This window comes from Paenibacillus sp. FSL E2-8871 (assembly GCF_038000345.1).
In the GTDB taxonomy this organism is placed as follows: domain Bacteria; phylum Bacillota; class Bacilli; order Paenibacillales; family Paenibacillaceae; genus Paenibacillus_AQ.
This window is the reverse complement of sequence record NZ_JBBOBV010000001.1, coordinates 1,730,142-1,845,484: the sequence shown is the minus strand read 5'-3', so window position 1 is coordinate 1,845,484 and position 115,343 is coordinate 1,730,142. Positions and strand designations below refer to the sequence as shown.

The 115,343-nt window shown below is 41.4% G+C and carries 121 protein-coding genes and 5 pseudogenes (2 of these 126 cut by a window edge); 99 read left to right on the top strand and 27 right to left on the bottom strand.

Features of this window, described 5'->3' with window-relative positions:
* From NYE25_RS08565 to NYE25_RS08555, 3 genes are all read left to right on the top strand, one after another.
* On the top strand, positions 1–566 hold the final stretch of the coding sequence (locus NYE25_RS08565; RefSeq protein WP_341145699.1) for a hypothetical protein. Its footprint begins 1,036 nt before the window's first position; only the last 566 of its 1,602 coding nucleotides appear in the window; its start codon lies beyond the left edge, outside the window; its stop codon occupies positions 564–566.
* A gap of 134 nt (positions 567–700) precedes the next feature.
* Positions 701–2,308 carry an S-layer homology domain-containing protein gene (locus NYE25_RS08560; protein WP_341145698.1) on the top strand — a complete coding sequence of 536 codons (1,608 nt, stop codon included), beginning with the start codon at positions 701–703 and terminating at the stop codon, positions 2,306–2,308.
* Positions 2,309–2,520: 212 nt separating this feature from the next.
* Complete coding sequence (locus NYE25_RS08555) at positions 2,521–3,813, top strand: galactokinase (protein WP_341145697.1); 1,293 nt, start codon at positions 2,521–2,523, stop codon at positions 3,811–3,813.
* 93 nt (positions 3,814–3,906) lie between these two features.
* Here the strand turns inward: NYE25_RS08555 and NYE25_RS08550 are convergent, their stop codons facing one another.
* The 4 genes from NYE25_RS08550 to NYE25_RS08535 all read right to left on the bottom strand — a co-directional run bounded on the left by NYE25_RS08550 (position 3,907) and on the right by NYE25_RS08535 (position 6,666).
* The gene (locus tag NYE25_RS08550; RefSeq protein WP_341145696.1) at positions 3,907–4,425 is read right to left on the bottom strand and encodes a GNAT family N-acetyltransferase; all 519 of its coding nucleotides are present in this window, start codon (positions 4,423–4,425) and stop codon (positions 3,907–3,909) included.
* A 25-nt stretch (positions 4,426–4,450) separates the two neighbouring features.
* A complete protein-coding gene (locus tag NYE25_RS08545; protein WP_339242038.1) occupies positions 4,451–4,903 on the bottom strand; it encodes a MarR family winged helix-turn-helix transcriptional regulator in 453 nt (150 codons plus the stop codon).
* Between the two features lie 342 nt (positions 4,904–5,245).
* Positions 5,246–5,962, bottom strand: a complete 717-nt coding sequence (locus NYE25_RS08540; protein WP_341145695.1) for a glycosyltransferase — start codon at positions 5,960–5,962, stop codon at positions 5,246–5,248.
* Positions 5,959–6,666: a glycosyltransferase gene (locus tag NYE25_RS08535; RefSeq protein WP_076286234.1), complete on the bottom strand. Its 708-nt coding sequence runs from the start codon at positions 6,664–6,666 to the stop codon at positions 5,959–5,961. Before NYE25_RS08535 ends, NYE25_RS08540 begins: the two co-directional genes overlap by 4 nt.
* Positions 6,667–7,006: 340 nt before the next feature.
* On the opposite strand from NYE25_RS08535, the gene NYE25_RS08530 reads away from it, so the two are divergent.
* From NYE25_RS08530 to NYE25_RS08500, 7 genes are all read left to right on the top strand, one after another.
* A complete protein-coding gene (locus tag NYE25_RS08530; protein ID WP_341145694.1) occupies positions 7,007–7,579 on the top strand; it encodes a hypothetical protein in 573 nt (190 codons plus the stop codon).
* Between the two features lie 68 nt (positions 7,580–7,647).
* Positions 7,648–8,316 carry a hypothetical protein gene (locus NYE25_RS08525; protein ID WP_341145693.1) on the top strand — a complete coding sequence of 223 codons (669 nt, stop codon included), beginning with the start codon at positions 7,648–7,650 and terminating at the stop codon, positions 8,314–8,316.
* Positions 8,279–9,289: a hypothetical protein gene (locus tag NYE25_RS08520; protein ID WP_341145692.1), complete on the top strand. Its 1,011-nt coding sequence runs from the start codon at positions 8,279–8,281 to the stop codon at positions 9,287–9,289. The genes NYE25_RS08525 and NYE25_RS08520 overlap by 38 nt, the downstream gene beginning before the upstream one ends.
* A 35-nt stretch (positions 9,290–9,324) precedes the next feature.
* Positions 9,325–10,074: a hypothetical protein gene (locus NYE25_RS08515; RefSeq protein ID WP_341145691.1), complete on the top strand. Its 750-nt coding sequence runs from the start codon at positions 9,325–9,327 to the stop codon at positions 10,072–10,074.
* 37 nt (positions 10,075–10,111) lie between these two features.
* Positions 10,112–10,678: a hypothetical protein gene (locus NYE25_RS08510; protein ID WP_341145690.1), complete on the top strand. Its 567-nt coding sequence runs from the start codon at positions 10,112–10,114 to the stop codon at positions 10,676–10,678.
* A gap of 62 nt (positions 10,679–10,740) precedes the next feature.
* Positions 10,741–11,199 (top strand): SMI1/KNR4 family protein, encoded by a 459-nt coding sequence (locus tag NYE25_RS08505; protein WP_341145689.1) that lies wholly within the window; start codon positions 10,741–10,743, stop codon positions 11,197–11,199.
* A gap of 21 nt (positions 11,200–11,220) precedes the next feature.
* Complete coding sequence (locus NYE25_RS08500) at positions 11,221–11,802, top strand: DUF4303 domain-containing protein (RefSeq protein ID WP_341145688.1); 582 nt, start codon at positions 11,221–11,223, stop codon at positions 11,800–11,802.
* Positions 11,803–12,056: 254 nt separating this feature from the next.
* On the opposite strand, the gene NYE25_RS08495 is transcribed toward NYE25_RS08500, so the two are convergent.
* On the bottom strand, positions 12,057–12,632 hold the full coding sequence (locus tag NYE25_RS08495) for a hypothetical protein (RefSeq protein ID WP_341145687.1): 576 nt from the start codon (positions 12,630–12,632) through the stop codon (positions 12,057–12,059).
* 333 nt (positions 12,633–12,965) lie between these two features.
* On the opposite strand from NYE25_RS08495, the gene NYE25_RS08490 reads away from it, so the two are divergent.
* Positions 12,966–13,472, top strand: a complete 507-nt coding sequence (locus NYE25_RS08490) for a DL-endopeptidase inhibitor IseA family protein (protein ID WP_341145686.1) — start codon at positions 12,966–12,968, stop codon at positions 13,470–13,472.
* Between the two features lie 32 nt (positions 13,473–13,504).
* Here the strand turns inward: NYE25_RS08490 and NYE25_RS08485 are convergent, their stop codons facing one another.
* Complete coding sequence (locus NYE25_RS08485; protein ID WP_341147704.1) at positions 13,505–13,714, bottom strand: ABC transporter permease subunit; 210 nt, start codon at positions 13,712–13,714, stop codon at positions 13,505–13,507.
* 448 nt (positions 13,715–14,162) lie between these two features.
* Between NYE25_RS08485 and pnuC the strand changes: the two genes are divergently transcribed.
* From pnuC to NYE25_RS08465, 4 genes are read left to right on the top strand one after another with little or no spacing between them, the layout of a single operon-like run.
* Complete coding sequence (gene pnuC / locus NYE25_RS08480) at positions 14,163–14,840, top strand: nicotinamide riboside transporter PnuC (RefSeq protein WP_341053253.1); 678 nt, start codon at positions 14,163–14,165, stop codon at positions 14,838–14,840.
* Positions 14,837–15,847 carry an AAA family ATPase gene (locus NYE25_RS08475; RefSeq protein WP_341145685.1) on the top strand — a complete coding sequence of 337 codons (1,011 nt, stop codon included), beginning with the start codon at positions 14,837–14,839 and terminating at the stop codon, positions 15,845–15,847. The genes pnuC and NYE25_RS08475 overlap by 4 nt, the downstream gene beginning before the upstream one ends.
* A 27-nt stretch (positions 15,848–15,874) precedes the next feature.
* A complete protein-coding gene (locus tag NYE25_RS08470; RefSeq protein ID WP_341053256.1) occupies positions 15,875–16,768 on the top strand; it encodes an NUDIX hydrolase in 894 nt (297 codons plus the stop codon).
* Positions 16,765–17,316: an NADAR family protein gene (locus tag NYE25_RS08465; RefSeq protein WP_341053257.1), complete on the top strand. Its 552-nt coding sequence runs from the start codon at positions 16,765–16,767 to the stop codon at positions 17,314–17,316. The genes NYE25_RS08470 and NYE25_RS08465 overlap by 4 nt, the downstream gene beginning before the upstream one ends.
* Before the next feature lie 49 nt (positions 17,317–17,365).
* Here the strand turns inward: NYE25_RS08465 and NYE25_RS08460 are convergent, their stop codons facing one another.
* Complete coding sequence (locus tag NYE25_RS08460; protein ID WP_341147703.1) at positions 17,366–18,220, bottom strand: AraC family transcriptional regulator; 855 nt, start codon at positions 18,218–18,220, stop codon at positions 17,366–17,368.
* A gap of 207 nt (positions 18,221–18,427) precedes the next feature.
* On the opposite strand from NYE25_RS08460, the gene NYE25_RS08455 reads away from it, so the two are divergent.
* Entirely contained in the window at positions 18,428–20,503 is a 2,076-nt protein-coding gene (locus NYE25_RS08455; RefSeq protein ID WP_341145684.1) for a beta-galactosidase, read from the top strand.
* Positions 20,504–20,547: 44 nt separating this feature from the next.
* Here the strand turns inward: NYE25_RS08455 and NYE25_RS08450 are convergent, their stop codons facing one another.
* Positions 20,548–21,093 carry a GNAT family N-acetyltransferase gene (locus NYE25_RS08450; RefSeq protein WP_341145683.1) on the bottom strand — a complete coding sequence of 182 codons (546 nt, stop codon included), beginning with the start codon at positions 21,091–21,093 and terminating at the stop codon, positions 20,548–20,550.
* Positions 21,090–21,740, bottom strand: a complete 651-nt coding sequence (locus NYE25_RS08445; RefSeq protein WP_341145682.1) for an NUDIX hydrolase — start codon at positions 21,738–21,740, stop codon at positions 21,090–21,092. The genes NYE25_RS08450 and NYE25_RS08445 overlap by 4 nt, the downstream gene beginning before the upstream one ends.
* Before the next feature lie 142 nt (positions 21,741–21,882).
* On the opposite strand from NYE25_RS08445, the gene NYE25_RS08440 reads away from it, so the two are divergent.
* Positions 21,883–22,404, top strand: coding sequence for a hypothetical protein (locus NYE25_RS08440; RefSeq protein WP_341145681.1), 522 nt, complete (start codon positions 21,883–21,885; stop codon positions 22,402–22,404).
* A gap of 5 nt (positions 22,405–22,409) precedes the next feature.
* Positions 22,410–22,844, top strand: a complete 435-nt coding sequence (locus NYE25_RS08435) for a DUF5301 domain-containing protein (RefSeq protein ID WP_341145680.1) — start codon at positions 22,410–22,412, stop codon at positions 22,842–22,844.
* A gap of 45 nt (positions 22,845–22,889) precedes the next feature.
* On the opposite strand, the gene kduD is transcribed toward NYE25_RS08435, so the two are convergent.
* The 3 genes from kduD to kduI form a co-directional block, all read right to left on the bottom strand.
* A complete protein-coding gene (gene kduD / locus NYE25_RS08430; RefSeq protein ID WP_042189303.1) occupies positions 22,890–23,648 on the bottom strand; it encodes a 2-dehydro-3-deoxy-D-gluconate 5-dehydrogenase KduD in 759 nt (252 codons plus the stop codon).
* Between the two features lie 43 nt (positions 23,649–23,691).
* On the bottom strand, positions 23,692–24,447 hold the full coding sequence (locus NYE25_RS08425; protein ID WP_076286209.1) for a DeoR/GlpR family DNA-binding transcription regulator: 756 nt from the start codon (positions 24,445–24,447) through the stop codon (positions 23,692–23,694).
* A 132-nt stretch (positions 24,448–24,579) separates the two neighbouring features.
* Positions 24,580–25,413, bottom strand: coding sequence for a 5-dehydro-4-deoxy-D-glucuronate isomerase (gene kduI, locus NYE25_RS08420; protein ID WP_341145679.1), 834 nt, complete (start codon positions 25,411–25,413; stop codon positions 24,580–24,582).
* Positions 25,414–25,648: 235 nt separating this feature from the next.
* Between kduI and NYE25_RS08415 the strand changes: the two genes are divergently transcribed.
* Together NYE25_RS08415 and aspA are read left to right on the top strand one after the other, a co-directional pair.
* A complete protein-coding gene (locus NYE25_RS08415) occupies positions 25,649–27,325 on the top strand; it encodes a hypothetical protein (RefSeq protein WP_341145678.1) in 1,677 nt (558 codons plus the stop codon).
* A gap of 297 nt (positions 27,326–27,622) precedes the next feature.
* Positions 27,623–29,047 carry an aspartate ammonia-lyase gene (aspA, locus tag NYE25_RS08410; RefSeq protein WP_042128747.1) on the top strand — a complete coding sequence of 475 codons (1,425 nt, stop codon included), beginning with the start codon at positions 27,623–27,625 and terminating at the stop codon, positions 29,045–29,047.
* 107 nt (positions 29,048–29,154) lie between these two features.
* Here the strand turns inward: aspA and NYE25_RS08405 are convergent, their stop codons facing one another.
* Positions 29,155–29,694 (bottom strand): MerR family transcriptional regulator, encoded by a 540-nt coding sequence (locus NYE25_RS08405; protein WP_341145677.1) that lies wholly within the window; start codon positions 29,692–29,694, stop codon positions 29,155–29,157.
* A gap of 212 nt (positions 29,695–29,906) precedes the next feature.
* Between NYE25_RS08405 and NYE25_RS08400 the strand changes: the two genes are divergently transcribed.
* The 5 genes from NYE25_RS08400 (at position 29,907) to ybaK (ending at position 32,773) form a co-directional block, all read left to right on the top strand.
* The gene (locus tag NYE25_RS08400) at positions 29,907–30,527 is read left to right on the top strand and encodes a bifunctional transcriptional activator/DNA repair enzyme AdaA (RefSeq protein ID WP_341145676.1); all 621 of its coding nucleotides are present in this window, start codon (positions 29,907–29,909) and stop codon (positions 30,525–30,527) included.
* On the top strand, positions 30,517–31,050 hold the full coding sequence (locus tag NYE25_RS08395; RefSeq protein WP_341145675.1) for a methylated-DNA--[protein]-cysteine S-methyltransferase: 534 nt from the start codon (positions 30,517–30,519) through the stop codon (positions 31,048–31,050). The genes NYE25_RS08400 and NYE25_RS08395 overlap by 11 nt, the downstream gene beginning before the upstream one ends.
* Positions 31,047–31,865, top strand: coding sequence for an SPL family radical SAM protein (locus NYE25_RS08390; protein ID WP_341145674.1), 819 nt, complete (start codon positions 31,047–31,049; stop codon positions 31,863–31,865). Before NYE25_RS08395 ends, NYE25_RS08390 begins: the two co-directional genes overlap by 4 nt.
* A gap of 86 nt (positions 31,866–31,951) precedes the next feature.
* Positions 31,952–32,203, top strand: a complete 252-nt coding sequence (locus tag NYE25_RS08385) for a YolD-like family protein (RefSeq protein WP_042189285.1) — start codon at positions 31,952–31,954, stop codon at positions 32,201–32,203.
* Between the two features lie 96 nt (positions 32,204–32,299).
* Positions 32,300–32,773, top strand: coding sequence for a Cys-tRNA(Pro) deacylase (gene ybaK, locus NYE25_RS08380; protein WP_341145673.1), 474 nt, complete (start codon positions 32,300–32,302; stop codon positions 32,771–32,773).
* Here the strand turns inward: ybaK and NYE25_RS08375 are convergent.
* The gene (locus tag NYE25_RS08375; protein ID WP_341145672.1) at positions 32,762–33,514 is read right to left on the bottom strand and encodes a YdcF family protein; all 753 of its coding nucleotides are present in this window, start codon (positions 33,512–33,514) and stop codon (positions 32,762–32,764) included. The two genes, ybaK and NYE25_RS08375, sit on opposite strands and share 12 nt — an antisense overlap.
* A gap of 250 nt (positions 33,515–33,764) precedes the next feature.
* On the opposite strand from NYE25_RS08375, the gene NYE25_RS08370 reads away from it, so the two are divergent.
* The 8 genes from NYE25_RS08370 (at position 33,765) to NYE25_RS08335 (ending at position 40,933) form a co-directional block, all read left to right on the top strand.
* Positions 33,765–35,384: an RNA polymerase sigma factor gene (locus NYE25_RS08370; RefSeq protein WP_341145671.1), complete on the top strand. Its 1,620-nt coding sequence runs from the start codon at positions 33,765–33,767 to the stop codon at positions 35,382–35,384.
* A 404-nt stretch (positions 35,385–35,788) separates the two neighbouring features.
* Positions 35,789–36,358: an RNA polymerase sigma factor gene (locus NYE25_RS08365; RefSeq protein ID WP_341145670.1), complete on the top strand. Its 570-nt coding sequence runs from the start codon at positions 35,789–35,791 to the stop codon at positions 36,356–36,358.
* Positions 36,351–37,832: a DUF4179 domain-containing protein gene (locus NYE25_RS08360; protein WP_341145669.1), complete on the top strand. Its 1,482-nt coding sequence runs from the start codon at positions 36,351–36,353 to the stop codon at positions 37,830–37,832. Before NYE25_RS08365 ends, NYE25_RS08360 begins: the two co-directional genes overlap by 8 nt.
* A 209-nt stretch (positions 37,833–38,041) precedes the next feature.
* Positions 38,042–38,296 carry a hypothetical protein gene (locus NYE25_RS08355; protein WP_341145668.1) on the top strand — a complete coding sequence of 85 codons (255 nt, stop codon included), beginning with the start codon at positions 38,042–38,044 and terminating at the stop codon, positions 38,294–38,296.
* Between the two features lie 140 nt (positions 38,297–38,436).
* The gene (locus tag NYE25_RS08350) at positions 38,437–38,958 is read left to right on the top strand and encodes a phosphotransferase-like protein (RefSeq protein WP_341145667.1); all 522 of its coding nucleotides are present in this window, start codon (positions 38,437–38,439) and stop codon (positions 38,956–38,958) included.
* A 125-nt stretch (positions 38,959–39,083) separates the two neighbouring features.
* Entirely contained in the window at positions 39,084–39,314 is a 231-nt protein-coding gene (locus NYE25_RS08345) for a hypothetical protein (protein ID WP_341145666.1), read from the top strand.
* A gap of 2 nt (positions 39,315–39,316) precedes the next feature.
* The gene (locus NYE25_RS08340; protein WP_341145665.1) at positions 39,317–40,117 is read left to right on the top strand and encodes an aminoglycoside 6-adenylyltransferase; all 801 of its coding nucleotides are present in this window, start codon (positions 39,317–39,319) and stop codon (positions 40,115–40,117) included.
* A gap of 432 nt (positions 40,118–40,549) precedes the next feature.
* On the top strand, positions 40,550–40,933 hold the full coding sequence (locus NYE25_RS08335) for an aminoglycoside adenylyltransferase domain-containing protein (protein ID WP_341145664.1): 384 nt from the start codon (positions 40,550–40,552) through the stop codon (positions 40,931–40,933).
* A 188-nt stretch (positions 40,934–41,121) separates the two neighbouring features.
* Here NYE25_RS08335 and NYE25_RS08330 read toward each other — a convergent pair whose 3' ends face one another.
* Both NYE25_RS08330 and rsgA read right to left on the bottom strand, forming a co-directional pair.
* A complete protein-coding gene (locus NYE25_RS08330) occupies positions 41,122–42,138 on the bottom strand; it encodes an aminoglycoside phosphotransferase family protein (RefSeq protein ID WP_341145663.1) in 1,017 nt (338 codons plus the stop codon).
* Positions 42,135–43,256 (bottom strand): ribosome small subunit-dependent GTPase A, encoded by a 1,122-nt coding sequence (rsgA, locus tag NYE25_RS08325; protein WP_341145662.1) that lies wholly within the window; start codon positions 43,254–43,256, stop codon positions 42,135–42,137. The genes NYE25_RS08330 and rsgA overlap by 4 nt, the downstream gene beginning before the upstream one ends.
* Before the next feature lie 658 nt (positions 43,257–43,914).
* Between rsgA and NYE25_RS08320 the strand changes: the two genes are divergently transcribed.
* Together NYE25_RS08320 and NYE25_RS08315 are read left to right on the top strand one after the other, a co-directional pair.
* On the top strand, positions 43,915–44,040 hold the full coding sequence (locus NYE25_RS08320; protein ID WP_341145661.1) for a hypothetical protein: 126 nt from the start codon (positions 43,915–43,917) through the stop codon (positions 44,038–44,040).
* Positions 44,041–44,058: 18 nt separating this feature from the next.
* On the top strand, positions 44,059–44,907 hold the full coding sequence (locus NYE25_RS08315) for a phosphotransferase enzyme family protein (protein ID WP_341147702.1): 849 nt from the start codon (positions 44,059–44,061) through the stop codon (positions 44,905–44,907).
* A gap of 184 nt (positions 44,908–45,091) precedes the next feature.
* Here NYE25_RS08315 and NYE25_RS08310 read toward each other — a convergent pair whose 3' ends face one another.
* A complete protein-coding gene (locus NYE25_RS08310; protein ID WP_341145660.1) occupies positions 45,092–46,300 on the bottom strand; it encodes an IS110 family transposase in 1,209 nt (402 codons plus the stop codon).
* Positions 46,301–46,664: 364 nt separating this feature from the next.
* Between NYE25_RS08310 and NYE25_RS08305 the strand changes: the two genes are divergently transcribed.
* The 6 genes from NYE25_RS08305 to NYE25_RS08280 all read left to right on the top strand — a co-directional run bounded on the left by NYE25_RS08305 (position 46,665) and on the right by NYE25_RS08280 (position 51,701).
* Entirely contained in the window at positions 46,665–48,131 is a 1,467-nt protein-coding gene (locus NYE25_RS08305; RefSeq protein ID WP_076286281.1) for an amidase family protein, read from the top strand.
* Positions 48,132–48,156: 25 nt separating this feature from the next.
* Entirely contained in the window at positions 48,157–48,336 is a 180-nt protein-coding gene (locus NYE25_RS08300) for a hypothetical protein (protein ID WP_076286188.1), read from the top strand.
* A gap of 144 nt (positions 48,337–48,480) precedes the next feature.
* A complete protein-coding gene (locus tag NYE25_RS08295; protein ID WP_341145659.1) occupies positions 48,481–49,395 on the top strand; it encodes a phosphotransferase in 915 nt (304 codons plus the stop codon).
* A 223-nt stretch (positions 49,396–49,618) separates the two neighbouring features.
* Positions 49,619–50,053 carry a DUF6678 family protein gene (locus NYE25_RS08290; protein ID WP_341145658.1) on the top strand — a complete coding sequence of 145 codons (435 nt, stop codon included), beginning with the start codon at positions 49,619–49,621 and terminating at the stop codon, positions 50,051–50,053.
* Between the two features lie 163 nt (positions 50,054–50,216).
* Positions 50,217–50,675, top strand: coding sequence for an NUDIX domain-containing protein (locus tag NYE25_RS08285; RefSeq protein WP_341145657.1), 459 nt, complete (start codon positions 50,217–50,219; stop codon positions 50,673–50,675).
* A 150-nt stretch (positions 50,676–50,825) separates the two neighbouring features.
* Positions 50,826–51,701, top strand: coding sequence for an aldose 1-epimerase family protein (locus tag NYE25_RS08280; protein ID WP_341145656.1), 876 nt, complete (start codon positions 50,826–50,828; stop codon positions 51,699–51,701).
* A 208-nt stretch (positions 51,702–51,909) separates the two neighbouring features.
* Here the strand turns inward: NYE25_RS08280 and NYE25_RS08275 are convergent.
* A pseudogene (locus NYE25_RS08275) lies at positions 51,910–52,266 on the bottom strand (transposase); the annotation flags it as partial.
* A gap of 153 nt (positions 52,267–52,419) precedes the next feature.
* On the opposite strand from NYE25_RS08275, the gene NYE25_RS08270 reads away from it, so the two are divergent.
* The 4 genes from NYE25_RS08270 (at position 52,420) to NYE25_RS08255 (ending at position 54,640) form a co-directional block, all read left to right on the top strand.
* Positions 52,420–53,187, top strand: a complete 768-nt coding sequence (locus NYE25_RS08270; RefSeq protein WP_341145655.1) for a nucleotidyltransferase domain-containing protein — start codon at positions 52,420–52,422, stop codon at positions 53,185–53,187.
* 257 nt (positions 53,188–53,444) lie between these two features.
* A complete protein-coding gene (locus tag NYE25_RS08265; RefSeq protein ID WP_341145654.1) occupies positions 53,445–53,819 on the top strand; it encodes a hypothetical protein in 375 nt (124 codons plus the stop codon).
* A 249-nt stretch (positions 53,820–54,068) separates the two neighbouring features.
* Positions 54,069–54,317: a hypothetical protein gene (locus tag NYE25_RS08260; protein WP_076287095.1), complete on the top strand. Its 249-nt coding sequence runs from the start codon at positions 54,069–54,071 to the stop codon at positions 54,315–54,317.
* A 71-nt stretch (positions 54,318–54,388) separates the two neighbouring features.
* Positions 54,389–54,640 (top strand): cold-shock protein, encoded by a 252-nt coding sequence (locus tag NYE25_RS08255; RefSeq protein WP_340970662.1) that lies wholly within the window; start codon positions 54,389–54,391, stop codon positions 54,638–54,640.
* A 156-nt stretch (positions 54,641–54,796) separates the two neighbouring features.
* On the opposite strand, the gene NYE25_RS08250 is transcribed toward NYE25_RS08255, so the two are convergent.
* On the bottom strand, positions 54,797–55,609 hold the full coding sequence (locus NYE25_RS08250) for a class I SAM-dependent methyltransferase (RefSeq protein WP_340970660.1): 813 nt from the start codon (positions 55,607–55,609) through the stop codon (positions 54,797–54,799).
* A 311-nt stretch (positions 55,610–55,920) separates the two neighbouring features.
* Between NYE25_RS08250 and NYE25_RS08245 the strand changes: the two genes are divergently transcribed.
* From NYE25_RS08245 to NYE25_RS08195, 11 genes are all read left to right on the top strand, one after another.
* On the top strand, positions 55,921–56,268 hold the full coding sequence (locus NYE25_RS08245; protein WP_076287092.1) for a VOC family protein: 348 nt from the start codon (positions 55,921–55,923) through the stop codon (positions 56,266–56,268).
* Positions 56,269–56,325: 57 nt separating this feature from the next.
* Entirely contained in the window at positions 56,326–56,892 is a 567-nt protein-coding gene (locus tag NYE25_RS08240; RefSeq protein ID WP_042189233.1) for a MarR family winged helix-turn-helix transcriptional regulator, read from the top strand.
* A gap of 108 nt (positions 56,893–57,000) precedes the next feature.
* Positions 57,001–57,504: a hypothetical protein gene (locus NYE25_RS08235; protein WP_341128565.1), complete on the top strand. Its 504-nt coding sequence runs from the start codon at positions 57,001–57,003 to the stop codon at positions 57,502–57,504.
* Positions 57,505–57,507: 3 nt separating this feature from the next.
* Complete coding sequence (locus NYE25_RS08230) at positions 57,508–58,374, top strand: SDR family oxidoreductase (RefSeq protein WP_341145653.1); 867 nt, start codon at positions 57,508–57,510, stop codon at positions 58,372–58,374.
* Positions 58,375–58,965: 591 nt separating this feature from the next.
* Positions 58,966–59,706, top strand: a complete 741-nt coding sequence (locus NYE25_RS08225) for a class I SAM-dependent DNA methyltransferase (protein WP_341145652.1) — start codon at positions 58,966–58,968, stop codon at positions 59,704–59,706.
* A gap of 172 nt (positions 59,707–59,878) precedes the next feature.
* Complete coding sequence (locus NYE25_RS08220) at positions 59,879–60,496, top strand: hypothetical protein (RefSeq protein WP_341124842.1); 618 nt, start codon at positions 59,879–59,881, stop codon at positions 60,494–60,496.
* A gap of 207 nt (positions 60,497–60,703) precedes the next feature.
* Entirely contained in the window at positions 60,704–61,603 is a 900-nt protein-coding gene (locus NYE25_RS08215) for a GNAT family N-acetyltransferase (protein WP_341145651.1), read from the top strand.
* Between the two features lie 381 nt (positions 61,604–61,984).
* Positions 61,985–62,164, top strand: coding sequence for a hypothetical protein (locus NYE25_RS08210; protein WP_341145650.1), 180 nt, complete (start codon positions 61,985–61,987; stop codon positions 62,162–62,164).
* A gap of 178 nt (positions 62,165–62,342) precedes the next feature.
* Positions 62,343–63,413: a CHAP domain-containing protein gene (locus NYE25_RS08205; protein WP_341145649.1), complete on the top strand. Its 1,071-nt coding sequence runs from the start codon at positions 62,343–62,345 to the stop codon at positions 63,411–63,413.
* 121 nt (positions 63,414–63,534) lie between these two features.
* On the top strand, positions 63,535–63,963 hold the full coding sequence (fabZ, locus tag NYE25_RS08200; RefSeq protein WP_076287072.1) for a 3-hydroxyacyl-ACP dehydratase FabZ: 429 nt from the start codon (positions 63,535–63,537) through the stop codon (positions 63,961–63,963).
* Between the two features lie 280 nt (positions 63,964–64,243).
* A complete protein-coding gene (locus tag NYE25_RS08195) occupies positions 64,244–64,747 on the top strand; it encodes a DinB family protein (protein ID WP_341053303.1) in 504 nt (167 codons plus the stop codon).
* 483 nt (positions 64,748–65,230) lie between these two features.
* Here NYE25_RS08195 and NYE25_RS08190 read toward each other — a convergent pair whose 3' ends face one another.
* Entirely contained in the window at positions 65,231–65,356 is a 126-nt protein-coding gene (locus NYE25_RS08190) for a hypothetical protein (protein ID WP_341053304.1), read from the bottom strand.
* Between the two features lie 14 nt (positions 65,357–65,370).
* A complete protein-coding gene (locus NYE25_RS08185; RefSeq protein WP_341145648.1) occupies positions 65,371–66,255 on the bottom strand; it encodes an AraC family transcriptional regulator in 885 nt (294 codons plus the stop codon).
* Between the two features lie 206 nt (positions 66,256–66,461).
* Between NYE25_RS08185 and NYE25_RS08180 the strand changes: the two genes are divergently transcribed.
* From NYE25_RS08180 to NYE25_RS08170, 3 genes and pseudogenes are all read left to right on the top strand, one after another.
* The gene (locus tag NYE25_RS08180) at positions 66,462–67,898 is read left to right on the top strand and encodes an erythromycin esterase family protein (RefSeq protein ID WP_341145647.1); all 1,437 of its coding nucleotides are present in this window, start codon (positions 66,462–66,464) and stop codon (positions 67,896–67,898) included.
* A 77-nt stretch (positions 67,899–67,975) separates the two neighbouring features.
* Positions 67,976–68,203, top strand: coding sequence for a VOC family protein (locus tag NYE25_RS08175; protein WP_341145646.1), 228 nt, complete (start codon positions 67,976–67,978; stop codon positions 68,201–68,203).
* Between the two features lie 666 nt (positions 68,204–68,869).
* Positions 68,870–68,971, top strand: a pseudogene (locus NYE25_RS08170) (phosphotransferase-like protein); the annotation flags it as partial.
* 26 nt (positions 68,972–68,997) lie between these two features.
* On the opposite strand, the gene NYE25_RS31270 reads toward NYE25_RS08170, so the two are convergent.
* The gene (locus tag NYE25_RS31270; protein WP_445667170.1) at positions 68,998–69,369 is read right to left on the bottom strand and encodes an MBL fold metallo-hydrolase; all 372 of its coding nucleotides are present in this window, start codon (positions 69,367–69,369) and stop codon (positions 68,998–69,000) included.
* A 373-nt stretch (positions 69,370–69,742) separates the two neighbouring features.
* Here NYE25_RS31270 and NYE25_RS08165 point away from each other — a divergent pair.
* The 6 genes and pseudogenes from NYE25_RS08165 to NYE25_RS08140 all read left to right on the top strand — a co-directional run bounded on the left by NYE25_RS08165 (position 69,743) and on the right by NYE25_RS08140 (position 75,634).
* Positions 69,743–70,308, top strand: a pseudogene (locus NYE25_RS08165) (TetR/AcrR family transcriptional regulator).
* Positions 70,309–70,365: 57 nt separating this feature from the next.
* Positions 70,366–72,222, top strand: a complete 1,857-nt coding sequence (locus NYE25_RS08160) for an alpha/beta fold hydrolase (RefSeq protein ID WP_341145645.1) — start codon at positions 70,366–70,368, stop codon at positions 72,220–72,222.
* 357 nt (positions 72,223–72,579) lie between these two features.
* The gene (locus tag NYE25_RS08155; RefSeq protein ID WP_341055728.1) at positions 72,580–73,137 is read left to right on the top strand and encodes a GNAT family N-acetyltransferase; all 558 of its coding nucleotides are present in this window, start codon (positions 72,580–72,582) and stop codon (positions 73,135–73,137) included.
* A 178-nt stretch (positions 73,138–73,315) separates the two neighbouring features.
* On the top strand, positions 73,316–74,083 hold the full coding sequence (locus NYE25_RS08150) for a nucleotidyltransferase domain-containing protein (RefSeq protein WP_341145644.1): 768 nt from the start codon (positions 73,316–73,318) through the stop codon (positions 74,081–74,083).
* Between the two features lie 305 nt (positions 74,084–74,388).
* A complete protein-coding gene (locus NYE25_RS08145; RefSeq protein ID WP_341145643.1) occupies positions 74,389–75,366 on the top strand; it encodes a phosphotransferase enzyme family protein in 978 nt (325 codons plus the stop codon).
* Between the two features lie 70 nt (positions 75,367–75,436).
* Positions 75,437–75,634: a hypothetical protein gene (locus NYE25_RS08140; RefSeq protein WP_341145642.1), complete on the top strand. Its 198-nt coding sequence runs from the start codon at positions 75,437–75,439 to the stop codon at positions 75,632–75,634.
* A 282-nt stretch (positions 75,635–75,916) separates the two neighbouring features.
* Here NYE25_RS08140 and NYE25_RS08135 read toward each other — a convergent pair whose 3' ends face one another.
* Entirely contained in the window at positions 75,917–76,318 is a 402-nt protein-coding gene (locus NYE25_RS08135) for a VOC family protein (RefSeq protein ID WP_341145641.1), read from the bottom strand.
* An 87-nt stretch (positions 76,319–76,405) separates the two neighbouring features.
* Positions 76,406–77,266 (bottom strand): LysR family transcriptional regulator, encoded by an 861-nt coding sequence (locus NYE25_RS08130; RefSeq protein WP_341145640.1) that lies wholly within the window; start codon positions 77,264–77,266, stop codon positions 76,406–76,408.
* Between the two features lie 183 nt (positions 77,267–77,449).
* Between NYE25_RS08130 and NYE25_RS31265 the strand changes: the two are divergent.
* The 7 genes and pseudogenes from NYE25_RS31265 (at position 77,450) to fabZ (NYE25_RS08090) (ending at position 84,021) form a co-directional block, all read left to right on the top strand.
* A pseudogene (locus NYE25_RS31265) lies at positions 77,450–78,609 on the top strand (MFS transporter).
* A 249-nt stretch (positions 78,610–78,858) separates the two neighbouring features.
* Entirely contained in the window at positions 78,859–79,410 is a 552-nt protein-coding gene (locus NYE25_RS08115) for a glutathione peroxidase (RefSeq protein WP_341145637.1), read from the top strand.
* A 153-nt stretch (positions 79,411–79,563) separates the two neighbouring features.
* Positions 79,564–80,202, top strand: a complete 639-nt coding sequence (locus tag NYE25_RS08110) for a hypothetical protein (RefSeq protein ID WP_341145636.1) — start codon at positions 79,564–79,566, stop codon at positions 80,200–80,202.
* Positions 80,203–80,627: 425 nt separating this feature from the next.
* Positions 80,628–81,221 (top strand): chloramphenicol phosphotransferase CPT family protein, encoded by a 594-nt coding sequence (locus tag NYE25_RS08105; protein ID WP_341147701.1) that lies wholly within the window; start codon positions 80,628–80,630, stop codon positions 81,219–81,221.
* Positions 81,222–81,552: 331 nt separating this feature from the next.
* The gene (locus tag NYE25_RS08100; RefSeq protein ID WP_341145635.1) at positions 81,553–82,536 is read left to right on the top strand and encodes a phosphotransferase; all 984 of its coding nucleotides are present in this window, start codon (positions 81,553–81,555) and stop codon (positions 82,534–82,536) included.
* 191 nt (positions 82,537–82,727) lie between these two features.
* Positions 82,728–83,707: pseudogene (locus NYE25_RS08095) on the top strand (DUF3626 domain-containing protein).
* Positions 83,611–84,021 carry a 3-hydroxyacyl-ACP dehydratase FabZ gene (fabZ, locus tag NYE25_RS08090; protein WP_341147700.1) on the top strand — a complete coding sequence of 137 codons (411 nt, stop codon included), beginning with the start codon at positions 83,611–83,613 and terminating at the stop codon, positions 84,019–84,021. The pseudogene NYE25_RS08095 and the gene fabZ (NYE25_RS08090) overlap by 97 nt, the downstream one beginning before the upstream one ends.
* Positions 84,022–84,337: 316 nt before the next feature.
* Here fabZ (NYE25_RS08090) and NYE25_RS08085 read toward each other — a convergent pair whose 3' ends face one another.
* Positions 84,338–85,297, bottom strand: a complete 960-nt coding sequence (locus NYE25_RS08085; RefSeq protein WP_341145634.1) for an AraC family transcriptional regulator — start codon at positions 85,295–85,297, stop codon at positions 84,338–84,340.
* Between the two features lie 173 nt (positions 85,298–85,470).
* Here NYE25_RS08085 and NYE25_RS08080 point away from each other — a divergent pair, with 173 nt between their 5' ends.
* The 14 genes from NYE25_RS08080 (at position 85,471) to NYE25_RS08015 (ending at position 101,695) form a co-directional block, all read left to right on the top strand.
* Positions 85,471–87,582 carry a glycoside hydrolase family 52 protein gene (locus tag NYE25_RS08080; protein ID WP_341145633.1) on the top strand — a complete coding sequence of 704 codons (2,112 nt, stop codon included), beginning with the start codon at positions 85,471–85,473 and terminating at the stop codon, positions 87,580–87,582.
* A gap of 162 nt (positions 87,583–87,744) precedes the next feature.
* On the top strand, positions 87,745–89,526 hold the full coding sequence (locus NYE25_RS08075) for a methyl-accepting chemotaxis protein (protein ID WP_341061091.1): 1,782 nt from the start codon (positions 87,745–87,747) through the stop codon (positions 89,524–89,526).
* Between the two features lie 186 nt (positions 89,527–89,712).
* On the top strand, positions 89,713–90,567 hold the full coding sequence (locus NYE25_RS08070; RefSeq protein WP_052404329.1) for an AraC family transcriptional regulator: 855 nt from the start codon (positions 89,713–89,715) through the stop codon (positions 90,565–90,567).
* 138 nt (positions 90,568–90,705) lie between these two features.
* A complete protein-coding gene (locus NYE25_RS08065) occupies positions 90,706–91,596 on the top strand; it encodes a DUF6923 family protein (protein WP_076300873.1) in 891 nt (296 codons plus the stop codon).
* Positions 91,597–91,629: 33 nt separating this feature from the next.
* Complete coding sequence (locus tag NYE25_RS08060; RefSeq protein ID WP_341145632.1) at positions 91,630–93,000, top strand: ABC transporter substrate-binding protein; 1,371 nt, start codon at positions 91,630–91,632, stop codon at positions 92,998–93,000.
* Between the two features lie 103 nt (positions 93,001–93,103).
* On the top strand, positions 93,104–93,994 hold the full coding sequence (locus NYE25_RS08055; RefSeq protein ID WP_042189146.1) for a carbohydrate ABC transporter permease: 891 nt from the start codon (positions 93,104–93,106) through the stop codon (positions 93,992–93,994).
* Positions 93,995–94,078: 84 nt separating this feature from the next.
* Positions 94,079–94,915, top strand: a complete 837-nt coding sequence (locus NYE25_RS08050; RefSeq protein WP_341147699.1) for a carbohydrate ABC transporter permease — start codon at positions 94,079–94,081, stop codon at positions 94,913–94,915.
* A gap of 12 nt (positions 94,916–94,927) precedes the next feature.
* Positions 94,928–95,788, top strand: coding sequence for a metallophosphoesterase family protein (locus NYE25_RS08045; RefSeq protein ID WP_339286959.1), 861 nt, complete (start codon positions 94,928–94,930; stop codon positions 95,786–95,788).
* Positions 95,785–96,987 carry a Gfo/Idh/MocA family protein gene (locus tag NYE25_RS08040; RefSeq protein WP_339286958.1) on the top strand — a complete coding sequence of 401 codons (1,203 nt, stop codon included), beginning with the start codon at positions 95,785–95,787 and terminating at the stop codon, positions 96,985–96,987. The genes NYE25_RS08045 and NYE25_RS08040 overlap by 4 nt, the downstream gene beginning before the upstream one ends.
* Positions 96,987–97,505 carry a GNAT family N-acetyltransferase gene (locus NYE25_RS08035; RefSeq protein WP_341055687.1) on the top strand — a complete coding sequence of 173 codons (519 nt, stop codon included), beginning with the start codon at positions 96,987–96,989 and terminating at the stop codon, positions 97,503–97,505. The genes NYE25_RS08040 and NYE25_RS08035 overlap by 1 nt, the downstream gene beginning before the upstream one ends.
* A 163-nt stretch (positions 97,506–97,668) precedes the next feature.
* Entirely contained in the window at positions 97,669–98,697 is a 1,029-nt protein-coding gene (locus NYE25_RS08030; protein WP_341145631.1) for an ROK family transcriptional regulator, read from the top strand.
* Between the two features lie 19 nt (positions 98,698–98,716).
* The gene (locus NYE25_RS08025; RefSeq protein WP_341128540.1) at positions 98,717–99,919 is read left to right on the top strand and encodes an MFS transporter; all 1,203 of its coding nucleotides are present in this window, start codon (positions 98,717–98,719) and stop codon (positions 99,917–99,919) included.
* A 64-nt stretch (positions 99,920–99,983) separates the two neighbouring features.
* Positions 99,984–101,075 (top strand): glycosyltransferase, encoded by a 1,092-nt coding sequence (locus NYE25_RS08020; protein WP_341145630.1) that lies wholly within the window; start codon positions 99,984–99,986, stop codon positions 101,073–101,075.
* Positions 101,075–101,695 carry a glycerol-3-phosphate acyltransferase gene (locus tag NYE25_RS08015; RefSeq protein WP_341145629.1) on the top strand — a complete coding sequence of 207 codons (621 nt, stop codon included), beginning with the start codon at positions 101,075–101,077 and terminating at the stop codon, positions 101,693–101,695. The genes NYE25_RS08020 and NYE25_RS08015 overlap by 1 nt, the downstream gene beginning before the upstream one ends.
* 95 nt (positions 101,696–101,790) lie before the next feature.
* Here NYE25_RS08015 and NYE25_RS08010 read toward each other — a convergent pair whose 3' ends face one another.
* Complete coding sequence (locus NYE25_RS08010; protein WP_341145628.1) at positions 101,791–103,299, bottom strand: MFS transporter; 1,509 nt, start codon at positions 103,297–103,299, stop codon at positions 101,791–101,793.
* 114 nt (positions 103,300–103,413) lie between these two features.
* Here NYE25_RS08010 and NYE25_RS08005 point away from each other — a divergent pair, with 114 nt between their 5' ends.
* The 8 genes from NYE25_RS08005 (at position 103,414) to NYE25_RS07970 (ending at position 109,965) form a co-directional block, all read left to right on the top strand.
* On the top strand, positions 103,414–104,232 hold the full coding sequence (locus NYE25_RS08005) for a MerR family transcriptional regulator (RefSeq protein WP_076300877.1): 819 nt from the start codon (positions 103,414–103,416) through the stop codon (positions 104,230–104,232).
* Positions 104,233–104,515: 283 nt separating this feature from the next.
* The gene (locus NYE25_RS08000; protein WP_076286720.1) at positions 104,516–105,343 is read left to right on the top strand and encodes an AraC family transcriptional regulator; all 828 of its coding nucleotides are present in this window, start codon (positions 104,516–104,518) and stop codon (positions 105,341–105,343) included.
* Between the two features lie 86 nt (positions 105,344–105,429).
* A complete protein-coding gene (locus tag NYE25_RS07995) occupies positions 105,430–106,413 on the top strand; it encodes an iron-siderophore ABC transporter substrate-binding protein (RefSeq protein ID WP_076300878.1) in 984 nt (327 codons plus the stop codon).
* Between the two features lie 29 nt (positions 106,414–106,442).
* Positions 106,443–106,808 carry a cupin domain-containing protein gene (locus NYE25_RS07990; protein ID WP_341147698.1) on the top strand — a complete coding sequence of 122 codons (366 nt, stop codon included), beginning with the start codon at positions 106,443–106,445 and terminating at the stop codon, positions 106,806–106,808.
* Positions 106,809–106,926: 118 nt separating this feature from the next.
* Positions 106,927–107,349 (top strand): SRPBCC family protein, encoded by a 423-nt coding sequence (locus NYE25_RS07985; RefSeq protein WP_076286722.1) that lies wholly within the window; start codon positions 106,927–106,929, stop codon positions 107,347–107,349.
* A gap of 1 nt (position 107,350) precedes the next feature.
* On the top strand, positions 107,351–107,683 hold the full coding sequence (locus NYE25_RS07980; protein WP_341145627.1) for an ArsR/SmtB family transcription factor: 333 nt from the start codon (positions 107,351–107,353) through the stop codon (positions 107,681–107,683).
* A 429-nt stretch (positions 107,684–108,112) separates the two neighbouring features.
* Positions 108,113–109,147: an ATP-binding cassette domain-containing protein gene (locus NYE25_RS07975; RefSeq protein ID WP_339265309.1), complete on the top strand. Its 1,035-nt coding sequence runs from the start codon at positions 108,113–108,115 to the stop codon at positions 109,145–109,147.
* Positions 109,144–109,965, top strand: coding sequence for an ABC transporter permease (locus NYE25_RS07970; protein WP_076300880.1), 822 nt, complete (start codon positions 109,144–109,146; stop codon positions 109,963–109,965). The genes NYE25_RS07975 and NYE25_RS07970 overlap by 4 nt, the downstream gene beginning before the upstream one ends.
* Positions 109,966–110,027: 62 nt before the next feature.
* On the opposite strand, the gene NYE25_RS07965 is transcribed toward NYE25_RS07970, so the two are convergent.
* Positions 110,028–110,681, bottom strand: coding sequence for a TetR/AcrR family transcriptional regulator (locus tag NYE25_RS07965; RefSeq protein WP_076286725.1), 654 nt, complete (start codon positions 110,679–110,681; stop codon positions 110,028–110,030).
* A gap of 196 nt (positions 110,682–110,877) precedes the next feature.
* Here NYE25_RS07965 and NYE25_RS07960 point away from each other — a divergent pair, with 196 nt between their 5' ends.
* The 5 genes from NYE25_RS07960 to NYE25_RS07940 form a co-directional block, all read left to right on the top strand.
* Positions 110,878–111,663 (top strand): SDR family NAD(P)-dependent oxidoreductase, encoded by a 786-nt coding sequence (locus tag NYE25_RS07960; RefSeq protein WP_076286726.1) that lies wholly within the window; start codon positions 110,878–110,880, stop codon positions 111,661–111,663.
* A 179-nt stretch (positions 111,664–111,842) separates the two neighbouring features.
* The gene (locus NYE25_RS07955) at positions 111,843–112,562 is read left to right on the top strand and encodes an SDR family NAD(P)-dependent oxidoreductase (RefSeq protein WP_076286727.1); all 720 of its coding nucleotides are present in this window, start codon (positions 111,843–111,845) and stop codon (positions 112,560–112,562) included.
* Between the two features lie 352 nt (positions 112,563–112,914).
* On the top strand, positions 112,915–113,673 hold the full coding sequence (locus tag NYE25_RS07950; RefSeq protein ID WP_042189097.1) for a YveK family protein: 759 nt from the start codon (positions 112,915–112,917) through the stop codon (positions 113,671–113,673).
* Positions 113,621–114,328 carry a CpsD/CapB family tyrosine-protein kinase gene (locus NYE25_RS07945; protein ID WP_341061078.1) on the top strand — a complete coding sequence of 236 codons (708 nt, stop codon included), beginning with the start codon at positions 113,621–113,623 and terminating at the stop codon, positions 114,326–114,328. The genes NYE25_RS07950 and NYE25_RS07945 overlap by 53 nt, the downstream gene beginning before the upstream one ends.
* A 6-nt stretch (positions 114,329–114,334) precedes the next feature.
* Positions 114,335–115,343 carry the 5' portion of an oligosaccharide flippase family protein gene (locus tag NYE25_RS07940; protein WP_341145626.1) on the top strand. Its footprint extends 227 nt past the window's final position, so only the first 1,009 of its 1,236 coding nucleotides appear in the window; it begins with the start codon at positions 114,335–114,337; its stop codon lies beyond the right edge, outside the window.

Sequence of the window (115,343 nt, the reverse complement as noted above, 5' to 3'; positions counted from 1 at the left end):
TTGAGATACCAGAGCTTTCAAATTATCTGAATCGACTGGCTCCACTGTTTGTTTCCGTTTTTGTAACTTTAAGCTGTACGACATCCAGTTCTATATCGCTCGAAGGTAATAATATTTGGATTTTAAAAAGCGCACCTGTGCCGACAATAACGATATTGCTAAGTAAAATTGCAGTGAATCTTACGATTACCGTGCCGATTGCGGTTGTAAGTAGTGTGCTCCTTATGATATCACTAGGTACGGGATGGGTGGAAAGCTTGCTATTATTGGTTATTCCGGTCCTTTATGCTTGTCTTACTGCAATGACTGGTGTACTCGTTAATTTGAAGTTACCTAAACTGGAGTGGACAAATGAAGTATCGGTAGTCAAACAAAGCGCATCCGTCTTAGTGGCGATGTTGATAGGGTTTATAAGCTTACTGATTCCATTTGGTTTGAGTCTGCTGCTATCTGATCTGAATGGCAATCTCGTATTGTTAGGGATTGGAGTACTAATAATAGTGGTTTGTGGTGCGATGTATCGATATATTCAATCCAAAGGGGAGCTTTTATTTCGGGCTCTTTAAATCATAGGGGGATCCTAAAAGTCGTAACGGCTAGTGGGATGCCCTATTTTTTTGCGCTCTACCAATATTTTAGCAGTGTTTATAGCTTCTATCCTTGGTATAATTCGAAGATTATATCCGAGGAGGATCATCTCGTGAACAATAGATTTGGTAGATTTGTAATTACGATACTTGTAGTAGTGCTTGTAGCTGGAGTATTTATTCAACATATATCGGCTGATGATGAGGCGCCTTTTAAGGATATAGATACTAGTTATGCTAAAAATGAAATTATAGATTTGTATCACCGCAACATATTAACCGGCACAACGGCGACAAGCTTCTCACCTACTAAATCGATTACTAGAGCGGAATTCATTACGGTTCTTGACCGTCTGCTAAAGCTTGATCCGGCAGTCAGTCCAGTATCTCCTTATACAGATGTAGCTAAAAAAGCTTGGTATTACGGCTGGATACAGGCAGCTGTTCAGCTTGAGCTGGCTAACGGCACATCGGCAACTACTTTCACGCCAGCAAAAGCAGTTACCAGGCAGGAAGCGGCTGTATGGATGGCCAAAGCTTTAAAGCAAACAAACCATACTCATGCTCTAACTTCGTTCAATGATCGAAATAAGATTGCTAGCTGGGCAAGATCAGCTGTTGCTACTGTAAATGATCTAGGTTTGATGAAGGGGGATAATCGCAAGAATTTCCGCCCCTCTGATCCTATAACTAGACAGGAAACGGCCGTCCTGATTGACCGAGTGCTGCAAAATGAGAGTTGGGCAGCAGAACTCGATGATGAGCCGGAGGATCGAATCGTTATAGGCTGGCAATATGGGCAGACGACGGCACAATATGAGAATACGGTTCTGAAATCCAACGTTAACACCTTATCACCACGGTGGTATTATGTAGGAAAAACAGGTGCAGTAACGGATTCAACGGATACTTCGCTGATCACATGGGCAAAGAAGAATAATAAGAAAATATGGGCGATGGTAGGCAATCGATCGGATCAAGAAGCGACCCATCAAATGTTGTCGAGTGTAACCTCAAGGAATACGGCAGTAAATCAATTAGTAGCTTTAGTGAGCAAATATAGATTAGATGGACTAAACATTGATTTTGAAAATGTAGCGCCTGACGATCGTGAGTATTTGACCTCGTTCATTACATTATTAGCTGAGAAAATGCATGCTCTTAACGCGAAGCTATCAATAGACGTCTCTCCTGATCTTGGAACAGATTGGACAGATGCTTTTGACTACGCTGCACTAGGTAAGCAAGTGAACTATATGGTGATGATGGGTTATGACGAACATTATGACGGGAGTAAGCTTCCAGGGCCCAATGCTTCTATTCCTTTTGATCATCATGCAGTGGATACTGTACTAAAGGACGTACCCAGCCATAAGGTTATATTGGCACTGCCTTTATATAATCGTGACTGGACATTGAATCAGAATGGTACGGTTTCATCTTCAAAGTATATCTCGCTTCCGGAGCAAAATCAGATAATTAGTAGCTATGGAATGAAGCCCGTATGGAATGAGACTTTAGGACAATATGTTGCCAACTATTCAAAGCAGTCCATAAAACACACGATCTGGATTGAGGATGGCCGTTCATTAATAGCAAAATACGATTTAAGCGTTAAGAACAATCTAGCCGGAATTGCTTATTGGTATATAGGTGGGGAAAGCGCAGATATATGGTCTAGCGTAAGTAATGCAGAGAAATTTTACGATTATACCTTTTAAAAAGAAAGACTGGATGCATATAGCTACCTTGCTATGGCATTCAGTCTTTTTATTTGGTTATCACAGCGCAATAACATATACACTAAATATATATATTTGAGGAATTATAAGTCATAATCATCCATATAAAAGTTACATTTTTCACTAGTATGAAATAATTAATAAATGCTATATTCTTCTTGATCAATTATACATATGGAGGAATTCAAAGGATGCCATCAATTACAGAAACAATTCAACTGATCGAATCAAAAGAATTTCAAAGAACACTAGAAAGTCTGTATGGTGATGTTCCATCTATCATTAACGATCAAAAGCAAAGATATAAAACCTTGGTTCAGGAATATGTAAAAAAATTTGCAGAGGGCGAAGTGTTTCTCTTTAGCTCACCAGGGCGCAGTGAAATTAGTGGCAATCATACAGATCATAATCTGGGTAAAGTAATTGCTGCCAGTATAAACATGGATTGTATTGGAGCGGCTGCGAAAAATGATCAAAATATTATTCGTATAAAAAGCATTACCTATAACGAAGACTTCAATATTGATTTGAATTCGAGTGGGAATAGCCTTAACCTTTCAGGAACATATACCTTAGTTAAAGGGATTTTGGACGGTTTTGAACGTTACGGTTATAAATTAGGCGGTTTTGATGTTTGTATCACAAGTGATGTCATAAGTGCAGCAGGTGTAAGCTCATCAGCTTCTTTTGAGATGTTGATATGTTCAATTATTAATTTCTTCTACAACAATAACGAGATGGATGTCGTTACCTGTGCCAAGATAGGCCAATATGCAGAGAATTCAGAGTGGAACAAACAATCGGGTTTGCTCGACCAAATTGCTTGTGGATATGGGGGACTAATTTCGATTGATTTTAAAACCATCGAGGCTCCGCTGATCACTACATTAAATTTTTCATCCATTGACAAAGGTTATGAGTTATTTATTGTCCCCACAGGTGCAAACCATGCAGATTTAAGTGAAGAATACTCCTCAATTCCAACAGAAATGAAGGCTGTTGCCCGAGAACTTGGGAAAAATGTGCTTCGTGATTTAGAAAAGCAAGATATATTGGACAACCTGGACAAACTTAGAGAGAGTGTTGGAGATAGAGCTGTATTGAGAGCACTGCATTTCTATGAGGAAAACATTCGAGTTGATCAACAAGTAGAAGCTTTGACAGACGATAATGCAAACAGCTTCATAAGACTCGTAAATGAATCTGGAAACTCATCCTGGAAATGGCTGCAAAATTGCTATTCTAACTCTACTCCTACTGAACAGGGTGTGACACTATATTTGGCATTAACTGAGCTGTTTATCAAGGAGAAGGGGGCAGGAGCCTGCAGGGTACATGGAGGCGGTTTTGCAGGAGTTATAATGGCTTTATTGCCAAAAGAATACACGGATTCCTATAAAGCATATATGCACTCATTTGGTGTTGAGCAGATTTATCCTGTCCGCATTCGTAAGCATGGTGCTATTAATTTAAATCTATTATAGGCGTTTATCAGTCGGCACCTAGTTAGCGTATATCTATATACTTGGTGCCGATTTTTTTTCTGATGATGTTCTAGTTTACGAAATATGAGAATATTAACTGAGTGTTTTAGTCATTATAAAATCTATTTGTTCTTCATTACCCATATAGAAAGAGTGAGTCCCTGTTTGAACGAAATTCATTTTTTCATAGAATTTAATTGCATTCTTATTTTTTTCCCAAACGCCTAACCAAATCTTCTCTTTATTCTGATCTTTTGCTATGTCTAAAGCCTTATTCATCAGGTATTTACCTAGTCCCCGTTTATGAAATTTTCCCCTGATATAAATCCTCTCGATTTCAAGCGAATCATTACCCATTTTTTCTGATTGGGCATCATTAAAGTTTAGCTTTAAATACCCAGCAACTTCCTTATTCAAAAAAATAAAATAGAATTCCGAACAATTATTTAATAATTCTTTTCCTAATTGTTTCAAATTAAAAGCACGATCTAAGTAAGCTTTCATAATTGCAGGTGAGTTTTGATTCTGAAATGTATCGTTAAATGTTTCAACACTGATTTCTTGGAGCAACCCTAAATCTTCAAACGTACACTTTTTTATATTTAAGGTCATTTTTATTTGTCCTCCGTTTACTAAGTCAATAATCTCTTTTGTTTCCTTTTTTGACTAACTCCCAGTCTTTTTCTACATTTTTTCTGACTCTCTGCAGCAAAGTAAACATAGTTTCTACTTCACTCTCAGAGAATCCAGATAATGCGACCTTATTGGAATAATCGTTTTCCCTTTTTATGTATGGGTACAAAGTAACCCCTTTCTCCGTTGGAAATAGTTTTTTTATTTTTTTATTTTGATTGTCTTCTTTCTTTTCGATAAATCCATTAATTTCTAATTTCTTAATTGCACGTGAAGCTGTTGTTCGATCTACTTTTATCATCTCAGCTAACTTTTCTTGAATTATTCCTGGGTTTTCACATATTCGAACAAGGTACAAATATTGCCCTTTTGTAAGGTCATGTTCTGCAAATTCTATATTGCTTATTGAATCTAATGCCCTAGCTATCATTCCAATTTCACGTAGGATTTCCTTCATAAATAACTCCTTAGCGCGTATTTTGTTGTAAATGCAATAAATAATATATATAAACTTATCTCATAATTGTTGCATTTGCAATAAAAAATAAATAAATAAAATAGCGAGGTGAGTAAAGTGAAGCGTGACTTCTATCTATTAGAAATTTTAAAAACTAACTCTTGGTATTTTACGATTTGAAGCCCTTATAAAAAGACTGGATAGCAACATGGTTATGTTGCCATCCAGTCTTTTTATTGGGTTATTACCGCACAAATGGTAGTCTCTCGTTATTGAATAGTGTCCGGTAACATCAGCAAATAACTCGATCTGGCCAAAGTCTGCATTTCGTATTTCATTAATTCAGTTTCGAGTGACGTATTTTTTGAAGTTTTTTACTTTAATAACTTTAACACTTTTTGATAAAAGCTTCTTGTCGCTGACGATCCAGGTGTGATCTTTGGAGTTTTTTCTACGAATTGCAGCGAAGTTATACTTATTACCTGCGTAAATCTTAAAGCCATGAGCTGCGCAATCAGCACAAAATTTAACGCATTCACCTCTGTTCCGATTTGGAAAAGAAATCTGATCGAACACCTTGCGTTTAATGAGTAGGGTCGCACCTTGAACATTAGTTACATATTTATTCTCCATTCGGAGGTAACGAAGCAAAAGTAACTTCTTATCATTCAAATACATATAGTGAGCCCGTTTTCCAACGACATCTGCTTTAGTCTTATGGAGTATTTGCATGCTATCAGTTAAATAGTTGGAAGCGTAATAATCGTCATCATCAAATTTTGCAATATAACTATAATTCGCTAATTGCACACCAAAATTCAAACAATAACCGAGAGAATGATGTTCCGGTACTTTAAAAACCCACACATTCTTATGTTTTTTTGCAGCAGCTGTATAGTCATCTATCTTCAAACTATCATTATTTATGATTACGATAAGTTCTTTAAGATTAAAATTTTGTCGTCGATAGTTATCAAACAGTGTATTTATACAGTCAGCTCGTTTCGTACAGGTCAGAATAGATACAGCAGATATAGTGGAATCTGTAGCCCGTTTCATAATTTGATCTTTGGACTGCGTCCAACAAATGCTTTGTAATTTTTAATATTACGGATGATCTTATGGTTTGCTATTAAAGTGCTATCACTGATGATCCATGTGTGCTTTGAAGAGTTTTTTCTACGGATGGCTACGAAGTTATTCTTACTCGCAGAATAAACCTTATAACCTTTCTTTCTACTTCTGCTGCAAAAAAGATCATCTTCACCCACGTTTTTATTAGGGAATTTCACATGATCGAATACTTTACGTTTGAAGACGAGTGTAGCGCCTGGGAGATGGGTAACTGTTCGATGTTCGTCATGCGCGAAACGAAGGATTAAAGTCTTTGAACCACTTAAATACATATAATGAGCTCGTTTTCCAAGAATATCAGCATTTGTTCTATTTAATGTCTGAATACTTTCTGTCAAATAATGAGGGGCATAATAATCGTCGTCATCGAATTTGGCGATGGTATGATATTTGCATTTCGTGACGGCATAGTTTAAGCATGAACCCAGAGTTTGATGTTCTGGCTTACGAAATATCTTTATGTTTTTGTATTTTTTAGCTAAGTGTTGGTAGGGGGAAAGTGGAATTGCATTGTTATTGATAATAATGATGAGTTCTTTTTGGGCATATCGTTGTCTGTTGTAATTTTGGAGTAGGTTGTTTAAATAATTTTGACGATTTGTACAGGTAATAATAGAAACACCTTTCATCTAACCAACCCCTCAGATGCTTTTTTTGGAAAAAGTCTCATAATACGATATGTCCAAGTTAGAATAGAGTAACGGCATATTAACCTCAGGGATGCAAATATGGATTTTTATAAAGAACACAAAACCACAGTCATGACTGTGCTATCGAGATCTAGCTCAGCTTGAAGCAACAATACAGTATCTCTCTCTTGTAAAGGTCATTTCCAAAATTCAGGTGAAAAGTAGGAAGACTCAGGACAAATGATCACTATAATGGAAATAAGAGACATACTTAGATACAATCTATAGGATATAAATAAGAATCAGTCTGAATAAGAAAGCGATTAGAGGAGGCCATCCCGTGGGAAGATCATTCGCAAATTTGCATATCAAGTCGAACAACCTTGATAAGACTGTCGAAGCATTAAGAGAGCTAAGCGAAGGGCATGCCACAGTATTAGGCAAGCCAAATACTGTGGCTCAAAAGTTCAATGTTGTCATGTACGTAAGCAAAAGCAACGAGTACTGGATCAGCGTGCTCCATGATTATTTTGTATGGGGTACGGTGAAGGAGATCGGCAAAACGCTGTCTCGGCTTATCGAGGAGCCAGTGATGACCGCCGGATATATAAATGAGGAAATATTCGAGTTGTCGTTGTTCGAGAATGGAGATATTGAGGCCGAAAGAATCTTTTGTGAACAGTGGACGAGGGATGAATATGAACAACTCAAAGAAGAGCGTCTTAACAATGACTATTTGCAGAAAGCGTTGGATATCCGCAATGAGGATTTTGACGACTTCATTAGCATTACGAGTCCGGCACAAGCCGTAGATAAGCTGTCAGAACTCGTAAGAATGTCATTATGGAGCGATTGGGAGTGGATCCCGCACGAAGAAACTCTCAATGAACGATTTGCGAAATATGAATTTTGAAAATACATGAGGAAATGGCTAAGGTCATCTGAGATGACACTTTAGAACATGGCGGTGAGAGAAAAGAAATGGACAGATTAAAGAACAGCGGATTTTATAAACTTAGATTCTTCATAAGGCCGGAAGAGTTTGAAAGCGTTTTGAAGCTTTTTGAACATAAGCAAGCGCAATTTTATCTAACCAATTATGCCCAGACAGAGCATGACCAGAATCAGGTGTATGAGGCGTATCAGTCATTTTATCATTATTTTACGGCAGAGGAAAAAAGGAATGATGGTCACCCATTCTTTGTTTATTCCATTTCTGTTGCGTCTGATAATGAAGGCTCCGGATTTTTTGCGAGAAATGAAGGTGTCCATTTTCCCTATTACGGACAATGGGCAGAGGATGAATTGCCGTGTATCTTGCTTTCATTTCCTAAAGGCTTTCAAATGGATTTGGAAGATGAAAACGGGAAGTATTATATCTATGAGGATATCAGGGATCATAAGCCGTTAACATATAAGTTTTTGGATGAAATAAAAGACTCTATTAATAAAATGACAAAGCCGCTTCGCTTCTCGACGCATGACGCAGATGCTATGAAGGAGCAAAAGCCTTCTGTGCGTATAAGCCATGATGCGATTCACGATTTGAGCAAATCGTGGATTTTCAGTAAATACGGGCTTGTGATCAATGGCAAAAAAGGAGGATTAATGGATGCGGAAAATATGGAAAAAAAGAATTCTGATCAATAATCCTGCCCTGCTGGACCGGGATCTGATCGAGCGGGATTTGCACGACGGTAACCAAGTGATTATTCAATTCTCTCACCCGGATTTTTATGGCTCCATATTGGAAGAAGTGGATGAGCTTTGCGCGCGCTGGAATGAGGATTTCGGAGTACGTTTCTACGCCCACTATTCGCTGTCTTTTGATTGTCATACTCTCTTGCGGATTCCTCATGTGAAAATGCTGCACCTCGATAGTCTCACCCAGGCACATAACACTGAAGCATTGGCGAAGCTGGATCACCTGCGCAGTTTGAGCATAGGCATATACGAGCTGGAGAATTCGGAAATTCTGGGGATTGATACGTTGCACTCTCTAAATAAATTAAACATTATCTCGGATAAAAAGACCCTCAACCTGCAATATTTTAGAGAGTTCTCTGATCTGGAGGAATTGCATGTAGGGGGTAAGGTTAAAAACCTTGATGCTATAGGTTATCTGGAGAACTTGAATTATCTCGCGCTGCATTCGATCAGCAAACTGCCGTTACATTGTATTAACCGGCTGAGGAAGCTGGAGCACCTTCGCATTTTGCTTGGAGGCCGGGAGCACATTCATGAAATTGAAGAGAATACAATCGAGAACCTGGAGATTACTAGAGTCCGCGGCTTCCATGACCTGACCAATATTACAGCCTTTCAAGCGCTGAAGAGACTTGTTATTGAGGATCAAATCCAACTGAAGGAAATCAGCTTTAACCAGGAAATGAAGGCACTGGAGGAACTTTCTATTAGGAATTGTAAAGGCTTAACCCGTTTGACGGGAATGGAGCAACTACCTTTGCTGCACACGCTTCGTATTCTCAAGACGGCAATCGATTTTGATTCCTTTATCCATCAGAAACTTCCGAATTCTTTATCTTCAGTGGAGTTTGCAACTTTCAAAAGTAAAGCAGACCGGGAAATACAACAATCTTTAGCAAAATTGGGTTTTCAATAAAAGGTAGGATCGTTCAGTTAACAGGAGGAGTATTTATGTACATCGTATCTCAGCCAAAACCGCTATCTGACGGCCAAAACCAAGCACTTGCGAAGGAAGACGTTACTGTTTATCCACAGGGCTACCTCCGGTTTTTGCGGCGATTCGGTGAAGGGACTTACAGAGGGTGGTTGAATGTTCAGCTTCCCGATGCGGAGGTGCTTAAACCTTTTGCCGAGTACGGATTATGGGAGCATGACGAAAACAGCCCCATTAGTGAGCAACAGATCGGCGAGTGTATCGTTATAGGTACAACGGTGGACGGTGATTTTCTGGCAGTACATCCCCAGACAGCTAGGCTGCTCTGGCTACCTCGGCATGCGGAGCACGTAAAGGCGATTTCCCTGCAGGCACGGGAGCAGGAAGACGAAGGGATGTACGCCTTGGTGCTGGATGAAATATATCGTCAGGTGTATGGAATCAGCCAAGGGGAGAGCATCTACTATGAACCGTGGACGGGCACTCGGAGCCATCTCTTTTTGCGTTTGCCACAAGGACAGGATCAGCTTACGCTGCCCGAACTGGCCGACTTATGCCAAAACGAATTTCCGCCGGATTTGTCCATTGAGAATGCCTATGCTTGTTTCCTGTTCTACCGGAAGCTGGGCGGCTATGTACGATTGAATTATGCCTACCAGCAAGAGGTGGCTGTCTTCTATGAACAGGATGCGGGGCAGGCGTTTGAAGTTATGGAGCAGTGGCTCTTGTCGAAAGGCTGCGAAGCGATCTCAGAAAATAACAGATGATCCGGATACTCCTTAAGTGTGGGAGAGGGAGGTATGTATGAAACTAGTTTTTACTTTGGATACACATGGAACGTGTGTGGGTCAATTGAGAGATGAGCTGCTGCCCTTAGAGGAATTAGCAAATACATGGAAGTTTCCCTATGATATCTTTTTTGTATTGCGTGTTTTACCTGAAAGTTATGGTCGAACAACATCCAGACGTTTTGATAGCAGGGATCATACCCTCGAATTAGATATCAGCATAAGTTATGAACAGTACCAACGGATGTCCAAGCATGAGCAACGTGAGGTATTAGGCAGTCACCTTTGTAACTATTTGTCAGAGTCAGTCGCTAAATATAATAAGCATGCAGATAAGGAAACTCAAAATCAACTACTGGATCTGGTGAAAAAATGGATGCTTGAAAACAATTGGCTAAATGGAAAGTTAAATCAAGCACGGAAACTACTTTCGCAAGACATGGGTCTTTATGAAGTCAGCCAAAAATTGCAGATGCCATTAGAAGAGATTGAGTATATCCTTCTCCGTATGAATGACTATGAGCCAACTGACGTTCATCCTGATAACATTGTAGCAGGAAAAGCGCCGCATAATCATTTGTAGAAGATTGGAGAGATATCCAAAACTTACAATAAACCCATGTATAAGGAGAGGGGATCGAACTTATGTATGAGCGTTTGGCAGAAAAACTGAAAACGACCTCCGCTTTAAAATGGTTTCCTGGCCATGGTGCGGAAGAAAGCTGGATAGCAGAAGCTGAAGAGGAATTAGGATTCTGCCTGCCGCCATCTTATCGCTGGTGGCTGGTTCATTACGGTAATGCCCGGTTGGGAGTCGGCAATATTCTAGCGATCGCAGCTCCGGAACATAGAGAGTATTACGACGGCGACCTTCTTTACATATATAGACTGAATAAAGCCGAGGAATGGTGGGTAGGTCGGTTTCCCCACAGACTGAACTTGTTCGTGCCGGATAGCGACGAGCTTTATTTTTTTGATACGTCTACTAGAGATAAACAGGGGGAATTTCCGATCATGTGTTATGATCTCATGAATGATTTGATCGACAAGTATGCTTCAACGTTTGCGGAATTTCTAGAACGGCTGATTGACGAGCGTTCTTAAATAACCTGAGCTGATCGACTAATGGAAAGGAGGACCATTATCATGAAGCCGATGCAAGAAATAGAGACGCTGGCGATAGAAATCGCCGCTGCTGCCAGAACGTCTTTTCGTGCTCTTTTTGAAAATGGCGAACATTATTATTACTGTACGCTACATACTACTGGCGAGGGACATGCGCCTAGCATCTCCGCCTGGTCGTGGGAAGCTTTGGAGATGGAATCGACCAGACAAGGAGACGAAAGTGACACACCGGGATCGACGATTGCTGAACTCATCAAATGGTCCTATGCCGATTCACCCTATTGTTGTTTCGGGGATGATAACTTTGAGCACGTTAAACAACGATTTGCTGAGCGTCCTTTCATTGCGGATCTTGAGAATGACGAAGGGAATCGCGAGTTTGATTTGAGGCTGAAGGCCATGGAGCTGGCGATGAAAATGCTCGATGATGAAGGCATGTTTGCCATGAATCAGCTGCGAGAGTCAGTATGTGTCCTTGTCGAGGTCATGCCGCCGGATGAGGTTAATACCGAAATTGCCCTACGTTTAAATCGGGCGGAATCACCGGTTATGCAAGCATGGTTGACGGAAGCGGCGGAGTAGAAGCTCATCTTTAAGGGAAGTGTCAAACCCATAAATGAAGGTTCAGGAGTAGCAATAACTGCAAATTCATTAGCGGATTCTGTTACAAGAAAGACTCTGATATGTAGGTGAGATTTATACAAAGCACGGTGTGTTTTTACGGGCTGATCCGTTAGGAGACGTTAGTCTCCCGTACTTAGGAATCTTGCCACTTTAGTCGCGAGTAGTTCAATCAGTTGCTGCCACCAGTGAAAGCCGGTAGTCTTAACAACTAACTAGCCCACTCCTAGTAAGGTGTAATTAGTATATATTTTGCGACTGATCGGAAATCTAAAGCTGATTCTGAAGCCTGAATCTTGTGCTCTGATAGTTAGTAAAAAACGGGAGCGTATTAATCCGCGAATTAAACTGTTCAGTCTTGTCGTATTACCTGAATTAATTGCGGCAGTGACACGCGTTGCAAATGGAATATCAGTCGCCAACCTGAGGTATAAGGGAAGAATAGCTTGTACTACTACGAGATGTTCTCCCACTTTATACTTACTTTGAGCGGGGTCAAGAAAAAAACCATTGACGTATAGTCGATCCCGCATAGGTGTACGAAAGCCGAAACTGTACCCTGATCCCAATTCTGCAATTGGGGCATGGCTTACCTTTTGAAACAGTCTTTCCATCTGCACAAAATCAATCGTATTCACCGCTTGTACCCATGCAGCTGAGTATGCTGGACTGCGCACGATTTCGCGATAGAAGGGTAGCACATTTCGTATCGTTCGTCTTAAAATTGCAGGTGTTATAAATTCGTTTTGCTGTTTGCGAACGGGGACTTGACGTTTTCTTTTCTTATTCAATATGCTTCCCTCCTTGAAAATTCAGTTATCTGCAACATATGCTTTACCGGAAAGATGCGTTTGGACATTTCATCGAAAAAGCACTCCAGGCTTTCGGGATTTAGATTTACTGCTAGAGAGATAAGGAAATTACTTAGCAAGAAATGACGCGGCTGCCGGTAGGAACGGTTTAGTCGCGTTTTGTTTGTGTGCTGCAGCTTGCATGGAAATGATCGATATTCTCTCCCGAAATGTAGGTATACAAGGATGAAATACGAGGATCCATTCTTGCCGTGCCTTCCATAAGGTAACATACATAGAATGCAATGGAAGAGCGATAAGGAGGGAGACGGCATGGTTTCGAGAAAACGACTTATGGCATTTATTCAGAATGCGGAAAAGGCATGGGAGAAAGTAGTCTTTTCGTATGATCTAAACAGTCCACCGATTCGAATCGGTGATTTTGATTACTACAGACTTCCCTTGCGATTCTCGACCCGAATCAAAATTTTTCGGTATTACCGCCAATTTTGGAGCAATGTGTACGCAAATCGCATGATCTGCTCCGCAGGTTTCAAAAACATTCGGGGACGTCTTTACTCTCCTGATGCAGATACGGGGGGATTGCCTAGCAGAGTGCTGGGTTTAAAAATTATAAACCAGACAAGCACAAATATAATAGTTGACGCTATTCTAGGTATTCCAGGCGACTCAATCGCTGATGGGGAATCTATTCGTTATTTCATCTTGCGCAACCCATCCACCCAAGTACTTACGATCAATTTACGCAGAAGCCGATATGCCGATTACCGTTACGATCCATGCAAAAAAAAGAGTAGGATACTAAGAAGGAAAAAATGAAATAGCGCCAGTTATATAGGGAGATAAATTATTCATTGAAAAAACTGATTGCAGAATACTTCTAAGAGTAATACACCCTTTGAACGGGATTGCAAGAACAACAACGGTGTCATGAAATCATTCCACACAGCAAGTGTATTTAAAATCGCTACTGTGGCAATCACCGGCATAAGCAGCGGGAACACAATCTGCAAGAATGTTCTCCAAACTCCACAACCGTCTACCCTTGCCTCTTCTTCCAGTTCAAATGGAACGTCAGAGCCGATAAAGCTATTAATTAAAAAAGATAGGGAACGGGAGGTTGTAACAAATTTCTATAAGAATAACGCCCGTGGGCAATAATTCGAGCGTAGTAGCAGAGAAGAAGAAGTAGCCGGATGACAAATACATGTTCGAACGCTAACCCGCGTAAATCGCGGGTTTTTTCCTTTGTCAGCGTATATTCTTGCCAGAAATCATTGTCAAGAATAAGTACCGTTAGCTGATTCTAGAAATAGGCTTATGCTAAGGAAGAGGATACCTACCATGGACTGGGGCTAGACTTAAGTTGGAAATTATTCTCACCTTTTTATTGCATCTTCCTCGCCTTTTTGCTATATTTGATATTAACAAATTGTTATTATCAAAAGGTTACTAACAATAAACTGAATGGTGAAGATTAGGAAATTTAATGAAAGGGAGCGGATGAAAGTGAATAAAACATGGGGTGGTTGGAATCTGTTTGAAATCGTCTGGCTAGTTTTATTTACCTCTATTGCTGTTGCGTTTACGGTTATTTCTAAAGATTCCTTATTCGGATTTACGGTCTTTATCACCGGGGTGCTGTGTGTGGTGCTCGCGGCGAAAGGAAACCTGATGAGTTATGTTTTCGGAATGTACAATACCGTCGGTTACGCGTACTTGGCTTATATAAACGGTTTGTTTGGAGAGGTCATGCTGAATTTGTTATTCTTTGTACCTATGAATGTCATTGGCTTCTATATGTGGAAAGACAACCGCCAAGACGGCAAACTATCCATGCGACAGATGGATCTTAAGTGGCTGTTCCTTGTTGGAGCGGTCTGCGTAATAGGCTGCCTGTTACTGGGAATCGGGCTATCGTTCATCCCAGGGCAGAACTCGCCTTATATAGATGCTATTACAACGGTATTATCCATTGTGGCTACCTTTTTAATGGTCAGAAGATTTAAGGAACAATGGCTGGTCTACATTGTTTTGAATATGTTTACGGTGCTGCTGTGGGTAATTCGGATGCTAGAAGGCAGTAGCGAAGGGGTGCTAATGATCGTCATGTGGAGTGCGTATCTGATTAACGCGGCATACGGCTATTACAATTGGAATAAAGGGGCTAAGGAGGTATCGGTATGAAGACGCTTGGATTAACGCTGGGGAAGTTTGCCCCGTTGCATAAAGGACATCAATTCATGATCGAGACCGCGTTGCAAGAGGTCGACGAATTGATTGTGGTAATCTACGAAACGACGGTGACCCCGATTCCGCTTCATATCCGGGCGAACTGGATCCGCAAGCTCTATCCGACGGTCCGGGTAATCGAAGCTTGGGACGGTCCAGACGGGTATTCGAACGATCGGGAGCATGAAATTCGAGAGGAGCAGTATATTTTAGGGCTGCTGAAGGGCGAGCAAGTGACGCATTTTTACTCTAGTGAATTTTACGGTGAGCATATGAGTGTCGCATTAGGCGCGGCGGACCGGCGGGTGGATGAAGCCCGTGAGCGGGTACCGATTTCGGCCACGATGGTGCGTGCCAACCCTTATAAATATCGCAGATTTGTAAGTGATGTCGTGTATAGGGGGTTAATCACGAAAGTGGTTTTTGTGGGAGCGATGTCGACTGGCAAATCTACAATCACCGAAGCGCTGGCGCGGCGGTATCGCACAACCTTTGCAAGCGAATATGGGCGTGATTACTGGACCGAGCATCAAGTAGATCGTAGAATTAACCTAGAAGCGTTCGATGAGATCGCTTTGGGCCATATCGAACGTGAGGAGCAGGCGCTGCTGGAAGCTAACCGATATCTCTTTGTCGATACCAATGCAATTACCACATATATGTTTGCTTTGGATTACCACGGCCGGGCTCCTGAATGCTTAGCCCGGATCGCATTAGAAAACGCGCAGCGCTACGATCTGTTTTTCCTGTGTGACGATGATATTCCTTATGAGAATACATGGGACCGTAGCGGGGATCAGAAGCGGCATATTTTTCATAAGCAAATCATTGCTGATTTGAAAGAGCGGCGGATTCCCTATATCACGTTGCGAGGAAACCTAGAGGAACGAATGCACAAAGTAAGTGAGGTCTTGGCAAAGTTCGAGCCCTACCGGAACTATTTCGGAGAGTTGAATGGCTAGAATAAAGAACAAAGGAGGCAAGGATACATGAATATGTTGGATCGCGATGGACTTACGGAACGTCAATTTTTAGAGCAGTACCATGCCGGGGATTTCGAGCGGCCTTCGGTGGCGGCGGATATGGTCATTTTCACCGTTACGAACACGGAGGCGGACAGCTACCGCAAGCTTCCGGAAAAAGAGCTGCGAATTCTGCTCATTCAGCGGGGAGGTCACCCGTTCCTGGGCAAATGGGCACTTCCAGGCGGTTTCGTCCGGCCGGACGAGACGACAGAGCAGGCGGCGGTGAGGGAGCTGAGTGAGGAAACCGGTGTGGATGACGTTTATTTGGAGCAGTTGTACACCTTCAGCGATGTTGGAAGGGACCCTCGTACCTGGGTGATGAGCTGCAGCTACATGGCCTTAATCAACAGTGATCAGGTACAGCTGAAAGCAGGAGATGACGCTGTCCATGCTGCCTGGTTCAAGGTAACCTATCGGCTTCTGCGCGAGCGGAAAGAGATTATTGAGGATGGGTATGTGAAAACGAAGGAATACGAGCTCAAGCTAAGTAGCGATGAAGAAGAGTTTACGGCAGTTGTGGGTCGGACGATGACATCAAAGTCGGCCTCTACGTCAACCGCATACTCCATTGTATCAAATGACGGATTGGCTTTTGATCATGCGAAGATTATAGCTTGCGCTATTGAGAGACTGCGGGGAAAAGTGAATTACACCGATATTGCGCTAAACTTGATGCCGGGTCTCTTCACTTTGACGGATCTACAGCAGGTTTATGAGGTGATCTTAGACAAAGAGCTGCTGAAAGCCGCATTCCGGCGTAAAGTAGCGGATCTCGTAGCGGAGACCGATCATTATACTGAAAATGCGGGACACCGTCCTTCCCGTTTATATCGGAGAAATATGGAGGAATATCAATGATATACAATATAGAGCAGTTAAGAAAAGCTTATATCGCGGGCAAAACGTTCAAGTTTGTGTTCTTCTGGGGCCATACACCGCCAAAGCACGACGGCGTCGACAAAAGCTGCTTCAGCCAATGGTGGATGAGTCCTTTCGTGATAGAGGGGATCGAGTATTCCTGTGTCGAGCAGTTTATGATGTCCGAGAAAGCAAGACTGTTTGGAGATGACGATATGTTGGACGCGATCCTTAAAGCTAAGCATCCCAAGGAGATGAAAGCCTACGGGCGTGCAGTAAGAAACTTCGAAAATGACACTTGGGATAAAGAATGCTATGACATTGTCAAAAGAGGAAATATAGCCAAATTTTCGCAGAATCCGAAGCTTGGCGAATACCTCAAGTCAACGAAAAACCGTATTCTCGTCGAAGCTAGCCCACAGGATCGCATTTGGGGAATAGGCATGAGCCAGTCCAATCCGGATGCGGAGAATCCCGTAAAATGGCGGGGTAGGAACCTACTTGGATTCGTGCTGACCGAAGTGAGGGACGAATTGCTGCGGGATTAACTTCATCCTATATTTAAATGAAAAGATAACGATATCCCTTTGGATTTCGTTATCTTTTTTGTTCATCCTCTAAAAGCCGAAGTTTCATCACCCCAGGTGTACAGCCATAAGTATTTCGGAAGATTCGGATAAAATAATTCGTCTCCATTCCCAGTTGAATCGCAATATCCTGAACGAGAATATCAGCATTCTCTGTCATTAACTGTATCGCACGTTCTAGTCGCAGATTCTGTAGATATTTATGTGGAGTTACGGCATATTCCTGTACGAATAGACGTTGGAAATGCTGGACGGAATACCCCACAGCAGCTGCTAGATTGGAGATAAGGAGTGGCTCAGTATAATGTTCGTTAATAAGTTCAACCGCTTTAGCCAACGCTTCATTACGCACAGACTCAAGTTCTAAACGACTGCCTGAGGAGTGTATGGATTCAGAACGACGTAACATCAGAAGTAATCGATATAGGGTTATAGATAGATCCTCCATCCCTTGCTCGTCTTGACGACTAGCCGTCTGATTGTTCACCGTATGCCAGATCTTTCCGATTTCCTCCCAACATTGTTCAAAACGAGCAGGATGATAAGGGAGATAAGGGAGAAGGCCAATCCCCTCCAGCATTCCCTGCGACTGACTCCCTTCGATTCCGATGAAACCCACATGCCATGGTTCATGTGAGGTAGGATAATATTCGTGTCCTCGATCCGGTGGGAAGGCGAAAGCCATTCCAGGTTCTAGTATGATTTCAGTACCGCTCTCCAGATCACGAAACAACCCAGTTCCGGTACGAATCAGAAAAATTTGATGAACAGGAAAACCTGTAGGGCGCACATGATGAAATTGTATATGACGACCTACAGAGTAGGGATATAAGGGAAGCGTCTCAGTGTCGCGCGGTAGTTCTATCAGAGAAAATGGTAGCAGGATGATTCACCTCATATTCATTTTGTACTATCACTTCGAGAGTATATTCCTACTGTTCTAGGTAAGTTTTCTTTTATTATAAATAGTATAAATGATGATTCTTGATTTAGATAGCTTCGGCATCTAACGTCTCATCAGAGAATAGTCCCATTCCAAAAATGGGCAGAATTGAGAGGATGATCTTACACAATGAGTAAAAAACATTCCCCGATTAGTAGCAAAGCTCCAGTGATGCTGCACGGTGCTGATTATAATCCTGAACAATGGCTGAAGTATCCAGAAATTTTGCGTGAAGATATTCGTCTGATGAAGCTTGCAAACTGTAATGTGATGTCTGTCGGAATTTTTTCTTGGGTATCCCTAGAGCCTGAAGAAGGTGTATTCACTTTTGATTGGCTAGATAGTGTATTGGATTCTTTTGCTGAGAATGGGATTTACGCATTTCTAGCAACACCAAGTGGAGCACGGCCTGCTTGGATGTCTGAGAAGTATCCTGAAGTTCTAAGAGTGGAACGTAATCGTGTTCACAATTTACATGGCTTCCGTCATAATCATTGCTTTACCTCACCTGTGTATCGGGAGAAAACTGCGATTTTAAATGCGAAGCTTGCGGAACGTTATAGCCAGCATCCGGCTGTTATCGGTTGGCATATTTCGAATGAGTTCGGTGGTGAATGCCACTGTGATCTTTGTCAGAATGCTTTTAGAGATTGGTTAAAGGTCAAATACAATAACAGTTTGGATGAGGTAAATCATGCTTGGTGGGCTACTTTTTGGAGTCATACCTACACTTCATGGACACAGATTGAATCCCCAGCGCCACATGGAGAAACACAAGTACACGGCTTGAACCTCGACTGGCGGCGTTTTGTCAGCGAACGGACGATAGATTTCTGTCAGCATGAGATTAATGTTGTACGCCCTTACAATCCAGCGCTGCCAATTACAACGAATATGCATATGATCGATGGCATTGATTATCGAGAACTAGCCAAAATTCTGGATGTTATCTCATGGGACGCTTATCCAGAATGGCATTATACTGAAGACGGTGACGATGCTAGACTGACGGCATGGACGGCGATGCACTACGATTTAATGCGCTCTTTTAAAAAGAAACCGTTCCTGCTCATGGAGAGCACACCATCACTTACGAACTGGCAATCGGTCAGTAAGCTGAAGCGTCCTGGTATGCACAAGCTGTCTTCACTTCAAGCGGTAGCGCATGGTTCGGATTCTGTACAATATTTCCAATGGCGTAAAAGCCGGGGCTCTAGTGAGAAGTTCCACGGTGCAGTTGTTGACCATAGCGGCCACTCCGAGACTCGTGTGTTTAAAGACGTTACAGAGGTAGGAAAGACGCTGGCGGGAATGACAGAAGTAGTAGGTACATCAACTCCAGTGAGAACAGCGATTATTTTTGATTGGGACAACCGCTGGGCGATCAAAGATGCGCAAGGCATTCGTAATTCCGGATTGCGTTATGAGGAGACTGTACTACAGCATTATCGTGCCCTTTGGGAGCTAGGCATTCCAGTTGATATGATTGGATCGGGAGATGATCTGTCCGCTTACAAGCTGGTAATTGCACCTATGTTATATCTGATAAGCGAAGAGAATGGAAAGCGCATCGAGAAGTTTGTTGAACAGGGCGGAACTTTCCTGGCAACCTACTGGTCTGGTGTCGTTAACGAAACGGATTTATGTCATTTGGGTGGATTCCCAGGACCGCTACGTAGAACACTCGGCATTTGGGCTGAAGAGACCGAAGGGCTGCATAGCCGTGATTTGAATGGTGTTGTAATGCAGGCGAGCAATGCACTTAATCTAAGTGGTGATTATGATGCGCATGAAATTGCTGAGCTGATCCACTTGGAAGGTGCGGAAGCATTAGGCACTTATCGCAGCGATTTCTATGCTGGCCGTCCAGCGCTTACGGTAAATCGTTTCGGTGAAGGAAATGCGTATCATCTCGCTACTCGTGTAAAAGACGCCTCTTTCTACGTTGAATTGTATGCTGCAATCACTGCAAAAGCGGGAATTACTCGTGCGCTTGATAGTGAGCTTCCAACTGGTGTGACAGCGCAGCTTCGTACGGATGGAGAGAGTGATTATATTTTTGTGCAAAACTACAGCGGCAGTCCGCAAGCGGTACAATTAGATGGAGCGGATTATACGGATTTGATCTCAGGTACTGCAGTTCCGGCTGTATTGAATCTAGCTGTAAATGATCTCGCAATGTTGAAGCGTAAATCGTTAGTATAAAAAGAAGGCAGGACCTGAGGGATTCAGGTTCTGCCTTTTTACTATCAATCCATAAATCGTCCCATCATAATCGTGTTATAGAATTTTCCATCTGAAAGGCACTTATCATTCTTTAATATTCCCTCGATTTCAAAGCCAAGCTTCTGATAAAGGGTAATAGCTTTGTCGTTCGTTTCGAGGACATTTAAAGTGATTTTTTGGATACCGTTAACGTCGGCCCAAGCAATCGATTCTGCTAAAAGATTTTTTCCAATTCCATAACCCCAATAATCCTGCAGCACACATACTCCGAACTCGACTTTATGAGCGAATCTTGCTAATGAATGGCCTTCGCATCTAGAGAACCCAACGATTTGATTATTAACTACCGCGATTAGAAATAAGTTTCTTAGTTTCTCTGAATCAGATAGGATAAGCTGCTGAAACTCTATTTCGTCTATAAAAGCCTCCCCTGGTTCTCTGTCTAAATTCTCGGTCTCACCATCAATTTGTACTCTTAATTTGGACAATGTCATAGCATCCGTAGTGATTGCAGATCTTATGGTGTAATGGATGCCTTTCACGGTAAATGTTCGTTGATCAATAATCATTTGTCCTCCGTTACTACTGGTGATTTTAGAAATATAGCTTCGATACCCTCGATAATACGAGTATAATAACCCACTTCATGGGGTACAAAATGGGTCTTGTCTACATCCTGCTCAATGGTAATTCTATGTCCATGCGGATCGATTTGAAAACCGTTGACTTGTAGACTATGTATTTCTCCCTGCCAAAATCTGCGGAAATCAGAGAACTTAGCTTTGACAATACCGGCGACCTCTTCTTTTTGTAGCTGAAAATCTTCTAGACGATAGGGATTGTTATAAACAAAGACATGCGCTCGTTCATTATCGATAAGTTTTTCTTTTTTCATACTATAAGGAATTGTCCCTAGCGGGATCAGGTCTTTTAAGGATAAATCCAGTCCGAGCTCTTCATGAACCTCGCGTGTTCCATCTTCTACAGTTTCGTTAGCTAGCAAATGTCCAGCGGCCGTGATGTCCAGTAGTCCCGCATAATCTTGTTTCTGTTCACTCCGAAGTTGTAAATAGATATAGGGTATTTCCTGATCTTTGCTTATAAACCAGCAGTGGAAAGTCTCATGCCAATGTCCTAACCGATGTACCTCTTCACGTGGAGCCGTACCTGTTCGGTTGCCTGCTTCATCAAAAATGGTAAGTATCTCATTATGCATAGAAAAGCTCCTTTGTGATGATTTCTTCTTTCTAAAGCCTATCATAAAAACGTTCGAATTACCCTAAATGTTAGGGAGGTTCTTATTGACAACCGCTAGAATGAAATGTATATTTTTGGATGTTAATCAAAGGAGGAGTTAAATGAATTTAGTAACCATGAAGCAGAAGGATTTGGACACTTTAAGTGATGAAAGATTAGGATGGGCCTGTATGGAGCCTACCTTTCAGCAGATTCGCGCAAAATCACCATCGATCAAATCCGAAGTGATCTCAAAGCTCACAGATGGACAGAAAGCACTTTGTATGTTCAGAGTAATGCATGATCACAGCCGTAATTCCGAAGGGGAGTATTATGCTTGGATTTCTTACATGCAAGACCTGCCGGGGTATTGGACAGGGGTGATGGGAGGCATACGATTTTTTGGCGATGATCCGATGATTCTTTTGCTTCAGGAAACAAAGGCATTTCTCGAAGAAAGAAACAATCGACTTGGAATACAGTGGGTTGATGCTACCATCACGGATCTCGATCGAGATCCTGAGTTGTTGAATGAGATGAGTGGTTTATTTGAACGATTTAAGAACATAGCCGAAGATAGCTACAGGTTGATTGGCGAGTATATTCGGGCACATCCGGGAGAATTTGTGGAGATAGAAGGCTAATAATTATGAAAAAAAGTAAATTATTTTTATTGTTTCTTATAGTAATAAATCTGCTTCTTTATGGAGTTCCCTTATATCACAGTTATAATTCATTTCAAAATCTTGTACTGGATCGAATCGATGCTACTCAAATCATCTCCATTAGAGTTCTTAAGAGTTCTAATGAACAAGAAATTAAAGTGGATGACCCGAAAGAAATTGAAAAGATCATACATGAGTTTTCTGACGTGAAATTAAAAAGAAGTGATGCATCAGAACGACCTGCGGAGACCTATTGGATAAGAATATATGTAAATAAAGATCAGCGCTTTGGAATGACACTCTATGGCACAGATTACTTGTATTTCAGCGATCGATCTAGTAATAGTAAGTATCACTCTGGAAATTTTAAGATTACTAGTAAATTTGATGGGGAATCCATTACAAGCTTGTTTAAGTAAAAATAACCCGCTGCCACAGGCAGCGGGTTAAATATTTCAGGTTATTTATCTAGCCATCCATCCGCCGTCAACATTAAGAATATGACCATTCAAATAGTCGGATGCTGCGGAAGCTAAGAATACAGCAGGACCTTTAAGATCATCAGGTGTTCCCCAACGTGCAGCTGGAATACGATCTAAGATAGCATCCGAGCGGCTTTGGTCAGCACGGATCGGAGCTGTATTTTCAGTCGCCATGTAGCCTGGTGCAATCGCATTAATGTTCAGACCGGAGCCTGCCCATTCATTGGCAAAAGCTTTAGTAAGACCTGCAACCCCGTGCTTACTCGCGGTGTAGCCAGGGACATTGATTCCGCCTTGATAGGAGAGCATAGAGGCGATGTTAATGATTTTGCCGGATCCTCTTTCCAGGAAGTGGCGGCCAGCGATCTGAGACAGAAGGAACACTGTGTTCAAGTTCAGGTTAATAACATCGAACCAGTCTTTTTCACTATGGTCTTTTGCAGGAGTACGGCGGATCATTCCTGCACAGTTCACGAGAATGTCAACATGACCAGTCAGTTCAAGTGCTTGGTCAAATGTGTTTTGCAGGTTGCTATGATCACTTAAGTCAGATTCGATGCTAACCGCTTTTACACCAAAAGCTTTTGCAGCGTTTACGGTTTCTTGACTTGTATTAAGCGATACGGATGCAATATCCGCACCTGCTTCTGCGAAGGCAAGGGCAATGCCTTGTCCAAGACCTTGAGCAGCACCGGTTACGAGTGCTGTTTTACCTGCCAAGCTGAATAATGATGATGACATTATAAATTACGCCCCTTTGATTTAAATGGATTTGATTCCGTTATTACTCACATTCAATGGCAATGCCTGCACTGCGGAACTGTTCTGCTGTTTCGGGAGAGAGTCCTTTATCTGTCAAGATAACGTCAACTTCCTGCAGAGAAGCGAATGTACGCAGCGCAGTTTGGCCGAATTTATGATGATCCACAACCGCGAACACTTTACGGGCAGTAGACACAAGGGCTTGCTTAAACTCAATTAAATCTCCTGTATAAATAGAAAGTCCATGTTCGATATGAACAGCTGTCGAGGACAGAAATGCTTTTTGAATATTAAGTTGTTGCACATAGGAGACGGCTTCAGGGCCGGCCAACATATTGCGGACACGGTAACCCCCGGGAACGACGAGACGAATATGATCTTTGGGAACCAGTTCGCTGATGATGTATACATCATTGGTGACTACCGTTAGAGGCATATTGTCCAGGCGTCGGGCAATTTCAAGCGTTGTGCTCCCGCCATCAAGAGCTATAATATCGTCCTGTTCAATATGAGCAAGCGCGCGCAAGGCGATCTCTGTTTTTTCGTCGGAATACTTATCCAATGGATCCTTAGAGGGCAAAATACCAAACTGGTCGCTTTGTGCCAGCACAGCTCCGCCATGTACACGTACGATCAGTCCTTGCTCCTCCAGCTTGCTTAAATCCTCACGAATTGTTTTTCCCGTAACTTGTAGCTTATCGCTCAGTTCATTCACCGTTACATCTTTTTGGTTCAGCATAACTTCCATAATCATCTCATGTCGTCGTATCGGGTTCATCCGCTTGCCTCAGCTTTCCGTAATTGATTAAAATTATAAGAAAGTTTAAGTTTCACGCTAGACTCTTCCTTATAATTCTCGCACAAACGCTTATCGTCCTTAAAAGGACGCCGAAGGCGTTTTAGCTTGTCTCTATTGTAGTTCTTTCATGGATACGGGGTCCATATCATCATATCTTTTATTATCGCCAGCCATACTCCAGATAAAAGTATAGTTATGAGTACCAACACCACTGTGGATGGACCAGCTTGGAGAAATAACCGCTTGTTCGTTTTGCATTACGATATGGCGAGTTTCATTAGGCTCTCCCATCAAGTGGAACACAACGGAATCGTCCGGTAGATCGAAATAGAAATATGCTTCCATCCGGCGTGGATGTGTATGTGCTGGCATCGTATTCCACATGCTACCTGGCTTCAGTTGAGTCATACCCATAACTAGCTGAGCACTTTGCACGCCGTTTGTATGAATGAACCGGTGAATGGTACGCTCGTTGGAGTTCTCCAAACCGCCCATCGCACCAGATTCGGATTCAGCCAGAGTGGTTTTGGTAGTTGGATAGGACTGGTGAGCAGGCGCAGAATTCAAATAGAATTTAGCGGGCTTGGAAGCGTCTGCACTTTTGAAGATAACATCTTTAGAACCTTGACCGACATACAGACATTCTTTGAAATCTACTTCATATTCTGTACCATCGACACTAACCGAACCTTTACCGCCAACATTGATGATCCCCAGCTCACGGCGTTCCAAGAAGTAAGTAACTCCAAGTTCTTTAAGGTCAGTTGTAAGTGCAACTTCTTCCTTAACAGGATTAGCACCGCCAACGATCATGCGATCCTCATGGGTAAGTACAAGTTTCAGTTCATCTGGTGCAAAAATGACAGGAATGTGGAATTCCTTACGGAGGCGATCAGTGTCAAACTGCTTAACTTCATTAGGGTGGGATGCAAAACGTCTTTCCATGGAATATTCAATCTCCTTCACAAGCATATTTTCGTTCGTATAGGTATAATTTACTCCATTTATGTTCATATTACAAGTGTTTGTTTTTTTATGTTGGTTCATTTTAGTTTATTTTTAAGTTTTAATAATTGCCAAATGAACGAAAAGTGTGCACAATAGATCTAAAATGCTTAGTTCTCATTTATAGGATTGTTATCATACTATTGAAAATTGAGATGTGGGAGGTTGAACTTGAATGCTGGAGTCTAATGGTATTCAGAGTACTTATCAGGACCGTCAACAAGAAATCATTATAAGTATAGCGCTGGAAGCGCAGAGACGGCCTCTGCTTGAGAGTGGACTCTGGTTCCACGATGATGTGCGAAATAACTTTTATTATGCCTCATATCTTTTTGCAGCTGCAGTAGATGATTCTTTGTCGTTGCCTTTTGACCGGGAAGAAGCGAAACAGAAGGCACAGGATGTGTTACTAGAGACATTAATGCTACAGAATCGTCAACCTGGCACGGAGCTATACGGGCACTGGCCGCTTGGATTGAATCCGGTTCCACGTGAGGCTTCGCCGCATGAATTGCCTGTGGAAATTATGGGCAGTCTGATGGCCTACTTTTGCAAAAGATATGGTGGAGCACTAAACGCTCAACTTCGCATTGTCCTGAATACAGCATTTGGACACATTTATCGGAGTGATTTCTACCGTAAGCCGGTAATCACTTTTGGGCATCATGAAGCGAAATATACAGCAGCAAAGCTGATTTTTGGCACTATGTTTGCAGATGATGTGCTCGTTGAGGATGGTCGGCAAAGTTTGAAGGCCACATTGACATACATCCGCTCTAAGGGTATGCCAGAATACGGCAGTCTCCCGTGGTTCTGGCATTGGATACAAGCGTTTACCTGCGCTTTGGAGCTTGTCCCGACAGAAGATACGGATTTAATAACTACTCTTAAAGACATGCTTGATCATCTTTGGAAGGTAAGAGCAGAGTTTTATTTACGTGGAGCTTGGGCGGGTGCACATTCTAGAGGTTGGCCACATGATGTACCAGGGGATGCTAATGTGCTTCATGACTATGTTCAGTTCGGGGACTTCAAGCTTTCAGAGGCAATGCCACGCACGGAATACGCTGGACTCCTATTCTATAAAGCACCAGATGAGGCTTTAACAGCTGCGATGAATCGCCGGACGCCAGTGGAAACCACCAAGATTACACAGAAGGTAGTCCCAACAGATCCGAACGCTCAACCGTTACTTCATTCTTATGCCTATATTACTGAGGATTTTGCAGCAGGCGGGATGTGGGAACGGGTAGAGGAATTTGATAATGAACAGCTCCGTTGGGCTTTCTCTCTGCCTGTGAATGGAGAAGGAGGGTCCAACCAGCTATATTTCTTCCATCCAGGTCAAGGCTACAATGAGGGAGATCCACGCCATCAGAGCCGTTATATGGAGGTCCTCTATCACAAGAATGTAGTTATTTCTTTATTTCCCATTCCTCAGGGGGAAAAGAATACGATCATCGGTGTTCTTCCTCATGGGGAGTGGATGCAAGACCCGAATGCCTTATTCGGTCAGGTTGGGGATGTCTATTTCGCAATATATTTATCTCAATCGTACCAACTACAGGAACGTCCGGGATACATTGAGGTAACCGTTCAAGGGATGCCGGGTGGGGTGATCGTTGAGGCGATCGGTGTTAAGGAGTCTGCAGAGCGTGGCATCATCGGACTGGATGCATTCGTAATAGCTATGGCCCATAATGAACCACACTTTGAGATGGGAGACGGATTGTCGGCTCATTATACGACCAGTAATGGCGAAAGATTGCATTTGAGTATGGTGAGTGAGTCAGAGCAACCGCGAGCTTTGCTGAATGGTGTGAAGATCTCTTTGGAGAACTATACGGTTTAATAAGAACTCAACATAGTTGTGAGTTAAGTTTGGATGGAGTCGACCTTAAGGTCGGCTTTTTTATATTATAAATGCGCATACTATGCTATAGCTTCATTTGGAAATTTACTCCTAATAAAAACCAGCTTTCCTTTAAGGGCAAGGCTTTCGTAATCTTATTTGAAATTAATTACATTAATCTCTAATTTTATGAGAGACATTTATCACAATAAAGGTTAATATCTAAGTGAGACATATGAATGAATGCGCTTTCTTAAATCCGTTCAAACCTAACTCAAAGAATGCGAGGGATTTACTGTGACAGGAACTGAATTTCGTGTAGAAAATGATTTTCTAGGCAGCAAACAAGTAGATAAGAACGCATACTATGGGATTCAGACATTACGCGCAGTAGAGAATTTTCCAATTACGGGTTATAGAGTGCACAATGAATTAATCAAAGCGATGGGGATCGTAAAGAAAGCCGCTGCGCTTGCAAATATGGAAATCGGCAGGCTCTATCGTGGGCTTGGAGAAGTTGTTGTGAAAGCAGCAGATGAGATCATCGAAGGTCAATGGCACGAACAATTTATTGTAGACCCTATACAGGGTGGTGCAGGTACCTCGTTAAATATGAATGCCAATGAAGTCATTGCTAACCGAGCATTAGAGCTGCTTGGTCATGAAAAAGGAGACTATCGTCATTTAAGTCCCAACTCTCATGTGAATATGGCGCAGTCTACAAATGATGCATTCCCGACGGCTATTCATATTGCGACGCTTTCTCTTCTGGAACAACTGCTTGTAACAATGCGCAGAATGCATGAGGTGTTTGCAGACAAAGCCAAGGAATTCGATCCGGTTATAAAAATGGGACGCACGCATCTACAAGATGCAGTACCAATTCGTCTGGGCCAAGAGTTCGAGGCTTATCGCAGAGTACTTGAGAGAGATATCAAACGTATTGAACATACACGTCATCATTTGTATGAAGTGAATATGGGGGCAACGGCTGTAGGAACTGGATTAAATGCTGACCCTCGATATATCGAAGTGGTTGTAGAGCATTTGGCTGAAATAAGTGGATTGCCGCTAGTTACTGCAGATCATCTTGTGGATGCTACGCAAAATACAGATGCATACACAGAAGTATCTGCTGCCTTAAAAGTCTGCATGATGAACATGTCCAAGATTGCTAATGATCTTCGACTCATGGCCTCCGGCCCGCGGACAGGGTTTAATGAAATTTCACTACCTGCTCGCCAGCCTGGTTCCTCCATTATGCCAGGTAAAGTTAATCCGGTTATGGCAGAGGTCATCAATCAGGTAGCTTTTCAAGTGATAGGAAATGACCATACAATCTGTCTGGCTTCCCAAGCGGGTCAACTGGAACTGAATGTTATGGAGCCAGTTCTAGTGTTTAATCTCATTCAGTCCATCAGCATCATGAATAACTCCTTCCAAGTCTTCACAGATTTCTGTCTGGCTGGTATTGAAGCCAATAAAGAGAAGCTAGAGCGGGATGTGGAGCGGAGTGTCGGAATCATTACTGCGGTTAACCCACATTTGGGCTACGAAGTGGTTTCACGTATTGCTCGTGAGGCGATTTTGACAGGAGAATCTGTTCGTGAATTGTGCCTTAAGTATAATGTGTTATCCGAAGAAGAGCTCAATCTGATTCTGGACCCATACGAAATGACGCATCCAGGAATCGCAGGCTCCGCTTTATTGCAGAAGCAATAGGGGATCACCTAACCGTTAATCGCTGACTTCGTCATCCATGTCCTACGATATTTAAAAAGAACCTACTTCAACGTTAGTTAGAAGTAGGTTCTTTTTGTGTTTCAGGCTTACAGGAAAAAGAATGAGCGTAATAGACCACGTTTTCTTGGTGGAGAGGGCAACCTTGCAGTAGTAATGGGATGGGAAGCTTCATTAGATGTGAAGGCGTTGCCTTTTGAAACTTGCATGGGTTCTAGGGTTGCCGCTAATTGTTTGATCATTATCCGCAGATCCTCAAGCTCCTCACGCTGCTGAAGCAACTGTATCATGACTACTTCGTCAGCTTTTTGATCGAGTGTACGTTCAATATAATGAATCCGGGATAATATATCTTGCATAGGCTCAGCGTCTGTGGGATGAAGTGGATCTTGCGGTGACGTGGACATCTGCTTTTCATTCGAGTCAGTTAATTGAATACTCTCTAGTGGTTCTCCGTGATTAATGCGGTCTTTAATATGACTAAGCAAGCTGATTTGCTGCTCTGAGAATGTATAGTGGCCAAACCGGTCTTTTGGAAAAAAATCAGGGAACATAGCAGCCCAACGTTTGATCGTAGTCTGGCTAACGGACAGCAGCTCTGCGGCATCCTTTGTTTTCAGAATTTCCATTTTGATTCCTCCAGTTCAGGTAGTCATGTTATGAGTAATTCGTTGTTCAATTGCTGCTCCCTGCAAGGTTGACAAAGGAAGTGCGGATTCGATAAACAAAGTGTAATTACGAGCAATCTCACCATTCTTGTATTTCACTATCTTGCTTTTACATTCTAGAATGAGTACAGATGACCCAGTAGCGGGGTATACTTGGTTTAGAGGTGAATCGTATGGATAAGAGTGGAGAAGTGGAAAAGATGACTGAGGAGCAATGGCAGGCTATTTTGCAAAATGATGCAGCTTATAACGAAAAATTCTTTTATGCAGTGAAGACTACGGGAATCTTTTGCCGACCTTCCTGCAAGTCCAAAGCACCTAATCGTGAGAATGCACGTATCTTTCAAAATGCAGAACAAGCATTAGAATCTGGATTTCGTCCCTGTAAAAGATGCAAACCGACGGGTGAGCGGCTGCCGGATAAGGAATGGGTGGCTGTAATGACTGAATATATCGACAAACATTATCATGAACCTCTTACTCTTGAAACGCTGGCAGAAGTCTGTCATGGAAGCCCTTATCATCTCCATCGAACCTTCAAGAAAGTAACGGGAATCACTCCAGTGGATTATATACAGCAAAAGAGAATCGATCAGGCATCTGAATATTTGGTTACCACAGATCGGGATGTAGCTGATATTGGATTACATGTGGGTCTGCCAAATACGTCGTATTTTATTACCTTATTTAAGAAAAAGACGGGGCTTACCCCAATGAAGTATCGACAGCTTAACAAATTAGAATTAACGAATCATTCTGAATTATTCTTGGAGGTACAGAAAAATGAAGAGTAGACAAAATGCAATCATATACTGGACATTGCTAGCTTATAAGGAATGGAGTTTCTATATCGCAGCGTCGGAGAAAGGATTAAGTTATGTGGGGTCGCAGCAGAAGCCATTCGAAGAAATGAGTGACTGGATCAGCCGTAGATTTCCTGAAAGTAAACTGGTGCAGGACGATGAGAAAATGGTTCCATTTGTACAGGAACTGATCGAATATTTGCAAGGGGTACGGCAAGCATTCAGCATTCCTTTTGACTATCGTGGGACTCCATTTCAACTCGCGGTGTGGAAAGCGTTATGTGAAATCCCATATGGACAAACGTGGTCTTATTCGGACATCGCCACACATATTCAAAAGCCTGCTGCAGTACGCGCGGTAGGGACGGCCATAGGTGCAAATCCGATACTAATTACGGTGCCCTGCCACCGAGTCATTGGCAAGAATGGAACATTAACTGGCTACCGCGGGGGATTAGAGATGAAGACTAGGCTGCTTAATTTGGAAAGTGGAAAGAGTGCTCTAGAATTATGAATATTGAGATCCAGTACAAAACCCCAAAGACCTTACTAAATAAAGGGACGGGTTATCTGAACGGATATAGTCATTCTTTAAACCCATATACCGGCTGTACTTATGGCTGTTCTTATTGTTATGTGCGTCAAATGCCTGTTTCACTGTTTCGCCAAGAGGAATGGGGAACGTGGGTAGATGTCAAACAAGAAGCTGCAGCTATCTTACGCAAAGAACTCCAGAAAGCAAAGTCCCAAGGACCGGTCTCCATCTTTATGTCCTCTAGTACAGATCCATACCAACCGATTGAGCACAAGGAGCAGGTAACAAGAGCTTTGCTGGAGGTTATGGTGGAGTCCCCGCCCGATTTTCTGTTCGTGCAGACGCGCAGTCCGCTCGTACGCAGAGATATAGATTTATTATTACGCTTAGAAGACAAGGTTCGCGTGAGTATGACTGTAGAGACGGATCGTGAAGATATTCGCAAAAAATTCACACCAAGTGCTCCACCCATTTCTGCAAGATTAAAAACACTGAAATTACTGCGTGAAGCGGGCATTCCTGTTCAAGCAACCATCGCTCCGGTATTGCCAAGCAGCACTTCTTTTCCAGAGATCCTAAGGGGTTTGGTGGATAGGGTCTGTATCGACGATTATTTTATGGGAGATGGCAGTGGGGGCAAACGGACACGGAGATTAGGTATTTATTCCCTTTATGAAGAGCTGCAATTGGAAGAATGGTACGATCCGGCGGCTTATCGCAGGGTGTACGATGGACTCCGGAGTGTTTTTAATGAAGATGAGCTTTTCTTGAGCCAGAAGGGGTTCGAGCCTTAAACTGAAACATGATATAATAAACGAGAGCATTCATACTTAGTATTTTAAAATACTTAATACCTGTAATCGCTTATTGGAGGAGTAGAGTGGCAAAAGCAAAAGTGGCCAAGCGGCCCACTAGAGATGAATTTGTACTTGAGGAGCTAGGCAATCAGCTAGTTGAAGCCAAGCAAGAAGGTTCTGAGATTTTATTGACTGTATGGGGAAAAGAAGAACAGGTGCGCGGAACGATTGTAGAAATGGACTCGCGGACAGGAAAAGTACACATCAGTAAAAACGAAGGTATCGAAAAAGTTCCGTTTATGGATATTATGCAAGTTAATTATCCCAGAGATTAATGGGAACGCAGCAATAAGAGGTCCTGTGAGCCATGTTGGCTTTGGGGCCTCTTTGACCATATAGTATCGAATAGATTAAAGAGAGGTAGATCAGATATGGCAGTAACCAAAACCAACGCGATGCGAATGCTAGATGCGAAGAAAATTGGATATGAAGTGTTTATTTATGACAACGAGGATGGACTAATCCATGGTACGGCAGTTGCGGAGAAGATTGGAAAGGCGGCAGAGACGGTTTTTAAAACTTTGGTCGCTCATAGCGGAGCAAATCTTTATGTATTTGTTATACCGGTTGCTGAGGAGCTGGATCTCAAAAAGGCGGCCAAGGCCGCCGGAGAGAAAAAGATTGAGATGCTGCCAGTGAAGGACTTGCAGAAGTGGACGGGTTATATCCGTGGTGGATGTTCACCAGTCGGTATGAAAAAGCTATATCCAACGTTCATTGATAGCAGCGCAGAGAGTCAGGAAACGATAGCCGTTAGCGCCGGAAAAATTGGTCAACAAATGGATGTATCACCGCAGCTTCTTGCAGGGGTAACAAATGCGAAATTCACAGATCTAATTAAATAGATGAGCAACAAGAAGACCTAAATACTCCTTCAAGGCTGTGCCTGTAGTGGAGATGGCTCCTGGCGAAGGAGTGAACTTTGAGGGTTGCAACGAAAATTGTGCGCTGGCGATATAATCTGTAGGAAAAGCTTGCGCTGTTAGCCCTGCATTCTTGAAGTGCTGCATCGAGCGGGGCATATGAAACCCTGAAGTGACTAGTACAGGACGCTTAAGTCCCATCTCTTGTAGGATTGCGGCGGTATTTACAGCATTCTGCTCCGTGTTAAGAGATTGATTGTCGGTCAGGATATCCTCTTCGGGGACACCGAGTCCAAGGAGTTGTCTTTTGGCGATATCCGCTTCATTGCCGCTGTCGGAGAAGACTTGTCCACCAGAGAATAGGATGGGTAAACCACTTGCATTATGTAGTCGTACAGCTGTAATTAGCCGATTCGCTGCTGATCCATATAAGTTGCCCTCGCCATCAATATCCGGTGTCCCAGAGCTTGCACCTCCACCAAGCACAACGATGACATCTCCTTGCAATGTATCCGGTTGAGGATATTTTCGTTCTAAACCTCCGATTAACGCATCGCTGACTAAGGAAGTCATGGAGAAATACATAAGCAGTGTAACGCCAAGCAGGACAAGCGCAGGACGACGGTTCTTTTTCCATAACCAAATGACAAGACCGAGCAGAAGTAGGATGAAAAGTCCTGGAGGAAGCACAAAGCTGTATACAAATTTGATGATGTAAATCAACAGTATCAACCGCCTTCGTAAAGTATGAGTTCAGGTTGTATTGTAACATGAGTTGGGGTGTTCGAAGTTGCACAAAAGACCGAAACGGTCTTTTTTTATTTGATGAGAAGCCTAATCTAGAACTTGATTGGGAGCGGCATTAAGCTAAAGGGAAGGATAGTTGAATAAATTTTTCCTAAACTCCCCAACCTTTTTCGTTTTCGCTGCAGTATATATTTAAGTGCCACCGATAAGAAGGAGCTTTTAGAACATGAATAAACAACATGCTGACCGTGTCATCGAGGATTTCATCAAGCCGCTATATGGTTTTGCTTTGAACAAAACGGGAAAGATCGCCGAAGCCGAGGAGCTGGCGGGAAGAATTACGCTGGAAGTATACCAAGCGCTTCTTAAAAAGTCAGACTTCTTGGATCTGAACAGTTACGTCTTTAAGATTGCGCACTATGTATGGGCGAAATTCGTAGGCGAGAAAGTCAAAGCTTCCAACCAAATGCGGATTGATGACCAAGAGGTGATTTCCAGAGAACAGGGTTTCGACGAGATCATTCGTCAAGAAACGGCTGGCGCTTTGCGGCGGGAAATAGCTTTTTTATCTCACCAGCAACGGGCAATTGTTATCAAGTACTATTATGGTGGAATGAAAATTAGTGGAATCGCGGCTGAGCTGGGTCTTTCTAGCGGCACAATCAAATGGCATTTATTCGAAGCGAAAAAGGAGCTGAAACACAAAATGAACACCATTCGATCAATGGGTAATCTCGGCATCAACCCGATTCGCATGACAGGTTTAGGGCATAATGGATCCCCAGGAAAGAAAGGCGACACCTCTGACTTTTTAGCGACGGCGATTAGACAAAACATCGCTTTCTCAACGTATCACAAGCCACTCACGATTAATGAAATTGCTGAAGAGCTGGGCATTTCACCAGTATTTATAGAGGATGAAATCGAACTACTGGAAGAATACGGATTCATGGATAAACTACCGGGTAGAAAGTATCGTACCAATATGTACATAGAAGATCCGTCCCCAATGAAAAGAGAGGTGCTGTACCCATTGTTCAAAGAATATGCGGAGATTGCAGTCGAGCATTATTTCAAGACATTTTTCTCGATGGGTGAAGTGTTCCAAGAGACGGGTATCTACATTCCTGGCGGCGATGTCAATCTACTGTTGTGGAGCCTCATTCCGTATGCTGGTAATCAATTGAGCTTCAAAGAACTCAATAGGGTTAGCCATGAAGAGGTTTCCGTCAGCCGCAAAGATGGCGGCCATTACGCCGCTCATGCAACGATTCACAGAGAGTTTGACGTCAGTTTTGATCCTAAACAATATTATTATAGTGGAAATATGAATCGGGATTCCGATGAGTTTGCAATAAAGGCATGGCAGGTCGATACGTGGTGGTGTGGCAGGAAGGACAGTTGGCGAGACAATCTGAGTTCGGATTTCATTAGTCTGATGCATGTGATCAATGGAGATTTACCGCAAAACGATGTAAACATTGATGCCTATCGCCGTCTTTTCGATAAACAATATTTGCTGAGAACGGAATCTGACCTTGAAGTTAACATTGTTTATTGCAAGGATAAGCAAACAGGAGAACGTCTGCATGCGGCGATTCCGCAACCGTCCGAACGAATCAAAGAAGCCGCCACGAAATTGGATCAAGCTGTTTATCAAGTGAACCTCGAAGGACAACCAGATCATGCACATAAATATGTGCGTTACTGGTCACAGAACTGCATGGCGTCGGGAACCATACTCGCCTTCGTACTCAAACATTTAGTCGACATCGGTATGTTAAAAGTACCTGATCCGCATCGTAAAAAAGGCATTTCCACAATCATGTTCATGAATCAAAGCTAGCTTCAAATTAATCGAAGAAAATGAAATATTCTTTAATGCAGCAATGTGAAGATATCTCGCAGTAGCCTTCGATTTAGCTAAGAACGATTTAATAAAAGGCGATTAAGATGATTGCAGTTACAAGTTGCTCAACAAACTGAGAACTTTAGTTCATTAATGAGAGGGCTGCCAAGAGGTAGCCCTTTGTTCAGCTAACGGACAGGGTAGTTTAAGTATAAATCTGGATAATGTAGGTTGAAAACTTCTTCAGCTAAACGGTTATTATGAAAAAATGGGGGAATTAATTGATAACATCGCAAGTAGCAGTTCACCCAAGTGAGGGAAAAGTTTTTTCCTCTTTTTATGAACCAAAATACGAGAACTGGTGAATAAGAAGTGAAAGGAAAAACGAGGAGGTCTTTTAAGTGAAAGAAAATCATCATTTTCCAATACCCAAGGAAGGAGGTCAAGTTGATTTTGAAACACTTGTTCAACCTCACTTAACTAGTGCATTTCGAGTCGCTTTTTTGATCGTCCATGATTATCATCTAGCTCAGGATGCCGTTCAAGAAGCACTATGGGAAGCGTATAAATCACTTTATCGATATGATAAACGAAAAGGGACATCGTTTCGAGCTTGGTTTATAAAAATTGTGACACATCGTGCACTTAATATGGTGCGTAGAAAGAAAAATACGGAAGAATATTTGGACTCTATTGACCCTGGGCAAAACCCATTGGAGAGTATTCTTCAAAAGGAGAAAGAGCAACAGATTTGGCGAGCGATTCAGATGATGACGCTGAAACATCGCTCAGTAGTTATCCTTTACTATTATGAGGAGTTTAGTATAGCTGAAATTGCAAAAATCCTTGGTGTATTTGAGGGAACGGTAAAATCAAGGCTACATAAGGCCAGAAACTTAATTGCTGAAAAAATACAAGTTAACAAAGAAACACAGGTATTTACCGAGATGGGAGTGAACATGCATGACTAATCTTGACAAACAAATTGCACAAACTCTAAAAAATGTTGCTGGAGAATTGGATCAGCCTAGTTTTGTGATTCCTGACCAAGTGGTAGCCTATAAAAGAAAAAGGTCGCGTTTACTAGGCACTTTGGTACTTCCTGTCTTAATCAGCTGCGCTTTGCTTTTAACGATATCGGTGAGTCCTACCTTTGCGGCCTATGTTAAATCGCTATTTAATGGTTCTGATAAAGAACTGCAATATGCAGCACAGGAAGGTTTTTCACAGAAGGTAAATGCCTCTGTTACTGATCGGGGCTATACTCTTGAAATAGAGGAGATATTAGCTGATCCGATGAGAATTGTGGCTGTTTATTCGATCAAGGATCAGCAAAAGAACTTTATTCATCCGGATAAGCTTCACATAAGTAACGTAGAGGTAACAGATTTGAAAGGAAATGTGATTAAAGAAACTAAAACATATATGGTAGAAATCCAAGAAAATTACGGATATCTCACTCTAAAAAAACCGGGGGAAACAGAAGAACAAAACCTTTTATTACAGTTCGAGGGGAATCAGATCGACTCTGTTAAAGGAAATTGGGCCTTAAAGATTCCTATTGATTTAGAAAAAGCAATTAAGGCATCCAAGGTGCTATCAATCGATAAGACGTATACCACACCACAGGGACTGCAAATCAATCTAAATAGCATTATGCATTCACCGACTGCTGCCCGTGTGGATTATGAAACGAAATGGACGGAAGAGGCAAAGAAAAGATTAGTAGAGGAAAGTAAACAAGTGAAAGGAAAACTAGATTCAGTTGATCCTTATGTTCGCTATGATGATTATAAACTGAATTTTCATGTTGAAAATGAAAAAGGAGAGAAAGTAAAAGATTTAACTAGGGCGCTTGATATTTCACGCAAGGCCGTGGGAGAATACGGTCATTCTAATCGGAAGTATGGATTTGCTCCCCTGTCTCCTGATCATCAATATACACTAGTATTGGATTCTTTAGAAAAAACAGAACCGTATGCGCTAGGCGTATCATTTGAGCCAAAACAGCTTGCTGAAAAACCTGTAAGAGTAGATGAGGATGGCAAAACGATTGAGATCATGTCCGTAACCTTTGACGAACCATTAAATGAAGCATCTCCAAAGAATGAGAAGCATGCTACTATTCTGCTAGAGGCTTATTTAAAGGATATATCACATATTAATGTAGCAGATACGATTTTAATGGATGATGACACAGATAAAATTATTAATCGTTTTGGTTGGACTATAGAAGATGAAAAGGGCAAAATATTCAATGTAACAGGTGGAGATTTTAAAATGATGGGAAAGGATGAACAAGGCAGAAACCATATCCGAATAAAATTGCAAAGTGATGAAATGAAAGAACTCCCTCAAAAGCTCAGTCTTACTTCAGAATTGGCAAAAAAGAGCTATGACCTGGATTGGAATGTACCATTGCCAATGCCAAAAGAAGACAAATAAGAAAAGCGAAAGCGGAAAATCATGGCCTTTTAATTGTTTAACAGTGTCTGGTAGCAGCCGCGGGTACATCTGCACAAAATCTTGAATTTAGTAATGTCTTTATCGAGTCTCTTCAACTAACGGGGAACTATAGTTACTGAAACAAGGAGCAGATCGCCGCGGCAGCTGCTCTTTGTCTTATTGAGCGATAAAGGAGACGGGTGAATTATATGCCAAATGATTATGTTTGGGGGATTTTCGTTGCTGATGTTTCAACTGGTTTTCCAAATTTCTTTCCAATTGGTATTTATACCACACGTGAGTTAGCCATTAATGAAGTCGAAGCTTTGCCAAGAGATCACAATTATCAATTACTTCGAATGCCGCTAAATAATAACTTCGCATATTACCATAGAAAGAGTAGTAAGTTGGTTGGAATGGATACGATCCATCATGAACATTATCATTTCAAAGATGATAGTTAACCGATAGCGGTTGCTTCGGCAGCCGTTTTTTATTTGTTCACTAACGGTAGTATAGTTCAATTATAGTTGTTTTTTATTTCCAGACTTACAGTTTAAATATTAAAATGAGATTAATTGAATTAATAAGGGGCATTAACAGGATGAACAAGGGTAGAATCGTATTTTTGAACGGTGTTACGAGCTCTGGAAAAACATCAATAGTAGATGCTTTACAGTTAAAATCGCATGAATTTTTTTATGTTGTTGCCAATGACCTTTTTGAAGAAATAATAGGTGAACGTTATCTTCGTGAAGATTATTGGAAGTATTTAAGTGAAGCAATTATCATGATGTATCATACAGCCAAATTATTTTCTGACCATGGTAAAAATGTGCTTATTGACGGCATTATGGTAGATAGACCTGAGTTGAAACCGCATTATGAAAAAGTGAAGAATATATTTTCTGGTTACCCATTATACATTGTTGAAGTGTTTTGCCCTTTAGACATTTGCCGTCAGAGAAATATTGCACGAGAAAATAGAACCGAAGACCAATCTGATTGGCAACACAAAATCATGGCAAAAGATATCCAGTATAATTGTACAGTCAACACACATTTAAACACTTCCGAAGAATGCGCAGATTTGATTTTAAAAAGTATATTTGAAGATGAAGTTTGAATTACTATGCCCGAGGTGACACATTCCGGTAACGGGGAATGTTAGTATAATAGCGGTTGCTTCGGCAGCCGTTTTTATTTGTTCAACTGTCGTCCAGGTTAATTTAACAAGGAACTTATATAAAGATGAAATTTGAAGTGAGAGATGAAATGATAGAATTATCTAAAGAAAACTACGCTCACGTTCTGCCACTGTTGAAAAATCTAGCATATGAACCTGTGTTTGCATATTCCGTAATTGAGCGAAATCAATCTGGAAAAGTGTTCGTTGATCACAACGAAAATCCTACCTGCAGTAATGACAGGAGTAAACCGGTGATAAAACTATTATTAGATGAAAATACATGGGAGGTTTAGCTATGACGATTAACCGTGAGACCATTCTAAACGCAATTGTATCAGACCTTGGTATTAAAGATTATATTTTAGCTATTTGGCTAGAGGGTTCAGATGGTACTAAAACTTTGGACGAGTATTCTGATATCGATTTGGTGTGCTATACGAAAGAAGGCTGCATAGATGCTGCATTCACCCGGTTGGATGCCTGTATGCATCGATTAGGAAAAGTAGATATTGCCTATGAAGAAACTGGTCGACCCACAAATAACCGCTACAAGGTTTACCACCTACAGGAGTCATCAGATAGTCTCTTAGTTGACGTGACGATCCAAAGTGAGAGTGTCCCTGTTTTATTCATTAACGAAGACAAAACTGTCGTACCCGTTATATTGATAGATAAGACAGGTATCGTGAAGTATCAAAACGTTGATCACACGACTCACCATTCACAACTTCAATCACAATTGATACGTGCTCAGGGTATTTACAGTCAAAGGAACCGAGCTGTCAAATATACAAAACGTGGGCTTTTTTTAGAGTCGTTGATTTACTATCATAAGTATGTTGTGAATCCACTTGTAGATGTACTTCGGATAATCTATACACCATTCCAAGCTGACAGCTTCTTGGTTCATGCGTCTCGGGATTTTCCTGTCGAAGTGGTACTAACCTTGGAAAAGCTATATGGTGTAAGAACCGTAGAAGATATAGTAGATCGCATCGAATTGATAGATAAGTTGTTTCGTAATGCCGTAGCAGAGGCTCATGTCATGCTATTACAATCTAAAGAAAGCGAGAATTTAGCGGATACCAACTCATAAGCATTACTGGGTTATTGTGAGTGATCGCAGATACATAACTACGGGAACCCTACTAAAAATAGAAATTCAAAATGGAGCGATTGAATTGTTTATCCAATCATTTGAAGACGAAACACTTGAGCAATCTTTGTCCATATTTGTGGATACGGGGATTTAGATTTTCTCGTCGTAATTGGAGAGGACCTTAACCAAAATGAAATCGAACTTTTAAACAAACAAAGATCCAATTATAGATCATCCCTTCTTAGAAGATCCGTCGATAGACAAATCCCCAACCTCTATACCGATATGCTTGAGGATGCCTTTCTTACGATTAATATGCTGAATGGTGAAAAGGGCAGTGGCTTATGGTGGGGAACAAAGCGCGAATCCGTCTGGACGGAAAATAAATTAGACCTGTTCACCCTGTACACGATTAAGGAGCAGAGTATCTTGTTGTATGGTGAGTCCCATCTAAACAATATTCCATCGTACTCGAAGGAAGAGTTCATTAGTTTTTTTATGGAATATGCCAAGTGCATGCGGAAGTTTGGCAAGGGGAATAGTCTATATTCCGTCGACTGGCTCTTATTAGCTTCTAAATTTATTGCTTGGTGGCAGGAAGGTGTCATCTTGTCTAAAAGCCATGCAGCAGACTGGGGGCTTTTACATCTTAGTAGCGGATGGAAAGAGAATTTGAAGAGATGCAAGGAGCTAAGGAAGGATCCATCCATGGTAACACGTTTAGAGTATTCCGAATGGTTGAGTAATTTGGAGCCAGCCATTATTGAAGCATCACATGATCTGGACAGAGTTCTCGAAACAACAATTCATTAAACTAGAATCTTTTTAGTCCTATAAAAAAGACTGTTAATAATAGATTTTTCGCTAACAGAACACGTTAGTTAAGTGAAATAGCGACAGTCTAGAACTTTATTTCCATTGTCGATCCACCGAATGAGAGTAATGAAAGAAACTCCGAAAACCCACTATATTCAAGGGGTTTCGGAGTTCTTTTTTTAGAGTCAACCCTGCGCAGGGCTGCTCTTCATTTCATGGATTTTTTGGAGCGTATGAAGACACTTTGTTTTCTCGTCATCGTCCTCTGTGTGGAGATACCACTCTACAAGCCTGTACCCGAACATGAGAAGGATCAATTCGAAGACGCAATTATCGGCGATAGGGGATGCATCTGCATACTCCGAAAAACCTTTGTAATACGCAGGGACACATCGTTGGTAGTATTCGACCATGTGAGCGATATCCGCTTCATCTGCAATCAAGCTTGCGAGATCCTCGCCCATGTAGCCCCATCCGCATGTATCCCAGTCGATGAGCGCGATTTTCCCGTCGGCATAGATCAGGTTGGTCACCCAGAAGTCCCGATGGCATAGCACTAGGGGCAATTGCTCAATGCGGGCGAGTATCTCATCTGCGTGCTCATCGATGTCGATGAGCATTTGCCGCATGTGCTGCGGGAATTCGCAGTCCTCCGAGCGTATATAATCGTAGACGACTGGCCACGACCGGTAATGCAGATACGTATTCTTCATGAGATCTGCATGGCTCAGGTTTGTCAGGCTCTGCAGCACAGCGGGCTTCTCCGCATACAGCTTGCCTTGATAGCGTCCTAACTCCAGCGCCGCCTGTTCATACATGTCACCGGTTAAGTCTAAACCGGTTACGCCATCGATATATTCCAGCCACAGCTGGAATTCATTTTCTTCGGTATTCATCTCCGCATGGTAACATGTTGGCCAGCGGAAGGTATCCGAGAACGTCATTCCCAAGTCAGACATATAGAGATCATATTCACGGCGCCAGGAATCCGGATCGTTGTAACGTTCCCATTTCTTTTGAATTTTCAGCACGATATGGTACGGCATTTTTTCACCATCCGCGGTTTCGGCGATCCCGTTTACCAGGTGCACATTTCCCACAGTTCCGCCCTGTAACGGCATGGTTTGGTAGTCAGCCGAGATAATATCCTTCTTGAACTGTCGGCTTAAGGCATAGATCAGCGTTTCGAATTTAATATTCATTTCTTCCATCCTCCGTTTTTCTTCGTTTGCTTGCTTGACATAGCTATCGTTTTATTTCGAGCCCTCTTGTCGATGAGGTAGCTTGTTTTATCCTGGACATACTTGTGCTCATGCTGCTGGGCAACATAATACTCCCACCGTTCACGCGGCAAAGAACCGTCGGCAAGCGCGGCGAGAACGGCACAGCCCGGCTCGCCCTGATGGCGGCAATCTGCAAACCGGCATTGCGGGAACCATTCCTCCACATCGGTAAAGCTTGCACGTATGCCTTCGCCGGCATCAAAAAGCCCAAGCTCACGCATTCCCGGCGTATCGATGACCATCGTTCCTGAGGGGAGCATGAACAGCTGACGGTGCGTTGTCGTATGCCGCCCCCGGCTATCAACCTCTCGGATCGCCTGAACCCTCATTACGTCCTGTTCTATCAATGCATTGAGCAGAGATGATTTACCAACGCCGGACATGCCGAGAAAGACGACTGTTTTACCAGGCATCAAGTAGGGAGCGAGTTCGTTCAGCCCCAGGCCAGTATGACTGCAGATCGCATGAACTGGCACATCAGGGATGCTTTGTGTAACTTCTGCGAGCGGGAGATTATAATCTTCAACGAGATCAGCCTTGGTCAGAATGACGACTGGCTGACTGCCGCTCTGTCTGACTTGTGTCAGGTACCTCATGAGGCGGGTAATGTTGAAATCCCAATTCAAAGAAGAAAGAATGAACACATAGTCAAAGTTGGTTGCAACGACCTGTTCCCGCACGGTTTTGGCGTAGCCTACGGCATGCCCTGAGTAATCTGCGCGTGAGAACTTGGAACGGCGGGGCAGTACCGTAACGATGAGCGAATCTCCGCTCTCGTTGTAGCGCAGCAAGACGAAATCCCCGACGCATGGAAAATCTACGCGTGTTTCCACGCTGTGATAGAATGCTCCTTTGAGCACCGCCGTTACTTCTCCGCGCTCGGTCATGACCGTGAAGCGCTCGCGCCGAAGCTCTGTCACCCTTCCGGGCAATAATCCGTCGGGAATTGCTTCTATTTCTGTATAGCCATAGGTTTTCAGATTTATCATAGTTTTTTTGTTAGCTCCTTTAATGTTGTTTTGACGCAAAAATGCCACGGACAAGCAGCCTCTAAAGAAGCTGCTGTCACGCGGCATCAGGACGCAAAAAAGACACGACCTTCATCGTATCTTGCAAACAGCAATATTCACGAAAGGTTACTTCGGATGGCATACCAAATAATAGGGGCGTTTCCCCGCTTTTTTCGCGTATGCCTACTATTCAGTTTTAAGACCAAACCACCATATAAGTAGTTGCCATTAAAACACATCTCCCTTCGTGTCAGGAACTTGCTTATCGCTAAGCTTTCTATAAAATAACCTATTTTGGAAAAAAAATCAATGCCTGACAGCGCAGATTGTCGGCCTGCTCCATCGATTCTGCCGTTGATAAAGAACTCGCGAGCATTAAAAGTCAGCGTGAACGCTTCCTTGAGTTGTTTGAAGGAAACGGCGATGGTATATCAAAGATCAGCGAAATTGCAGAAATCGACAAGATACTCATTGAATACTAATAATTCATCATTCAACTAACGGTAGGTTAAGTGGGAGTTATTTACAAATGGAATATGTTAGTGTATTTTCTTTTTATGCATATATGGAAAGAGGAGAAAAAAATGAAACATACTATTGGGAAAAATCTTAGAGTAATGAAGTGTTAATAGAGCATTTACTAGAAGGGAGATAACACTTTGAATTAAAAATAATGAGGTGTAATATGAATCCAACAATTGAAGCCTTTTTTACGAATAAGATTGTAGTTGAAGCAGCAAAAAGGTATGGGTTCATGCCTGAAGAGTTGATTTTATTGGGGAAGAATCAAAACTTCACCTATGGAAGTTAAAACGAAGCACGTAATCTCATCATTCGGATTATACATGAATCGCACAGGACGCTTGAGCTTATACATGGTGAACTAGAATGGATACAATATCTTGCGAAAAACGGTGTTCCAGTATCCTATCCAGTGAAATCAAGTAACGGCGAGCTAATTGAAAAGATGAATGGTTTTTTTGTTGTAGCATTCCATAAAGGTCAAGGTGCCTCATGGAGTGATAAAATATCTCAAAATGAAGAGTTTAATAAATTGGGAGAAATTGCAGGGAGAATGCACGCACTAGCTAAAAAATATGTTCCTAGTACAGCCGAGATAACACGATACGACTGGCAAAAAAATAGTTATCTTCAAGAATTCATAACTTATATTCCCTCTTCCCAGAACCTTGCAATTGCTCATTTTGAATCCTTGATGCAGAGGGTCCACAAATTATCACGTGATAGTGAAAATTTTGGACTTATTCATGGTGATTTTTGTTTTGGTAACTACACAGTTCAACCAAATGGAAGCATCACTGTATTTGACTTTGATGAATGTCAATACGGATGGTTCACGCAAGATATTTCTGTTAACTTATTCTATGGTATTGCAGTGCCTAGTCCAGATGAAGATGTTCCAACTTTTGTGAAAAGGTATCTAACTTCGTTCTTGGAAGGTTACGAAAAGGAAAATACGATTGATATAAGATTATTAAGAGACTTACCACTATTTATGGATTTGAGACAAGCTATCCTTTACTCAGCTCTCTATCGAAACGGAAATATTGAAGCACTCGATGGTTGGTCTAGAGAGTTCTTGAAGCGTGCCCGATATAATATGGAAAACAATATTTCACTGATTGAACCCGATGATATTTTAAATTTTATAACTTAAAAGAGCATAAACATGAATAAACGGCAGCCAAGTTATTTGGCTGCTGTTTCTCAACTATACCAGCTAATAGCTTGTCAACATTACCAGTAAAGTGAAGCCATATCATGTGATATAGTTAAAATAAACATGCCAAATAACCCTCCAGTTCAAGCAACGATTTGGAAGGTTAAACCAATTAGATAAGTTAAGCCGAACGGAATGCCTTCTTACTTTTCAAGATAGCATGTAGCCAATGAACTAGCTTATTTGCACATGCGACCAGAGCCACTTTATGCGGCTTTCCTTCGGCTCTCTTACGATCGTAAAACTCTTTGATTCGCATATTGCGAGAACGGATAAGTCCACACTGGACAGCCAAAACCAGCGCATAACGAAGCTGTCTGGAACCACGTTTGGTGATTCGATTTCGGGTTGCCGTAAACTTACCTGAAGCGAACACACTCGGATCGATGCCTGCAAAGGCGACCAGTTGTTTTGGATGATCAAATCGGTCGATTTCACCAATTTCGGATAAAATTGTTGCAGCAATTTTATGGCCAATACCGGGAATCGACTGGATTAAATCATACTCTTCGATATCTTCAGCCAGGGCATTTATGTTCTGTTCCAACTCAGCAAGATGCTCCTGGTACTGAAGAATGAGGCTTATGAGAACTTTTAAATTGATTAAGTGGCTGGCGTACATGGTTTGTTTGAAGGGGTTTTGTTTTGCTGCCTCCAACAGCCGCATTACCCGTTCGTTAATCCAGTCCTCTGAGCGACCTCGTCTCGTCGAAAGTAGTTCTTTCAATTTGGCATTAAGCGTTTCTTCGTCCGTTTGCAAAACCGAATAGGAAGTCGGGAATTCACTTAGAAATCGTAAAGAAATGCCTGAATACATAGCACCGAAGACACCTTTGTAAGCAGGAAACACTTGATCCAGAACAGCTTGGAATTGCAACTTTGTTTGCACACACATCTTAGATAGAGACTCGTATTGCCTTGTTAGATAGCGCAGATTGAGCAGTTGCACACCTCTTTTCTTAAAAGGTTCAAACTCTTCTTTGTAGTACAGTTCTCCCAATAGGTAAGCATCTGCAGCGTCCGTCTTCACTTTACGAAGGTTGGACTTCCTAAGTCGATTTGAGATGAGCGGATTAATGACAATGTATAGATAGTGATGCTCCTCCAGGAACTGAACAACGGGACTTTGGTAATGCCCGGTTGCTTCTAGAATAATTAAAGGACTTTGACTGGATGCATGCTCGACGTCTCGAATAACTTGAAGCAGCTTTGCCAACCCTTCTCGAGTATGCTCGAAATGAAAGGTCCCTCTGTATGGTTTCCCGCGCTCTAAAAAGGCTTGTCCATGGCTTTCTTCCTTAGAAATATCTAGACCGATGACTGGATTCATGTAATCTCTCCCTGTTTTTGTAGATTTACCGGCAGCCCCTACGGTTTCTTCTTGTCGCTCCATAGCATCGCTTGTTATACGGGATCTTGCGTCCCAACCAGCCTCAATCATGGTCATGACAAGTAGGGGTGAACATTATAGCGCTCGGGATCAAGTCCCACGGGCAGGTACGTTCGGCCAGGCTACCATAATCCTCTATGGAAATGAAAATAGGATCAACCAGAAAGAACTGGTTGACCTTATAATACGAACGGGCAGGATAGTTTAATTATATTTGTTCTATCCTGGTAGTGATGTCTTCACAACGTGATACTATTGAACGTAATAAACAATATAAAACTTGTGATGGGTCGTGTACATGAATATGAAAGATCCCTTTAAGCTGAATCACTTTGACGTAGAAGAAGCAAGTATATACGAATTACAAAACGCGATGGAGCAAGGTAGATTGACTTCAAAAGAATTAGTGTTCTGCTATTTATCACGTATCGCAAAATATGATCAGGATGGTCCCCACATAAATTCCATTATGGAAATTAACCCCGATGCCATTTTCATTGCCGAAGCACTCGACATAGAACGTCAGCGCAAGGGGAGTAGAGGACCTCTTCATGGCATTCCGATTCTCGTGAAGGATAATATCGAGACCAGTGACAAGATGCGCACTAGTGCGGGGGCCTTGGCACTGGCGCAGCATGTAAGTGCGAAGGATGCTTTCCTGATTAGCCGACTAAGAGAATCCGGGGCCATCATATTAGGAAAGACGAACATGACAGAATGGGCCAATGGTATTTCCTCGACAATGTGGGCGGGTTATAGTTCAAAGGGTGGGCAGGTCGCGCACCCGTATGGTGATTTTTTCGTAGGCGGATCCAGTACTGGGTCGGCAGCTGCAGCTGCCATGAGCTTTGCGGGGGCGGCGATAGGCACAGAAACCTCTGCTTCAATTCTAAGTCCGGCCATACAAATGTCTATCGTCGGCATTAAACCGACCGTCGGCTTAATCAGCCGCTCAGGAATTATTCCTTTCTCTTATTCACAAGATACAGCAGGGCCGATGGCAAGGACGGTTTCAGATGCGGCAGTTCTGCTTAGTGCATTGGTTGGGAGGGATGAGCACGATCCAGCAACCTGGCGTAATGACCATGGTATACAAGATTACACTGCATTTTTGGACAAGGAAAGACTACAAGTAGCGAGGATTGGGGTCTTTTGTGAAGTACCGGATTACGTACGTGAGTCTGGTGAATATAATAAGGAGTTATTTGATCAAGCAGTCTCCGAATTGAAAAAAGCAGGAGCCACAGTGGTAGAAAATATCGAGATTCCTTCGTTCCATGGGCCATGGCAGTGGAACAAGATGAATTTTGAATTCAAACATGGGGTGGAAAATTATTTGCAGCGCCTTCCGGCACAAATGCCGATTCATTCATTGTCCGAGCTTATCGATTGGAATGAAAAGCATGCTGACGAAGCTCTAAAATACGGTCAAGATATGTTGAAATTCCGGGAGGGCTTAACCGAGCCGTTGAAAAATAAGGACTATATCTTGGAATCACTTATGGATTTATATCTAGCCCAGAACGAAGGAATTGATTATGCGATAAATAGTCATCAGTTAGATGCGATCATGTTTCCTGCTTATATTGGAGCGGATATATGTGCCAAAGCTGGTTATCCATCGATTGCTATCCCCGCGGGGTATGGGGCGGATGGCAGACCATTCGGCGTTACTTTTGCCGGAAAAGCATTTACCGAACCTACTTTAATTCGTATAGCTTATTCTTTTGAACAAATAACGAAACATCGCAAAAAGCCTGTATTTAACTAACGGGTACGAGACAGAGGTGAAAATAATGTGGATATGGTCTCTGGTAACTCAGAGCGGTTCCTTAGATTTTGAAGAACAATATCAACTGAACGAATACATAAAAACATTGAGCGATGATGAATTAAAAGCATCCAGGGTTTATGACCCAGATAGAAGATCGATTGACGCATTTGTATATGCTCAAATGAAAAAGTTGTTGAACTAACGGGACACGATAGTTGAATAATACAAATTGAAGAGCAGGAGCTAAGGTATCCTGCTTTTTTCATTGAACTAACGGGCAGTTATGCGTAACTTCCAGGGAATGTAAACATCTAAATAACGTAAGGAACGAGGAGGCAGACAATTCATGGGAGGAACGAATGTATGGGATGCGGAGTGGGAGGTTAACGAAGAGCAGGCGCGGACGCTGATCGGCAGACAATTCCCTCAGCTGTCATCGAAGCAAGTGAAGCGATTGGGCTGGGGCTGGGACAATACGGTTTTTCTCATCGGTGACGAGTACGTGTTCCGGTTTCCAAGAAGAACGATTGCAGTTGGCTCGATTCGTATGGAAGGGAAGCTGCTGCCGAAGCTGGAGGCATATATGACCATCTCCTATCCGAAACCGTTGTTTTATGGCGAAGCAAGTGACGAATACCCGCCACCATTTCTTGGCTATGCCTACGTGCCAGGAGATTTCCCAATCGGTTTGACGGAAGAACGCCGGGCTTTATCGGCAGAGACGCTGGCGAAATTTTTGCGGAGATTGCATGAGTTTCCGGTGCAGGCGGCGCTGAAGTGCGGAGTTCAGCAAGATCATCGAAACTTGACGGACATAGCATCGCGCAAAGTGAAATTGGAGGGCTTTCTATCGAAGGTGGTTGAACACTTGTCGCCGGAGGAGTCCGGTGTGATCGAAGCGTATATTAGCAGGCTGCAAAAGGACCGTGTCGAGGCGGTGAATGCACTGCTACATGGCGATCTTCATTTCAAAAATATGCTTGTGAATGAGAACGGGATCGTTTCCGGCATCATTGATTGGGGCGATCTGAGCGTAGGCCATCCGGCTTGCGATTTGAGCGTTGCTTATAGCTTTTTACCACCTTACGCTCGTGGCGTGTTTTTCGAAACGTACGGAGGAGCGGACGAGGAAACGAAGCTGCTGGCGCGGCTGATCGCGGTATACATCCCCATACTGATCTTAATGCAAGCGGTCGATGACGGGAATGAAGCGATTGCGGCAGAGGCGAAATCCAACATCATGCGGGCACTGTCGGATTAGGCTCATTATTTCGTTGCGGCTATGGGGCTATGGCTATCGGCACCATTTTGTCGTTTAAAGGCCGCGATAAGGTACGATCCGCCTTCTCTGATGCCGCTTTATGTTGAGGAACACGAAATTCAACAGAGTAAGTCGTTGCGCTAACGAGACACGATAACTCAATAACGACACACGGGCAGATCAGCGTGGGATTTATGTTGTTTATTCAGGAGGGTTTTTTATTGTGGGTTATGAACTGGATATTAAAAAAAGGGTACATGAAGTTATTACACAGAAACAATTATGTTCAGTTATGAATGACACTAAGTGGGGAAACTTACAAAGTGATGTAATAAATAAACTCCCTTTTACCCCGCCATATCAAGCTAAGTATGTATTAGATGATGTACTTTATCCAGAGAACTTTGAAACCGACGTCTGGTATTTAGGGGATTGGATAGAAGGACTTTCACCTTTTTTTTCTGTAGAATGGATACGGGTTAGACCAAGGTATCAGAAGCACAAGGGGAATCTGCTTCCTCCTGAATTAATTGACATAAGTAAAGAATTTCTTTCGATTTTACATGAATTAAGAATTCCGTATAGAGAAGAAAACAATACATTTTTCATTTATGGATACATTTCAAATACTTCTCACTTTTCAAAGGTAATCAATTAGCTAACGGGACACGATAGCACAATAACAACTGCTGCCGGCTTTATCTGAAGCCTATTAAAGTAACGGGCAGAATAATTCAACAATTCAATTCTTGAAAGGACTTTACCTTAAAAGCCTAGAATAATCAACTTATGTATTTCTACCAAGTAAGGAGCTACTATAAATGCGGATTGTTGTAACTGGCGGAGCAATTATAAGAGATAGTAAAGGAAAAATTTTATTGCAGCAAAGATCCGATTACGGAGACTGGGGATTACCAGGCGGAGGCATGAATCCAGGTGAGACTATCCAAGAGACAATGATCCGGGAAGTTATTGAGGAAACAGGATTAACTGTTACGGATTGTGAATTTTACGCTGTATATAGCGGTCCAAGGATGGAATACTCCTATCCTGATGGCAACAAGGTTGTTTTTGTTATGTTTCTTTTCAATGCCTGGACTGATTATAATCAGTATTTATCTGAGGATGGGGATGCGATAAGATATCAGGACGATCTATGCGAATCGTTGAAATTACAGTTTTGGGATATTAACGATATCTCACTGGATCAAATAAACAAAGTTCAACGACCAGTCTTTGAAGATATGCTAAACGGGAATACAAATATACTTAGATCTTAATACACCAGTTCGCTGAACTAACGGGACACGATAGCTCAATAAGCACGAAGAAACGGCAGCTGATGAATTGGCTGTCTTTTTCTCAACTCCCTCAAGAACTTTGATATAATATGGGTATCTGGACTATAAGTATGAAAGGGGAGTACAACAATGAATAAAATATTGCGCAGCAGCTCGGCGGAAGCTGAGATTAATACTCTTGGGGCGGAACTGATCAGCTTCAGAAAGCTGGATCCGGAAGCTGAATACATCTGGAGCGGTGACGCCACGTATTGGACAGGCCGTTCTCCGGTGCTGTTTCCCATTATTGGTGCGGCCCGGAACGGAGAGATTAAGGTGGACTGCAAAGCCTATAAGATCGGCAATCACGGATTCGCCAGACGCAGCGAATTTACGCTGGTCCAAGAAAGCGACACCCACGCGATTTACCGCCTCTCTTATGATGAGAAAACCCTGGCCAGTTATCCTTTTAAATTCAACCTATATATTACATATAAACTGAATGCAAGCACACTGGAACTTAGTTACCGGGTGGAAAATAGCGATGAACAGGATATCTTCTTCCAGCTCGGAACCCACCCGGCGTTCAATTGTCCGCTTGATGACAACGGTAGCCTGAACGATTACTATCTGGAGTTCGCTGAATCGGAAAACCTTGAAAGGTTGTTCTTGAATTCGGACGGCCTGCTGATCAGCGGCAAATCGGAGCCCGTTCTGAAACAAGAGACCATCCTGCCTTTATCCCATGAAATGTTCGCCGAAGGCGCATTGATTTTCCGAAATGTGAGCTCTCGGCAGATTTCGCTTAGAAGCAAGCACTCCTCCAAAAGCGTAGTTGTCAGCTATAAGGGTTTTCCCGACCTCGGCATTTGGCAGCCTTTGAACGCTCCCTTCATATGCATCGAGCCTTGGCAAGGAGTAGCGGATATGGACGTCTTCGAAGGTGAACTTCAAGCTAAAGAGGGAATAATCACCCTGGAGCCGGGGGCGAATTTCACAAGCTCCCTGACCATAGAAATCAACTGACGATCCGAAGGGATCTGCAGGGTTCTCAACTGGTTAAGCTCGGCTCCATACCATTGCAAAAAGCATCAATCTATTGGAGAGGGCACTGAAGAACTTACGTTTTTCTTAAGGAGTATGTATAAACTTCAAAAAAGAAGACATTCAACCCCATTTTTAGGAAGAATGTCTTCTTTTTTAGCTCTATTTTATTCAATTTATCCCTATCTTTTCAATCTGTTAACTTCAATATCCGCTTTAAGTTCACGGCGAATATTGTCATCGCACCTTGTAATTCCATACCAATCAGACCCGAGGATGTAGCTACATCATACCCGTGCTCATGTTTAAGTTCGCTATTCTTCGCTTCAATTTTGTAGCGTTCCTTAGATTTTTCTTTAAAGTACTCTATTTCCTGGAACGCAATCTGTTCCGAATGTTCTTCAGATTTAATCGTTGCAGAGTAGGTTTTGCTCTTCGATCCTTCTTTATAACAACCCTCTTTAAACGGACAACGCTTGCACTGTTCCACGTTAAAATAATAGGTGTCTGCTTGGTTTTTGTCGATGCCTTTCTTGCCCTGTTCTCTTTTTTATTGAAGTAGGCGTCAAATCGTGGATGCCGTTGAGCTAACGGGCAGGATAGTTGAATGATTTCGCGAATAACTTAAGTCATGACGAATTTACGAAGTTCGCAAAAAAGACGTTAGCCGAAAGAAGTTCTTAGTTTAGGAGGAGTCTATATGATATTAGAAAAAGTTATAAATAGAATTGTAATACAAAGTGAATATAAGGATTTTGTTGATAAGTATATAGAAAATATACTTACCGAATTTAAAGGTAAGATTCATAGCATTTATATGTGTGGCTCGATTCCAAAAGGAACTGCTAAACCTTTTAAGTCAGATGCAGACTTTACTATTGTATGTGTAAATCCCAAAGATATTGATTACGAAAGATTGTCAAATATTAAAGACAGGCTTTTGGAAGAATATCCAGTAGTAACTAAGATTGATACGATAATTTGCTCGATTGACGATGTATTAAGTAAACCAAATGAGTGGGGTTTTTGGGTAAAGATAATTTGTGTTTGCATATATGGTCATGACGTTGGTGAAAAAGTACCACCGATAATTATTTCTCCAGAGTTCATTTTAGACTTAAATACAGAGACCAAGGAGGAAGTAGATCGTATACATAGTTTACTTTCTAATGCTAATGATAACACAATGAAAGCTAGATATATTAAAGGTTACTCTAAGAGATTAATTCGTGCATTATACTCTTTGGTTTTAGAAGATACAGGTGTATGGCAAGATGACATTATTAATATGAAGAATGCCATATTAAACTATTGTGAGATTGACTCCGCTTTAGTTGATTATCTGTATGCTTGTTACTTGGATAGTAATGTACTTGTTGAAGAGTTTCTGGGAATTGCAGATGAAGTATATAGCTATTTTGAGAACGCATTAAATGCAATGGCTGCTTCCAGAACTTCCTTCGGCTAACACCATATTGACGCTCCGGGTCACTCTCAGAAGCGAGTGACCACATCCAGCCCCCTAAGCCCGTCGGGACGTCACTGCATTAGGTGTTCGGCAAGCCTCACAACTATAAGCAGCGACTCTAATTAAAACATAAGACTATTGAACTAACGGAGAACTTTAGTTGAATGATACACATTAATGAGCAGGCGCTACGGTAGCCTGCTGTTTTCATTGAAGTAACGGGCAGGATAACTTGGACAAGTCACGGAGATTTGAATATGAAGATTGTTAAGGGATGTGTTATTAAAATGAGTCTACAATTGGTGCCATTAAATATTCCGTCAGGTTGGACTGTCTTATGGAATCATTTTTATGAAATTAATCCCGATGACTTTCATGACGACTCATTTCCTTATGTATGGGAGCTACATGAGGATATATTCTATTTAAGAAATGAAAAGACAGGTTTGATTTTGGATTTAGGATGGTATCCAGCTATGCGTTCAGAGGGTGCGTATACATTGAATTTAGTGAAAATTGGTGATGAAGAAACTGGACCCGAATATTGGGCTAACCCTATTTTAAAATATTGTTCCCGCAAAATTAACGACATAACAAATATAATCCATGAAGTTCTCAATAAAGAGCAATAGGATTCGTCCGAAGCAAAGTAAATCATTAAGCTCACGAAGAACGACAGTAGAATAGCGGCTGCTTCGGCAGCCGTTTTTTATTGTTCAATTAGCCGGCAGAATACTTACAATTTGTGGCGCTATAGCGTCACATTATTAGCATTAGGTTATGTAATGATATTCTGATACTCAAAAAATTGGAATAATGTGGGTAAAGTGGGATGATGGAAGAAGTACTCAATAAAAAATAGAGGAGGAGACAAATATTTCATGGGCAACGACTTTTACAGAAAACTAGGTGCATCCTTTCTAATTTCCGCTGGAGTAATCTATGCGATTGAACGAGTAGGCTCTTTGATAGCTCGCAGCCATGAAATTGCAGCGTTGTACGAAGCAAATATGTTCAATGCCCTACCTGAAACTCATATTACAAGCTTCTTCGATAATATCTTTGTGCCAATCCTTGCGTTTCTCGGTATGATACTTTTTGTATATGGGTTTCCGAAAAAAATCAAATGAGATAACTCATTCAACGCGATGTGAGCACATAATGAGTTGTACCATAAAGTTACAGTGGAGGTGCTTAGGTGGTGGAAAGAAGATGGGGTATTGTCAAATGGTACAAAGAAGATAAAGGTTACGGACGGATAATGCTAGACGGGCAGGAAGGTAACCATGTTTTTGTACACTTCAGCGAAATACTACCAGACCCTATTAGGTTACCGAACGGCTTTCGGTTCCTTAAAGAGGGTCAAAAAGTTGAATTCGACCTATTCGAGTTTCCGAATATAGTTGATTCTCAGCGTAGGACAGCTAAAAATGTGCAAATATTAGAGGAATGAAGGAATCGAGACTTACTTGATGAATGTATGGACTTTCGGGAATCATAATTAAGCTAACAGGAGACGATAGTTCAATAAACGCGATAAGGCAGCCAATCAGTCAACATGATCGGCTGCCTTTGTTCAATTAGCGGGCATTTATCTTCAACTACTAAATTACAGTTTTCTTGCTTTGATTACGAAAGTTACAGGAAGCATCTTTGCTTTTTTTGCAAAATCGTCGTTATCGTCCCGCATTTGAATAATTTCATCATCAGATTGCTCAATCATTTCTTCAATAACAAATCCCGCTTTTGAGAGCGCATTCACATAGGTTGATAGTTTACGGTCAGCTAATGTTAGCGTACTTTCGTCAAGAGTTACCGAATACCAAGATTCATCGAAGTAACATTTTTTAAAAACAAGCATATCATTTTCTGCAACAACACATTTGTGTATAGGGTGAGACCAACTGAAAATAAATACGCCGTCTTTTTTTAGGTAAGAAGCAATCCTGCTAAAAGTACCCTCAAGATCGGTTGTCCAGCCTATAGCATAAATCGAATAAACAAAGTCAAAATAATCCTCAGGTAGGCCACATTTTTCTTCCATGGGAGAACAGATTAATTTTGCTGAAAGTCCGTGATCTGACAAATATTCTCTTGTTTTTTCGATTTGGTTTTCTGATATATCCATACCCCATAGTTCAGATGCTTTACGTTCCCCGAGATATTGCAATGATTGACCGCTTCCACAGCCTATCTCCAACATCTTTTTTCCTGAAATATCGCCAAAAAGCTGGCATTTTTCTTCTGAGACGAATGCTCCATATAAAGGAAGTGCGGTTGCTCCTAAAATATCATTTCCTTTTGTATCCCAAAATAAGCTGTTAGTTTCATGAATAACATTCTTGTCCATATCGACCGAGATTGCGCTACCAACCTCGCCAGCGCCTATAATATTTGTTCTATAAACAGAATTCTTGTCCATGCCAGTACCATCCCCCAATATAAAAATATTAGTCTAAATGTATATCCTGACTTGCGCGCTATTGATTCCAAAATAATGTACCATTTTTCTATGAATACATCCACCTAAAATCTTCCATACTGCATCCATTGGATCTAGTAGACTCATTGCGCTAACGGGACACGATAGTGGAATAGCGGTTGCTACGGCAGTAGTTTTTTATTTGTTCAATTAATGGGCAAGATAGTTGAAAAAGGAACTTAATTTTAAATCTCGAATATTTATTGAGAACGGATAGCTAAAAAATTGATGACAGACAGGAGATAAATACGATGATCAAAGGTTTCGGAGGAATCTTTTGGAGAACTAAGAATCTTGAAGTTATAAAAAAATGGTACAGTGAGGTCTTGAAGATTGAAATAGATCATTGGAATGGGACTGTGATAAAGCCCCAATCAGGAAATGAGACTATCTTTTCTTTCTTTACCGAGGATGACAGTTATTTTCCAACAGAACAACAAGTGATGTTAAATTTCCAAGTACATAATCTAGACGAGACTATTAAGCATCTTGAGCATATTGGTATACCACTTGCAAAGAAAAAAGAAATTAGTGAATTTGGAAAGTTTGTTTGGATTGAAGATCCTGAAGGTCGACTGATCGAGCTTTGGGAGAAATAACGAGTTGTGTAATAAAAATGAGTTGACACAAAAGTAGTTAGGGACCATACTACATATATGAACAACAATAATAAAAAAATAAATGACATTGAGGCTATTCCCTCGCTTGTACAATCCAAGCGTCAGATTGATCGCTATAACCTAGACATAGACGCACAGGCTATACTCGTCGCGTCTAGGCTAATGGCAGCGGGAGCCATGCTTGGACACGCCTCAGAGATTCATTTCTCTAGATTCGGTTTATCAACAGGGCGTTATCGTTTATTGGCAGATCTTGAAGATAACGAAGGAGAAGAGTTGCCTTCGCAATTAGCGGAGCATCTAGGCGTTACACGTGCTACAGTGACTGGTCTTATCGACATTCTTGAACGAGATGGGCTAGTGTCTCGGCGATCAAGCTCAGACGATGGCCGTCAGAAATCAGTCGTCTTAACGGAAGAAGGAGCGAAGAAGCTCCGTGAAATGGCTCCTGAGCATTTCGCTCGGTTGGAAGCAATGGTGGGCTTGCTCAACATCGAAGAACGCAGCGTATTTCTCGACTTGCTAGGTCGAGTTACACAAGGCATCTCAGCACTTACGGGCGAATTAGGCTCGAAACCAAAGGGAAACATCAGTAATGAGTAGAATGGGCTAGTGAAGCTAGCCTATTTTTACTCTTATATAGTTAGGCACCTAATTATATCTAGCTGAACGCAATCATTGAACTACTTCAAAGAAGAAAGGAGCAAGTAAATGAACCAGATGAAATACTCGAATCAGACAGATGATGTTTACGGCATCAAGGCTGCTGGTTCCAAGAAAAAGACTTTTGTACTATGGCGTGAATTTGTAATGGCCTATACTGCTCCTGCCATTATGGCAGGTATCGGGGGATTGGTTACTGCAGATAGGGGGCTTCAAATAGCGGCATTGACCACAATTGGCGGCGCATCGGCCTTGATGGCCTTGATGATTGGCCTTTTGTTGCGCAGCCGAGTGGGCCATTTGCGATGGGTCATCTGTGCACCTCACTTGGTTGTAGTAGGGGTATTCGCAATGGCCGGGTCCTCATTTGGACTATACGCTGCATGGGTGACATCTGTTTTTGTAGAATTTATGATTCCGATTAATTACTTGGCCTGGGTCGATCGTGTATGGATCGATTTCCCGTTGTCTGGATTCATAGCAAGCACGATAGTGACATGGCGGTGGCGACTTGCCGTCACAACTAATTTTTCATCTAAAAGGAGAAGATAAAAAATGATAGTTATTATGGGAGCAACAGGTACGATAGGTAGTGCGCTTTTGGAACGTTTAGTTGATCTTGGCGTTCCTGTCAGGGCGCTAAGCAGAGAGCCAGAGAAGTTGCGTGATCAGATCGGAGAAAAAGGCCGATCAATTATCGAGGTCGCTTTTGTCGATGCTTCTGACCCCACATCGATGCGCCGCGCGTTTACAGATGCTAGCCAGCTCTTCCTTGCCATGTCCAACAGTCCAAGACAAATCGAATTGGAAACCTCTATCATTCAGATTGCCGCCGAATCTGGAATCAAACACATCGTAAAAATATCCAGTCCTGCCTTTGAGCATAGCTCTCCAGTGGCAGTAGCGGGCTGGCATCAAGAAATTGAGAAAACGCTGAGAGAATCGGGTCTCACGCACACCGTATTGCGCCCCTATGCGTTCATGCAAAATTTAATACGCTTTGCACCAACGATTACAACCCAAAATGTTTTCTTCGGCTCCATGGGCGTTTCACCGTGTAACTTTATAGACTGTCGCGATATTGCAGACGTTGCCGCAGAAGTTCTGACCAACCACGAGGTATCAGGCCATATATATACGCTTACTGGTTCGGAGATTTTCAGTTATCCCCAGATCGCGAGTCGACTATCTGCCCTGCTTAATCGGCCAATAAGTTACATCAACTTGGAACCCCAAGAACTACTCCGTAATCTTATCGAGCACGGGAATCTGCCTCCTTGGCTCGCGAACCACGTTGTGGAAATTCAAACCATGTCTAGGATGGTGCCAGAAAGTCCAAATAACACTGTAAAGGGCTTGCTTGGCAGAGAGCCACGCACGCTAGACGCCTTTCTACATGAGTGTGTAGAAAATTTCCGGTAGAGGCGGAGCCCACCTATTCTAATATTTGTATCGTTAGCAGCGTTTTACTCCGATTTTAGTTAAGTCATTGAGCTTACGGAGAACGTTAGTGGAGGAGCTTCCTTTATGGTAGCTCTTCTTTTTCATTTAAGCTAACAGCAGGTTAACGGAATGGACCGCAGTCGAAATAATTTTGCGTCATCTGGCTCGGTTTTGTTCCGACACGCTGTCCGCGAACCAGTTTCGGCTTGAAGATGGGAACGAGATATCGTTTACTCGATCACCTGTATCGAATAAAGAAAGATGCTATACCGAATACGAAAAAAAGATGACCATTTTGTTGGGTCGGCCTCTAATTATTCTATCGCGGTCAGGATAGATTAGTGATTATCGACTTAAAAAGTAGTTATGTAAGGTTCGATAAAAATTGATTATAACTATGAATTACCAAACGGTTTATCGAAAAAATAGTAAAATAATACTGTTAAGTACGAGGGTTATCGAGAGGACTTTTATTTTGATTATCCTTTCTGAGTCTATATAAGTACATGTTTTTCCTAATGAAAATTATTTTTTCTCCAATGTAACATTGTAATGAAAGAGGGGATGGCGTTGATTGAACATAGCAATCTTGAAGAATATCTGGATCCGGTAAATTATGATCTTGAATTTGACGGTGAAATGAACAAATATCAGTTCTATCTTGAGCTTGCAAGATCGAGTCCTGGCGAAGTGTTAGAACTTGCTTGTGGTACAGGCTTAACAACGATACCCCTGTCGAAAGCCGGCATAACGATGACTGGTGTAGATATCTCTTCGGCGATGCTCGCATATGCGCGGCTGAAGGCGGAAGGGTTGACTGTTACTTTTATGGAAGGCGATGCCCGTACCTTCGAATCGGACAAGCGATTTTCGATGATCTATTTGACTGGCAATGCATTTCAGGCATTCTTAAGTGATCAAGATCAAAGCGATTTACTTACTACCGTTCACAAACATTTACAACCCCATGGAATCTTTGCATTCGAGACCCGTAATCCGGAGGGAACGGATTTATCCGATCAAGAGGAGACAGGATGGGGGGCCTTTATTGATAAGGATGGGCAAAACGTCAAGGTATCAGGCACACAATGTTACGATGCTAGCCAGCATATCATGCATTGGGTCACGATTCGTGATTGGGGAGATAAACGAACGACTTCCCGAATTGCTTGTCGATTCACAGATCAGGCTACGCTGCAATCTTTATTAATCCGTCACGGCTTTCGCGTCGAACATCAATATGCTGACTGGGATAAAAAGCCGTTCTCTCCGTCATCTTCATCTATTATTAGCGTTTGTAGGAAATGTTAGGAGAGACGTAATGCATTGCAATAGGAAAAATCCCCTCAGGTCGAGGGGATTTTTGGTGATCCTAGCAGATTCCCCCTTAGAGTCCGCCTTTATTCAACTAGACGGCAAGATAGCGTAATAGCCTGTCTGAAAATATGGTACAATTTGTAATACTAAAGCGAGGTGAAAGAATTTGAGGAATATTGTTGAGGACTCACAGTTTCTCAGTGAAAGAGCTGAGATGATGTACTATTTTCAAGATGAATTTTACATCTCTGAGAAAACTGAAATTATTCATTCAACTTCAGGAAAGTTCAAACTTGAAATCCATCACTATAACCATGTTGAAGGTTTTATCAGACATAATTACACAAAAGGGATTGTTACGGATAGTGAGCATAAAATCATCGACATAATATATAGAAATTATGACCCATTCTTATTCAGTTGGTTGGAGGTAAATGGCACAGAATATCTGTTGTGTGGGTTAGATTATCAAGGGTATTCAATTGTTAATTTATCAAATAAAGAAACCAATCATTATGTTCCCGAAGAGGCTTATAAAGGGCATGGATTTTGCTGGGGGGAAATAATATATTTTCAACAAAAAAAACTAATAGTGATTGATGGATGCTATTGGGCATGCCCCTATGAACTTGTTTTTTATGATTTTTCTAATCCTATGAATGTACCATATAATGAATTATTCCGTGTGGATGTTGATAGCGTATTAAATTGGGATAGTTGGAAAGATTCCTGTAGGGTTATATATCTTGATAATGAAAACAACGAGACAGAATTTGTATTTTAGAAACTAAGCTAACGGAGAACGATAGTGAAATAGCGGTTGCTTCGGCAGCCGTTTTATTTGTTCAACTAATCGGGTAGTATAGAGAAACCTATTTTTGTAAATTATGGTCTGATTATTATAGAGTACGTATTAGCTCCAGTCCTAAGGATTAAGTAGGATTTATGAAAATTACAGCAAAACTAAACTTATGATCAAAGGTGAATGCAGATGGAACAACTGAAAATTGAACCCTATAAACCCGAAAGGGACGAAGCTTCAATCACAGCCATGTTGTGTGAAAATGAACAATTTAATGTGTTTCAACAGAGTAACAAAATGCTCTCAGACGGTATATTTGTTGCTCGTTACAACGACTTAACGGTAGGTTTTCTCTCTTTTGATGGTTTTAAGAGAAGAGCGTTGACGACGATATTTGTTAACGAAGAATATAGAAGAATGGGTATCGGTGCCACACTTTTGGAAAAGACGGATAAAATACTTTCTCAAAACGTAGCAGTAGAACGTTCGATAGGTTTCTGTATAGATGGCGACCGTTGTTCTCAGCAATTTTTATATAAGCATGGTTATTACATAAGTTATTCATCCTTTATCATGGAGCGTGAAGGTGTACTTCTTCCTGAAACTAATATTACTGTAAGGCAATACGAAGATGATGATTATGTAATATGCCATAACATTTGTGAAATAGCTTTTTACGAAATGCATGAACGCGTGGGTATTCTTCCGTCTTACTATTATCCTCCTAATGAAACGGAGCGGATGAGATTCGCCGAAGATAGAAGCAATAGATTCGTGATGCTTATTGATGGTGAAATAGCAGCAGTCGGAATTATTGACGGGTTTGAACTGAGTCATGTGTCTGTTCGTCTAGATCTTCAATCACGAGGATACGGAAGAGCTTTTATTTCATTTCTTGTAAATGAAATTGTGCGAAGGGGTGGGGAAATCGTGACACTCGGGGTTGTGAAAGGCAATCCTGCAATAAAATTGTATAAGAGTCTTGGTTTCAAAGCAAAGTCATTAAACCATTGGGTAACAAAATATTATAAGCCGGACACTCGATTGAGCAGACCACCTAGCGATATATATCCTCAAATGACTCGTTGAGCTAACAGGTAATGTTAGTGGAATAAGCATAGAATATTATTAGAAGTGTTCGATATTTCAGGAGAGATTGGAGAAAGTATGAAGAAGGTAGACTGGATTAAAGTAATTCTAATAGTATCGCTATTCGGTAATGTTGTCTTATTTATGAATTAGAAAAAGGATAGTAGAAATCAAGAATTGAAATATGAATTATTGAATGCTAACATTCACCGAGATCTAGCTCAACTTGAAGCAACTATACAGTATCAACAAGATCATAATTGGAATAATGAAACTCTTGTTACACAGAAACTAGATGATGCCATCGATTCAATTATCTTACACAGTGGAATGGAAAGAGATAAGGATAAGGAAGATATCCTTATGAAAATGTACGATTAAATGAACGAGTTCAAGGTTGGTGACGAGATTTTAGATGTAAACCTAAATGATAAGCAACGCGCCGATTACATCTATTTAGGTGAGAAGCTTCGATCTAACGGGTGGACGTTTAATGTAGGATATGATACAAGCTGGGAGACCTTTGCATCTAAAGTAAAGGAGTTGGTAACGGAGTCATAGATGTCACAAGTCTGTACTGGATTGCACGGATACGGATTAACTAGTACAGCAAGACTCACATGGATCTATACAAACATTTTAAAAGAACTTATTTGAACTAATGGGAAACGTTAGTTTTATGAATACAGAGAGGCTACGGACATAAGCCTGCGTTAGTTCGGGGATTGGGGAATTAATTATGATATGTGAGAAGAAATCTAAGCGTCTTGGAATTGTTCGATCCCTTGTTTATGAAATGCAGAGCAGCTTCAAGAATCAGAAAGCTTGGGCTCATCTTTCAGGAGTGTCTACCTTCGCTTCGATGCTCGCTATGAGAAGAGGACAAGATTCGGAAATAGCTGCGATCGCGGGGGTGCTACACGATTTTTATTTCTATAAAACTGGAATAAATACCTTTCCTGGTCACAATAGCGCAGACGCGGTAAGACCTATAATACGTAGCACTCAAATCTTTACCGACGAAGAGATCTCAGTAATTCTTAGATCAATCTTTTATCAAGAAGATAGAAATCGAGTTCATGGACCAGATGAGGAAGTTATTAAAGACGCTATTTTATTGCAGAGGTACTTTCAAAATACAGGAAATCATTTACTTAAGACGGAAATACATAGACTACAAAATGTATTTATTGAATTAGGGATTCAGGAGGGAAATGTAGATACAGAATTAAACGTAGATGTGGAAGCATTAAATAGAGAAACTAAAGACAGACGACTTATGCTGGCTGATTTTGCGGAAAATCTCGCAGAGCAAAACATAATCGGGGTACCGGAAGATGAACGTTATCGGGAAATTTGCAAGTATTGGCCGGACTCTGGTATCTATAAAGTACTAGAAGGTAACTGGTGTGCTGCATTTGTATACTACTGCTGTATGCAGGTTGGAATACTTCTTCCAATTCGATATCCTAACCGAATGTATCGTCTAGCTGGGGTTGGTGCGTGGTTGGATTGGGCTCAGCTGCACGAAACTAGATTTTTCTATGACGCTAAACAAGAAGGATTTATTCCAGCACGTGGTGATATTGTTATTTTCGATAAGCTTCTCTCCGATAATTCTCACGATCATATCGGAATTGTTTTAGCTTGTGAAGACAATGAAATTTTGATTGCTGAAGGTAATAAAGACAATAAAAACTACTCTAGTGTCTCATTCAGGGGTAGAGATCATTGTATACTCGGATATGTCCGAATAGATAACGGCTACCGTTATCATTTCAATGGAGAGTATATACCCTTTAGTTATTGATTTCGAGCAGTTATTACGCTAACGGATAGGATAGTTTAATAAGAGTTATGTTGAGTTTTTTTCGGGCCAGTTTAACCCAAAGGCGATAAAATGGTAATAAACCGATTAGGGAGGCAAATCCATGATTGATATTGAAAGAATTAAAGAGATTATTCCTCATCGGAATCCATTTCTCTTGGTCGATAGAATATTGGAGATTAATGAGGGGAAGAGAGCTGTTGGGATTAAAAATGTAACCATTAATGAACCTTATTTTCTCGGTCATTTCCCTGACTATCCCGTAATGCCTGGAGTCTTAATTGTAGAAGCACTGGCACAGGTCGGTGGAGTCGCTATGTCTAACGTTGAAAGCAACAATCATAAAATAGGCTTACTGACTGGTATTGATAATTGTCGTTTCAAACGACAAGTAAAACCAGGAGACCAACTCCTTCTTGTATTTGATGTAATTCGAATCAAGGGACAAATCGTCAAAGGAAAGGGAGTCGCCACGGTAAATAATGAATTGGTATGCGAATCTGAAATAATGTTTGCATTCAGTTCGATTTAGGTTTTAAGGTAACGTGAAACGATAGTTGAATAATACATATTAATGAGCAGGTGCTTCGGTATCCTGCTCTTTTCATTAAGCTAACGGTCAGGCTAGCGTAAACAAAATGATCAAAAGTATTAACCATACGTAGGTAATTACATTTCGGGATTAGCGCAATGATTTTCGGCAGCTTCGTTTGGTTAACGGGGGGGGGAGTTTAAGTAAATGTAAATATTTACTTGCGAACTAATGTTCGGTATAATAAACTTGATTCCATTACAAAAAGGAGATGTTGGATATGTATAAACACATTAAAGATTTTACCGCAACTTGGCAAAATGAAACGGAAGCAACAATGCGGACACTGGAGATGCTGACCGACGAGTCTCTTGGCCAACAGATAACAAGCGATCATAGAACGCTTGGACGTGTTGCATGGCACCTTGTACAGACGTTGCACGAAATGCCATCTCGGACGGGACTGTCTTTCGAAGGACCGAGCGAAGATATGCCGGTGCCAGCTTCGGCAGCAGACATCGCGTCAGTCTATAAGAGGACCTCACAAGCGCTCCTTGATGCTATACAGTCCAGTTGGAAAGATGAGAATCTGCTTATCATGAGCGATATGTATGGTGATCAATGGCCAAACGGCTTAATGCTGGATATTCTCGTAAAGCATGAGATTCATCATCGTGGTCAGATGACAGTCCTGATGCGTCAGGCAGGCCTTCGTGTGCCGGATCTTTACGGCCCGACAAAAGAGCAGTGGGCCGAGTACGGAGCGCTACCTCCAGTAATTTAGAGTAAGATTATATCCGCTTTGGCCGTTTGGCTATAGTGGGATTTATAAGTATTTTATCATAGGATTGAAAGTGGTGGCTTGAATCATAGACAAGAGGATACCATCGGACTGAAACTGTTGATTCTATTGAACTCCCATGAAAATTAAATTAGCTCAAAACCTGAAAAAGAGCATAATAAAATAGTTCGACCTTCTTCGCCAGCCGTACAAACAGTATAGACAGGGGTACCCATTTTCATCCTCTGTGGTGCAGCGCCGCTCTTGCGCTGCATGAATGGCTAACGGGTAAGTTGAGCCACGCGGATTGAGGTTAAGATTTATTGAACTAACTGGATACTATAGTTTAATAGCATAAATTGTTGAGCAGGCCGAAGCCTGCTTATTTTATTGAACGGTTAAGCTGCTTGCTTAAGGGGCATACCTTTGTGTGGGATGTAAGCTTTTTTGTCTTGTGCAAGCTAACTACTCTTTTACTGTCGGGTATTAATTAAAAATATCTTTTACCAAGCTCACGAATATATTTCCTATCAAAAACTTCGAAGCCATTACGATCGTAACGATTACAAGACCGATGACATTGCCAAGGTTTTGTTTTTTAACATCATTCATTCTGCAACACCTCTCTATTCCTCAAACGATAAATTCATAGGCTCGTCTAGAAGTTCACACATAAAATCGATATTCGTCGTAGGCACCTTGGTATCCACTTCCTCGAATTGAAGCCCATCTATCCAGACCTGTCCACTCCCGGACAACAGCACACCAAAAGCAATCGCGGCACTATTATCCGGCACATCCAGCACGATGCTGTAATGGTTCCACTCCGTATCTCCAATAATGGGGCGGTCACTCATGTTATCGAATTGCAGTACATCATGAAGAGCATCATCGACTCGCATCCAGAACCCACAAAAGCCTCTCACTGCTTTTGTTTTGATAAACCCTGAGAGCTTGAGTCTTTTGCCCATATATTTGTCCGCTTTGAATTGCTGCATCATCGTTGCAAATTCGCCTTCCGTCGGTACCACTGTAACCGACTTTAAAAATCCGGACGCTCTCCCTTGATGGAAGGTTTCCCGGTCAATCCCCATCTGATAGTTGAAGGGGTGACTCCCGCTTAATTGCCATCCCTTTAATAATTGTTCATTTTTCATTTTCATTTCCTCCCTTTGCATCGTTAATTTGCCCATGATTTTGCGATACTGCCCTGGCGGTAATTGATAGTATTTCTTAAAAGAACGGGTGAACGATTCTTGGCTCTCAAAGTGATAATAAATGGCAATATCTATAATTCTTTCATCTGTCAACAGTAACATGTTGGACGAATTTGCAATTCTCCGAAATCGGATATATTCAGATACGCTCACGCCAACCTCTTGCTGAAAAATCCGATGGTAATGATACTTTGAAAACCCTGCAAACTTAGCCATACTCTCTAGTGACAATTCTTCGGGCAAATGCGTCTCTATATAGGCAATCGACTCTTGGATGATCGTACTGTAGCTCATGTTATAACCTCCTTAAGAATAAAATATCAGAAGCAACCGCTGCATATTTGATATATATTGCTTTGTTTCTCGGGTATATAAAGGATAACTCCATCCATATTATTGTGTTCACATAAAGATAGCAATAATGATCAAAAAGGTGTGGTGCAATGAATTTATACTTGAAGTAGAACGTAAAATTATTTTTCGGTAAGGAGTTAGATGCAATGAAATGGAAGGCGAATACCCTTAGTCTGCGTAGCTTGTTGTGCATGCCGCTCACTTTGATCATGCTTAGTACCTCGATAACATCAGCGGTTATCCCGGTCAAGACTGCATATGGGGAAGCAGCGGTGAATGAACAGCAAGTCAGAACAGCAAGATCGTATCAGGCTACTTTATCCGATTGGAAGCGTTGGGCCGCGGATCATGCTTATACCTTACAGACGATCCAACCGGAATCATGGTCTTCGAACGGAGGATCCATTGGGCAGGACAAATTTAGCGACCTTGATATACTGATCCCGTTGCTCGCTGATAAGCGAATCGTATATTTGGGAGAAAATTCACATGGTGTGGCCGAATTTAATCTAGTCAAAACGCGCCTCATTCAATACATGCACCAAACGCTAGGGTTTAACATTGTTGCATTTGAGAGTGGTTTGGGCGATGCAGCCCTTGGTCAAGGACGGATAAAAAAGACGGCGACTCCCGATACGATGAGGCGTTCCATATTTGGCGTATGGTGGACGGAAGAGACGAAGCCGCTATTCGAATACATGAAGGAGACACATAAGAGCGAATCGCCTTTGCGACTGACGGGCTTCGATATTCAGGTGCAATCGCCGCTTTTTCAGAATGCGAACTGGATTCCAAGTATTAAGCTGAAGGACAGAGCGCTGCAAGCGGAACAAGAGGTTCATAAGTGGAGAATGAGCAAGGATCAAAGCGGATTCCGTAAGGCCAAGCCTGAGCTGATTAAGGTGTATGAAGAGCTATTGCAGGCCGTGACTAAGAATGAAAATGCGTTGAAGATGGACTATCCCGATGAGCCGCATATCGTCAAGTTAATGAAGCGAGCGCTAGAGGATCGAATCCGGGTCATTCAGGAATTTAATGAGCTGTGCATCCAATCCAATCTATTATCAGAACAAGGGGATTATAGCGGCGCTCAGTCCATGATGGAATGGCGCGATCGGGCGATGGCCAGCAACCTTGCATGGTTGGTGACAGAAGTTTATCCGGAAGAGAATATCATCGTATGGGGCCATAATGGCCATATCAGCAAAGCACAGTCTCTGATTTCCACCATGCCGAAGAGTATGGGAGAGCTTATGCCAAAGGAACTGCAACAGGAAAGCTACGTCATGGGTCTATTTATGGGCGAAGGACAAGCAGCCGAGAATACGAGGGAACCGATTCAGTTGAATCCGATTATTCCGGGGTCTATGGAAGATATTTTGGCGGCTGTAGGACAGCCATATACATTCATGGATTTACGCTATCGGGAAAATGAACGGGGAAATTCTTGGATGTTCGAACGGATGATAGCCTCTTATCAGGTGCAAATGCCGATGCCGTTAGAGCTAAGACGGCATTTCGACGGCGTCCTTCTCATCAAACAAGCGAAGATGCCGACATATTTGCCCGACACACATAAGTGAGAAGGAAACCGTTTAAAAAAAGTTATTCTTCTTAGATTTCAGGCTCAGCTTCGTATCCCTTCGGGACAAGCCCTTTTTTGATTAAGACTCCTGAGCAGACAAATCTAAACTACATTGAAATAGGTGGAACGGAACAATGTGCACTTACCTTGGAAGTCAATGATTTTCACGGACTCTACAGCCAAATGAAGAACAACGGAGCTAAGGTATCGGAGATTGAAGATAATGGGGGTTGTGGTCTTAATTTTTATGCCCAGGACCCAGATGGAAATAAACTCGATATTCGGGGTGGCTGGCCCAAGTAATTTGTCATTCAGCTAACGGAACCGAGGGAGTTCAATACATAAGGGCTGCCAAGTGGCAGCCCTTTGTTCTGTCGAACGGCAGATTAGTTTAACTTGTCTTTTACACGTTACATAATCTACCGCGGCGAAGCTTCGGACTAAATTAAAACTTGAGTATAACTTACATCAGAATTATAATAGGGATAATTTCCAACATGAGGTGAAAAGGATGACAATCCGTATCGTTCGAAGTATTTAGTTTTCGGGCTGGGGAAAAACGCGTGCCAGCCATCAAGGGGGTTCTCTACCCTTTTTGATCACACGAAAACTATAACTTTGAACGGTCTCGATTGGCATTGCTCTTAATATAAAGCCAAGGGACACAGGGTTTAGGTAGGGGACCAATAGATTGCTCATTGATTCTTCCTATTTAAACTGACGGGCCCTTGGCTTTTCCTATCATCTCTTTGGAGGCAATATAAAATGATAAAAAAATGCATTGTATATTTCAAGTGGATCATATTGCTATATGTACTTATGGGCTTTCTGGTTCAGTTTTTTAACACTTTTGGCATTAAGATATTTCAAGAACTGTTAGATAAGGTAGCTTTAGCCGACAATTTCTACGATGTCTCATCACATATCTTTTTATATAGTGCTCTGTTGTTTTTTGAAGAGATGATTAAATTGAAGCAAGGGATATTAGTTTATCTAAATGGAACTTCAAGTTCTGGAAAGACCTCCATATCGACTGAACTGATAAATCAGAAAGAGATTCCTTTTTATCATTAATCAATTGATGATTTTTTTAATAATTACAATGATTTTATTAATAATAAATCTGTCCCGAGTATCTTACCAGTAATGCCAGGAGCATGCGGTCCCTCAATTCTCCTCATTTGAATTCCTTCCCATTCATAATAGTCATTAATTGCTATTATTTTCTTGAATCCAGCTTTTTGAACAAAGCTTTGGTCCCTAGGGCTACAAAATACAAGAGTTTCCTTATTCAAGATGGATATAGATTTCGTATCCCAATGATCAAAATGACGATGTGTTAGAAGGATAGCATCTACATCTTCGAAAATGTGAAGTGAAACAGTCAATGAAGTCAATGGATTTCTGCGATAATTTCTAGTGAAAGGGACAGGTGAAAATTTACCGGCTTCACTCAACATCGGATCAATCAGTAATCGTTTTCCATTTATTGAGATAATTTATGTAGCATGTCGAATATGCTGTACTGAAATGGGCATAAAAGCATCTCTCTAAACAATTTAGTGACTACAAAAATAAATTCGTATGTATCTTCCAAAAAAACATATTTGTTTTCTTTTCAAAAATATATGAACCTAGCGTTAAAACACAAGTGAAAAATTGCAAGCCATCCAAAACAGTTTTGGGGTTCAGTTCAACTTTGTTCAAAATGAGATTAATTTTTAGCAGTAAAATCAATTAACGTATAGCTTTTTTGATCAATTTTTTTTATTAAACTAACAAAAATACTTGCAACACCTATTATAGTACTGTACAGTACTAATTATGACAAGGGTGAAATTAATGAATCAAAAACGTGTGATTGAAGTAGCTGCAACATTATTTTTAGAAAAAGGGTTTGCTTATACAAGCATGGATGAATTAGTTCGTGTAAGCAAAGTTTCAAAGTCTAATGTGTATTATCACTTCTCTAATAAGGAAGAATTGTTGGAAGGGGTCGTTGATTATTGGATTGAAATGTATCAATCTGCAATTGATGGCTTACTATCTCAAAACCAATTATTAGTTGAAGATCGTATCCAACTGTTTTTAAAGCAATTATCACAAGGAGTTCAGACGAGAGAATATAAGGGGGCTGTCCATTTATTACGCTTTATATTCAAAGCCCTACAAATGCCACAAAAGTAAAAGAAAAAATAGGTCTTTTTTTTGCAGGATTACAAACGAAAGTTTCTCTATTACTTAAACAAGGGGTAGAGAATGGTGAATTTAGAAAGACAATTAATATTGACGAGGTTGCATCTCTTTTTATTACAAATCTTGAAGGAGCGCTATTTATTTCAGAAACACTGAAGGATGCAACTGTAATCATGAAAACAGCAGATCATTTTTTTAACTTGCTTCGATAAAAGAAGCATTTTTTTTACATCAAATTAGTACTGGATAGTACTAAAAGGAGGATTTATATGAGAACAGTATTTTTAACTGGTGGAACAGGTTTTATTGGAAAGCAATTAGTGAAGGAATTAGCCAAAGAGCATGTTACAATTCTTCTATTAGTGAGATCGAAAAGTAAAGCAACACGCATTTATCAAGAAAGAGGCATCTTAAAAGAGGCAGTTATGCACTTTATTGAAGGTGATTTGACGAAAATAGACTTAGGTTTAAGTGCTGAAGATAAGGAGTGGGTATTGAAAACAGATGTGATTATTCACGCAGGAGGCCCCATGGATATTCAAGCGACAAGCAAAGAGACAGCTTCCGTATTTTTGAATGGTGCCCAACATATTAGTGAATTCGCTAAAAATATTCATCAATTGAAGGGATTGCAACAATTTATTCATGTTGTAGGCTATATGAGTCCCTTTGATGATAAAAATAGCAAGATTGCGATAGATGTGTTTAAAGAAGGAAACAATTTTTTGAAAATAAAAAATCCATATGAGAGAACAAAGTTTTTAGCAGATCTTTATATCCGTCAGCAGGCATCAACAGTAGGTTATCCGCTTTCAGTAATTAATCCACCAACTGTAGTTGGTAGTAGTAAAACAGGGAGTACGGAGCAAACAGGAGGCTTAGGCTTGCTTGTGATGAGTATGCGAAAAGGGCTCATGCCAGTGATTCCTGGAGGTAAGGAATATAGATTACCACTTATTGCAAACGATGAACTAGCAAAGTTTATTGTGCAGGTTTTCAGATTGGAGCAACCAACTATACAAACATATACACTTGTTGAAGATAAACAACATGATCAGAATATTTCAGAATTATTAGATGCTATGTCAGAAAGTATGAATATGACTGCACCTAAAATTTCTGCCCCATTGCCATTTATGAAAGCACTTATGAATAGTGGGGTAAGCAAAATAACCCAAATTCCTGCTGATGGGCTGAACTTTATTACAAATCGAACATTTTCAAATGGTTCAGCGAAAAAGATTATGGGAGAAGATTGGTTTAAGGAGACAAATGTAATGAAATTTTTCCCAGCTGTAATAGCTGATCTGGATTATCGCATGATGTATCAAAATGGCCGGCACAGTCATTTATTTAAACGAACATTATGTAATAATACTACCATTTACCAATCACAAGGAGAGGGTAAACCGTTTATTTTATTACATGGTTTATTAAGTGATGGAGAGGATTTATTTCCTTTAGGGAAAGAGCTTCATGAAAAAACGGGTCGACCTGTATGGATCATGGACCTTCCAGGTTTGGGACGTTCTCCTTTTAAACGAGAGAAAAATCTTTTAAATATCTATTTGAATGTAGTGAAAAAGTTATTGGAGAAAGCTACTAATGGTGCCCATCTAATTGGCCATTCATTTGGTGCGTATATTCTTTTGGAAGCATTAGTACAAAAGTACATAGATAAGAAGTATACAATTACTTTACTTCAGCCACCTGTTGCTAAAAAAAATGCAAAATCGATAAATGTTCCTCAATTTATGAACAAATGGACATTGAAATTGGCAACTACTAATTTGATAGAGCGTTATTTATTAAGTAATGGTTTATTTGAAAGTACTGAGAGCATCCCTAAACATTATATTGAAAAAATAAGTAACAGTTTTACTTCTCCTAGAATTTTAAATACTACGGTTCAGCTTAACAGTTTACTATTGAAAAACGATCAAGGTGATTTCAATGAAGTAACAAAGTATAATCTTCGCATTATTTGGGGGGATTATGACAGAGGCTATTCTGCTCCTTCGCATCTTGGTAAGGTTGATTTTGTTCCATATGGTCATCATTTTCCTCTTAACCATCCGAGTGAAACGGCTAATTTGGTAATAAAAAATAGTAGTACTAGCAGATGAGAGTGTGGGATAAATAAAAAGCGTGTAGTAAGATCGTTGTGTCTTTGAAATAAAGTCGTACTGTTTGAAAAAATAGATTGTCTACATGAACGCTGGATATATTTACTTAAGAATCTAACAGCTAATCAATTACAGCGTACATATCAGTATCCTGAGGTAGTAAAATGCGAATTGAACAAAGTATTGCTCCTTACACATGACATGTAATTACCTTGTGAAGAAATATACTTACGGTCAGTCAACGCGATCAGCTGCCTTTATTCAGCTAACGGGCAGCTCTCAAGGTAGCTTATAAAATTGTATTTTGTTACGATAGGTGTAACCAAATTTTGGCTGATTTAATGAGGGGGCTATTCTATGTACATAGCTATAATTGATGATCAGACATACCTATCTATTCTCCAGCAGACACATTCTCAAGAGTTATTTGATTTAATTGATGGTAGTCGTGATTCTTTAAAAAGTTGGCTTGAGTTTCCTGATAAAACAATTACAGTTGATGATACAAAGGCCTTTATTCATCGATCTTTAAGTAGATTTGCAAATAATAATGGATACTGGGCGGGTATCTGGCATAAAGGAGAAATCGTAGGATCAATAGGATATTTATGGATTGATCCGGATTCTAAAAGAACTGAAATAGGTTATTGGTTAGGGTCCAAATTTGAAGGTAAAGGTATTATGACTAAGGCCTGTAATACCTTCATAACACATGCTTTTAATGATTTACATTTAACTAAGGTTGAGATTGGAGCAGCAACTAATAACATCAAAAGTAGGGCGATACCAGAACGTCTAGGATTTACTCAGGAAGGGGTAATTCGAAACTACGAGTTGCTGCACAATCAATACCTTGACCGAGTTATATACGGTCTTATTAAAGAGGAATGGCTAGTGCGAAATTCGCTAACCTAACGGGACACTTTAGCTCAAACACGATGGGGCAGCCGGTCAGTAACGCGATCGGCTGCCTTTCTTCAACGAAAGGGCAGGATAGTTGAATGATTTCGCGAATAACTTAAGTCATGACGAATTTACGAAGTTCGCAAAAAGACGTTAGCCGAAAGAAGTTCTTAGTTTAGGAGGAGTCTATATGATATTAGAAAAAGTTATAAATAGAATTGTAATACAAAGTGAATATAAGGATTTTGTTGGTAAGTATATAGATAATATACTTACCGAATTTAAAGGTAAGATTCATAGCATTTATATGTGTGGCTCGATTCCAAAAGGAACTGCTAAACCTTTTAAGTCAGATGCAGACTTTACTATTGTATGTGTAAATCCCAAAGATATTGATTACGAAAGATTGTCAATTATTAAAGACAGGCTTTTGGAAGAATATCCAGTAGTAACTAAGATTGATACGATAATTTGCTCGATTGACGATGTATTAAGTAAACCAAATGAGTGGGGTTTTTGGGTAAAGATAATTTGTGTTTGCATATATGGTCATGACGTTGGTGAAAAAGTACCACCGATAATTATTTCTCCAGAGTTCATTTTAGACTTAAATACAGAGACCAAGGAGGAAGTAGATCGTATACATAGTTTACTTTCTAATGCTAGTGATAACACAATGAAAACTAGATATATTAAAGGTTACTCTAAGAGATTAATTCGTGCATTATACTCTTTGGTTTTAGAAGATACAGGTGTATGGCAAGATGACATTATTAAGATGAAGAATGCCATATTAAACTATTGTGAGATTGACTCTGCTTTAGTTGATTATCTGTATGCTTGTTACTTGGATAGTAATGTACTTGTTGAAGAGTTTCTGGGAATTGCAGATGAAGTATATAGCTATTTTGAGAACGCCTTAAATGCAATGGCTGCTTCCAGAACTTCCTTCGGCTAACACCATATTGACGCTCCGGGTCACTCTGAGAAGCAAGTGACTACATCCAGCCCCCTAAGCCCGTCGGGACGTCACTGCGTTAGGTGTTTGGCAAGCCTGACAACTATAAGCAGCGACTCTAATTAAAACATAAGACTATTGAGCTAGCGGGACAAGATAGTTGAATAATACATATTGATTGAGCAGGGCACCTTAATAAACTAAGTGATGAATAAAATATAAATATAAGTGTTCTCTCTCAAACTATTGGAAAATATTATGGTACGATGTCCTTATTCGGTTGTTTCAAGGGGAGGGAAGATACCGTGCTGAATACTCAGGATATTGCTATAGAAGCATTAACTTGTTATCCAATTACTTATCAATCAATAGCTCATATTGGCCAAAATGCAAACACCATCTATAAAGTGACAGATAAGGAAAGTAACTGCTATAGTTTGCGAATACATCTATCAAAAAATGATTCGATGGAAAGTATTTGGTCTGAGGAAAAAGTCATCCATTCAGAAATGATTTGGCTGGAATCATTAACAAATGATACAAATCTGGTGTTGCCATCACCTATAAAAAATAACATTGGTGAATATGTTACTAAGATAGATGACATAAACTGTACATTGTTAAAGTGGGTAGATGGTGAACAAAAACAATTTATTCCAACAGTCAATGATGCCGAGTGTGTAGGCGAATTGATCGGAAAGCTTCATAAACAATCATCTTTTTGGAAAATTCCGCGATCATTTACTCGACCGTCATTTGATAATTCTAGAATTTCACAATCATTAGAAAAGCTAAAACAGCTTGCTAACGGTGGTGAGCTCGATAAAAATGATGTGGAAATTCTGCAATTGGCCGGAGAGTGTGCAATTTTAATGATGAACGACATAGAAAGAACACCTGGCAATTGGGGGATAATTCATGCAGATTTGATTCCAAGTAATTTTGTGTTTCATGAACAAGAAGCTAGAGCTATTGATTTTGGAGCTTGTGGGTTCGGATATTATTTATTCGATTTAGGTTGGACACTTTCTTATATCCACCCAGCATTCAGAAACCAGTTGCTAGAATCATACGCAAAACAATTCGACCTGCCTCATAACTATGTTCAACGTTTGGAAGGTTTCTTTGTAGCAGCCCAACTCGAAACAATGAATTTTTGGCTTGGGCTGCCTGAATCTAATGAGTGGTTACCCAGTCACATTAATAAATTAGCAAGTCGGGAATTTAAGCGATATGTAAATAAAGAAGAATTTCTCTTTAGTGGTACTCCTTACTGGGAGTAGTTTGTTTAACGAACTGAGAACGTTAGCCCAGATACTTTGGGAGCAGTTTTGCTTCAGAAGAATAGAGATCATGATAAGCTTATTGTCGAAAAGAATCTATAACCGCAAAAAACAAAGGGAGAGGTACTTTGAAAAAATTAGGGAAGCAACAAAAGAGGAAATGATCGAAATTTATAAGATGGGCTATGATGTTTGGGGAGATAATCTGCCATATGAAGAATATATAACTATGTGCCAGGCTTCCAAAAAGTATAGAAAGGGAAAGTGATACGTTCTTGAAGCAACAGATACAAAGCAACTATTAAGCTCCCTCATCGTATATGAACTAAATCTTTCTGATGACCAAATTGTAAAAGGGATTGGTTCAATTGCTACCCCTTTATATTATCGACTCCATAGTACTTGATATCCCCGATTACTTTTAAAGCACATCCTTATTGAAGTAATGGGAAACGATAGGCTAACCCAGGTGATTTGAATTACAGATATGAGATTATTGCGGGTGTAAAAAAACGCCGGTCACCTTAAGCAGGTGACCGGCGTTTTCATATTAGCTTTTAGGCATTTTGCTCTCATCCATGTACAGCAGGTTCCAGCGGTGACCGTCCAGGTCGGCAAATCCTGCGCCGTACATCCAGCCGTCAATTTCACTCGGCTTGCCAAAGATGTTTCCTCCGGCAGACTCTGCTTTTTGAATAAAGGCATCTACTTCTTCTCTGCTTTCAGCGCCAATGGAAAATATTACTTCTGCGCTATGGGAAGTATCTGCGGTTTTAGAACCTGTGAATTTCTCAAACGCCGCATACGGGAACAGCAGAATCGTTGTTTGGCCTATGTCAAGCTTGGCTCTCTCGTTACCAACGCTCACTGCATGGAATCCAATCTCATTGAAAAAGGCAGTTGACCTCTCAACATCTTTGACCGGCAGGTTAATCCAGATCTCCTGTGGCATGGCTATAGCCTCCTGGAATATATTATTAGCAACTCCTACTATACTCTAGTTCTGGCAGCAGAAGCTAATCTCTTTCACAACTCACTCTTAATTGAAATACTCGATAGTTTTCTCAATAAATGCCTTGGCCGATTTTGTCAGAAAACGGTCGGACCTATAAATGATCTCAAAGTGACGGTATGGCGGATCGTCTGTAATTCGGATGCAGCGTAGTGTTGGTTCATTCATCGCTTGGATCAAACGATAAGGCAGCAATGTTCCTCCGACGTTGGCTTTAACCAAGCTAATAATGGAAGTAGCCGAACTGGTCTCCATGATCGTATTTAAACTGAATCCATATTTACGGCAATAGCCATCAACCAGTTCTCTGCCTGTAAATCCTTCGGGAAACATCACAGTTTGGATATTTCGCAGTTCTTGGATTCCAATCGTGCTTCGTTCAGCCCAATCATGATTCTCGGAAACGACGAGTACATATTCTTCACTGCACAAAGGAATGCGTACAAGCCGATCATCAGGAGCAGACGTGATCTCGATGCCGATGTCTACTTCATTATCCAGCACTTGATTCAAGACATAGATCGAAGAGATAACCTTTAGTTGTACCTTGGGGAATCGTGCATGAAAATTCACGAGCAATGGGGTGAGCCGATAGTCCAGATCGGAAGGGAGAACACCAATTACCAACCGACCTCGTTGATCATTGCGGAATTCAGCTAACGCATCCTGGGTATTCTGTAAATGCCGAATCATCTGTACACAGTGCTCCAGAAACAGATTTCCTGCCTGGGTCATCACAATCTTTTTGCCGACTCGGTCAAATAAGGGAACACCGAGTTCATCCTCGAGCGCGCGTATTTGTTGACTCAACGTAGGTTGAGATATGCCGAGTTTCTCAGCTGCTCGTGTAAAATGAAGCTCCTCACACACCGCAATGAAGTTTTCCATCTGACGAATCTCCATATGAATACCCTCTAATCATTGGTTTTAGTAATCATTTTAATAGAAACTATAGTATTGTTCAATCATTCTAATGATTCTATACTTAATCATGCACCACCCAACGATCTGTCGTTAACAAATAGGATGATGGGTGAATGTAACGATACTACTACCATGAGGTGATTCATAATGAAACTTTTTTATATCGTCCTGGCGCTTATCCTGGCTTCACTGAATTTACGACCACCCATTACATCCATTTCACCTCTAATGAGCACCGTACAGAATGATCTGGGTATAAGCGGGATTACCGCCAGTCTGTTAACCACACTTCCGGTATTATGTATGGGCATATTTGCTCCGTTCTCCGTAAGATTAAGCAGAAAGTGGGGAAATGAGGGCGCAATTGTTTTGGCTTTAATCCTCATTGGGTTAGGTACGGGATTACGATGGTTTGTTGGTACAACTCCATTGATGATGTTCACTTCTTTTCTGTCCGGAGTAGGAATAGCATTGGCAGGGCCGCTATTATCCAGCTTCATTAAGCAGTACTTCCCTGACCGAGTGGCAGCTATGGTGGGTATCTACTCTACAGCGATGGTGATGGGGGCCAGCATTAGTGTGGGATTCAGCATACGCTGGGTGGTTCGTGGAGGGGCTCGTTGGCTGTATGGGCATTTCTCTCAGCCATTGCATTGCCGATCTGGTTGAGATTAGCCTGGTCTGCGCGCATAGATCGACAATCCGGTAAAATCTCGAGTGTACTTAATGCACCACTTCCGGTGAACAACAAGCGTGCCTGGATGCTGACATTATTCTTCGGGCTGATGGCAGCGATCTTCTACTCGTTGACCGCTTGGCTTGCGCCAGCAATCCAAAGCCAGGGGTATAGTCAAGAGACGGCCGGCAACATCCAAACCTTATTCACATTGATATCTCTGCCCTCTACGTTGTTCATTCCCATGCTTGTACACCGTTACCAAAGACGTGTATTCTGGCTTGTCGGGTGTGCGCTATTAGAGTTGATGGGTGTCCTGATGCTGAACATATCCGTTAGCCCCTGGCTCGCGGCGATTCCACTCGGTATTGGAGCGGGTGGATTGTTCCCAATTGCACTGATGTTGCCCATTGATGAAACAAGCAATGCTCAGGAAGCCAGTAGCTGGTCCGCAATGACCCAATCTGGTGGATACATTCTCGGTGCGCTTGGGCCGCTAGCTATTGGCTGGCTCCACGATGCAACGGGCAGCTTCGTTCAAGCATTCTATGGTTTGGCTGTAATCATCGTGCTTCAGATTATCGTTCAAATGGCTATTGGAAATAAAAAAAAGTTCTCCAGCAAGTTATGATAAGCCGAAGAGCTGAGATGATGTACTATTTTCATGATTAATTTAGAATCGGATTTTGTTGGGGGGAAATAAGTAGAGGAGCTTCCTATATGGTAGCTCCTCTTTTCTAGTAAATTAAACGGGCAATATACTAAGGTAATATTGGATTATAGGTTCATTCTATAAAGATTATTTCTTTTATATATTAGACCAATAAAAGCCTGTAGCGATATTATGTTATTTATAATAATAACGTGGAGGAATGGTCTGATGTCTATTTATGATTTTCAAGCGAAGTCAATTAATGGTGAGCCTGTTGAATTGTCAATTTATCGTGGAAAAGTTCTGCTTATTCTGAACACTGCCAGTAGATGCAGCTATTCTCGCCAATTACCTGATCTTCAAAGGCTTTACGAAATTCACCATGAGCAAGGGTTTGAAATACTAGGTTTTCCTTGTAACCAATTCAACGAGAAAGAGCCAGAGAGTAACTCGGAAGTACATGAATATTGTGAGAGCAACTTTGGAGTTAAGTTTCCTTTATTCGAGAAAGTTGAGGTTAGGGGACCGTCTGCTCATCCGTTATTTCAATATTTAACACAGCAAGCACCATTTCACGGGTTCGATACTGAGACATCAGGCGGTCAATGGATGCAGGATTTTCTGCTGGAAAAGTATCCGGACTTATATGCCGGTGACGGGATCAAGTGGAATTTCTCAAAGTTTTTAATCGATCGAAACGGCCATATATATGGTAGATACGAAACTACGACTGAACCATTTGACATAGAGGTATTTATTGAATCACTTCTTTTAAAGTAAATGAATCTGATTGGTGATTAAGCTAACGGGCAGCTTAGTGGAGTAAAGATATGGTAAAATATATAACATGCCCCCTTGATGGTTAAGGAGACTGACTTGGAATATTCTTAAGTCAATCGATAGCAAATTATACAAGGATAAGGTGTGATGCGGATGACTGATTTTACAATGATTAAAAAGCTGTTTCATATTACGAAACGAAACGGGTTTAGTCATGACGAGATACAAACCATTAAAAATAATTTTGGTGAATTGCCCCAGGTGTTTATAGATTATTATTTGGAACTCGGTAAAGACGAGCGGCTGAATCATACGCAAGATAGTTTGATCAAGCCCGAGCAATTCCAATACTTCAAGCATAGTGAATATTTAATTTTTTATTGCGAGAATCAGCGTGCCTGTGTCTGGGGAATCCATAGGAACGATTTATCCAGGTCCAATCCCCCTGTCTATATGAGTTACGATGAAAAGGTATGGAAAATGGAATTTGAAACATTGACCGATTTTTTTCAGGCGATGGCCTATTTGCAAACCGTATTCGCTCTTGAATACGGCTGTGAATCGTTCTATTCCATTGAACAAACCGACTTGGATTTTATTCGTGAAAATTTTAAAAACAAAGGTATTTTCTTTCGGCATTGGATTGGCATCGAATTTTATGGGAATTACGATGACAGCATAATAACGGTGATGAATAATGACGATAGTTTTGATTTGATTTATGCTTCAAGCGACAAAGAACATTTTGATGAAATGGATCGGGTTCTCTTAAAACTAGGAGTAGTACTTTGAAATTTTCTGTTTCAAGAAGTCAGCAAAATAGGGACTTCAGAATGTCATCAATAAGTTAAATAGCTTGGAATATCCTTACAGAATAAGTGCGAAAAATAGAGTTAAATCCAGTGGAGCAAGCATCTGTTGTACTGTTTGGAATTGAGGATGAATGAAATGCTAATTGAATAAAAAAATTGTTCAAATCAGATAAAAGATAAATACGTTGCAGGTACCTTAAAAAATTAAAGACGATGGATGGCTTGGTCCAATTATTATATATATTGATGTCCAAAAAAAATAAAGTATTAGACTAGCGGACACTTCATTAAGCTAACGTGCAGGATAGTTCAATCGTTACTCGAATATTTTATGAGTTGGATAATTTTATGAACTTTCTGACTATAACATTATCTGAAAAATACGTTTTTAAAGGGATGATTAAATTGAAGCAAGGGATACTAGTTTATCTAAATGGAACTTCAAGTTCTGGAAAGACCTCCATATCGACTGAACTGATAAATCAGAAAGAGATTCCTTTTTATCATTTATCAATTGATGATTTTTTTAATAATTACAATGATTTTATTAATAATAAATTTCCAGATGAACCTCCAAGAGAAATAGATCATCAAGTTGTCTCACAAATACTTGATGATTCCATATTCTCAGTGTACCATTCGACAATTAAATTGTTATCAGAAGTGGGTTTTAATGTAATAGTAGATACCGTAATCGACAATGACAAGAGGTTTAATGAGTTTCTTGATCAATTTTTCGATCAGCCTACGTTATTTATAGGTGTAATATGCTCGAAAGAAGAACTCATAAGAAGAGAGCAAGCAAGAGGAGATAGAAAAATTGGACTAGCAGCTTCACAGTTTAGCAAAGTATATTGCTTTGATGAATATGACCTCGAAGTAAATACTGAAGAGATGAATCCAAAAGAATGTGCCGAAAAGATATTAAGTTTTATTAAGTCCAATAAGGAATACTCGGTATTTAAGAAATTAAGTAAAAGAAATGTTAGTGTTTCCTAGTAGGCGTATCCATCAGATAACACCATATTCCAGCATTGAGGCTATTGCCTCTCGGTTTGCCCGAAGGATTTCGGAATTAAGCTAACGGGAAACGATAGTTCGATTAGACATAAGGGCAGCCGATCCATGGATCGGCTGCCTTTATTCAACTAACAGGCAGGATAGCGTAGTGATAGCTTTTTTTGGTATCGAAAGCACTTAAACCCCAAATGATTATAATTAATTATTATAGATACAAATAATTAGTAAGATAGTAAAATTTACAATTGATCATTACCTGATTAGGATTATGAACTGATATATGATCAAGAAAAAATTGAGGAGTAATGCGATGTATACACAACCTACTGTCTTACGTTCAGTCCTAGATCCAAAATACTTGGAATACTGTTTGAGCAAACATTATGATATCGGGCAATGGATTGAATGTTTGTATTGGTTACGAGGATTAAATGATACTTACAGGGTGCGAACTTCTAATGGATTTTACATACTTCGTGTTTACCGCCTTGCAATTAACGAAAATGATGTAGCGTATGAGTTATCCTTATTAACTCAATTGAAAATTGTCCTTAACTCTGTTGACACAAAAGTGTCGGAACCCATAGCAAAAAAAGACAATAGCTTGTATACCGTTCTAAATGCACCAGAAGGGAAGCGAATTGCTGTAATTTTTCGCTATCTCAATGGCACGGAGAACATACTTCATGACGAGGCATCATGCTTTACCTTTGGAAGATCAGCTGCCGAACTGCATACAGCAATGGATCAAGTTATTCTAAACCAACCGCGATACGAGTTGAACACAAATTTTCTCATCACTCAACCATTGGAACGAATTGTTAACTACATTGGTGAAAAAAATGAGGCAGTACCATTTCTACATGAATTTGCGAATGCATTGAAAGAACAAATCCTTATTGCTTCTAGACAAGGCTTGGATTGGGGGTTATGTCATGGAGATATGCATGGAAATAATAATGCATTCAAAGAAGGAAGCTATTTTACTCACTACGACTTTGAATGGTCTGCTAATGGTTGGCGTGCATATGATTTGGCACAAGTTCGGGCTAGAAAGCGTCAGTTAGAGGATCAAAAAGAACCTTTATGGAATGCGTTAATCTCGGGTTACCGATCTGTCAGAAACTTCTCGGCACAAGATGAAATGGCAATAGAACTATTTGTTATAGCTCGACGCTTTTGGGTGATGAGTCTAGATGTCGCTTTTATCGAAAGTGACTCTGGTGCTTTAGACTATTCAGATGATTGGCTTGAAGGTTTTATTGATGAATTTAGAAACTTTGAAATTGTGTAAATGAAATATTATTATTAATTCTTACTAACGGGACAAGATAGCGCCATGAGAACAGGCTGCCAGCATAATTGGCAGCCTGTTCTGCTCAACGGGCAGGATTGAATGGTAGATAAGTTGAATATTATGATAAGTTATTGAATATGCGATATTTGATAAGCTTGATGCCAGAGTGTATCAGGAAGGTGATGTAAATGTCAGGTAAGAGAGAGTTGTCAATTTCACAACAGTTGGCAATTGAAAATATTACACAGAACGCTAGAACCCGAAAATGCGAAGCTCAAAAGACAATAAAGGAAGTTCTTCAGCTGTCAGATATCCCTTGGAGTACATTTGAGGATACCGTGCTTAAGGTTTTCAAACGCGAGGGTCGCGCTGCATTTTCATCCTGATCGGCCAATTGCGGACATGAAAAGTGTGGCACAGGCATTGCTCGAGCAGGGGATCTATAAGAGTCAGTTTGAAACTCACATTTCCAATGGCAGCGTATCTGCTTATCAAGGCGGATCACGGGATCTTTGGGAGAAAAAGATGTTTGGAGGCGATTATCAGTTAGATGGCGTGACGAATAGCCAGCGCCCGAAGTACGGGGCGCTAGTTTTAATGTTGCACCCGGATGGACCGGCTCCGCGGTTTGGGTCATGTTACTTCCTACTCTCACCGAAAGTCTCCTATCACTGTACGTACACTTATTTGGATTCACATCAAGATCCCAAGGAAAAAGGCACTTATGCTGAGTTTGATGACATTTTAGCAGCGATTTTTAAAGATACATTTATTCGAAATAATGCAATCGGCGAGAAAAATCTGACACCGCAGAAGTTGATTGAGCATCTGTTGTACAATCTCGAACAACCATTCAAGGATCCTTCAAAACGAAAGTCCAATCGAAACCTAGACCACTATATTGAAGCCCAGATTCACGATGATATCATATTAAATGATGACGTAGAAATGCTTGTTGCCGATCCTTCGTTCAAAGGTACTTACATAGGAGATGTATTAGAACAATTATGCTTAAAGTAGTAATCCTGCAGTATGGAGCGATAGAGGGGCCTATGAAGAGTTGCTTCAGGAATTAAAGAGATTATTCCTCATCGAAATCCATTTCTCTTGGTTGATAGGATATTGGAAATTAATGAAGGGAAGAGAGCTGTTGGAATTAAAAATGTAACAATTAATGAACCTTATTTTCTAGGTCATTTTCCTGACTATCCTGTTATGCCTGGAGTCTTAATTGTAGAAGCACTGGCACAGGTCGGTGGAATCGCGATGTCCAACGTTGAAAGCAGCCATCATAAAATAGGCTTATTAACGGGTATTGATAATTGTCGTTTCAAACGACAAGTAAAACCAGGAGACCAACTCCTTCTTGAATTTGAGGTAATTCGAATTAAGGGACAAATTGTCAAAGGAAAGGGAGTGGCCATGGTAGATAATGAATTGGTATGTGAATCTGAAATTATGTTTGCATTCAGTTCGATTTAGGTTGTAAACTTACGGTCTGTTTAGCTTCAGAAGCATAACCGGTCAATGGATCGGATTTATCATAAGAAACAATATAACAACGATACAAAAGAAAGTATTAATCAATATGACGAAGTGTCTAATTTGTATTACACAACTCGCTCAAAGAAAAAACAGAATAATCAAAGGGTCTGAGTCAGCAGCAGGAAGTTTGTTCGTCATGCTAGAACCTTTATGAAAGATTTTCCTAAACCACAATACGTGTTGGATTAACTAACAAAATATAACGAATTCCATAGACGACGATCACCTTTCTGAGCGCTATTGGCGAGAGATCTCACTTAGTGGACAGTGGGATTTTGTTTGTGTTTGTGTTTGATTTTTTAAGCGAATTCGGATTCGCAGTTAAACGGCGATACCCCATTGGCGGGAGACCTGTCCAGCGTTTGAATTGCTTGCTGAAATGGGACACATCACGGTACCCCAGTCGTTGAGCAACCGATTCGACAGATAGACTATTATCCATCAGCAGCAGTTTGGCGTGTCGAATGATTAAGCGGGATAAATATTGCCTTGGTGACATCCCATAGATTTGATGAAAAGCACGATTACAATGTGTTGTACTGTATCCAAGCTTTGCTGCAATATTCTCAATACCGCCACCTCTTTCGCCTGTGCTGGCAGCGGTGGAGACGGATTCCTGCAATAGTCCTTCAATAGCGTTAGCCAGTGCAACTGTATTTTCTGTAGCTTCTGTATCTGATGGGAGAGGCATTTCCGAAAGCACCCAACCGCTGAGCGCGGTCAGAAGCTGCAGTGAAGCATGCAGTGTGACCAAGCGATTTCTATGTGTGTCTTTAGACTCTGACAAGATGGAAGAGTTAATGATTACATCTAGCGCGGAACGGATGGCCAGCAGTTCGGGGGTGTTCCCGCTGAGACTAACAGCATCTGCTGTAAGTAAGGCACGCCGCAAAATCAGGTCATCAATATCAAAATGCAGGCAGTAATAAGTCATGTCACAGTCAGTATTTGAACCCATACTACTATGCTCAACACCGGGACGAATGAATAAAATATCGCCGCTTTTCTGTATAAAAGACTTATTGCCTACCGTCATTTGTTGCTCACCTTGAAGGACAATATTAATCTCAAACATCGGATGAGTGTGTACAGGATATTGCCAATCCAAATTTACTTTTCTCCAATGTGCGGCGAAGATATGAAAGGCTGCTTGAATGTCTGGTGACATCTGACCGTCAATAGAATTATGGAAGGCGGGATCATTCGAGATCATTTCAATCCTCTTTTACAATAAAATTTGGCTTAATTATATCATAGGTTGTTATCGATGTTTGATTTGCCCAAATAATAGAAGGCTTTAGCCCTGTTGCACTTCCAGAAATATCGATAACATGGATATATAGCCCGGAAGTATCCGGGATCATGTTGGAGGGAGTGCATTTATTTATGTCACATAATAAATTCTTTAATGCTCATCATTCACCGATCGGTGCATTTGCGAGTTTTACCTTAGGATTTAAAGGAGCTAGTGGTGGTTTCGATTTGGAGATGGCCAAACCTCCTAGACAGAATATATTCATAGGATTAGAACGCACTGATGGGAAAGGGTATGACACACTACCATTTCACGAGATTGGCGGAGATGACGAGAGCAAACGCTATGACATCGAGAATCCAGACCCCAATCCAGACAAGGAGAATATTCTGTTCCCTTTTCAAGATCGTGAGATTTCTAGAGATTTTCAAGTAGCTACAGACAGCTGGAGTGCGGGGGATCTGACCTTCCGGATTCTCTCGCCAGTTCGATCAGTACCAGATCCTGAAACTGCGTCTGTGGAAGAAATGAAGGAAGTGTTGCTGCCAGCAGTACTGGTTGAGCTCGAAGTGGATAACACCTCATCAGCTACCTCACGTCGCGCGTTCTTTGGTTTTCAGGGAACAGATGTGTATAGCGGAATGAGAAGACTGGATGATGTGTCATCTGAAATTACAGGCGTTGGACAAGGAAGATTTATTGCGATTGCTGCCGAGAAAGGCACTACAAAGTCCGCACTTCATTTCACGATGGAGGATATTCTAAGTGAGGAGCTTCAGGAAAATTGGACCTTTGGACTGGGTCGCGTGGGTGCTTTAATCATGGATGTTCCAGCCGGAGTAAAAGAAACGTACCGGTTTGCGATTTGTTTTCACCGTTCGGGTTATGTTACCTCTGGTATGGATGCTTCCTATTACTATAATCGCTATTTCAACAATGTTGAGGCAGTAGCCGAATATGCATTAGCTAAATTCGATGTTCTTAAACAAGCAGCGGAGAAGGCTAACGAGATGTTTAATCATGCAAAATTATCCGAAGATCAAACCTTTATGCTAGCGCATGCGATTCGTAGTTATTATGGCTCCACGCAATTGCTGGACTACAAGAATAAGCCATTCTGGATCGTCAACGAAGGCGAATACCGGATGATGAATACCTTTGATCTGACCGTCGATCAGTTATTCTACGAGCTGCGTCTGAATCCTTGGACGGTTCGTAATGAGCTGGATATGTTCGTAGAAAGATTCAGCTATGAAGATACGGTGCGTTTCCCTGGGGATGATACAGAGTATCCAGGTGGGATTAGCTTCACACATGATATGGGTGTAGCCAACGTAGTTTCACGTCCGGGCTATTCCTCCTATGAGTTATATGGCATTGATGGTTGCTTCTCTCATATGACACATGAACAATTGGTAAACTGGGTGCTGAGTGCGGCAACTTATCTTGAGCACACGGGTGATCGGAGCTGGATGGAACGTAATCTGAGTATCTTGGAGAAGTGCTTGGATAGTATGTTAAATCGGGATCATCCAGATCCTGAGCAAAGAACCGGTGTTATGGCGCTAGATAGCTCACGTACGATGGGTGGAGCAGAGATTACTACCTATGACAGTCTGGATGTCTCTTTAGGTCAGGCTCGCAACAATATTTACTTGGCAGGAAAATGCTGGGCGGCTTACTTAGCTATGGAGAAAATATTTGCAGAGTATGAGCGTGCGGAGCTGTCCAAAACAGCAGGGGCAGGGGCAGAGAAATGCGCCGCAACGATGGTGGCAAGCGTTACAGCAGATGGATATATCCCGGCTGTGATTGGAGAAGGTAACGACTCCAAGATCATTCCAGCTATCGAGGGTCTTGTATTCCCATACTATACGGGTTGTAAAGAAGCTCTTGATCGCAATGGACGATTCGCCGCATATATCAGCGCACTCGACAAACATCTTCATGCGGTGTTGAAGCCGGGCGTTTGTTTATTTGATGACGGCGGTTGGAAAATCTCATCCACTAGCAATAACAGCTGGCTTAGCAAAATCTATCTCTCGCAGTTCATCGCCCGCAACATTCTGGGACTGGAATGGGATGAACGCGGAGCGGCAGCAGATCGCGCTCACGTGGCATGGCTTACCCATTCAGAATTATCGATCTTCAGCTGGAGTGATCAAATTATTTCCGGGGAGATTACGGGCAGTAAATATTATCCTCGTGGAGTAACAGCGATATTGTGGTTGGATGAGAAGTAGGGATTTGGAGTTTCATTGAATAAATGGCAAACGGACCTCTTATTAGGGGGGCGTTTGCTTTTTTTTGTTAAATTATGAATTTCTTTTTTTGATTTATATTCCCAAAACTAGTACTATAGTATTAATTTGTAATTAATTCTAATAGGATGCGGAGCGGTGTATATGGTAAAAGTTACACGTACAAGGTTGCGACTAACAATTCGGAAAAAACTGCTCATGATGTCACTCACACTACTAATTCTTCCCATCGGAATATTAGGAGCAGTTATTTATCAGATTTCAGTCAAAGAAACGAATCAGCTCATTGAGAGTAAACTGAGTTCAAGCGTAAACCTGGCTGTCGCCTTAATTGAGAATTTGGAAAATTCCGTTCAATCGGGGCAGTTGACTGAAGTGGAAGCCCAAGAGCAAGTACGGACCTTACTACTTGGAAACAAAAATGAGGATGGTACTCGGCCTATTAATCAATCAATTGATTTGGGTCCAAACGGCTACTTCTTTATATTAGATAACAAGGGGGAACTGCTTGCTCATCCCAAACTAGAGGGAGATAATATTTGGGATAAACAAACCTCAAACGGTACTTTTTACATACAGGATTTGATTAAAGCAGCACAGAACGGTGGTGGAGCTACTTACTATAAATGGCCGCTACCTAAATCGGATGGTACTGGAAACGCTGTAGGAGAAGAAGCGTTGAAAATATCTTATGCTAAACTATCGCCCTCTTGGGGCTGGGTCGTAGCAGCAGGCTCTTATATGCAAGACTATAATACCGGGCAACAAACCATTCTAAAGGGAATTATTACTACATTGATTGTATGCGTTGTCATCGGAATTGCTGTAATATACATATTTGCACAACATATTTCAAGACCGATTGTACGCATAGCCCGTGAAGCTGAACGGATCGCTCAAGGGGATCTAAGCGGTAAAGCATTGACTGTGCGCAATCGGGATGAGATCGGACAGCTCGGAATCAGCTTTAATCAATTATCGGGTAATATTCGGGAATTAGTTGGGAATTTAACTATAAGCTCGGAGTTATTAGCTTCTTCCTCCAAACAGTTGTCTTCAACGTTAGGTGAAACCACAGCGGCACTTGTTCAGACTTCATCCTCAATGACTGAAGTGGCGAACAATAGTGAGAAACAAGCTTCCTCAACGCAGGAGACTTCCCAATCGATGGAGGAGATGGTAAAAGAGATTCAGCGAGTAGCTGAAGCCTCTACACATGCCTATCAGCTGTCGATGCAAACACTGGAAGAGGCTGATAAAGGAAACAGCCTTATCATTAACTCTTCCGAGCAAATGAACGCAGTAAGTAATACTGTTGTTGATTTAGGGATCACCGTTACTAGTTTAAATGACCAGTCTCAACAAATAGGCACCATCGTCAGTACTATTAAAGGAATATCTGAGCAAACGAATCTATTAGCGCTTAATGCGGCAATTGAAGCTGCTCGATCAGGAGAACAAGGCAGAGGATTTGCAGTGGTAGCTAGTGAAGTCCGTAAGCTGGCAGGACAAACAAGTGAAGCAGCTGAAAGGGTTTCAGTCATGGTTGAAGAAATTATTACGAGTATAGGTCATGCCCATCATTCGATGAGTAAAGGCCAAAATGAAGTCGCAGCAGGGGTTCAAGCGATTGATGATACGGGTAAAGCATTTGAACGCATTTTGCAGGCCACCCGGACCATCGTAGATCAGGTGGAGCAATCCTCGACCGCTGCACAACAGATGTACACGGGCTCCGAACAAATATCTGCTGCGGTGATGGAGGTCGAGCAGGTTTCATTGCACTCAGCTTCGGCTGCACAGACAGTATCTGCTGCCACTCTGGAGCAGCTTGCATCTATGGAGGAAATTGCCGCATCTGCTCGCAAGCTCCAAGAGGGTTCAAATGAGATGCGTGCTTTAGTAAATCAGTTTAAATTGGAATAGATGTTCAGACTTAGAGTTACAGAAATAGAATATGTAAAATATTAAAGAGGGGAATTAACCCCTCTTTTTTGCTGTTCTGACGTAAATAACCTTTTGAATACTATGAGGAAATTAATATAGCTTTTACAGCTCATTGACGCGGAGCGTATACTGGCTTGCTATATTGAAGGGAAAAGGGGGATGAATATGAAAGAAATGGAAGAATCGTCCTTTGCAGCTGCTCAGCCTGTCCTTGCAAGTGATACTTTTGGTTGGGATAAGCTTCAGGTTTCGCAATGGTATAGCCCACAGCAAGCTTTCACCCCATCCTCGGAGTCTAAATATTTAATAGGAATTCACTGCACAGCCTACTACGAAAATTACTACACCATTCATATTACCCCCTGTAATGAGAGCCTTCTTTGCCCTTGGGGCAGAACCTCGCTCTATTTTTTGAAAATAGAAATTACGCCAGCGGTACTCGAAGAGATTGCTCGTGAATCTGGTTATCTAAAGGAAGGCCATATCCAGTTGGACCGCAAATTTCATGTCAAGGATTCCAAGCTACTGCAATTAGGGCTTTGGATGCTGGAGGAATTACAGAATGGTGGTGCCAAAGGAAAAATATATAGCGACTCTTTATCCAACATGTTAATTATTCACTTGTTACAACACTATTCTTCAGTGATTCCCCAGCATTCAAACCGAAAAACGCCAGCCAATCAAGAAATATTTCAGGTCATTCAATTTATGCGTGAGCGTTTAGAAGATGAGATTCAACTGACTGATCTCGCTGGCATGGCTAATATGAGCCAGTCGCATTTTATTCGGATTTTTAAACAACAGACAGGATATACTCCCCATAATTATTTAATTCGCCTGAGAATCGAACGTTCTAAATTTCTTATTCGTTCCGGAAAAATTGGTTTGAAGGAAATTGCATCTCAGGTTGGTTTTGCCGATCAAGGTCATTTTACTAGATTATTCAAACGAGAAACCGGCCTAACCCCAAAGCTGTATGCGAATCAAAGCTCCTCCAAACCTAATCATATGATTTATTGATTTTATTCTTGCAAATGAGAGTTTTGTTCAAGGAAAGAAGTGTTTTGTTCAATTAGAGAGCTGTTGCCAGCTCCTATAATAAGGTTGAAGTAAGGCGCACAAATGCCGAACTACAACCTTATTAGGAGGAGAGAAAACATGAGATTAAAGAGATTATTCAGTCTGATTTGCGCGGGGGTACTTACGACCAGTTCTTTATCTTTAGTAGCATCTGCCACACCAGTCGGACCGGATAACCTAGTAAACACTGAGGTAGAAATCAGTGCAGAGTCAACTTCGACTTCAGCTACAACTGCTGGAACTTGGCATGAAGTATCTAAGCAAACCTTCTGGTTACTTGATGCCCTGGAACGGGGACAAGGGGTGGCTACAGATGGGAATTCATGGATCTTTAATTCCTCGTATGGGCTCTTACGGACTGGACTTGATGGAAAATCCGTAAAAGCACGGAATGAATTGGCTATTCCACTGGAGATTGCCTCCCAAGGTGGAGACCATATCGGTGATATTTCCTACTATAACGGTAAAATATACGCTCCTATTGAAGACGGCAAAAACTATCAGCATCCTTACATCGCTCTCTATGATGTGAACACTTTGAAATATACGGGTACATCCTATGCTTTACCGTTGAATCTGCATATTGGCGGTGTGCCTTGGGTAGCCGTTGATGCTGCTCGCGGTCAGGTCTACACAGCTCAGTGGAGTAATGCAAGCGTCTTGAATGTACTAAGTCTTGATGATATGCATGTGATCACAACCATTCCACTTTCCCAAAGTATTGATCGAATTCAAGGTGCCGAAATGTACAACGGTGTTCTGTATGCTTCTACGGATAACGCAACCCAAACGGTTTATCAGATTGATCCGGAGACTGGAAACGTATCTGTTGCCTTTGATCGCAATCTGCCTAGTGGTACTGAAGCCCAAGGAATTGCTGTATTGCCTACCGCTGATGGTGCACAGCTCCATATTCTTGATGTAGGCTCGAATCGCATTAGTGTGAACTTTCGCCATTATGCATTTTAATTCAAATCCAAGCGAAAAAAGGGGCTAACAGAAATGCTAAAGCAAACCAAAACTATTCTAACACTGCTATCCGTCTCAATGCTGGCAGTAGCGGGCTGCGGACAATCTAATAACAGTACGGCTGAAGCCAAAGAAAATACCGCTCAACCCACAGCAATCGCTGCAACTCCGGAATCCACAGAGACTCCAGTCACTAAGCCGGTGGAAATTACATTTTATTATCCGGTTAATGTTGGTGGTCCCCTTACAAAAGTAATCGATGGGATGGCTAGTGCATTCATGGAGCAGTACCCGGAAATTAAGGTTAATCCCGTGTACACAGGTAATTACGGTGACAATACCGTGAAAATTCAAGCAGGTGTGCAGGCCAAACAGCCACCGGATGTCGCGGTCATGATGTCAACAGAGTTGTACAGTATGCTCGATATGAATGCAATCATTCCGCTGGATGATTTTATTGCAAAGGACACGGATATTCAGATGGCTGATTTTTATCCCGCCTTTGTAGAGGATACACAGTCTGAAGGTAAAACTTACAGCCTGCCTTTTCAGCGGAGCACGATTGTTATGTACTACAACAAAGAAATGTTCAAAGCCGCAGGACTTGATCCAGAGAAACCACCCACTACATGGGATGAGCTTGTAACCTATGCTAAGAAGCTGAACAAAGACGGTCACGTGGGGCTGGAAATTCCGGGCAATGATGATTCGTATTGGATGTTTCAAATGCTTGCACGGCAAAATGCTTCCGATCCGAAGCAAAACATAATGTCCTCCGATGGCAAAAAAGCGATGTTCGATACGCCGGAGAATGTGGAGGCATTGCAATTCTGGTTAGATTTGTCCCGTAAATACAAGGCGATGCCGGAAGGTGTTATTGATTGGGCAACCGTTCCGACAGATTTCATTCAAGGCAAAACAGCCATGATGATGCATACAAGCGGCAACTTAACCAATGTAAAAAATAACGCGAAGTTCGAATTCGGCGTGGCGTTCCCACCCGCACAAAAGCAATTTGGATCACCTACTGGGGGAGGTAACCTGTATATTTTCAAGGACACATCTCCTGAAAAACAAGCTGCAGCTTGGGAATTTGCCAAATACATGACGGCTTCAGAACAAGCTGCCCTCTTTAGCAGCTCATCCGGTTATGTTGGCGTAAGAAAATCCGCATACGATACAGATGCTATGAAGAAGTATACGGCGGATTTCCCGCAAGCATTGGTAGCGAGAGATCAATTGGAATATGCGTTTCGGGAATTGTCCACTCATAATCATGGTAAAGTATCGACGGCAATTACGAACCAGATTCAAGCGGCATTGGCAGGAGAGATTGATGCAGCAGGTGCACTTAAAAAGGCTCAAGCAGAAGCAGAACAGGCACTTGCTCCCTTCAATAAGTAAGCTTTGAGGTATGGAATACGCCAGGACGGCTCGATAGCTTGTTCTGGCGTCATTACTTTATTCATTAATCGTAGAAACCTTAATCATGGAAGGATTGAATGGTATGAATGCCGGATGGAGTGAGAGGCTTAGACGAAACGGATTCGGCTGGGGACTAGTGTTGCCTTCGCTGCTCTTTCTTTGCTTGTTTACTTATTACCCTATGTTTAAATCGTTCTGGCTTAGCTTTTATGAGAAAAATTTGGCGACTCCTGAGCCTCTGTTCGTCGGTTTTGACAATTACGCTAATCTATTGCACGACAATGTCTTTATGAAGGTGTTCAGTAACAATATATGGTTCGCCATTGGCACAGTACCCACTTCATTAGCTTTGGCTTTCTTGATGGCACTGTTTGCCGACAAGGCGATAAAAGGGCGGGGACTGGCACGTCTTTCATTTTTCTATCCGAATATGATCCCGATGATCGCTGTGGCGAACATCTGGTTGTTTCTGTATACCCCTCATTTTGGGCTCTTTGCCAGACTGGCTTCATGGATCGCGGATCAGCCTGTGAATTTGCTGGGAACACCTGATACGGTGATGGGTGCATTAGTCATTATGATGATTTGGAAAGAAGCCGGATATTTTATGATTTTTTATTTAGCAGGAATGCAGCAGATTCCCAAGGATTTATATGAAGCGGCTGCAGTAAGCGGAGTCGGTACATTCACTTCCATCCGCAGAATCACAATTCCGCTCACGATGCCGACTACGTTGTTCGTGGCTGTTGTGGCGATAACCAATTCTTTTAAGCTGGTAGACCATCTCTGGATTATGACAAAGGGCGGTCCGAATAATGCAAGCAATCTGCTGCTTTATTATATCTACGAGTCCACCTTTAATTTCTACGATCAAGGGATGGCCGCATCGATGACAGTAGTAATGATCGTGCTGCTGCTCCTGATTTCCTCTTTGCAGTTTTTTGGCTGGGATCGGAAAATCCATTATGAATAGGAGGTGGAATCCATGGAGGATAATCCACTAAAGCTGCCCTTAGTATTAAGGCAGAATACACGCAAAGCTTTAGAAGAGGAGCGCATGCTGAACTCCGAAAGAACGAAGCGCCGAATCGGGCAGATACTGTGGCATGCGGTTGGATTTACGTTTGCCGCGGCTTGGATCATTCCCTTCCTATGGGTGGTCAGAACGGCTTTTCTACCCAAAGACGTCGCTATCGATGCGGGATGGTCTTGGGACTTCACGTTTGTGAATTTGATTCATGTCTGGAATGGAGCGCCTTTTGGACGATTTTTCATGAATACATTGCTTGTGTGCGGTGTTGTGCTTGCTGTGCAACTCGTTACAATGACGAAGGCTGCTTATGCGTTCGCACGGGTACGATTCTTCGGAAAAGATCTGTTATTCATGTTATTTTTGGTGCAAATTATGGTGCCGCCGGATGTACTTATCTTTTCCAACTATCAGGTGTTGAACGAAATGGGTCTGCTGGACACCAAGCTGGGGATTATGCTACCTTACTTTGCCTCCTCCTTTGGAGTGTTTCTGTTAAGGCAATCCTTCAAGCAATTACCCTATGAGCTGGATGAAGCTGCCCGGGTGGAAGGCGCCTCACGCCTGCATATTCTTTCAAGAATCTATGTCCCACTGTCACGCCCGATTTATGTGTCCTTTGCGATCGTGTCGGTCAGCTTTCATTGGAATGATTTCTTGTGGCCCCTTATTGTAACCAATTCGGAGGAGAATCGCTTATTAACTGTAGGCTTGGCGATGTTCGCAAAAGCCACAGAGTCGGGTGCACAGTGGTCTGATGTCTGCGCGGCTACGTTGATTGTTTCGGCACCCTTAATGATTGGATTTTTATTGTTCCAGCGGCAAGTGATAGGTAGTTTTATGAGCTCTGGCATTAAAGGTTAGGAGGAGGCATTTATGAGGCTGGCGATTATTGGGGACTTACATTACCCGGACGAATTGTTAAACAACAAGGTTTTGATTAAAGAGGCACGAGATGCTTTTTATGAGCAATTTATGAATCTATTCTTGTCCATCCCAGCCGATTATCATATTTCCGTGGGAGATATGGTGCACGCAGGAGAATTTAGCGAATTTAATTATATCATGGGTAAGATTAAGGACAGCAAGCATTCTAGACGTTTTCTACATGTTCTTGGTAATCATGATACGTACACTTATCCTAAGGAAGAAATCCTTTCCGTCACCCGGCAGCAGCGATACAGTGTGATTGAAGAGACGAATGCAATCATTATTTTGCTGGATACCGCACGGGAAAATCGTGACGATTGGAGCGGAACACTTGATGATGAACAGCTGACTTGGCTCGAAGCACAAATGAAGCGGAAATCGGAAAAGCCTTTATTCGTCTTCGGTCATCATCCCTTGTATAATACGACGGCCAGATCAACTGAGCCAATGATGTCACTGGATCCCAGCTTAGACATTTGGCCGATATTGAAGCAATGGCAAGGTGTGGGTTTCTATTTCAACGGGCATAATCATGTGCATTCTATCGTTAGAAAAGAAAACTGGCATTTCATTCAAACAGCCTCCATCCTGGATATTCCTGCTGCTCGAATCCTTACTGTGCTTGAAGATGAAATCAGGTTAGAGATGGTGAATCTGGCAAGCGAGCAATTGAGTAAATGGTCTTCATTATTTACCTTCAGCATTTTTGATTATGAAAAATATCCGCAGGCTGAAGGGGAGACAAGAGATCAGGAGCTAATCATCAATCGACTTCAAATGGATAGAAAGCAGGTGGACCAGCAATGAATCGTCAGCCAGTAAGATTAGCGATCGTAGGTGGAAATCGCGGAGCCAGTTTTATGAATGCACTGTACTCTCTATCGGATCGGATACATCTGACCGCCACTTGTGACTTGAATGAGTGGGTACTTAACCAATGGAAAGAGAAATTCCCGGAAATCCGAACGTATCGGGATTATCATGAAATGTTAAAAGATTCGGCGATAGATGCGGTGTTTATCTTAAGCCCCATGCATTTGCATGCCAGACAATCTATTGATGCTTTAAAAGCGGGTAAGCATGTCCTAAGCGAAGTGATTTCGATCCAATCTTTAGAGGAAGCTTGGGAGCTTATCGAAACTGTTGAACAAACTGGACTTAAATATATGATGTCTGAAAATTACTGCTTCTCGCGCTCCAATCTGACGATTAAACATATGGCGGATCAAGGCATGTTCGGTGAAATTACTTATCTGGAAGGCGGATATATCCATGATTTACGTCATTTGACTCATCATCCGGATGGTTCTCTGACTTGGCGGGGGCAATTACATCAGCAGTATAACGGGATCAATTATCCGACACATTCTATTGGTCCAGTTGCGCAATGGATTAACCTCAATAAGCCTGAGGGTGATCGCTTAAAAAGCGTCTCGTCTTTTGTTTCCAAATCTAGATCCTTACAATATTATTTCGGAGAGCATTATGGAAAAGATCATCCAGCAGCACGGGAGGGATTCTGGCGGCAAGGGGATAGCGCGGTTGCGGTCATTCAAACGGAAAAGGGTGTACTGATTGAACTGCGTATAGACTGGTCCTCCGTTAGACCGCATAATAAAACTCATTATTTACTGCAAGGAACTGAGGGAGCGTATATTACGGGCCGCCATCAGTACGAAGAGGATTTGATCTGGTTCAAGAATCTCTCGCCCAAAAATATAGCGGATGGAGAGGAAATGTGGGAGCCTTTAAGCAGTTATCAACCACTCTATGATCACCCGACATGGATGAAATGGGGCGAATATGCAGCTGGGACGAAACATGGCGGAGGCGATTTTATGGTGCTTGAAGAATTTATTTCTGCCATTCAGGAGGATCGAACCCCCTCGGTGGACGTATATGATGCCGTTACTTGGAGCTCTGTGTTTACATTGTCTATGGAATCTGTAGAGAATGGTGGAAAAGCAATAGCCTTTCCTGATTTTAGAACGAGAGTGAGGAATTGATGGTGGATCAGGCCCTTTCCAAACTTGTGATGAAAAAAGAAATGCTGTCCGACTTGCCTGTTTTTCACTGTCCTACCGGGTATCTAATTCGTCATTTCGAGCCGGATGATGAACGGAACTGGGAAGAGCTTATACGCCATTCTTTTACAAGGGAAGTTAAATTTGCTCATAAAATCAGTGATCATGTACCCTTGTATTCGGATCGCTTGTTGTTCATTTGCCGCGGGGATCAACCTGTAGCTACTGCTACGGCCTGGGAGTCGGGTAGTGAGGACAATAAGAACTGGTACTTGCATATGGTTGGAGTGCTTCCAGAATATTCTGGTAAAGGTCTCGGCTATGCTGTGAGTCTAGCTGTCTTGCACAAAATAAGAGATTCAGGGGGAATGGCGGCATGTTTAGAAACCGATGATTTCAGACTGCCCGCCATCCGCATTTATTTGAAGTTAGGATTTCAGCCTGTGTACTTGGATGAAAGCCATCCTGGAAGATGGGAACGAATCCTGCAAAGGCTTTGAATTTGTTGATAATTAGGGGGACTTCATGCCCCCTTATTCATGTTGGAGCTTCAGAAGGGGCCGCATTCAAAAATTATGTTGTCGTTAAGAAGTATTCCTGCTATAGTCATACTGACTTATTAAATGCATTTAATAAGTCAGTATGACTATAGGTGGGAGAGCCATGGCAAGTGATAAAAGACTTCCTTCACAGCAACTCAAATCTGAAATTATTCGAAATATTCGAACAGCATTATTAGAATTAGGAAGGGCTACGAAGGCGGAGTTAAGTCAAAGATTACAATACAGTTTTCCAACGATCAGTAAATTTCTAATGCAGATGGAAGAGACTGGGGAAGTAACGATCATTGGCCTTGATGAGTCTAGTGGCGGAAGAAGGGCAATAAGATACGCCTATAATCCGAATTACCGATTAGGAATGGCTATTTTTTTGGAAAAAAATGAAACGAACTATACGATCTATAATTGCATTGGCGATGTTGTAAAAGAAGGGAGTTTACCTAGTATTCTTGAGGAAGACGTTAGTTCACTGGTCTCGCTTATCGAAGGTGAAAAAAAGGCTAATCCTAAGATTCAATCTGTAGCGATTGGTGTTCCAGGCGCGGTGAAACAGGGGAAGATTTTTCTGATCCCAGGTTATGCGAAATATCAGAATCTAGATTTGAAAAGATGTATAGAAGATCAGCTCTCTATCCCGACAATCGTGGAAAATGATATGAATGCCGCTGTAATCGGTTATATGGCGCAAAGAAATTTGAAGGAGAATATTTCTTTGATGTATCTGTATTTAGGGAAAAACGGACCGGGAGCTGGGATAGCCGTTAATGGTGAAATTGTTCGGGGAAAGACGTTTTTTTCAGGGGAAGTTCAATATATGCCCCAGTATGACAATAGAAATTTCATAGAAGCATTAACTGGAGATCAAGGTGGATCAAGCATGCAGTCGGATCATAAAGTAGATGCGATTAGTCGGTTAGTGGCTACTATGACCTCTATTTTGAATCCGCATTATATTATTTTTTGTGAGGATGAATTAGCTCCAGCTATGCTTAATCAAATCGCTGAGCGAACTGCTACATACGTTCCTAAGGAACATCTGCCGGAATTAGCGGTAAGTGACTTGAAGCGTGATTATCTGAATGGATTACAAAGTCTTGGATTAGGTTTATTAGTTTCACAACAAATAGATTAGAACCCTTAAGGAGATAACGATGGCTACTTTTTTTCTTATTATTATTTATTTAGCATTTATTAGTTTAGGACTGCCAGATTCATTACTTGGATCCGCATGGCCGGTAATGAGAATAGATCTAAATGCCTCATTAGGTACTGCTGGAATCCTTTCAATGGTTATTGCAGTAGGCACAATTGTCTCCAGTTTGATGAGTGGTACAATCCTTAAACGTTTTGGTACGGGGAAAGTGACCCTTGTAAGCTGTATAATGACGGCTGTAGCTTTATTTGGTTTTGCATGGTCACCTTCATTAGTTTGGCTAATTGTTGCTGCGATTCCACTCGGTTTAGGTGCGGGATCTGTAGATGCTGGATTAAACAGTTATGTTGCTACGCACTATAAAGCCCATCATATGAGCTGGTTACATTGTTTCTGGGGAGTGGGCGCGACGCTGGGTCCGATTATTATGGGGTCTTTTATCTCTGGTGAAGGTCTATGGCGAGAAGGTTATCTTACGGTTGCTTATATTCAATTGAGCTTAGTTGTAATTCTCTTCGTTACGCTGCCTTTATGGGATAGAGTGGCTGGAAACAATAGCAGCCCGAATGCTGAAAGTGAGCATGAGTTCAATGATCCGGAGCTAGAGCAAGCTGCTGAGAACACAAAACCTTGGAAGCTAAGAGGGGTTAAGCTTGCGATGTTAACCTTCTTATTTTATTCTGCCATCGAAACGAGTATGGGATTATGGGGGAGCAGCTTTCTAGTAAATATCAAGGACATCCCTGCATCCACTGCAGCGACATGGGTATCGGTTTTTTATCTAGGGATTACCTTCGGCAGAATGGTGACGGGATTCATTACGTTTAGAATGAGTAATAAACAGCTAATACGATATGGCCAACTCATTGCATTAATCGGTACAGTGCTGTTAGTATTACCGCTTCCAACGATAGTTTCGCTGGTAGGCTTTATGATTATAGGTCTGGGCTTAGCCCCCATTTTTCCATGTATGCTACATGAAACTCCTGTACGTTTCGGGAAGAAGCACGCCCAGTCGATTATGGGCTTTCAGATGGCAACGGCTTATACCGGTACCACGCTGATGCCGCCTTTTATCGGCTTACTTGCATCGAATTTTACGCTGGGTATATTCCCTGCGATGATCGTTTTTTTCGCTATCGTCATGCTCTTATGTACAGAAAAGCTTAATAAATACTCAGCTAAAGTAAATGTAGGTTAAATTTGAATTGAATATATTACGGACTAACCCTTCATATATATAGATGTAGAAGGGGGGAACCGTAATGTGGTTGTTAATGGTTATAGGCGTTGGATGTCTCTCCGGTTTTATTTTGTTCAGAAAGAATACTTTGACCACTTATCACGAGCCTATTCAAGGACCGGAGAAATTGTCCATCATCATTCCCGCAAGGAATGAAGAATATAATTTGCGTTTTCTGCTCGATTCACTTCAGTCTCAGACCATTACACCCTATGAAATTATTGTTGTAGATGACTTCTCGGAGGATCGGACCAAAGAAATTGCTGAGAGCTATGGAGTTAAGGTTATTGCGAACAGCAGTCTCCCTGAGGGGTGGACGGGTAAGAGCTGGGCAGTATGGAATGGATATTTACAGGCCTCGGGCGATATTTTTTCTTTTTTGGATGCGGATATCCGATTAAAGCCTAACGCCTTGGCTACATTATTAAAAGCAAGGGAGCTATCGAAAGGCGTCATTTCGGTAGTTCCTTTTCATCATACAGAAAAGCTGTTTGAGAAGCTCGCCCTAATCATGAATATGCTGGGGATCTTCACATTCACCTCAGTTTTTGAAAGGAATAACGCCAAAAAAGGGCTGTACGGCTCGTGTATTCTAGCATTAAGGCAGGATTATGAAAAAGTTAATGGCCATCAAAGCATTAGATCTGAAGTACTGGATGATTTGTCTTTAGGAGAAAAATTTATTGCGGCAGGTGTTCCGATCACCAATTATATCGGGTATGGCTTAGTATCGTTTCGCATGTATCCGAAGGGAATCAAAAGTGAAATTGAAGGGTTCAGTAAAGGGGCTGTCTTAAGCACTTCAACGATAAGTCCGCGGACAATTATTCCAATCGCGCTTTGGGTGATCGGACTCATCATCTCAGAAACCGTGTTTATTTTTGCGAATACTTCATGGTTTATGCCTTTATTGATCGGTTATCTCCTTTATATGTTCCAGCTCTTTTATTTTATAAAATATGTAGGTGTATTTGGCATCGTTATTCCTGTATTTCACGTGGTGGCAACTGTTTTCTTTATCTTGATCATGCTGTATTCGATTTATCAGGTTGTTTTTCTGAGGCATGTAAGCTGGAAAGGAAGGCATATCCAGGTGGGAGGCCATAGGGACTAATGATCATATTGTGGGTCGCGGGTTTATTTTTGTCGGGATCTCTTATGTTTTCCTATTGGCTTGGTCTAGCGCGTAAAAAGAACCTGAAAGACATTGGCGACGGTAATCCGGGGGCTTTGAATCTATGGAAGTCGTCAGGCTATAAATTCGGCATATTGGGGATTATATTGGATTTTTTAAAAGGGTATCTACCACTTCTATGGGTAATGGGAAGTCATTATAGTCAGGGGTATTTCATTATTCCGTTAGCCGTAGCTCCCATTGCGGGTCATGCCTTCTCTCCCTTTCTTAAAGGAAAAGGTGGGAAGGCAATTGCCGTAACCTTTGGGGTATGGAGTGCATTGACAGGATTCAAAGCTTCTTTAGCGCTAGCAGTCATTTTAGCAGTGCTGAAAATGCTCAGCAGTTGGTTCAAAAGCAGAGGGAATTCACCTGTATCGGATGGTGTGCAAGTAGTTAGCGGAATGCTGCTTCTTTCCGTTTTTTTGTACATTAGTAATTGGTCTGCTCCTATCTTATGGGTATGGTTTGGAAGTTTTGTGATTCTTGTGTATACGCACAGGTTAGAATTTGCAGTGTGGGTAAGGAAGTATTCATCAAGGAAACGAAAAGGAACATAATATAGGCTTCGTATAAACGAGGGTGTCCCAGCAGCTATCGCATAGCTGTTGAGACACCCTTGTTTGGTGAAGCAGTAGCTTCGTCTTTTCTAATATTAGTGTTCTAGGATTGAGGATTTACGTTTTGACACAGCACGGATAATAAACGCAGAAGCTAAAAGAAGGATTGTGGCAGTGGCAAGGACAACAATAAAAGACTTATCAAAAGCTGATTGTGCGGCTTCAACGAGCGCGGATCCAGCAGCAGAAGGCATATTTTCTGCGGCTAGAAGAGCCTCGTCAAGGCTGTCGCGAACGATCGGCGGGACTGTTAGTTCATCAGGGAGAACTAATGATGCTGTATAGATGAATGACGAAAGACTGCCCAGAAGTGTAATACTTAGGGCGCTGCCGAGTTCGAACGATACTTCCTCTATAGATGCGGCCATGCCAGCTTTTTCGACGGGGACATTTAGCATGATTGAATTTGAGGCGGCAGTCATGGCTCCCCCAAGACCTGCACCCAGAATCATTAAGGCTGCGAATTGTAACAATATATTTCCGTCATGGAAGAGTAGAAGGGTGCCCATTCCTATACCTGACACTAACAGACAGACCCACTGTACTTTTACTTTGTCCACTCGATGCAACACAAGTCCGATGAGTATCCCTGAGATGAAGGACGCTATCGAAGTGAATACAACGTACAAGCCTGCTTCCAACGGTGTATATCCAAGAACAAGCTGGAGCCGTTGAGTCACGATCAATTCCATTCCAATAAGTGCGAAACAAGACAATAGAGCTGTAGCCACTCCAGTAGTAAAGTGGGAGTCTCTAAATAGTGCAAAATCTATTAATGGATTCTGGCTCTTACGTTGATGGCGCATAAATATGATCATAGCTACGACACCAATCACGGCAGATAACACAGCGATGGAAATTGAACCTTCACGTCTGCTGATCTCCTTAACTGCATAAACAAGGGCAACCAGACCAATCATAATTTGAACGGAACCAATGAAATCCCATTTCTTATTCTTATTCCCTTTAAGGTTTGGGATTAGTAAGATGGCCAAGATCAGTGCAAGAATAACTATAGGAATATTGATGAGGAACACCGATCCCCACCAGAAATGTTCCAGTAAAAAACCACCAACGAGTGGACCCATTCCTGCTCCCACAGAGGAGACAGATGCCCAAATACCTACGGCTAGTGAACGCTCACGCTCATCCGAAAAGGTAGTTCGAATAATGGAGAGTGTTGCGGGCATCATCATGGCTGCACCAATAGCTAGTAGGGTACGCGCAGCAATAAGCACGAGAGGTGTCGGCGCGTAGGCGGCGATTAATGAAGCCAACCCAAAGATAGTAAGTCCCATAACGAAGAGTTTTTTATGCCCAAGACGATCGCCTAGTGTGCCAAGACCGAGTAATAATCCTGCCATTACAAGTGGATAAATATTTACGATCCATAGTTTTTCCGATGCAGAAGCAGCAAGATCATGCGTAAGTCGTGGTAGAACCGAATAAAGTACGGTCATGTCGATGACGATCATAAAGAGTGCGCTGGACACAATCGCCAGCACGATCCAGCGTTGAAATTTAGATAGATTTGATGAAAACATGGGTAATCCTCCTAAGATGATAGTAGCTAATAACGTTACCTTGACAAGGTAATGGTGTTCCGTTATTGTACTTTGAGGTATAGGGTAACCCGATAGTCAAGAGGAGTGATTTGAATGTCTATTGATTATGATCAATACTTTACGACGAGTGAGTTCGCAAAGGTATGTGGGGTAACGAAGCATACGTTATTCCATTATGATGAAATTGGTATATTAAAACCGGAGATCGTGAAGGAAAACGGATATCGTTATTATTCCTATAAGCAGTTTTATACCTTCGATATTATTGCCGTACTAAAAGGGACAGGAACGCCGTTGAATGAGATCAAAGAATATATACAAGATCAAAACACATTGCATTTTTTATCCATGCTTAAGCAAAAACAGCTGCAGTTGGTTGATGAACAAAAAAAGTTAGAGCGAATGCAGAGGCTTTTACAAGGGGCTATAGATAATACGAATCGTGCGCTCTACGTTGATTGTGGAGAACCCTGGGTCGAGGAATGTGATGAAGAGTATTTTATTGCGGTTAGACTCTCGAAGGAGAAGGGTGAGAAGGATCATGTACGAAAAGTATATCGAATCTTCGATTATTGCGATGAACATCATCTTGAATATGACTTTCCGATAGGTTCGATTATTTGTAAAAGCAGTTTGGAAGAAGGTGACTATGACCCGGATTATTATTGTAATAAAATCAATGAAAAGCATAACGGTGAATTACTTTATATTAAGCCAAAGGGTAAATATTTGATCATGAATCACAAGGGATCTTATGAAACCTTACCTGCGTCCTATGAGAAGCTAAAGTCTTATATTGCTGAAAATGATTTACACATAACCGGAAACGCTTATGAGTATGAATTGCTTAGTTATTTAGCTGTAGGGGATCCGGATAAGTATGTTATTCAAATTGCGATCCAAACCTTTTGAGGTTTAGAGCATTGGATTGACTTTAAAATTGGCTTACAAATTGACACGCTTGGGATTCCAAGCGTTTTTTTTATGGATACCTGATGGCTTGAGCATTAGCCAGATGCGACATTTTTATTATCTATATTGATTGACAATGATAATCATTATTATTAATGTGTAAACAGGCGTGAATCCTTATGCTCACCTTACCGACGCCAATGCCTCTGAGCTGGTGCACTATGATTGAGTTTTGTTGATGATTATCCATAGAAGAGACTACTATTGAAATGAGGTATGCATTGTGAAAATAGATGTTAATCAATTAGCAGAGCATTTTGCACACACTCCTTTCCAAGTAGAAGGAGTATATCGATATGCTGAAAATCCAGGTGTGCCTTACGCTGACTATACAGATTCTTTTCCTGGATTTGTGTTTCCACTTACAGGAAAGATTAAATTTAAATTTAATGGCACGCCTTATATCTTTTCGCCTGGAAAAGTTGTGCATGGGGGTGCAAAAATGAAATTAGATCAAAAAATGTTAGGTAGAACCAATTGGGAATATATTCTTGTTCAATATCGGATATGTAACTCAGAACTAAAAGAGTCAAGCTTTTCTCATCAGCATTTTGAATTATTAACAGGTCAATCTCCTCGTCTTATTGAATTAATTATGCGTCTTTGGCATGTGTATAATCAGCGTGGAGGCATATCGATGTTTCAGACTGAAATGCTGTTTCGCGAAGTGCTGAATGAGGCCTTATTATGTGTTATTAATAGGGAAGATAGCTGTGAATCACATACTTTATTCGAGCGGGTATCTAATTATATTCATCAAAACTATTATCAAAGTCTTACAATAGCTTCGCTTGCAGAACAAAATAACGTTAATCGAAATCGACTTTCTTACGTATTTAGAACACATGCCGGTATGGGACCAGCAGAATATTTATTAAAATATCGTATAAATATAGCGCAAGAAATGCTATTTACAAGTGATGCGCCTGTACAACAAATTGCGCAAACCGTTGGAATGGCTGACCCCTTTTATTTTAGTAGAGTGTTCAAAAAACAATGTGGCATTTCACCTACCGAATATCGAGAGAAGTTCATCAATAATCCATGGTAAATTCAACCTGCATCCATTCTTATCTAAAAAGTACTTTACTATAATAATGGTTAAGCAAAGAAACCATTATGTTGGAGGAATTTCGTATGAAAAAGATTAGAGGACTGCTAGTCGCAACACTATTATTAGCAGGTATACTAGCGGGTTGTACTGAAACACCTGCTGAAAATAAAGAATCAACTAAAGAAGGCGTATCTTCAACAGCAGTTAATGTAGATGCAGCTGATTGGCCAAGAACATTTAAGGATGCCTTAGGTAAAGAAATTGTTATCGAGAAAAAACCGGAAAAAATAGCCTCGCTATGGTATTTTTATCCTGAAATATTAGTTGCATTAGGTGAGCCACCTGTTGCATCTACAGAAAAAGATTATCTATCTTCTTTATCTTATTTAAAAGGAAAGCTGGATTCAGCTGAAGAACTAGGAGATAAAGTGTCTCCTAGCATTGAGAAAATTCTATCTATTAATCCTGATTATATTTTAGCAACAGAGCATCATGAAGCAGTGTATGATTCACTAGATAAAATTGCACCAGTCATTACATTAAAATACAAGGACATCTATGAAGATTGGCAATATGGACTCCGTACAGTAGCCATGATTATTGGAAAAGAAGACGAAGCGGAAAAAGTAATTGATAAAATGATGAAAGATATTACAACTGGGCGTGAAACATTAAAGTCGATGGAAAGAGAGACAGTATCGCTTATATTGTCTTGGGATGGAAAAACTTTTAATGTTCTAGGTGAAGGGAATCCGGTCTATAAACTTGCTTTTGATAAAAAAAAGGGACTGGGGCTTACACCGGATGATACATATGCAGGTAATAATAATGAATTTACTTCGTTTGAAGGAATATCAACTGTTCAAGCAGACCATATTTTCCTTATTGGTGACATTACAAAAAAGGAGGAATTAATGAATAACTTAAAACAAAGTAATGTGTGGAATGCTATGAATGCCGTAAAGAAAGGCAATGTCTATTTAATGGATAATTCCGCTATTACTGGTGGACCATTAGCTATTGATTACGCTTTACAAAATATATTATCAGCCTTGCTTAAGCTCTAATAAGTTGAGGAAAATAAGGAGTGATTACTATCCATTATCAAGCTATTAATCTGAACGATAAGTTATCTAAATTTAACGACCTTTGGTCTCCGAAAGTCATTGGTGAAATGAATGACTATCAATTTAAACTTATTAAGATCACTGGGGATTTTGAATGGCATGTTCATCAAGATACCGATAAGGTATTTTTTACGCTCGAAGGGGAGATGATCATTGATTTCCGTGATGGTCAGGTTAAAATCTCCAAGGGTGAGATGTTTATTCTCCCAAAGGGAGTCGAGATGAAGCCTTCTGCCGAAAAGGAATGCCATATCATGTTGGTGGAGCCTAGAAGCGTAGTAAACACTGGCGGTACTGAATCCGAATTAACCGCAGCCAATAATACTTGGATCTAGTTAAGGCTTTCCTCCGCTATTCTCTTTAGGTTTCTGCAAATTGACATAACACCAAATGGTGTTATAATAAAAACGAAACCAGAAGGTGTTACATTAAAATGAATTTTGGAGGAAATTTATGCAAACTCAAGGACCACTACAAGATATTCGTCAAACAATTACACTCAATGCGCCCATTGAAAAAGTATGGAAAGCTGTTTCCACTGCTGAAGGAATAGCTGCCTGGTGGATGCCAAGTACATTCGAGCCAGTGGTAGGTCATGAGTTCATTCTACATGCTGGACAATTCGGGGATTCCCCATGTAAAGTTACCGAGATTGATGAGCCGAACCGTGTTGGTTTTAATTGGGGGAAGGATTGGCATCTTGCCTTTGAATTGAAAGAAATTGATGGGAAGACGGAGTTCACCGTGATTCACTCTGGATGGGACCCTGAAAAGGTAACTGAATTTGGTCAACCGCATCCAATCGTTCGTGGCTTTATGAACGGCGGCTGGGAGAAAATCGTCCAAGAAAAACTTCCTGCTTATATCGAGGTTTAAGATGCCAGTCGCTGAATCTGGACATGATGTATTTCAAGCGATAGCAGATCCTACCCGCCGCAGTCTGCTAAAGCTGCTTGCTAATAAGGAAATGTCCATAGCATCCATCTCGGACTGCTACCCGATCAGCCGAACCGCTGTTAACAAGCATTTACAAGTATTGTCCGATGCGCAGCTTGTTAGCAGTCAGAAAGTCGGTCGGGAGACTCGGTACAAGCTTCAGCCTGAGCCTCTACTGGAGCTTCAAGATTGGCTTACCTTTTTTGAACAATACTGGGCTAATAAACTGTTTGCGCTTAAAGAATTTGTTGAAGCAGATCATAACAATGAATGATAAACCGAGAGGCGTGAAATCGCGCTTCTCGGTTTTTTTGATGCATAGTACAAAAATATTTAAATGAAACAGATATAATGGATTCGTATATACATATGAACTGCTATTTGCTCATTTTGAGGCATTTGGGGCGAGTTGTGGACTAGAGAGACGTTAATCATCATTATCAGGGGCAATATTGTGTACTTGCAGTCCGATAAAGCTCCATGGAGTCCGTTAGCATTCCAGATGAACATAAGGACAAGGCAGAAGCATTTTTGAAAGAATAAACGGCGTAGCATTGAGCTACACCGTTATTTCTGCATTTACAGGATAGCTTTCAACGGAAAGCATATCTCATTTATAAACTCAGTTTAAACCTTCGTTTAAATTCAGTTTATAAAAGGGAGTTAGTATCACAATACAAACTAAAACGTTGGAGGAATTGTAATGGTTAATGAACGCAAAAAAATAATTGAGCACAACCCTGGAGATTGGGCCGTCGAGGCGCGTGGACTCGTCAAAACATTTGGTGACAATCGCGCTGTGGATGGGGTGAATTTAAACGTAAAAGCAGGTACGATCTATGGAGTTCTTGGTCCAAATGGAGCCGGAAAAACTACCGTCATACGGATGCTGGCGACCTTACTTCGCCCTGATGCAGGTTCAGCGCGAATCTTCGGACATGATGTAGTGAAGGAATCGCAGATAGTGCGGCAATTAATTGGTGTGACAGGACAATACGCCTCGGTAGATGAGTCACTTAGTGCTACGGAAAATTTGATCATCTTCTCGCGTTTGTTAGGACTTGGCCGCGCGGAGGCACGACAAAAAGCTGCTGAACTGCTTGAAGAGTTTGGTTTGACAGAGGCGGCTAAGCGTCCACTAAGAAATTTCTCTGGTGGTATGCGTCGTCGTCTGGATCTGGCAGCAAGCCTAATTGCTCAGCCACCGTTGATTTTCTTGGATGAGCCAACTACAGGGCTTGACCCGCGTACACGCTCACAGATGTGGGATACGATTCGCCGATTGGTGAATACAGGATCAACAGTTCTTTTAACGACGCAGTACCTTGAAGAAGCAGATCAACTTGCAGACCGGGTGGCAGTTATTGACCGTGGGCAAGTCGTCGCCGAGGGCACTGTGGATGAGCTGAAATCATCCGTGGGTACCACATCTTTACTATTGAAGGTCCGAGAGCTAAAGGATTTTAAACAAGCTCGTCAGCTTGTAGAACATGTTCTGCATGTCCAATCCAATGTGTCTTCGTTGGAGGAAGGGCAGATTTCTGCACCGATGGCGAACGCGGATTTAGTGACTGACCTACTTATTGCTCTGCGCGAAGCAGGCATTCCACTTGCAGAGGTGAGTGTGCAGAAACCAACACTTGATGAAGTATTCTTAACAATCACGGGTCAGGGTGTAACAGATAACGCTTCAAATGCGTCTGGGCAGTCAAACAAGAAGGAGGCAGTAAGAGTATGAGTACAAGAACTTCTGCAATAAACTCAGGAACTACAAGACAATTGAAAAACCATACGAGTCTCAGACAGAGTATACGAAATTCATTCACAATGGCGTATAGAGGTATACTAAAAATACGGCGAACACCTGAGCAATTATTCGATGTTACGCTTCAGCCTATTATTTTTACTCTGATGTTTACCTATATTTTTGGTGGAGCCATCTCTGGTGACATTGCTAGCTATTTGCCTGTTATCATTCCTGGTATTCTCGTTCAGACCGTAATTACTACTTCGATCGTTACTGGAGTTCAATTACGTGAGGATATGGATAAAGGTGTGTTTGACCGATTTAAATCACTGCCAATTGCAAGGATAGCTCCGTTAGCAGGTGCTCTATTAGCAGATACGATTCGGTATACGATAGCGACTGTGCTCACTTTCACCATGGGTTATATTATGGGATTACGGCCCGAGGGAGGGCTGGGGCATGTTGCTGTAGCGGCACTTCTTGTTATTGTCTGTGCTTGGTCGATTAGCTGGATCTTTGCTTTCTTTGGTGTCATTGCAAGAACAGCCTCAAGTGTACAAGGGATCTCGATGATTGTGCTGTTCCCGCTTACGTTTCTGTCTAACGCATTCGTACCGGTAGATACAATGCCTAGCTGGCTTCAATGGTTTGTTAAAGTCAATCCGATCTCACATTTGGTGACCGCGGTGCGGGAGCTTACTAACAATGGTACCGTAGGCTGGGATTTCGTAATCTCTTTGATCGGAGCAGCTGTCATCGTTGCGATTTTTGCACCAATTACAGTTCGTGCTTATATGCGCCGGACATAATATGAAATGAAAAAACGGCAGAAATGCCGTTTTTTTGTATTAGCCGCAAAAAAGCTTCTTTTTTAATTATCGCTTCTAAAGAACGTATGGATTAAATTGGATACTGATCTATCATACAATGTTTTAGCAGCTTCCTCATTTTGAATATGTCCCCCCAAATGCAGATGAATGACGCCATGCAACGATGCCCACACCAGATTCACAACAAGGAGGGGATCTTTCTCCTCAATAAACCCTTGTTCGATGGCTTCTGTAATAAGGGCTATTACTTGTTGAAGTGCCGTGAAGATAGCATGTAAACTTTCTTCCTCCGGTTTGAACTCGCTAAAAGCCCCTCCAAACATAACCATATAATAGCTGGTATGATTCCGTGAGAAATCCCAATAAGCTTGTCCAAGATCGCGAAGATATAAATTTAGATTGTCTTGTTTTGGAACCGCTTGAAAGGCAGCGGCCAACAATTTACACCCTTGCAGAAAAAGCTCCTTCGCTAAACCTTCCTTGTTTCCAAACAAGTTATAAATGATTTTTGTGGGACATTCCATTTTTTCAGCAACCTTGCGAATGGTTACACCTTCAGGTCCGGATTCATGCATAATGGCCGCAGCGGCTTCGATAATATTCAGTCTTAATATTTCTGCATGCTGTAGTTTTGCTTTTGGGTAGGTTGTAACGGATTGAGCATCTATAGAAGATATTTTGGACGATTTTTGCATGTAGTTTCACTTCCTTAGAACTTTACTTTAGCTTTTTCAAATAGCCGTTATTTCTAAACCTTATTTTACTGATGTAGAAGAGAAATAGCCAATAATTAAATGTAGAATTTTATTTGACAACGCAACCTCACTTGGATACAATGATTCATATTGAAACACTGTTTCTAGATGGTCATTAAAGGGAGAGATGATAGCAATGATTACAATTCAAAATAAATGGACGTTGATTACAGGTGCTTCTTCAGGAATAGGTGAAGCGTTTGCTCGAGAACTTGCAGCCAAAGGAAGTCATTTGATATTAGTCGCCCGTTCCGAAGATAAATTGATTGCTTTAGCGGAAAAATTACAAAGAGAATTTCATATTCAAGCGGAGGTTATCGTTGCTGATTTATCGCAAGAAGGTTCTCCTAGCAGGCTCTATCAACAATGTATGGAACGTGGTCTGAACGTTGATATTCTGATTAATAATGCAGGTTTTGCTACGTATGGGCTTTTTGAACAACTGTCTGGTCCAAGACAACATGAAGAGGTGATGCTAAATGTTTTGGCGGTTGTAGATCTGACCCATTTATTTTTGCCAGGTATGTTAAAAAGAAAAAGTGGTGTGATTATAAACGTTGCATCAACAGCAGCATTTCAACCTCTCCCTAATATGGCTGTATATGGAGCGACAAAAGCTTTTGTATTATCATTTACACAAGCACTATGGGAGGAAAATCGGAAACGGGGCGTACAATTTCTTGCGTTATGTCCGGGGTCTACGGAAACAGAATTTTTTAATGTTGTGGGAGCCGATGAAGCATCAGTAGGGAAGCGAGATACTCCAGAAAATGTGGTTCAAGTGGCTCTTCGGTCGCTTCAGGCAAAGAAAACATTTGTTGTCCCAGGATTTTCAAACTATATTTCAGCTCAAATGTCACGGTTTTTCACACGTAAACAAATGCTTTATTTAGTTGGACGTATGCTCCGTACTAGACATTAATAAGTCAACATTTTGCTTCGATGATGTAAAATAAAGAGCCGTTATCTATGGATTACTCCATGATAGCGGCTTTTTTCAAAAGTTAATTGCCTAACTCCGAATTTTAACCCTACTTCTTCATGTCCTTCGATGGTACTATGATATAAAAATAGAATGATGCATATAGAAAGGACGACAGTATGAGAAACTATCTAATTTTGGGGGCAAGTAAAGGTTTGGGAGATGCATTTGTGAAAGGTTTACCTGAGTATGGTGATCGAGTGTGGATCGTCTCCAGAAGCAGACCGGGCAGTCTGGATCTTAATGATGGCATACAGCGGGTATGGATTGCAGTAGATCTATCGCAGCCAGATGCCGCACAAGTCTTATCAAAGGGAATTCAAACGGAGAAGATTGATGTTTTAGTTTATAACGTGGGTATTTGGGAGAAAGAAGGTTTTGAGGATCACTATACTTTTGACAAGGATGAGACGAGTGACATTGCCAACATTATTAATGTGAATATAACTTCAACAATTACCTGCATACAGGCTGTACTGCCTAATCTTCGCCAATCGGAAGCAGGAAAAATTATTCTAATTGGCTCCACAGCAGGACTGGATCATACCAATAACGCCCAGGTATCATTTGTAGCTTCCAAGTTCGGTCTGCGTGGCATTACACATGCATTACGTGAGCATGTTCGTAAGGATGGCATTGCAGTAACTTGTGTAAATCCGGGTGAGCTGGCAGCAGAAATTCCTTATGAGGATGGCGCAGAAAAAGCGATTGCAGAATATAGCGGCACAAGAATTCCTGTTCAGGACATTGTCTCCATTGTGAAATGTATCGTTAACCTCTCTAGCGCTTCCTGTGTCAAAGAAATTCATATTCCAGCAATGGCGGATTTGAATGCATAATAAATCTCATTTATCCGTTAAGATTTCATTAAGATTCAATATGAAGATAAACCATATAATTGGATTATAGAAAGGTTATCAAAAAAATGCTACATAAGCGCGCCGACTAGCACGACGTATTATTAGGTTGTAGTAAAAAGTGAATATATAAGGCTGTCTACCAGTAGAATCTTACTAGTAAACGGCCTATTTCTGTTGGGATTTAATAGAGAGTCGGGTGGGTTTTATTAAAAGAAGACTTATAAATTCCCAACTTTTTTTGGACATATATTGGGCTAACGAGAATATAACTATACAATAAAACACTTGTTGAAGAAGAGGAAAATACATTAACGGTTAGGAGAAATGAACGATGGAATTCGAACTAGGCAGCATTTTGAAACTAGTGAAACGTAGGCTGCTGTTCATCATTGTATTATGTATTGTTGCGGTCGGAATTGCTAGCTTCGTTAGCTACTATGTCTTAAAACCGAAATACGAGGCGACGGCTTCTATTCTTATTCAAGGGGATAGGCAACAGAAAGCAATCAATGACATTATGGCTGGGCAAAAACTAGTAACCACTTACGGAGAAATTATCCGAAGCAGTAGAATCGCTGAAGAGGTCGTTAGAAGACTGCAATTAAACATGACCCCTGAAAAACTATTAGAAAAAGTGAAGACAAGAACAAGTAGCGAGTCACTCGTGACGACGGTAATTGTATCGGATTCTAATGCTCAGCGGGCAACGAATATCGCGAATGGCTTTGGTGAGGCCTTTAATGAGAACATCCAAGCGATTATGGGGGTAGAGAATGTTGTGCTTCTTGACCGAGCCAAGGTTCCTTTCGAGGCGATCTCACCCAAGCCAGTATTCAATATGGTCGTTGCTTTCGGACTTGCATTGATTGCTGGGATCGCATTTTCCATTCTACGGGAATTGGCGGAGAAACCTGTGAAAAGCGCCAAGAATATTCAGTTGGATTTGCAGCTTCCTCTTCTGGGAACGGTGGGAAAATTGAAGCCGCGGAAACGGCGGGAGAAGACGAAATCCAATTCAGTAGAAGGAGCCAGCAGACATGAAGAAGAAAACGCCAAGATTGTATTGCCTGGAACAACCGAAATCATCTAATGGTGACCAATTCCGAACGATACGATCTAATATTCGTTATACCCGAGTTGGTGGAGAAATTCGATCTTTATTAGTTACAAGCTCACTTCCGAATGAAGGTAAATCAACAGTGGCGATGAACTTGGCCATAGCGATGGCAGAAACGGGAAAAACTGTGCTGCTGATCGATGGGGATTTGCGTACACCAACGGTGCATAAGGCATTCGATCTACCCAATTGGATCGGATTAAGTAGTATCCTAGTGGATCAAACCCGTGTGGATGATTGTATTTTCCCTATTGAGGGATCAGAAGGACTTTCTGTAATGACATCGGGTCCGATCTCCCCAAATCCAGCCGACTTACTAGGATCAACAGGAATGAAAAGGTTATTTGCAGAGCTTAGTGAGAGATTTGATACGATTGTCATCGATTCTTCTTCGGTGTTAATGCCTTTTTCGGATGCCCTTATCTTGGCAAAGATGACCGAAGGGGTACTGTTAGTCGTAAAATCCGGGAAAGTGCTCTTAAAGCATACCAACTCTGCAAAACAGATCCTTGAGCAGCAAGGAGCACATATTTTGGGAGCGGTTTTGAATTATCGAAAAAGTAGCAAACGTTACAAGATTCGCGGTGAAGATTTTGCCGATTGGGCCTCAACTTCAGGGTTGGTCTAACGCATTATGACACTTGCTTCTCTTCGTTATTTATTCGGAAATATCACATACGCTGGCGCTCAATTCGTGATTGTAATTTTGCTTAATAAATTTGGCTCATCCGAAATCGTTGGGCAATATTCGTTAGGGCTTGCGGTGACTGCTCCCATCTTCATGCTGTCGCATCTGCATCTGCGTTCGGTCTTGATCGTTGATACATCTGGAAAATATCTTTTTGGAGATTTTTTTGGCCTTCGTCTCGTGACAACCGCAGTTGCATTCACGGTTACAGCAGGTTGTTGCATCCTTAGTGGTGCTGATTGGAATACAGCTTTAGTCATATTTTTCATAGGATTGTATAGAATTGTTGAGTCGGTCAGCGATATTTTATTGGGTATCGTTCAGAAGCAGGAAAGGCTAGATCAAATCTCTTTCTCGAGAGCTGCTAAAGGATTGTTCTCCATACTTGTCTTCGCCCTCGTATTTATCCCTACTCAGAGTCTCATTCTAGCGTTGTTAGTCATGATTATCGGATGGTTAGCAATAACCATTGGATATGATGCTCGCAAAGCGAGAATGCATACGTCGCTCAGGCCACTTTTTAACAAAAGACGATTATGGGGCTTGCTGCTCGTAAGCTCACCCCTTGGCGTGGTGCTGGCGTTGATGTCACTAAATACAAATATCCCACTATACGCGATTTCATATTTTAAAGGAGAACATGACTTAGGCATATACGCTACGCTCTCATACATGATCGTTGCCTGCAATGTTGTTGTGACTGCACTCGGTGAAGCGATAACACCACGTCTTGCCCGTTGGCACGCTAGCGGACGACATAAGGAGTTCATCTCTTTACTCAGTCGAATGATTGCAATGGGTATAGGAATTAGTGCGATCGCTTGTTTGATCGGGTGGATCTTTGGTCATCAGCTACTAACTCTTCTATTCAGTCCAGATGTGGCTGCTGAGATAGGTTTATTTCATTGGTTGCTCGTTTCTACCCTATTGGTATTTGTAACGTCTTACCTGTGGT

Bases quoted from the DNA above. Each gene is read 5' to 3' on its own strand.
- NYE25_RS08140 (WP_341145642.1), top strand. From the start codon at position 75,437: ATGATAAGCTTATTGTCGAAAAGAATCTATAACCGCAAAAAACAAAGG.
- NYE25_RS08400 (WP_341145676.1), top strand. From the start codon at position 29,907: ATGGATAAGAGTGGAGAAGTGGAAAAGATGACTGAGGAGCAATGGCAG.
- NYE25_RS08465 (WP_341053257.1), top strand. From the start codon at position 16,765: ATGATATACAATATAGAGCAGTTAAGAAAAGCTTATATCGCGGGCAAA.
- NYE25_RS08475 (WP_341145685.1), top strand. From the start codon at position 14,837: ATGAAGACGCTTGGATTAACGCTGGGGAAGTTTGCCCCGTTGCATAAA.
- NYE25_RS08155 (WP_341055728.1), top strand. From the start codon at position 72,580: ATGTACATAGCTATAATTGATGATCAGACATACCTATCTATTCTCCAG.
- NYE25_RS07985 (WP_076286722.1), top strand. From the start codon at position 106,927: ATGCAAACTCAAGGACCACTACAAGATATTCGTCAAACAATTACACTC.
- NYE25_RS08100 (WP_341145635.1), top strand. From the start codon at position 81,553: ATGTATACACAACCTACTGTCTTACGTTCAGTCCTAGATCCAAAATAC.
- NYE25_RS08115 (WP_341145637.1), top strand. From the start codon at position 78,859: ATGTCTATTTATGATTTTCAAGCGAAGTCAATTAATGGTGAGCCTGTT.
- NYE25_RS08065 (WP_076300873.1), top strand. From the start codon at position 90,706: ATGAGATTAAAGAGATTATTCAGTCTGATTTGCGCGGGGGTACTTACG.
- NYE25_RS07980 (WP_341145627.1), top strand. From the start codon at position 107,351: ATGCCAGTCGCTGAATCTGGACATGATGTATTTCAAGCGATAGCAGAT.
- NYE25_RS08130 (WP_341145640.1), bottom strand. From the start codon at position 77,266: ATGGAAAACTTCATTGCGGTGTGTGAGGAGCTTCATTTTACACGAGCA.
- NYE25_RS08010 (WP_341145628.1), bottom strand. From the start codon at position 103,299: ATGTTTTCATCAAATCTATCTAAATTTCAACGCTGGATCGTGCTGGCG.
- NYE25_RS07970 (WP_076300880.1), top strand. From the start codon at position 109,144: ATGAGTACAAGAACTTCTGCAATAAACTCAGGAACTACAAGACAATTG.
- NYE25_RS08435 (WP_341145680.1), top strand. From the start codon at position 22,410: ATGAAAAAAAGTAAATTATTTTTATTGTTTCTTATAGTAATAAATCTG.
- NYE25_RS08345 (WP_341145666.1), top strand. From the start codon at position 39,084: ATGAAATTTGAAGTGAGAGATGAAATGATAGAATTATCTAAAGAAAAC.
- NYE25_RS08060 (WP_341145632.1), top strand. From the start codon at position 91,630: ATGCTAAAGCAAACCAAAACTATTCTAACACTGCTATCCGTCTCAATG.
- NYE25_RS08520 (WP_341145692.1), top strand. From the start codon at position 8,279: ATGCGGAAAATATGGAAAAAAAGAATTCTGATCAATAATCCTGCCCTG.
- NYE25_RS08425 (WP_076286209.1), bottom strand. From the start codon at position 24,447: ATGAACCCGATACGACGACATGAGATGATTATGGAAGTTATGCTGAAC.
- NYE25_RS08075 (WP_341061091.1), top strand. From the start codon at position 87,745: ATGGTAAAAGTTACACGTACAAGGTTGCGACTAACAATTCGGAAAAAA.
- NYE25_RS08300 (WP_076286188.1), top strand. From the start codon at position 48,157: ATGTGGATATGGTCTCTGGTAACTCAGAGCGGTTCCTTAGATTTTGAA.
- NYE25_RS08040 (WP_339286958.1), top strand. From the start codon at position 95,785: ATGAATCGTCAGCCAGTAAGATTAGCGATCGTAGGTGGAAATCGCGGA.
- NYE25_RS08025 (WP_341128540.1), top strand. From the start codon at position 98,717: ATGGCTACTTTTTTTCTTATTATTATTTATTTAGCATTTATTAGTTTA.
- NYE25_RS08545 (WP_339242038.1), bottom strand. From the start codon at position 4,903: ATGAAGGAAATCCTACGTGAAATTGGAATGATAGCTAGGGCATTAGAT.
- NYE25_RS08030 (WP_341145631.1), top strand. From the start codon at position 97,669: ATGGCAAGTGATAAAAGACTTCCTTCACAGCAACTCAAATCTGAAATT.
- NYE25_RS08350 (WP_341145667.1), top strand. From the start codon at position 38,437: ATGAACAAGGGTAGAATCGTATTTTTGAACGGTGTTACGAGCTCTGGA.
- NYE25_RS07965 (WP_076286725.1), bottom strand. From the start codon at position 110,681: ATGCAAAAATCGTCCAAAATATCTTCTATAGATGCTCAATCCGTTACA.
- NYE25_RS08245 (WP_076287092.1), top strand. From the start codon at position 55,921: ATGATCAAAGGTTTCGGAGGAATCTTTTGGAGAACTAAGAATCTTGAA.
- NYE25_RS08080 (WP_341145633.1), top strand. From the start codon at position 85,471: ATGTCACATAATAAATTCTTTAATGCTCATCATTCACCGATCGGTGCA.
- NYE25_RS08510 (WP_341145690.1), top strand. From the start codon at position 10,112: ATGAAACTAGTTTTTACTTTGGATACACATGGAACGTGTGTGGGTCAA.
- NYE25_RS07995 (WP_076300878.1), top strand. From the start codon at position 105,430: ATGAAAAAGATTAGAGGACTGCTAGTCGCAACACTATTATTAGCAGGT.
- NYE25_RS08235 (WP_341128565.1), top strand. From the start codon at position 57,001: ATGAACCAGATGAAATACTCGAATCAGACAGATGATGTTTACGGCATC.
- NYE25_RS08110 (WP_341145636.1), top strand. From the start codon at position 79,564: ATGACTGATTTTACAATGATTAAAAAGCTGTTTCATATTACGAAACGA.
- NYE25_RS08210 (WP_341145650.1), top strand. From the start codon at position 61,985: ATGAACGAGTTCAAGGTTGGTGACGAGATTTTAGATGTAAACCTAAAT.
- NYE25_RS08035 (WP_341055687.1), top strand. From the start codon at position 96,987: ATGGTGGATCAGGCCCTTTCCAAACTTGTGATGAAAAAAGAAATGCTG.
- NYE25_RS08185 (WP_341145648.1), bottom strand. From the start codon at position 66,255: ATGAGCTACAGTACGATCATCCAAGAGTCGATTGCCTATATAGAGACG.
- NYE25_RS08370 (WP_341145671.1), top strand. From the start codon at position 33,765: ATGAATAAACAACATGCTGACCGTGTCATCGAGGATTTCATCAAGCCG.
- NYE25_RS08355 (WP_341145668.1), top strand. From the start codon at position 38,042: ATGCCAAATGATTATGTTTGGGGGATTTTCGTTGCTGATGTTTCAACT.
- NYE25_RS08500 (WP_341145688.1), top strand. From the start codon at position 11,221: ATGGAAAGGAGGACCATTATCATGAAGCCGATGCAAGAAATAGAGACG.
- kduD (WP_042189303.1), bottom strand. From the start codon at position 23,648: ATGTCATCATCATTATTCAGCTTGGCAGGTAAAACAGCACTCGTAACC.
- NYE25_RS08205 (WP_341145649.1), top strand. From the start codon at position 62,343: ATGATATGTGAGAAGAAATCTAAGCGTCTTGGAATTGTTCGATCCCTT.
- NYE25_RS08160 (WP_341145645.1), top strand. From the start codon at position 70,366: ATGAGAACAGTATTTTTAACTGGTGGAACAGGTTTTATTGGAAAGCAA.
- kduI (WP_341145679.1), bottom strand. From the start codon at position 25,413: ATGGAAAGACGTTTTGCATCCCACCCTAATGAAGTTAAGCAGTTTGAC.
- NYE25_RS08050 (WP_341147699.1), top strand. From the start codon at position 94,079: ATGCTGAACTCCGAAAGAACGAAGCGCCGAATCGGGCAGATACTGTGG.
- NYE25_RS08505 (WP_341145689.1), top strand. From the start codon at position 10,741: ATGTATGAGCGTTTGGCAGAAAAACTGAAAACGACCTCCGCTTTAAAA.
- NYE25_RS08295 (WP_341145659.1), top strand. From the start codon at position 48,481: ATGGGAGGAACGAATGTATGGGATGCGGAGTGGGAGGTTAACGAAGAG.
- NYE25_RS08230 (WP_341145653.1), top strand. From the start codon at position 57,508: ATGATAGTTATTATGGGAGCAACAGGTACGATAGGTAGTGCGCTTTTG.
- NYE25_RS07955 (WP_076286727.1), top strand. From the start codon at position 111,843: ATGAGAAACTATCTAATTTTGGGGGCAAGTAAAGGTTTGGGAGATGCA.
- NYE25_RS08285 (WP_341145657.1), top strand. From the start codon at position 50,217: ATGCGGATTGTTGTAACTGGCGGAGCAATTATAAGAGATAGTAAAGGA.
- NYE25_RS08535 (WP_076286234.1), bottom strand. From the start codon at position 6,666: ATGAAAGGTGTTTCTATTATTACCTGTACAAATCGTCAAAATTATTTA.
- NYE25_RS08195 (WP_341053303.1), top strand. From the start codon at position 64,244: ATGTATAAACACATTAAAGATTTTACCGCAACTTGGCAAAATGAAACG.
- NYE25_RS08490 (WP_341145686.1), top strand. From the start codon at position 12,966: ATGGTTTCGAGAAAACGACTTATGGCATTTATTCAGAATGCGGAAAAG.
- NYE25_RS08320 (WP_341145661.1), top strand. From the start codon at position 43,915: ATGAATCCAACAATTGAAGCCTTTTTTACGAATAAGATTGTAGTTGAA.
- NYE25_RS08045 (WP_339286959.1), top strand. From the start codon at position 94,928: ATGAGGCTGGCGATTATTGGGGACTTACATTACCCGGACGAATTGTTA.
- NYE25_RS08265 (WP_341145654.1), top strand. From the start codon at position 53,445: ATGAAGATTGTTAAGGGATGTGTTATTAAAATGAGTCTACAATTGGTG.
- NYE25_RS08015 (WP_341145629.1), top strand. From the start codon at position 101,075: ATGATCATATTGTGGGTCGCGGGTTTATTTTTGTCGGGATCTCTTATG.
- NYE25_RS08445 (WP_341145682.1), bottom strand. From the start codon at position 21,740: ATGCATAATGAGATACTTACCATTTTTGATGAAGCAGGCAACCGAACA.
- NYE25_RS08180 (WP_341145647.1), top strand. From the start codon at position 66,462: ATGAAATGGAAGGCGAATACCCTTAGTCTGCGTAGCTTGTTGTGCATG.
- NYE25_RS08455 (WP_341145684.1), top strand. From the start codon at position 18,428: ATGAGTAAAAAACATTCCCCGATTAGTAGCAAAGCTCCAGTGATGCTG.
- NYE25_RS08250 (WP_340970660.1), bottom strand. From the start codon at position 55,609: ATGGACAAGAATTCTGTTTATAGAACAAATATTATAGGCGCTGGCGAG.
- NYE25_RS08360 (WP_341145669.1), top strand. From the start codon at position 36,351: ATGACTAATCTTGACAAACAAATTGCACAAACTCTAAAAAATGTTGCT.
- NYE25_RS07945 (WP_341061078.1), top strand. From the start codon at position 113,621: ATGAAGAAGAAAACGCCAAGATTGTATTGCCTGGAACAACCGAAATCA.
- NYE25_RS08555 (WP_341145697.1), top strand. From the start codon at position 2,521: ATGCCATCAATTACAGAAACAATTCAACTGATCGAATCAAAAGAATTT.
- NYE25_RS08005 (WP_076300877.1), top strand. From the start codon at position 103,414: ATGTCTATTGATTATGATCAATACTTTACGACGAGTGAGTTCGCAAAG.
- NYE25_RS08280 (WP_341145656.1), top strand. From the start codon at position 50,826: ATGAATAAAATATTGCGCAGCAGCTCGGCGGAAGCTGAGATTAATACT.
- NYE25_RS08190 (WP_341053304.1), bottom strand. From the start codon at position 65,356: ATGAATGATGTTAAAAAACAAAACCTTGGCAATGTCATCGGTCTTGTA.
- NYE25_RS08240 (WP_042189233.1), top strand. From the start codon at position 56,326: ATGAACAACAATAATAAAAAAATAAATGACATTGAGGCTATTCCCTCG.
- NYE25_RS08330 (WP_341145663.1), bottom strand. From the start codon at position 42,138: ATGAATATTAAATTCGAAACGCTGATCTATGCCTTAAGCCGACAGTTC.
- ybaK (WP_341145673.1), top strand. From the start codon at position 32,300: ATGGCAGTAACCAAAACCAACGCGATGCGAATGCTAGATGCGAAGAAA.
- NYE25_RS08515 (WP_341145691.1), top strand. From the start codon at position 9,325: ATGTACATCGTATCTCAGCCAAAACCGCTATCTGACGGCCAAAACCAA.
- NYE25_RS08070 (WP_052404329.1), top strand. From the start codon at position 89,713: ATGAAAGAAATGGAAGAATCGTCCTTTGCAGCTGCTCAGCCTGTCCTT.
- NYE25_RS08215 (WP_341145651.1), top strand. From the start codon at position 60,704: ATGGAACAACTGAAAATTGAACCCTATAAACCCGAAAGGGACGAAGCT.
- fabZ (WP_076287072.1), top strand. From the start codon at position 63,535: ATGATTGATATTGAAAGAATTAAAGAGATTATTCCTCATCGGAATCCA.
- NYE25_RS08525 (WP_341145693.1), top strand. From the start codon at position 7,648: ATGGACAGATTAAAGAACAGCGGATTTTATAAACTTAGATTCTTCATA.
- NYE25_RS08450 (WP_341145683.1), bottom strand. From the start codon at position 21,093: ATGATTATTGATCAACGAACATTTACCGTGAAAGGCATCCATTACACC.
- NYE25_RS08135 (WP_341145641.1), bottom strand. From the start codon at position 76,318: ATGCCACAGGAGATCTGGATTAACCTGCCGGTCAAAGATGTTGAGAGG.
- NYE25_RS07960 (WP_076286726.1), top strand. From the start codon at position 110,878: ATGATTACAATTCAAAATAAATGGACGTTGATTACAGGTGCTTCTTCA.
- NYE25_RS08020 (WP_341145630.1), top strand. From the start codon at position 99,984: ATGTGGTTGTTAATGGTTATAGGCGTTGGATGTCTCTCCGGTTTTATT.
- NYE25_RS08540 (WP_341145695.1), bottom strand. From the start codon at position 5,962: ATGAAACGGGCTACAGATTCCACTATATCTGCTGTATCTATTCTGACC.
- NYE25_RS08340 (WP_341145665.1), top strand. From the start codon at position 39,317: ATGACGATTAACCGTGAGACCATTCTAAACGCAATTGTATCAGACCTT.
- NYE25_RS08415 (WP_341145678.1), top strand. From the start codon at position 25,649: ATGCTGGAGTCTAATGGTATTCAGAGTACTTATCAGGACCGTCAACAA.
- NYE25_RS08305 (WP_076286281.1), top strand. From the start codon at position 46,665: ATGAAAGATCCCTTTAAGCTGAATCACTTTGACGTAGAAGAAGCAAGT.
- NYE25_RS08270 (WP_341145655.1), top strand. From the start codon at position 52,420: ATGATATTAGAAAAAGTTATAAATAGAATTGTAATACAAAGTGAATAT.
- NYE25_RS08150 (WP_341145644.1), top strand. From the start codon at position 73,316: ATGATATTAGAAAAAGTTATAAATAGAATTGTAATACAAAGTGAATAT.
- NYE25_RS07950 (WP_042189097.1), top strand. From the start codon at position 112,915: ATGGAATTCGAACTAGGCAGCATTTTGAAACTAGTGAAACGTAGGCTG.
- NYE25_RS08405 (WP_341145677.1), bottom strand. From the start codon at position 29,694: ATGGAAATTCTGAAAACAAAGGATGCCGCAGAGCTGCTGTCCGTTAGC.
- NYE25_RS07975 (WP_339265309.1), top strand. From the start codon at position 108,113: ATGGTTAATGAACGCAAAAAAATAATTGAGCACAACCCTGGAGATTGG.
- NYE25_RS08085 (WP_341145634.1), bottom strand. From the start codon at position 85,297: ATGATCTCGAATGATCCCGCCTTCCATAATTCTATTGACGGTCAGATG.
- NYE25_RS08260 (WP_076287095.1), top strand. From the start codon at position 54,069: ATGGGCAACGACTTTTACAGAAAACTAGGTGCATCCTTTCTAATTTCC.
- NYE25_RS08440 (WP_341145681.1), top strand. From the start codon at position 21,883: ATGAATTTAGTAACCATGAAGCAGAAGGATTTGGACACTTTAAGTGAT.
- NYE25_RS08470 (WP_341053256.1), top strand. From the start codon at position 15,875: ATGAATATGTTGGATCGCGATGGACTTACGGAACGTCAATTTTTAGAG.
- NYE25_RS08310 (WP_341145660.1), bottom strand. From the start codon at position 46,300: ATGAATCCAGTCATCGGTCTAGATATTTCTAAGGAAGAAAGCCATGGA.
- NYE25_RS08395 (WP_341145675.1), top strand. From the start codon at position 30,517: ATGAAGAGTAGACAAAATGCAATCATATACTGGACATTGCTAGCTTAT.
- NYE25_RS08055 (WP_042189146.1), top strand. From the start codon at position 93,104: ATGAATGCCGGATGGAGTGAGAGGCTTAGACGAAACGGATTCGGCTGG.
- NYE25_RS08550 (WP_341145696.1), bottom strand. From the start codon at position 4,425: ATGACCTTAAATATAAAAAAGTGTACGTTTGAAGATTTAGGGTTGCTC.
- NYE25_RS08390 (WP_341145674.1), top strand. From the start codon at position 31,047: ATGAATATTGAGATCCAGTACAAAACCCCAAAGACCTTACTAAATAAA.